The 98,547-nt window shown below is 67.4% G+C and carries 83 protein-coding genes, 1 tRNA gene and 2 pseudogenes; 37 read left to right on the top strand and 49 right to left on the bottom strand.

From position 1 onward, the window contains the following. Positions 1 to 409: 409 nt before the first annotated feature. The 5 genes from ACNSN7_RS10805 to ACNSN7_RS10785 all read right to left on the bottom strand — a co-directional run bounded on the left by ACNSN7_RS10805 (position 410) and on the right by ACNSN7_RS10785 (position 7,689). Positions 410 to 480: transfer RNA gene (locus tag ACNSN7_RS10805), tRNA-Gly, on the bottom strand. 34 nt (positions 481 to 514) lie between these two features. Beyond that, positions 515 to 3,115: a methyl-accepting chemotaxis protein gene (locus ACNSN7_RS10800; protein WP_418282292.1), complete on the bottom strand. Its 2,601-nt coding sequence runs from the start codon at positions 3,113 to 3,115 to the stop codon at positions 515 to 517. 61 nt (positions 3,116 to 3,176) lie between these two features. Further along, positions 3,177 to 3,809 carry a class I SAM-dependent methyltransferase gene (locus tag ACNSN7_RS10795; RefSeq protein WP_418282291.1) on the bottom strand — a complete coding sequence of 211 codons (633 nt, stop codon included), beginning with the start codon at positions 3,807 to 3,809 and terminating at the stop codon, positions 3,177 to 3,179. A 68-nt stretch (positions 3,810 to 3,877) separates the two neighbouring features. After that, positions 3,878 to 5,953: a type II secretion system F family protein gene (locus ACNSN7_RS10790; protein ID WP_418282290.1), complete on the bottom strand. Its 2,076-nt coding sequence runs from the start codon at positions 5,951 to 5,953 to the stop codon at positions 3,878 to 3,880. Then, positions 5,950 to 7,689: a type II/IV secretion system ATPase subunit gene (locus ACNSN7_RS10785; RefSeq protein WP_418282289.1), complete on the bottom strand. Its 1,740-nt coding sequence runs from the start codon at positions 7,687 to 7,689 to the stop codon at positions 5,950 to 5,952. Before ACNSN7_RS10785 ends, ACNSN7_RS10790 begins: the two co-directional genes overlap by 4 nt. 191 nt (positions 7,690 to 7,880) lie before the next feature. On the opposite strand from ACNSN7_RS10785, the gene ACNSN7_RS10780 reads away from it, so the two are divergent. From ACNSN7_RS10780 to ACNSN7_RS10760, 5 genes and pseudogenes are all read left to right on the top strand, one after another. Then, complete coding sequence (locus ACNSN7_RS10780) at positions 7,881 to 8,348, top strand: DUF5793 family protein (RefSeq protein ID WP_418282288.1); 468 nt, start codon at positions 7,881 to 7,883, stop codon at positions 8,346 to 8,348. Then, positions 8,347 to 8,730 (top strand): annotated as a pseudogene (locus ACNSN7_RS10775) (ThuA domain-containing protein); the annotation flags it as partial. The gene ACNSN7_RS10780 and the pseudogene ACNSN7_RS10775, both read left to right, overlap by 2 nt. Positions 8,731 to 8,848: 118 nt before the next feature. Further along, complete coding sequence (locus ACNSN7_RS10770; protein ID WP_418282287.1) at positions 8,849 to 10,465, top strand: potassium channel family protein; 1,617 nt, start codon at positions 8,849 to 8,851, stop codon at positions 10,463 to 10,465. 58 nt (positions 10,466 to 10,523) lie between these two features. Beyond that, the gene (locus ACNSN7_RS10765; RefSeq protein WP_418282286.1) at positions 10,524 to 12,404 is read left to right on the top strand and encodes a PINc/VapC family ATPase; all 1,881 of its coding nucleotides are present in this window, start codon (positions 10,524 to 10,526) and stop codon (positions 12,402 to 12,404) included. A 51-nt stretch (positions 12,405 to 12,455) separates the two neighbouring features. Continuing rightward, positions 12,456 to 13,808 (top strand): LolA family protein, encoded by a 1,353-nt coding sequence (locus tag ACNSN7_RS10760; protein ID WP_418282285.1) that lies wholly within the window; start codon positions 12,456 to 12,458, stop codon positions 13,806 to 13,808. A gap of 32 nt (positions 13,809 to 13,840) precedes the next feature. Here the strand turns inward: ACNSN7_RS10760 and ACNSN7_RS10755 are convergent, their stop codons facing one another. The 4 genes and pseudogenes from ACNSN7_RS10755 to ACNSN7_RS10740 form a co-directional block, all read right to left on the bottom strand. Beyond that, positions 13,841 to 14,746: a thiamine-phosphate synthase family protein gene (locus ACNSN7_RS10755; RefSeq protein WP_418282284.1), complete on the bottom strand. Its 906-nt coding sequence runs from the start codon at positions 14,744 to 14,746 to the stop codon at positions 13,841 to 13,843. Further along, complete coding sequence (locus ACNSN7_RS10750; RefSeq protein ID WP_418282293.1) at positions 14,743 to 16,452, bottom strand: dCTP deaminase domain-containing protein; 1,710 nt, start codon at positions 16,450 to 16,452, stop codon at positions 14,743 to 14,745. The genes ACNSN7_RS10755 and ACNSN7_RS10750 overlap by 4 nt, the downstream gene beginning before the upstream one ends. 17 nt (positions 16,453 to 16,469) lie before the next feature. Continuing rightward, positions 16,470 to 16,824 (bottom strand): annotated as a pseudogene (gene dcd, locus ACNSN7_RS10745) (dCTP deaminase); the annotation flags it as partial. Positions 16,825 to 16,935: 111 nt separating this feature from the next. Then, positions 16,936 to 17,682: a YIP1 family protein gene (locus ACNSN7_RS10740; protein ID WP_418282282.1), complete on the bottom strand. Its 747-nt coding sequence runs from the start codon at positions 17,680 to 17,682 to the stop codon at positions 16,936 to 16,938. A gap of 103 nt (positions 17,683 to 17,785) precedes the next feature. Between ACNSN7_RS10740 and ACNSN7_RS10735 the strand changes: the two genes are divergently transcribed. From ACNSN7_RS10735 to truD, 3 genes are all read left to right on the top strand, one after another. Continuing rightward, positions 17,786 to 19,720 (top strand): hybrid sensor histidine kinase/response regulator, encoded by a 1,935-nt coding sequence (locus ACNSN7_RS10735; RefSeq protein WP_418282281.1) that lies wholly within the window; start codon positions 17,786 to 17,788, stop codon positions 19,718 to 19,720. A gap of 68 nt (positions 19,721 to 19,788) precedes the next feature. Beyond that, positions 19,789 to 20,127: a peptidyl-tRNA hydrolase Pth2 gene (gene pth2, locus ACNSN7_RS10730; protein WP_418282280.1), complete on the top strand. Its 339-nt coding sequence runs from the start codon at positions 19,789 to 19,791 to the stop codon at positions 20,125 to 20,127. Continuing rightward, a complete protein-coding gene (truD, locus tag ACNSN7_RS10725; RefSeq protein WP_418282279.1) occupies positions 20,128 to 21,675 on the top strand; it encodes a tRNA pseudouridine(13) synthase TruD in 1,548 nt (515 codons plus the stop codon). 79 nt (positions 21,676 to 21,754) lie between these two features. Here the strand turns inward: truD and ACNSN7_RS10720 are convergent, their stop codons facing one another. Then, the gene (locus ACNSN7_RS10720; protein ID WP_418282278.1) at positions 21,755 to 22,375 is read right to left on the bottom strand and encodes a DUF7097 family protein; all 621 of its coding nucleotides are present in this window, start codon (positions 22,373 to 22,375) and stop codon (positions 21,755 to 21,757) included. A gap of 101 nt (positions 22,376 to 22,476) precedes the next feature. Beyond that, positions 22,477 to 24,165, bottom strand: a complete 1,689-nt coding sequence (locus ACNSN7_RS10715) for a thiamine pyrophosphate-binding protein (RefSeq protein WP_418282277.1) — start codon at positions 24,163 to 24,165, stop codon at positions 22,477 to 22,479. Positions 24,166 to 24,717: 552 nt separating this feature from the next. Here ACNSN7_RS10715 and ACNSN7_RS10710 point away from each other — a divergent pair. The 3 genes from ACNSN7_RS10710 to ACNSN7_RS10700 all read left to right on the top strand — a co-directional run bounded on the left by ACNSN7_RS10710 (position 24,718) and on the right by ACNSN7_RS10700 (position 27,539). Then, positions 24,718 to 25,209, top strand: coding sequence for a hypothetical protein (locus ACNSN7_RS10710; protein ID WP_418282276.1), 492 nt, complete (start codon positions 24,718 to 24,720; stop codon positions 25,207 to 25,209). A 91-nt stretch (positions 25,210 to 25,300) separates the two neighbouring features. Then, positions 25,301 to 26,386 (top strand): hypothetical protein, encoded by a 1,086-nt coding sequence (locus ACNSN7_RS10705; RefSeq protein WP_418282275.1) that lies wholly within the window; start codon positions 25,301 to 25,303, stop codon positions 26,384 to 26,386. Position 26,387: 1 nt separating this feature from the next. After that, positions 26,388 to 27,539 carry a hypothetical protein gene (locus tag ACNSN7_RS10700; protein WP_418282274.1) on the top strand — a complete coding sequence of 384 codons (1,152 nt, stop codon included), beginning with the start codon at positions 26,388 to 26,390 and terminating at the stop codon, positions 27,537 to 27,539. A 422-nt stretch (positions 27,540 to 27,961) separates the two neighbouring features. Here the strand turns inward: ACNSN7_RS10700 and ACNSN7_RS10695 are convergent, their stop codons facing one another. The 15 genes from ACNSN7_RS10695 to ACNSN7_RS10625 all read right to left on the bottom strand — a co-directional run bounded on the left by ACNSN7_RS10695 (position 27,962) and on the right by ACNSN7_RS10625 (position 42,366). Further along, the gene (locus ACNSN7_RS10695) at positions 27,962 to 29,473 is read right to left on the bottom strand and encodes an NADH-quinone oxidoreductase subunit N (protein WP_418282273.1); all 1,512 of its coding nucleotides are present in this window, start codon (positions 29,471 to 29,473) and stop codon (positions 27,962 to 27,964) included. Beyond that, on the bottom strand, positions 29,466 to 30,998 hold the full coding sequence (locus ACNSN7_RS10690; protein WP_418282272.1) for a complex I subunit 4 family protein: 1,533 nt from the start codon (positions 30,996 to 30,998) through the stop codon (positions 29,466 to 29,468). Before ACNSN7_RS10690 ends, ACNSN7_RS10695 begins: the two co-directional genes overlap by 8 nt. Next, positions 30,995 to 33,031, bottom strand: coding sequence for an NADH-quinone oxidoreductase subunit L (gene nuoL, locus ACNSN7_RS10685; protein WP_418282271.1), 2,037 nt, complete (start codon positions 33,029 to 33,031; stop codon positions 30,995 to 30,997). Before nuoL ends, ACNSN7_RS10690 begins: the two co-directional genes overlap by 4 nt. 33 nt (positions 33,032 to 33,064) lie before the next feature. Further along, positions 33,065 to 33,367: an NADH-quinone oxidoreductase subunit NuoK gene (gene nuoK / locus ACNSN7_RS10680; protein WP_418282270.1), complete on the bottom strand. Its 303-nt coding sequence runs from the start codon at positions 33,365 to 33,367 to the stop codon at positions 33,065 to 33,067. Beyond that, complete coding sequence (locus tag ACNSN7_RS10675; protein WP_418282269.1) at positions 33,367 to 33,702, bottom strand: hypothetical protein; 336 nt, start codon at positions 33,700 to 33,702, stop codon at positions 33,367 to 33,369. The genes nuoK and ACNSN7_RS10675 overlap by 1 nt, the downstream gene beginning before the upstream one ends. Further along, positions 33,699 to 33,968 (bottom strand): NADH-quinone oxidoreductase subunit J, encoded by a 270-nt coding sequence (locus ACNSN7_RS10670; protein ID WP_418282268.1) that lies wholly within the window; start codon positions 33,966 to 33,968, stop codon positions 33,699 to 33,701. Before ACNSN7_RS10670 ends, ACNSN7_RS10675 begins: the two co-directional genes overlap by 4 nt. 49 nt (positions 33,969 to 34,017) lie before the next feature. Further along, positions 34,018 to 34,479: a NuoI/complex I 23 kDa subunit family protein gene (locus ACNSN7_RS10665; protein WP_418282267.1), complete on the bottom strand. Its 462-nt coding sequence runs from the start codon at positions 34,477 to 34,479 to the stop codon at positions 34,018 to 34,020. Continuing rightward, positions 34,479 to 35,549 (bottom strand): complex I subunit 1/NuoH family protein, encoded by a 1,071-nt coding sequence (locus ACNSN7_RS10660; RefSeq protein ID WP_418282266.1) that lies wholly within the window; start codon positions 35,547 to 35,549, stop codon positions 34,479 to 34,481. Before ACNSN7_RS10660 ends, ACNSN7_RS10665 begins: the two co-directional genes overlap by 1 nt. Continuing rightward, entirely contained in the window at positions 35,549 to 37,216 is a 1,668-nt protein-coding gene (locus ACNSN7_RS10655; RefSeq protein WP_418282265.1) for an NADH-quinone oxidoreductase subunit D, read from the bottom strand. The genes ACNSN7_RS10660 and ACNSN7_RS10655 overlap by 1 nt, the downstream gene beginning before the upstream one ends. After that, entirely contained in the window at positions 37,213 to 37,914 is a 702-nt protein-coding gene (locus ACNSN7_RS10650; RefSeq protein WP_418282264.1) for an NADH-quinone oxidoreductase subunit B, read from the bottom strand. Before ACNSN7_RS10650 ends, ACNSN7_RS10655 begins: the two co-directional genes overlap by 4 nt. Next, positions 37,911 to 38,330, bottom strand: coding sequence for an NADH-quinone oxidoreductase subunit A (locus tag ACNSN7_RS10645; RefSeq protein WP_418282263.1), 420 nt, complete (start codon positions 38,328 to 38,330; stop codon positions 37,911 to 37,913). The genes ACNSN7_RS10650 and ACNSN7_RS10645 overlap by 4 nt, the downstream gene beginning before the upstream one ends. Before the next feature lie 199 nt (positions 38,331 to 38,529). Further along, positions 38,530 to 39,825 (bottom strand): MFS transporter, encoded by a 1,296-nt coding sequence (locus tag ACNSN7_RS10640; RefSeq protein WP_418282262.1) that lies wholly within the window; start codon positions 39,823 to 39,825, stop codon positions 38,530 to 38,532. Positions 39,826 to 39,903: 78 nt separating this feature from the next. Further along, entirely contained in the window at positions 39,904 to 40,524 is a 621-nt protein-coding gene (gene purE / locus ACNSN7_RS10635; RefSeq protein ID WP_418282261.1) for a 5-(carboxyamino)imidazole ribonucleotide mutase, read from the bottom strand. Positions 40,525 to 40,596: 72 nt separating this feature from the next. Beyond that, positions 40,597 to 41,748: an N-methyl-L-tryptophan oxidase gene (solA, locus tag ACNSN7_RS10630; RefSeq protein WP_418282260.1), complete on the bottom strand. Its 1,152-nt coding sequence runs from the start codon at positions 41,746 to 41,748 to the stop codon at positions 40,597 to 40,599. 183 nt (positions 41,749 to 41,931) lie between these two features. Next, positions 41,932 to 42,366, bottom strand: a complete 435-nt coding sequence (locus tag ACNSN7_RS10625; protein ID WP_418282259.1) for a universal stress protein — start codon at positions 42,364 to 42,366, stop codon at positions 41,932 to 41,934. A 109-nt stretch (positions 42,367 to 42,475) separates the two neighbouring features. Between ACNSN7_RS10625 and ACNSN7_RS10620 the strand changes: the two genes are divergently transcribed. Beyond that, positions 42,476 to 44,113 (top strand): flippase activity-associated protein Agl23, encoded by a 1,638-nt coding sequence (locus tag ACNSN7_RS10620; RefSeq protein WP_418282258.1) that lies wholly within the window; start codon positions 42,476 to 42,478, stop codon positions 44,111 to 44,113. A 10-nt stretch (positions 44,114 to 44,123) separates the two neighbouring features. On the opposite strand, the gene ACNSN7_RS10615 is transcribed toward ACNSN7_RS10620, so the two are convergent. Beyond that, the gene (locus ACNSN7_RS10615; RefSeq protein ID WP_418282257.1) at positions 44,124 to 45,077 is read right to left on the bottom strand and encodes a transcription initiation factor IIB; all 954 of its coding nucleotides are present in this window, start codon (positions 45,075 to 45,077) and stop codon (positions 44,124 to 44,126) included. A gap of 313 nt (positions 45,078 to 45,390) precedes the next feature. On the opposite strand from ACNSN7_RS10615, the gene ACNSN7_RS10610 reads away from it, so the two are divergent. Beyond that, the gene (locus ACNSN7_RS10610) at positions 45,391 to 45,798 is read left to right on the top strand and encodes a DUF7961 family protein (RefSeq protein ID WP_418282256.1); all 408 of its coding nucleotides are present in this window, start codon (positions 45,391 to 45,393) and stop codon (positions 45,796 to 45,798) included. Between the two features lie 4 nt (positions 45,799 to 45,802). Next, positions 45,803 to 46,426 carry an METTL5 family protein gene (locus ACNSN7_RS10605; protein WP_418282255.1) on the top strand — a complete coding sequence of 208 codons (624 nt, stop codon included), beginning with the start codon at positions 45,803 to 45,805 and terminating at the stop codon, positions 46,424 to 46,426. 62 nt (positions 46,427 to 46,488) lie between these two features. On the opposite strand, the gene ACNSN7_RS10600 is transcribed toward ACNSN7_RS10605, so the two are convergent. The 3 genes from ACNSN7_RS10600 to ACNSN7_RS10590 all read right to left on the bottom strand — a co-directional run bounded on the left by ACNSN7_RS10600 (position 46,489) and on the right by ACNSN7_RS10590 (position 48,927). Continuing rightward, entirely contained in the window at positions 46,489 to 48,231 is a 1,743-nt protein-coding gene (locus ACNSN7_RS10600; RefSeq protein ID WP_418282254.1) for a rhomboid family intramembrane serine protease, read from the bottom strand. Between the two features lie 100 nt (positions 48,232 to 48,331). Beyond that, positions 48,332 to 48,610, bottom strand: a complete 279-nt coding sequence (locus ACNSN7_RS10595; RefSeq protein WP_418282253.1) for a UPF0058 family protein — start codon at positions 48,608 to 48,610, stop codon at positions 48,332 to 48,334. A 101-nt stretch (positions 48,611 to 48,711) separates the two neighbouring features. Beyond that, positions 48,712 to 48,927, bottom strand: coding sequence for a DUF7120 family protein (locus ACNSN7_RS10590; protein WP_418282252.1), 216 nt, complete (start codon positions 48,925 to 48,927; stop codon positions 48,712 to 48,714). A gap of 179 nt (positions 48,928 to 49,106) precedes the next feature. Here ACNSN7_RS10590 and ACNSN7_RS10585 point away from each other — a divergent pair, with 179 nt between their 5' ends. Beyond that, positions 49,107 to 49,799: a sulfite oxidase-like oxidoreductase gene (locus ACNSN7_RS10585; protein ID WP_418282251.1), complete on the top strand. Its 693-nt coding sequence runs from the start codon at positions 49,107 to 49,109 to the stop codon at positions 49,797 to 49,799. A 102-nt stretch (positions 49,800 to 49,901) separates the two neighbouring features. Further along, a complete protein-coding gene (locus tag ACNSN7_RS10580; protein ID WP_418282250.1) occupies positions 49,902 to 51,239 on the top strand; it encodes an isochorismate synthase in 1,338 nt (445 codons plus the stop codon). 19 nt (positions 51,240 to 51,258) lie between these two features. On the opposite strand, the gene ACNSN7_RS10575 is transcribed toward ACNSN7_RS10580, so the two are convergent. Beyond that, a complete protein-coding gene (locus ACNSN7_RS10575; RefSeq protein WP_418282249.1) occupies positions 51,259 to 51,999 on the bottom strand; it encodes a proteasome assembly chaperone family protein in 741 nt (246 codons plus the stop codon). A gap of 118 nt (positions 52,000 to 52,117) precedes the next feature. Here ACNSN7_RS10575 and ACNSN7_RS10570 point away from each other — a divergent pair, with 118 nt between their 5' ends. Together ACNSN7_RS10570 and ACNSN7_RS10565 are read left to right on the top strand one after the other, a co-directional pair. After that, a complete protein-coding gene (locus ACNSN7_RS10570) occupies positions 52,118 to 53,062 on the top strand; it encodes an RsmB/NOP family class I SAM-dependent RNA methyltransferase (protein WP_418282248.1) in 945 nt (314 codons plus the stop codon). Beyond that, positions 53,059 to 53,589 carry a DUF7122 family protein gene (locus tag ACNSN7_RS10565; RefSeq protein ID WP_418282247.1) on the top strand — a complete coding sequence of 177 codons (531 nt, stop codon included), beginning with the start codon at positions 53,059 to 53,061 and terminating at the stop codon, positions 53,587 to 53,589. Before ACNSN7_RS10570 ends, ACNSN7_RS10565 begins: the two co-directional genes overlap by 4 nt. Before the next feature lie 18 nt (positions 53,590 to 53,607). On the opposite strand, the gene ACNSN7_RS10560 is transcribed toward ACNSN7_RS10565, so the two are convergent. Next, positions 53,608 to 54,936, bottom strand: coding sequence for a YncE family protein (locus ACNSN7_RS10560; RefSeq protein WP_418282246.1), 1,329 nt, complete (start codon positions 54,934 to 54,936; stop codon positions 53,608 to 53,610). Positions 54,937 to 55,216: 280 nt separating this feature from the next. Between ACNSN7_RS10560 and ACNSN7_RS10555 the strand changes: the two genes are divergently transcribed. The 3 genes from ACNSN7_RS10555 to ACNSN7_RS10545 are packed head-to-tail and all read left to right on the top strand — an operon-like array spanning position 55,217 to position 58,582. Then, positions 55,217 to 56,455 carry a DUF7405 family protein gene (locus ACNSN7_RS10555; RefSeq protein WP_418282245.1) on the top strand — a complete coding sequence of 413 codons (1,239 nt, stop codon included), beginning with the start codon at positions 55,217 to 55,219 and terminating at the stop codon, positions 56,453 to 56,455. Positions 56,456 to 56,465: 10 nt separating this feature from the next. Then, the gene (locus tag ACNSN7_RS10550; protein ID WP_418282244.1) at positions 56,466 to 57,728 is read left to right on the top strand and encodes a DUF7350 domain-containing protein; all 1,263 of its coding nucleotides are present in this window, start codon (positions 56,466 to 56,468) and stop codon (positions 57,726 to 57,728) included. After that, positions 57,725 to 58,582, top strand: a complete 858-nt coding sequence (locus ACNSN7_RS10545) for a cohesin domain-containing protein (RefSeq protein WP_418282243.1) — start codon at positions 57,725 to 57,727, stop codon at positions 58,580 to 58,582. Before ACNSN7_RS10550 ends, ACNSN7_RS10545 begins: the two co-directional genes overlap by 4 nt. Positions 58,583 to 58,600: 18 nt before the next feature. Here the strand turns inward: ACNSN7_RS10545 and ACNSN7_RS10540 are convergent, their stop codons facing one another. After that, a complete protein-coding gene (locus ACNSN7_RS10540; protein ID WP_418282242.1) occupies positions 58,601 to 60,112 on the bottom strand; it encodes a DUF790 family protein in 1,512 nt (503 codons plus the stop codon). A 272-nt stretch (positions 60,113 to 60,384) separates the two neighbouring features. Here ACNSN7_RS10540 and ACNSN7_RS10535 point away from each other — a divergent pair, with 272 nt between their 5' ends. Beyond that, positions 60,385 to 60,795 carry a hypothetical protein gene (locus ACNSN7_RS10535; protein ID WP_418282241.1) on the top strand — a complete coding sequence of 137 codons (411 nt, stop codon included), beginning with the start codon at positions 60,385 to 60,387 and terminating at the stop codon, positions 60,793 to 60,795. 39 nt (positions 60,796 to 60,834) lie between these two features. Here ACNSN7_RS10535 and ACNSN7_RS10530 read toward each other — a convergent pair whose 3' ends face one another. The 4 genes from ACNSN7_RS10530 to proS form a co-directional block, all read right to left on the bottom strand. Further along, complete coding sequence (locus tag ACNSN7_RS10530) at positions 60,835 to 62,184, bottom strand: DEAD/DEAH box helicase family protein (RefSeq protein ID WP_418282240.1); 1,350 nt, start codon at positions 62,182 to 62,184, stop codon at positions 60,835 to 60,837. Between the two features lie 120 nt (positions 62,185 to 62,304). Next, complete coding sequence (locus tag ACNSN7_RS10525) at positions 62,305 to 62,997, bottom strand: hypothetical protein (protein WP_418282239.1); 693 nt, start codon at positions 62,995 to 62,997, stop codon at positions 62,305 to 62,307. 133 nt (positions 62,998 to 63,130) lie between these two features. Next, the gene (gene gltB / locus ACNSN7_RS10520; protein WP_418282238.1) at positions 63,131 to 67,846 is read right to left on the bottom strand and encodes a glutamate synthase large subunit; all 4,716 of its coding nucleotides are present in this window, start codon (positions 67,844 to 67,846) and stop codon (positions 63,131 to 63,133) included. Positions 67,847 to 68,116: 270 nt separating this feature from the next. Beyond that, positions 68,117 to 69,592 (bottom strand): proline--tRNA ligase, encoded by a 1,476-nt coding sequence (proS, locus tag ACNSN7_RS10515; RefSeq protein ID WP_418282237.1) that lies wholly within the window; start codon positions 69,590 to 69,592, stop codon positions 68,117 to 68,119. A 147-nt stretch (positions 69,593 to 69,739) separates the two neighbouring features. Here proS and ACNSN7_RS10510 point away from each other — a divergent pair, with 147 nt between their 5' ends. Next, the gene (locus ACNSN7_RS10510) at positions 69,740 to 70,474 is read left to right on the top strand and encodes a DUF6517 family protein (RefSeq protein WP_418282236.1); all 735 of its coding nucleotides are present in this window, start codon (positions 69,740 to 69,742) and stop codon (positions 70,472 to 70,474) included. 89 nt (positions 70,475 to 70,563) lie between these two features. Beyond that, entirely contained in the window at positions 70,564 to 71,385 is an 822-nt protein-coding gene (locus ACNSN7_RS10505) for an HD domain-containing protein (protein ID WP_418282235.1), read from the top strand. Between the two features lies 1 nt (position 71,386). On the opposite strand, the gene ACNSN7_RS10500 is transcribed toward ACNSN7_RS10505, so the two are convergent. Continuing rightward, positions 71,387 to 72,496, bottom strand: coding sequence for an AI-2E family transporter (locus ACNSN7_RS10500; RefSeq protein ID WP_418282234.1), 1,110 nt, complete (start codon positions 72,494 to 72,496; stop codon positions 71,387 to 71,389). 102 nt (positions 72,497 to 72,598) lie between these two features. Further along, positions 72,599 to 73,522: an S-layer glycoprotein N-glycosyltransferase AglJ gene (aglJ, locus tag ACNSN7_RS10495; RefSeq protein WP_418282233.1), complete on the bottom strand. Its 924-nt coding sequence runs from the start codon at positions 73,520 to 73,522 to the stop codon at positions 72,599 to 72,601. A gap of 107 nt (positions 73,523 to 73,629) precedes the next feature. Between aglJ and ACNSN7_RS10490 the strand changes: the two genes are divergently transcribed. Beyond that, positions 73,630 to 74,010, top strand: a complete 381-nt coding sequence (locus tag ACNSN7_RS10490) for a DUF7522 family protein (RefSeq protein WP_418282232.1) — start codon at positions 73,630 to 73,632, stop codon at positions 74,008 to 74,010. A gap of 19 nt (positions 74,011 to 74,029) precedes the next feature. Here ACNSN7_RS10490 and ACNSN7_RS10485 read toward each other — a convergent pair whose 3' ends face one another. After that, a complete protein-coding gene (locus ACNSN7_RS10485) occupies positions 74,030 to 74,383 on the bottom strand; it encodes a 2Fe-2S iron-sulfur cluster-binding protein (protein WP_418282231.1) in 354 nt (117 codons plus the stop codon). A 166-nt stretch (positions 74,384 to 74,549) separates the two neighbouring features. Here ACNSN7_RS10485 and ACNSN7_RS10480 point away from each other — a divergent pair, with 166 nt between their 5' ends. Beyond that, positions 74,550 to 74,810, top strand: a complete 261-nt coding sequence (locus tag ACNSN7_RS10480; RefSeq protein WP_418282230.1) for a hypothetical protein — start codon at positions 74,550 to 74,552, stop codon at positions 74,808 to 74,810. Positions 74,811 to 75,053: 243 nt separating this feature from the next. Next, entirely contained in the window at positions 75,054 to 76,052 is a 999-nt protein-coding gene (mvaD, locus tag ACNSN7_RS10475; RefSeq protein ID WP_418282229.1) for a phosphomevalonate decarboxylase MvaD, read from the top strand. Between the two features lie 34 nt (positions 76,053 to 76,086). On the opposite strand, the gene ACNSN7_RS10470 is transcribed toward mvaD, so the two are convergent. Both ACNSN7_RS10470 and ACNSN7_RS10465 read right to left on the bottom strand, forming a co-directional pair. Beyond that, positions 76,087 to 77,238: a CobW family GTP-binding protein gene (locus tag ACNSN7_RS10470; RefSeq protein WP_418282228.1), complete on the bottom strand. Its 1,152-nt coding sequence runs from the start codon at positions 77,236 to 77,238 to the stop codon at positions 76,087 to 76,089. Between the two features lie 94 nt (positions 77,239 to 77,332). Next, positions 77,333 to 80,401: an FAD-binding and (Fe-S)-binding domain-containing protein gene (locus ACNSN7_RS10465; protein ID WP_418282227.1), complete on the bottom strand. Its 3,069-nt coding sequence runs from the start codon at positions 80,399 to 80,401 to the stop codon at positions 77,333 to 77,335. 263 nt (positions 80,402 to 80,664) lie between these two features. On the opposite strand from ACNSN7_RS10465, the gene ACNSN7_RS10460 reads away from it, so the two are divergent. Then, positions 80,665 to 81,213 carry an LUD domain-containing protein gene (locus ACNSN7_RS10460; RefSeq protein ID WP_418282226.1) on the top strand — a complete coding sequence of 183 codons (549 nt, stop codon included), beginning with the start codon at positions 80,665 to 80,667 and terminating at the stop codon, positions 81,211 to 81,213. Beyond that, positions 81,210 to 83,438 carry an LUD domain-containing protein gene (locus ACNSN7_RS10455; RefSeq protein WP_418282225.1) on the top strand — a complete coding sequence of 743 codons (2,229 nt, stop codon included), beginning with the start codon at positions 81,210 to 81,212 and terminating at the stop codon, positions 83,436 to 83,438. Before ACNSN7_RS10460 ends, ACNSN7_RS10455 begins: the two co-directional genes overlap by 4 nt. Positions 83,439 to 83,505: 67 nt before the next feature. On the opposite strand, the gene ACNSN7_RS10450 is transcribed toward ACNSN7_RS10455, so the two are convergent. From ACNSN7_RS10450 to ACNSN7_RS10440, 3 genes are all read right to left on the bottom strand, one after another. Further along, complete coding sequence (locus ACNSN7_RS10450) at positions 83,506 to 83,790, bottom strand: DUF7967 family protein (RefSeq protein ID WP_418282224.1); 285 nt, start codon at positions 83,788 to 83,790, stop codon at positions 83,506 to 83,508. A 55-nt stretch (positions 83,791 to 83,845) separates the two neighbouring features. Further along, the gene (gene aroC / locus ACNSN7_RS10445) at positions 83,846 to 85,033 is read right to left on the bottom strand and encodes a chorismate synthase (RefSeq protein WP_418282223.1); all 1,188 of its coding nucleotides are present in this window, start codon (positions 85,031 to 85,033) and stop codon (positions 83,846 to 83,848) included. A gap of 82 nt (positions 85,034 to 85,115) precedes the next feature. Further along, positions 85,116 to 86,246, bottom strand: coding sequence for a S1C family serine protease (locus ACNSN7_RS10440; RefSeq protein ID WP_418282222.1), 1,131 nt, complete (start codon positions 86,244 to 86,246; stop codon positions 85,116 to 85,118). Between the two features lie 105 nt (positions 86,247 to 86,351). On the opposite strand from ACNSN7_RS10440, the gene ACNSN7_RS10435 reads away from it, so the two are divergent. From ACNSN7_RS10435 to ACNSN7_RS10405, 7 genes are all read left to right on the top strand, one after another. Then, complete coding sequence (locus tag ACNSN7_RS10435; protein WP_418282221.1) at positions 86,352 to 87,128, top strand: DUF7983 family protein; 777 nt, start codon at positions 86,352 to 86,354, stop codon at positions 87,126 to 87,128. Continuing rightward, a complete protein-coding gene (locus ACNSN7_RS10430) occupies positions 87,125 to 88,543 on the top strand; it encodes an oxidoreductase (protein ID WP_418282220.1) in 1,419 nt (472 codons plus the stop codon). The genes ACNSN7_RS10435 and ACNSN7_RS10430 overlap by 4 nt, the downstream gene beginning before the upstream one ends. 82 nt (positions 88,544 to 88,625) lie before the next feature. Continuing rightward, entirely contained in the window at positions 88,626 to 88,847 is a 222-nt protein-coding gene (locus ACNSN7_RS10425; RefSeq protein WP_418282219.1) for a hypothetical protein, read from the top strand. Positions 88,848 to 88,966: 119 nt separating this feature from the next. Next, positions 88,967 to 89,536 (top strand): hypoxanthine/guanine phosphoribosyltransferase, encoded by a 570-nt coding sequence (hpt, locus tag ACNSN7_RS10420; protein WP_418282218.1) that lies wholly within the window; start codon positions 88,967 to 88,969, stop codon positions 89,534 to 89,536. A 98-nt stretch (positions 89,537 to 89,634) separates the two neighbouring features. Further along, positions 89,635 to 90,213: a DUF7978 family protein gene (locus tag ACNSN7_RS10415; protein WP_418282217.1), complete on the top strand. Its 579-nt coding sequence runs from the start codon at positions 89,635 to 89,637 to the stop codon at positions 90,211 to 90,213. Between the two features lie 43 nt (positions 90,214 to 90,256). Further along, on the top strand, positions 90,257 to 91,021 hold the full coding sequence (locus tag ACNSN7_RS10410; protein WP_418282216.1) for a Nif3-like dinuclear metal center hexameric protein: 765 nt from the start codon (positions 90,257 to 90,259) through the stop codon (positions 91,019 to 91,021). A gap of 83 nt (positions 91,022 to 91,104) precedes the next feature. Next, on the top strand, positions 91,105 to 91,767 hold the full coding sequence (locus ACNSN7_RS10405) for a S26 family signal peptidase (protein WP_418282215.1): 663 nt from the start codon (positions 91,105 to 91,107) through the stop codon (positions 91,765 to 91,767). A gap of 118 nt (positions 91,768 to 91,885) precedes the next feature. Here the strand turns inward: ACNSN7_RS10405 and ACNSN7_RS10400 are convergent, their stop codons facing one another. The 3 genes from ACNSN7_RS10400 to ACNSN7_RS10390 are packed head-to-tail and all read right to left on the bottom strand — an operon-like array spanning position 91,886 to position 95,160. Further along, on the bottom strand, positions 91,886 to 92,677 hold the full coding sequence (locus tag ACNSN7_RS10400) for an ABC transporter permease (RefSeq protein ID WP_418282214.1): 792 nt from the start codon (positions 92,675 to 92,677) through the stop codon (positions 91,886 to 91,888). Position 92,678: 1 nt separating this feature from the next. Further along, positions 92,679 to 93,560, bottom strand: coding sequence for an ABC transporter ATP-binding protein (locus tag ACNSN7_RS10395; RefSeq protein ID WP_418282213.1), 882 nt, complete (start codon positions 93,558 to 93,560; stop codon positions 92,679 to 92,681). Between the two features lie 4 nt (positions 93,561 to 93,564). Beyond that, positions 93,565 to 95,160, bottom strand: coding sequence for a COG1361 S-layer family protein (locus tag ACNSN7_RS10390; protein WP_418282212.1), 1,596 nt, complete (start codon positions 95,158 to 95,160; stop codon positions 93,565 to 93,567). A gap of 310 nt (positions 95,161 to 95,470) precedes the next feature. On the opposite strand from ACNSN7_RS10390, the gene ACNSN7_RS10385 reads away from it, so the two are divergent. Then, positions 95,471 to 96,835: an adenylosuccinate synthase gene (locus ACNSN7_RS10385; RefSeq protein WP_418282211.1), complete on the top strand. Its 1,365-nt coding sequence runs from the start codon at positions 95,471 to 95,473 to the stop codon at positions 96,833 to 96,835. A 129-nt stretch (positions 96,836 to 96,964) separates the two neighbouring features. On the opposite strand, the gene ahbB is transcribed toward ACNSN7_RS10385, so the two are convergent. Continuing rightward, positions 96,965 to 98,167 carry a siroheme decarboxylase subunit beta gene (ahbB, locus tag ACNSN7_RS10380; RefSeq protein WP_418282210.1) on the bottom strand — a complete coding sequence of 401 codons (1,203 nt, stop codon included), beginning with the start codon at positions 98,165 to 98,167 and terminating at the stop codon, positions 96,965 to 96,967. Positions 98,168 to 98,547 lie beyond the last annotated feature (380 nt).

Genomic DNA, 98,547 nt, shown 5'->3' with positions numbered 1-98,547 from the left:
ACGGGAGTGAGTATTGCAGTTCGTCGGTCGCGACATAGTATTTAAATGGCCGTGAGTAGCGGCGACGGACGCTTATAAACGAACGACGCGGTGGCGCGTGCCTCCGAGCGCCCACCAGGCGCGAGGAGCGCGCGCGAGGGAGTCAGGGGCGGTCGCCGAGCGGTTCCGGCGACCGCCCCTGACTCCCTCGCACGCGCCTCCGAGCGCCTACCGGGCGCTCGGAGGCGCGCAGGGCGAGAGCCTCGCTCTCGCCTGCAGCCGGCGCATCGCACCGGCGACGCCACCGCACAGTTCGTTTATAAGTGGCAGTCGCCGGCGCTCCTCGTTCGTGGTGTGCGGGAAGATGCGTCGGCCGGGAGTCCCGCGAGCGGAGCGAGTGGGACTCCGGCTGGCGCACGACCGACGGGAATGCGCCGGCCGGGATTTGAACCCGGGCCATGAGCTTGGAAGGCTCAGGTCCTACCACTAGACCACCGGCGCGCATGTGGACCGAAACGCCCCCGGAATAAGGACCTTACTCTTTGGTGTCGTCGCCGTCGGTCACCCCGGACCCCGAAGCAGCGCCGTCGTCACCCGCATTACCGACGGGTTCGGTGCCGTTCGTGTCGGCGGTGCCGTCGGGTCCCGTCAGCTCGACTCTCGCCTCGGCTCCGTTCCCGTCGGTGAGCGCGCTCCCGTTCGTCTCGGAACCGGAGCCGTGCTCCGACAGCGCCGACGACTTGTCGACCCACCCGAACGCCGACGCGTCGGGACCGCGTCCGTTCGACTCCGTCGTCTCGGTGTCCGCCTCCGCGGCCACACGCCCAGCGTCCGTTCCTTCGGTCGCGGTCTGGTCGGCTGTCTCATCGTCGGTCGCGGTCTGGTCGGCTATCTCATCGTCGACCGCCGCGCCGTCGATCCGGAAGTCGGCAACCGTCGCTCGGAGATCCTCGGCGCGATCGTTCAGATCGGCCGTGCGGGTCGAGACGGCGTCGAGGGTCGTCGCCTGCTCCTCGGCGGTGGAGGCGACGGTGGTCGCCTCGGCGGTGGTCTGCTGGCTGATGCCGGCGAGTTCGTCGACGGCACCGGCGACGTCGTTGACCGAGGCCGCCTGTGCGTCCATCGCACCGGATATCTCCTGGACGCCGTCGTCCGCCTCCGCGACGCGGATCGAGATGTCCTCGAGCGCGCCTTCGGCGGTTTCGACGGTCTCCACGCCGGAATCGACGCCATCGCGGATCGCCGCCATCTCCGCGACGCTCTCGTCGGTGCGCTCGCGCAGCTCCGCGATGATCTCCTCGACCTCCGCGGCGGACGCTTGGGTCTCCTCGGCCAGGCTCTTGACCTCCTCGGCGACGACCGCGAAGCCCGCTCCGGCCTCGCCTGCCCGCGCGGCCTCGATGGAGGCGTTCAACGCGAGCAGGTTCGTCTGGTCGGCGATCTCCGAGATCGTCTCGACGATCTTGTCGACTTCCTCCATCTCCGCTTCCAGCCGCCGGACCGTTTCGGAGGCGGACTCGGACCGGTCCTCGATGGTGTGGAGCTCCTCGACCGCATCGCCGGCCGCGTCGCGTCCCTCCTCGGTGAGTTCGTCCGCCTGCCGAGACGTCGTCGCGACCTGTTCCGCCGACGCCGCGACCTCCTCGATCGTCGCGGACATATCCTCCATCTCGCTTGCGACCGTCGAGAGCTGGCGGCTCTGTCGCTCCGCACCCGCCGATATCTCGTCGACCGCCTCGCTCGTCTGCTGGCCGGCCGCCGCCACCTCGTCCGTGTTCTCCGTGACGGTCGCGCTCTCCGCGGCGACCTCGTCGGCGAACGCGTCGACCTCCGCAACGGTGGCTTCGAGCTCGGCCATCGCGTCGTTGAACGCGTCCGCGACCTCCCGAAGCGCCTCGGGATCGTCCGGTTCCGGTTCCAATCGGGCGGTGAGGTCACCATCGGCGCACTCGCCCATCGTCTCGCCGAACGCCGCGGCGCGGGTTTCGAGACGGTCGGCGAACGCGTCGCTTTCCGCCTGCGCCTCCTCGGCGCGTCGCTGCTGGGCTTCCGCCGCCTCGATCTGCTCGCGCAGCGAGTCGCGCATCGCCGCGAACGAGCCGTACAGATCGCCGAGCTCGTCGCGGCGATCGGTCGCTAAGTCCACATCGAGGTCGCCGGACTCGAGCTGTCGGGCCCGAGTGCCGAGTCGGTTGAGCTCGACGACGGTGCCGCGTCCGAGCGTCGCACCGATCAGGCCGAGGCCGACCACCGCGACGCCGACGATGACGAGCAGGTTCCGGGCGACGTCACCCGACAGCGCGTACGCCTCCGACAGCGGGACGTGGACGGCGACCATCCAGTCCGCGGAGGGGACCGGCGCGTACGCGACGAGGTACTCCGCGTCGCCCGCGAACTCGAAGGTGGTCTCCGGATGGAAGCCGACGAACTCGAGCCCCTCGATCAGCCGGTTCCAGACGTCGTCGCCGTACCGGATGCCTTCGATCTCGCGTCTGTCGCTCGCCGCGACGTATCCGCTGCTGTCGACGACGGTCGTGAACGACCCGTCGGTCGGCCGGCGGAGCGTCTCGACCGTCGCCGAGAGGTCCATCTCCATCACGAGGTAGTTCCCGTCGGGCGTGGCGGTCACGTACGCGACGCGTCGATCGCCTTCCTCGCCGTACACGGGACTCTCGTACACGCTCCCACCGTACACGAGGTTGCGGTTGAGCCAGTCGCGCTCCTCGATCGAGGTGTCCGATCCGGGAACGCTCGTCGACAACAGTCGCTGGTCGTTCCGGTCGAGGTAATGGAACCCGACCACCTCCTCGGGTAACCCGACCAGCTGCGCGTCCAGATACCCGTCTATAACGTCCGGATCGTTCCGAAACATGTCGCTGTCCGCGGTGTCACGGACGTCGGATCGCCGCTCGCCCGCCCAGACGTCGAGCTGCGTTCCGCTCAGCTCGGCGATCGCTGTGTAGTCCTCCTGTGCGTTGGACTCGAGGTGGTCCGTCGTCTCCGCGTACGTGACCGCGCCGACTACACCGATCAACGCGACGACGAGACACAACGCGATCGTGAACTTCGCTAGATAGCTCCCGGCAACCGCGTCCGGGGCGACCCGTTGGAGAACCGTCCGTAACGATTTGCGCATTGATTCGACCGCGACGGTCCCGTCTCTTTAACGCTCCCATCCAAATATCAAAACCGATAATTCACGCCGACGGAGCCCGGACGACGCCGTAGCAGTTCCCGCTCGACACGTCGATGTCGACCGATTCGAGCTCGCTCTCGGCGATGTCCGCGGCGAACTCCTCCGGTGCGTAGATGTGATAGTATCGGGGAACGGTGTCGCCGCCCGGCAGCGTCCAGTCGACGGTCGTGTCGAACCCCGACTCCCGGTCGAACCGGTCGTGAGCCGTGCTCCACGCACTCACGAGGGCGACGCCGCCCGGTCGAAGGACCCGCGCGAGTTCGTTCAGGCTCCGAACGCGTCGCTCGCGAGGCGAGAGGTGATGGATCGTCGCGACGTACACGGCCAACTCGACGACGTCGTCGGCGAACGGGAGCCGCGCCGCGTCGCCGTGGACGAACGAGGCACGGTCGTCGTAGCCCCGCTCGACCGACCGCTTGCGGGCCTCCCGCAACAGCTCGCGGCTCACGTCGACGCCGACGACGCGTGTGGCGTGACCGCTCAACGACTCGGTGTGCCGCCCGTTCCCGCAGCCGACGTCGAGTGCCCGGCCGACGGACCGGTCGGTCAGGAACGACTCGACCTCCGGCCACGCGTACTCGCGCGTCTTCGAGAAGTGGGCGGCGATCCGGTCGTACGTCGACTGCGGGTCCATATCCCCACGTCGACGGCGACGAGTAAATACGCGGTGACCCCCGCCGACCCAACAGGGGGAAGCAACGGTCACAGGAGACCGATCGCGGTAAGCGTCACGGCGGCGAGTCCGAGGAGAACGACGGCGTGTTTCACCCCGTCGCGGATGGACCCCTCCCCGAGTTGTCCGGCGACGAGTCCTGAACAGACCGCCTGTATCGCCGCCGCATGGAAGAACAGCTGTTCGTACCCGAACACGGATATCTCGCCGACTCCCTCGGTGATCCCGCCGATTCCGCCGGGAACGTTGCCGGTGCCTCCCGAGATCGTGGCGTCCTCGATCGCCGGAATGAACGAGACGGAGAGCGCGACGACGATCCCGAGGAAGACGAGAAACGAGATGTAGATGACGATGAGATACGTGATCATCACTTGCTTTCGCTCCCGCTGGAGCCGCTGGGTTGCGCGCGCCTCGTCGGCAGCGATCCGGAGCACCGGCCCCAGATCGCCGCTGGCGTGCATCGCGTTCGTGACGAGCGTGACCATCCGCGACATCAGCGGCGACCTGACCCGGTGTTCCAGTCGCCGAAGCGCGGACTCGACGTCGGAACCCCACTGGACGTCCCGCCAGGTCCGCTCCAGTTCGGGCGTCAACGCGTCGAGATCCGACTCGGAGACCCGACGAACGCTATCGACTATCGACGTGCCCGCCTCGTTGATGCTGGCGAGGCGATCGAGGAAGTCGGGGACCGACCGCTCGATCCGCCTCGTCCGGTGTTTCCCGATCTCGTACACGATCGCGTACGAGGCCAGCACGAACCCCGTCGCGGCGACGATCTGTGTGTCGATCTGCGCGACCATCCGGGTCGCCGGGCCGACCGTGATCGGGAACGCGGAGACGATCACCCACAACAGCGCGATCGGACCGGTGAACACGAGGATCGCGTGCGGCGTTCGCAGAACGGTCTCGACGGGAGAACTCGCCCACTCGATCACCGTTCGGAGCCGGTCGTGTGCCGCCAACCGCTCGCGACTGTCGATCCAGCGGTCCGAAACGGTGCCGCCGTCCGGAAGCGTGAACCGCTCTCTGGTCGCCGGCTCGTCGTCGTAATCGACGGACTCGGTACCGCCGACGCCCTGCGTGACGCTGTCGACGTACACGATGAACCCGAACGTCGCCAGCGGAATCCCCAGATACACGACGACGCGTAACAGGGGAAGAGTGTCCTGCAACACGAGCCCGATGACGACGAGGATCGTGATGAAAAAGAGCGGTCCCGCGACCAGCGCGGTCACGTACGCCTCGGCGAACGCCGACAGCAGTTCGAGGTACTGCTGTTGTTTCGCCTCCGCCTCCTCCTGATAGCGCTGGTACTGATCGCTGAGGAACCCCGACAGCGACTGGCCGGAACCGAGCACGGACGCGAGGTTCTCGGAGAAGTCGGCGAGGTCCTCGCTCGGCGTTCGTCTCGCGGTCCGTTGAAGCGCGGTGAGCGAGTCGGTTCCGAACGTGTTCATGTCGCGGACCGCGACTGACAGCTCCGTGGCCGCCTCGCCGTACACGTCCTCGTTGTCCGCGAGCGTGGACAACACCTGTGGAAACGCCGTCCCCGAGCGGGAGAGCGCGTAGATGAACGCCACGGTTCGCGGGAGCGTCGCGTCGATCTCCGATGCACGGGCCATCGCGCGTTGGTCGAGCAGTTCCCACCGGGCGTAGTAGAACCCCGCCGCGAGCAGCGCCCCGACCGTCGCCGACGACCCCACGAGCAGGACGAACAGTTGTGGGGCGTCGATCGTCGTCAGTCGTGCGAGGCCGGCGAGAAACACCAGCGGCTCGGGGAGCACCGCGGCGATCGCCTCGCCTCCGACGCCGAGTGCGGCGAGCAGTGCCGCGGCGGCGTACACGCCGATGACGCTGCCGGCCACTCCGAGAACACCCGCATCGAGAAGCGTTCGGGACGCGTACACGCGATGCGTCTCACCGAGGTACGCCGCGCGCATCCGGGTCCGTTGCGACTCCCGTCTGGGACTGTGTTCGGCGACGTACTCGCCGAAGATCGACAGAGCGATCCGCGTCAACAGGAGATCGATCCGTGCGCTCACCGACCCGCCGAACACGAGGAGACAGAGCCCGATCGCGGCCGCGAGCGGAAGGTACACGATCATCCGTCGTCGACTCCCTCGTCATCGCCCGGCTCCACCGCTTCGCCGCCGGGCGACGCTTCGGATCCCTCGCCGCCGTCGCCCGAACTCCGGCCACGCCTCCCGACCGTCGTGTCGCGATCGAGATCGATCCCCGCCTCCTCGTGGAGGCGCTCCATCACGCGCTCGGGATCTGCGTAGTACTCGTTCACCAAGGCGGTGAACCGGCGGTAACCGCTCACGTCGAGGTCGATCAGCAGTTCCAGGAACCGTTCGCGCCGATCGATCTCTCGGAGCAGTTCGGTGCGGTTCCAGCCGTGCTCCGTTTGGATCTCCGCGAGGAGCTCGGAGTCGTTCCGCTGGAACTCGTCCGCTCCGGGATCCCACGTGAACGCCGACGAGTAGTCGAGCTCGCCGGTTCGACCGTCGATCTCTCCGATCTCTCCGATCACCTTCGCCCGTCTGAGCCGCTCGTTGTTCGAGCGGGTCAGCGTCTGGATCGACAGCATATCCAGCGACTGAACCATCGCACGCGGGACGTTGATGGGATCGTTTTCCAGTCGGTTGATCACCGTCTCGATCGAGTCGGCGTGCATCGTCGAGAACGTGGTGTGACCGGTGTTCATCGCCTGGAACAGGGTGACTGCCTCCTCGCCACGGACCTCGCCGACGATGATGTACTCGGGTCGGTGACGCAGCGCGGAGCGAAGCAGGTCGTACATGTCGACGTCGGTCCCCTCGTGGAGCCGCTCACGGGTGACCGAGGAGAGCCAGTTGTCGTGGTATAAGGAGAGCTCGCGAGTGTCCTCGATGGAGAGCACCTTCGCGCGCGGCGGAATGAACATCGACACCGCGTTCATCGACGTCGTCTTTCCGGACGCGGTGCCGCCCGCGAAGATGAGGCTCTTGTTGTGCTCGATACACAGCCAGAAGTACGCCATCTGTTCGATCGAGAACGTACCGTACTCGATCAGGTCGATCGGGGTGAACGGTTCCTCCGCGTACTGCCGGATCGTGAACGCGGAGCCGCGCGGCGTCACCTCCTTCCCGAGCGCAAGCTCCACGCGAGACCCGTCCGGCAGGGTCGTTCCGACGATGGGGTCGCCGACGGAGACGTGCCGCCCCGACCGCTGTGCGAGCCGGATGACGTAGTTGTCGAGCTCCCGCTCGCCGAAGGAGACGTTCGTCTCGATGTCGGTGTACTCGTCGTGGTACACGAAGATCGGGAGATCGTAGCCGTCACACGAGACGTCCTCGATGTGCCGGTCGTTGAGCAGCGGGTCGACCTTTCCGTATCCCCGGAAGTCGCGGTGGAGGTAGTACAGCAGGGCGTGAAACGTCGACATCCCCGCATCGACGGCGTACTGCTCCAACAGCGTCTCCAGCTCCGAACGGAGCGTCGCCTCGTCGACACCCCTCGTATCGCTGTACAACAAGGGATCGCGGATGTCCTCGCTAACGCGGTTCAACAGCGTCCGCTCGAACTCGTCGAGGTCGGGCTCGACGGCGTAGTACCGGTGTTCGCTCTCCGCGTCGTCGTGAGTGATGACGACGTAGGCGTACGGCGCGTTCACCCAGTACCGGTCCACCTCCCGTTCGCCGTCCGGTGCGGTAAAGGACGCGAGCGGACCGTCCTCGCCCGGCCTGAACGGTCGCACGTCGATGTCGGCACCCTGCAGCATCTCCCACGTTCGCTTGAGTCGTCGCCGGAGCACGGCTATCGACCCCCTATCCTCACCCGTCAGTACGTCCCCCGACATCGATGGTTACGCGACGGTACGTCCCCGCCCGACTTAAATGGCGTCCGACAGCGTCACCCGTCGCCGCCGCTCCGGTCGAATCGGCCGGATCGACGCCCTCGGCCGGCGGCGGCGACCACCCCGAGAGCGAGGCGCGTCGCCCGTACGGGCGTTACGTTCATACCCGACGGTCCCGAACAGTCAGGTAGCCAATGCGGCGCGACTACTTCGATCTCACCGTCGAGGGCGTTTCGGACGACGCCGACGACCCGATGATGCCGCTGGTCCGTATCGACTTCCACGGGCCGGAGGGACTGTTACGGGAACGACTGTCGAACGCCGACGGGAAGCTCCTGTCGGCGGCCGAGATCGACGTCGCCCTTCGACTCCGCGAGCCGCTTTCGGACGGGCACGACATCGAGGGCGTCGTCGGAGTCACCAACCGGTTTACCGGCGACTTCGTGCTCGAACTCAACGAGACCGCCGCCGACGTCCTCCCCTTCATTCGTGCCGCACGCGAGTACGGCGACGCGACCGACGACGAGGCCCGCTATCGCGTCGAGATCGATATCGACGGCGAGCGGCTCGTGAGCTACGACAAGGGAACGTTCCTCGTGTACGACCACGAGGGGAACCTGCTGCGCGGCGAGAGCCTCATTCCTTCCGGCGTCGAGCTGTGAGGCCGCCGAGACGGAGCGGCTGTGGGTCGTCGAGCCGGGCCACCCGATCGCCGACGGGATCGGCGAGTTCATCGAGGTCGCCGAGGCGGAGATGTACGGCGAACGCTTCGACATCCCGCAGCCGGACACGCTCGTCTTCACCTCGTGGTTCGAGGGCGACGAGGTGTTCCGATCCGGCTGCTGTTACCACCGCGGCGACGGGAAGGTGTTCTACTTCCGACCCGGCCACGAGACGTACCCCGTCTACTACAACGAGGACGTCCGACACGTGCTTCGAAACGGCGTCGAGTGGGCCGCCCCCGGCGACGGGCCAACGCCCGAGTTCGGCAACGCCGATCCGATCGAGGAGATCGATTCGAGCGACGATCGGACCGTTCACTGAGTCTCACCTCCGCCGGATCCGTTCCCGATCCGCACCTCCCCGCCGGATCCGTTCCCGATCCGCACCTCCGAGGGCCGTGACGGCGGAGGATTATTAGTGTACGTCGAATAGGGCCGATATGGAGCGATGGCAGCGACGAGCGGCGAAAACGATAGGCGGGCTCGTCGTCCTCACGCTCGTCGCCTCGGTGGCGTATCACTACGTGATGATCGTCTTCGAGGGACGCACCGCCAGCTACGTTCACTCCACGCAGGTCGTCGTCGAGACGTTCACCGGCACCGGCTACGGGTCGGACTCTCCGTGGGAGTCGCCGGTGGCGAACCTCTTCGTCATTGCGTTGGACATGTCGACGTTCCTGATCCTGTTCATCGTGCTCCCGTACGTGTTCCAACCGATCCTGGAAGAGCGGCTCTCGCCGACGCCGCCACAGTCGACGACGCAGTCCGATCACGTCGTCCTCGCCTGCGAGGTCACGTCCCACGTCGAGCGACTCGTCGACGAGTTCGAGGCGCGCAGCGTGGAGTACGTGGTCCTCGCCGAGAACGAGCGAGCGATTCTGGATCTCATGGAGGACGGCGCGGCCGTGGTCCACGGGGACCCGACGTCGGCGGCGGCGCTCCAACGGGCGAACGTGGCACGCGCCGCGGCGGTCGTCGTGGCCGTCGAGGACGCGCACGCGCCGAGTAGCGTCCTCGCGATCCGGGAACGCGCGCCGGACGTGCTGGTGGTCGCTCAGTGTCAGGACCCCTCGCTGGAACGCTCGCTCGAACACGCCGGCGCGGACAGAGTGATGTTGCCGCGCCAGCTGCTCGGACGCCGGCTGGCCGACCGAGTGCGATCCGAACTCGATCCGCGGGTGAGCGACGTCGTCTCGCTCGGCGAGGAGTTCGCCGTCGTCGAGGCGACGATCGACGAGGAGAGTCCGATCCACGGCAGTACGATCGCCGAGAGCGGTTTGCTCGAGAACGAGGCGGTCACGATGGTCGGCGTGTGGGTCGACGACGATTTCGTACGGGACCCCGCGCCGGAGACGCGACTCGACCGGAGCGTCACGCTGATCCTCGCCGGAGTCAAATCGGAGCTACGCCAGGTCGAGGCCCGGACGCGACCCGGATCGCGGGCGGACGGATCGGTCGTCATCGCCGGGTTCGGGGAGGTTGGCTCCGCGGTTCACGACCGGCTCACGAACGTCGGGTTCGACTGTACGGTCGTCGATCTTCAGCAGGACGCGGCGGACGTCGTGGGTGATGCGACGGACGAGGAGACGCTCCGGGAAGCAGGCGTCGAGAACGCGGAGGCGTTCGTCGTCGCGCTGGCGGACGACGACGATGCCGTGCTGGCCGTTCTCCACGCGCGGGCGCTACAGGAGGGCCTCCACATCGCCGCACGAATGAACGAGCGACACACCAAATCGAAGGCCCGGCGGGCCGGTGCGGACTACGTGCTCGCGGTTCCGGACATCGCCGGGCGGCTGGTCGCGCTGAACGTCCTCCGGGAGGCGGTGCTTTCCTACGATCGGCAGGTCGAGATCGTGAGCGTCGACGCCGAGGAACTCCCGGGCCGCAGCTTGGATGGACTCTCCGTCCAGGAGCTGGGATGTCTCCTCGTCGCGGTCGAACGCGACGGCACGTTCCTTACCGACGTTCCGATCGAGTCGACCCTGGAACCGGGAGACAGCGTGTTGATAGCGGGTAACGACGAGGCGATCGATGCCCTCCGATCGACGCTCGACTGACGGACCGAGCTCCACCCCGGTCGAACACCCTTATACCGTTCCCGCACCCACTCCGGGTATGAACGTAGTACCGGACACCAGTGCGGTCGTCGACGGCCGCGTGTCCGAACGCGTCGAGGACGGCGGCTACGAGGGGGCGACGGTGCTCGTCCCGGAGGCCGTGGTCGGCGAACTGGAGTCGCAGGCGAACGACGGGCTCGACTCGGGCTGGGACGGGCTCTCGGAGCTCCAGCGGCTCGCGGAGTACGCCGACGATGGACGAATATCCATCGAATACGTCGGGGAGCGCCCCGAGTCCGGCTCGAAGGACCGAGCCGGTGAAGGCGAGATAGACGCGATCATCCGCGACGTCGCCGACGAACACGGCGCGACCCTCCTCACGAGCGACATCGTCCAGGCGGAGGTCGGGAGGGCGAAGGGCCTCGACGTCGAGTACGTGGAGCCGGTGACCCGCGGGGTCGTCGACGAGCTCCCGATCGAGGACCTGTTCACCGAGGAGACGATGTCCGTCCACCTCAAGTCCGGAACGCTGCCGAAGGCGAAACGCGGCTCGCTCGGCGAGATGCGCTACGAGGCGATCGACGACGAACCGACGAGCGAGGAGCGGATGAACGAGTGGGCGACCGCCATCGTCAACCTCGCGCGGAGCTCGAACGAGGGGTTCGTCGAGCTCTCGGACGACGGGATGGACATCGTCCAGTACCGTAACTACCGGATCGCGGTCGCGCGACCCCCGTTCGCGGACGGGATCGAGATCACGGCGGTCAGACCGATCGCGAAGACGACGCTCGACGACTACGAGTTCGCCGACGAGCTCCGCGAGCGCTTCCTCGAACGGAAACGCGGCGTGCTCATCTCCGGCTCGCCGGGTGCCGGGAAGTCGACGTTCGCACAGGCGGTCGCGGAGTTCCTCAACGACAACGACTACGCGGTCAAGACGATGGAGAAGCCGCGCGACTTACAGGTCGGTCCGGAGATCACCCAGTACGGCGCGCTCGGCGGCGAGATGGAGAACACCGCCGACGCCCTCCTGTTGGTCCGCCCCGACTACACCATCTACGACGAGGTCCGGAAGACGAACGACTTCGAGGTGTTCTCGGACATGCGGATGGCCGGCGTCGGGATGGTCGGCGTCGTCCACGCGTCCCGCGCGATCGACGCGCTCCAGCGGCTCGTCGGCCGCGTCGAACTCGGGATGATCCCCCAGATCGTCGACACCGTCGTGTACATCGAGGCGGGGGAGGTCCACACCGTCTACGACGTCCGGACGGAGGTGAAGGTGCCGGCGGGACTCACCGCCGAGGACCTCGCTCGCCCGGTCATCCAGGTGACGAACTTCGCGACGGGGAAGCCGGAGTACGAGATATACACGTTCAATCGGCAGGTCGTCACCGTCCCCCTCGACGAGGACGAGGACGACGACTCGGAGACGGGGGTCGGCCGCATCGCCAAACAGGAGATCGAACGCGAGATCCGGTCGGTCGCGCAGGGACACGTCGACGTCGACCTCACGGGCCAAAACGACGCCGTCGTCTACGTCGGGGAGCACGACATCGCGTCGGTCATCGGGAAGGGCGGCGGACGCATCACCGACATCGAGAACCGTCTCGGGATCGACATCGACGTCCGGACCCACGACGAGCGACCCGGCGGCCGCGGCGGAGACCGAGGCGAGGCCGGCTCGTCCGACACCGGCGGCGAGGTCGGCGAGGAACGCGGCGAGGTCGTCCAGCCGGAGATCACCTCCCGCCACGTCGTCATCGGCGTCGGCGGCGGCGTGGGCGAGACCGTCGAAGTGCGCGCTAACGGCGAGTACCTCTTCACCGCCACGGTCGGTCGCGGCGGCGAGGTACAGGTGTCTCGCGGCTCCGCCATCGCCGAGGAACTGGAGGACGCCATCGACCGCAAACAGCGAATCACCGTCGTTCCGGCACGGTGACCCGACGACCCGGTCAGGATTTATAAGTAAACGTCCCAACAAGATCGGGTAATGGCGTTCGACTCCGTTCAGCCTCGCCGACTGACCGTCGTACTCGCCGTGGTCGCGTTCGCGACCGTCGGCGGTGTCGCGGTCGTCGACCAGTTCAGCTCGGAGCCGGACCCCGACCCGGACGCGCTCGTCTCCAACGTCGTCGACGCCGACGGCGCGACCGTCGAGACGATGCGAGCAACCCGCGAGTTCGAGCTTCGGACGACGACCGGGGCGTCCGCCTCCGCTGACGCGTCCGCCTCCGCTGACGCGTCCGCCTCCGCCGACGCCACCGAGACGGACGGGACGGCCTCACCGACGATCGAGACGATCTCGGAGGTGTGGCTGGACCCGCCGAACCGGTCCCGCGAGGAGGTGATCGTCGACACGGGCCCGACCACCGACGCGGGCGACGTGATCGTCATCAACGGAAGCGTCCGGCAACACTACTTCTCGGACGACGAGCAGCTGTTGTACGTCGACGACAACGACTGGTCCGTCCCGCGGTCGTGGGGGGCCGACCGCGTCGACGAGTTCGACGCCGAGTACCTTCGATCGGAGCCGGTTGACGGGCGCGAGACACACGTCGTCGAGCTACGCCCGTCCGATCCGAGCGAGGCGGGGGCGATCACGCTGCTCGTCGGCGACGAGGAGTTCGAGGTGGCCGTCGCAGAGACCGCCGAAGGCGAACCCGGGACGCTCCACTCGGGAACGACGACGTGGTGGATCGACGCGGAGACGGGCTACCCGGTCCGTGAGCGGATCGAACTGCGGGACGCGCCTGGCGCGGAGTCAACCGACCCAACCGAGTCGTCCGGGCGGAACGCGTCGGACGGTTCGACGGCTTCGAGCGACGACGTTCGGGTCCGAACGCTGACGACGACGTACACCAACGTCCGGTTCGACGAGCCGATCCCCGACGAGCGGTTCACGTTCGATCCCCCCGAGGGGACGGACGTGTACGAGCCGATCGAGTCGATCGACGTCGAGAGCGTCGCGGACGCCGACGAGGCCCTCCCCTTCGCCGTGCCCGAGCCGGACGTGCCGGACCGGTTCGCGTTCGGCGGCGTCAACGCCAACGAGTTCCGCGGCGATCTCACCGTCGAGTTCTACTACCGGACCGACGACGACCCCGTCGAGGACGTGTGGGTTCGCGTCACGGAGCGGCCGCCGATGCACGAAGCCGGCACCTCGGAGATCGTTGACGACGGCGTCGCTCCCTTCGACGGTGTGGTGGTCGAGACGTTCCTCGGAACGACGTACGCCTGGGAGTGTGACGGCGTGACCCGCGAGGTGAGCGTCGATCTCGCGGACGACGACTCGGAGCGCGCGTTGGCGACGGAGCTCGCCGAATCGATGGGCTGTCCCTCCTGAGACCAGTAGCCGATGGGCTGTTCCTCCTGAGATCAGCAGATTTCGCGGACGATCCGCGCGGCGGCGGGTGCGTCGGGCCCGAGCACGTACACGATCGGCTCGACGCCGACCGCGCCGGTCTGATAGAGGATCAGCGCGTCGGCGTCGTCGAGGTCGGCTCTCGCGAGCGCCGCCGAGACGGCCTCGCGCGTGGGCCGTTCCGCGTCGAACTCAATGGTCGGGGACGACTCACCGAGCGCCGCGACCAGTTCGGGATCGTACCGGAGGTTAACCGCGCCGCGGGCGGTCGCGCCCGCCTCGCGGGCCGCGAGCAGGAGGGTGGCGACGTGCTCGCTCACGCCGAACTCCGGCTCGCCGGGCACCATCGCCCGACCCTTGACGTCGACGAGTCGGCCCGGAACCGCGGCGACGTCGTCTATCGTCTCTGCATCCGTGACGCACTCCGCGACGTTCGCGCCGACGTTCGGGATGAGGCGGGCGAATCCGGAGGCGTTCGTCAGCATCCGAAGACCGCGCCGGACCGACGCGAGGACGGTCTCACGCTCGCGGAGTCCGCTCTCGGGATCGTGAACCGTGAACTCGACGTCGGCGTCGGCCAGCGCCGGCATCGCCGCCTCGTGGAGCTCCGCGAGGAGGTCGCCCTCCTCCAACCGTCTGATGAGCACCTCGATCTCGACGAGCGCGGCGACCGGACTCAGGTCTCCGGACGCGAGCCCCGCCCCCACGCGTTCGACGAGCTCTTGGACACGCTCGTCGGCGACGATCCGGTCGTGCCTGGCGACGTCGCCGTGGGCGTACTTCGAGACGGCCGACTGCGAGATGCCGAGCGCCTCCGCGACCTCGCGCTGTGTGAACCCGCGATCGCGGAGGTCCTCGGCGAGCATCGACCGGACCGTCGGGAGGAACTCGTCGACGACGACCTCCTCGATGAACTTCATTCGCGGTCACCCGACGGATCGGCCTCCACGTCGGTTTCGACGCCCGGATCCGCTCCCGAGAACTCCGGATCGTCGCCGATCCGGGACGCCTGCGGGCCGTCTTGGTCCTGGTACTTCGAGCCGCGCTCGGTGCCGTACGGTCGGTCGGCCGGCGATTTCAGCTCGGTGAAGGTGAGCTGTGAGACGCGCATCCCCGGCGAGAGCGCGACGGGAGCGGTCCCGAGGTTCGACAGTTCGAGCGTGATCTGTCCGTGGTACCCGGGGTCGCACAGACCGGCGGTGTTCGAGAGGAACACGCCGCCGCGCCCTCCGAGGAAGTTCTCGACCGCGTTCCCGTTCGGCTGTACTTCGAGATCGTACGTCGGCTCGACTCGATCGGTTTCCTCGACTCGAACGACTTCCTCGAACCTGACGTCTCCATCGAGTATCTCGTCGATGCGGTCCGTGTTCGCGCCGGCTTCGGCGTACGCGTCACGGAATCGACGAAGCGTCTCACGTTTGATGGTGTCGTACTCCTCGTTTTCGACGTTCGAGACGCTGGACTGTGAAGAGTAATCCATCTCGGCAGCGGCTTCCTGCATCGTTAACCCGGCTTCGTGACGTATCTCCCGTAGTAACTGGCTCGGGACGGGCACGTACTGCCACCGTTTGTGCGAATCCACCGCGGTATCGATCGCATATTCGGTGCTCGTGTTGTGACTGTCGCCCATAGGAATGTACGTCTCGCGTTCTCGGTGATATTCCGAGTTTTCCAAGCCGAGCCGTGAAGCGAGATACATCGCCCGATCGGCGAGATCCTCGTTCGCCGTGTACAGTGTATCTCTCGTTTCTCGGCGGCAGCCGTCACCGTCCAGTAACCCCTCATGGACCGCTTCGAGTACGGACGTCGACCAGTTCCACGCCCGTTCCGGGACGTTCTTGTCCGATCCGGAACCGGCAAGAGCGCGGAACAGTTTCGACCAGAGCGCGGAACAGACGGTGAGGCGTTCGACACCGTGTTTGCCCTCTCTCCTGTAGACGCTCGCGTCGTAGTTCTCGAACCAGTTCTGGACGCGGTCGAGGAACTCGTCGTTCGTGTTCCCGAACCCGATATGTTTCCGTCGTGCGGATCCCTCGGCGATATAGAACCCGAGAACCCACCCGAACTCCGGCGTCAGTTCCATCTCACGTGGGAGTCGATACTCGCTCTGTTTGAACGCGACGTCGGTATCCGCGGGAGCGCTGGCACTCGACACACACGACAGCGGGGCGGCGTTTCGCGAGGCGTAATGTCGGCGTGAAGCCCTCGGTACGTCATCCGACCACCGTACGGCACCGAAACCGTCGGCGGCGTACGCAACCACGTCGTCGTCTCCCTCGAACAGCGAGACGAGATCGATCGTCGATTCCTCGGTGGGAGACGACGGGAGCGTTCCGGGTACCATCACGTGTGTCCCTTCGGCGTCGTCGCTGGGGATCCGTGTGACGCCGCCGGAACGGTCGATCGTGAAGAGGTTGTGGTCCTTCGTCACGAGCACCTCTCGACCGGACTCCAGCGTCACTCGGTAGATCCGCTTCGTGGGATTCGTGATGTGATCGGTGACGGCGTGCGTGCTCACACGAAGGCTCTTCGGATCGAACGCGACCGCACGTGCGGATCGTTCGTTTTCGACCACCTCCCCGATCTCGTAGAACCCGAGCCCCTCGTCGGGCGTCCAGAGAAACACCTGCTCGTCGTACGGCAGCGAGGCGTGCACCACGATCGCGAGGCGGCCGAGCGACGACCGTCCCTCGACGTGAGCGACGAGGTCGTCCGGGATCTCGACGCGCTCCGTGGTCGTTCCGAGCACGAAGTCGCCGGGATGGAGGATGAACTCCTCGCCTTCCGGCACCCTCGTCTCCGTGACGTACTCGCCGACCTCCTCGGCCTCCGTCGGGTGGATACAGGGGATGTTCGTCCGCTGGAACTCTAGAAAGCGCTCACCGAGCCGCAGGTCGACGCTTGCGGGCTGGACCTGCTGGTCGATGTCGTTCAGCGGCTCGATCGCGAGGTCGCCCTCGGCGAGTCGGGCGAGGATGTCGGCGTCCGACAGTATCATGGCGGGAAACGGGGCGGGCGCTACCTAAAGGCTCCCGAAACCGTCCCGGCCCGGCAGGCCCAAGTCGGGAAACGGAACGCGACGTCAGATGAGCGCCAGCGGGACGCGACGTCAGGCGAGCGCCAGCAGGAACGCGAGGCACGCGAACACGCCGGCGACGGCGGCCGCGACGCCGCGATCGAGGTCGTGGGTCGCTTCCAGTCCGCCGACGACGATCACCCATTGGACCGTGATGGTGATCGCGGAGACGACGGCGAGTGGCGTACTCACGGTGGATATCGCCGCGATGACGTCGGTCGCGATCGACTCGGTGGTCCCGCCCGCGATCTCGGCGGTCGCGAGCGCGTACCAGATAGCGGCGACGCCGGCGGCGAGTCGGAGCAGTTCGGGGACGATCGCCCACGCCGCCACGACGAGCGAGTCACCGAACGAGCCTCCGCCGCCCGAAACACGCGCCCCGACGTGGAGAACGACGCCGAACAGCAGCCACCAGACTGGGACCCCGAACAGACCGTAGTGAAGGTGTCCCATGGCCGCCTCACGGAGCTCCGTACCGGCGTCGACCGCGATCCGCTGGGGAGCGTCACAGCCCGCCGTGAGCGGCGAGTCGTCGTCGTGGACCGACGACTCACACACCCACTCGGGCGGCCGGTCCGGGTTGTCGACGGTGACCGTTTCGTCGATCGTCGCGTCGAAGGCCAGCCCGAGGCCGACGATGCCGAGCACCGTCCCAACCGTGACCGCGCAGACGACGACGAGAGCCACGCCCGGCGAAACGGCGGTTCCACTGAAGCCGGCACGCGACCGATCGAGGACGGCGCTGACCGTCTCGGAGAGGAGGGAAAGCGGGGAGGGCACGACTCCGGCGTTTCGTTGCCGCGGATATATGTCTTCTCCGTGTGGACGCGACGAAGCTCATCGCTTAAGTGTTCGCTCCCCGGATGAGGGATCAAGCGAGTCCATGACCGCCACCGCAGACACGATCCGGGTCCTTCACGTGGACGACGTGCCGGAGTTCGGCGACTTGGTTGCCACCCGTCTCGAACGCGAAAGCGATCGGTTCGACGTTCGAACCGCGAAAAGCGCTGACGAGGGAATGACAGTCCTGGCCGCCGGCAATATCGACTGCGTCGTCGCCGACTACGACATGCCTGAGCGGGACGGTCTCGAGTTCCTCGAGACCGTTCGCGAGGTGCATCCGGACCTCCCGTTCGTCCTCTACACCGGAAAGGGGTCCGAGACGGTCGCGAGCGAGGCGATCTCGGCCGGCGTCACGGATTACCTCCAGAAGGACCGTGGGCCCGACCAGTACGCGCTGTTGGCGAACCGGATCCGAAACGCCGTGGAACGAGTGCGAGCGACTCGCCAGGCGGCGAGTCAACGCCGGATCAACACGGTCGTCCGGACGGTCAACGAGGCGCTCGCTCGCTCGACGACCCGGTCCGAGATCGACGAGCGAGTGTGTGCGATCCTCTCCGATGCCGAGCCGTACCGGTTCGCCTGGATCGGCGAGCACGACGCCGGATCACGAACCGTCGAGCCACGACGGTCCGCCGGCATCGACGAGGCGTATCTCGCGGCGATCGAGATCACTACCGACGAGGACCCGACCGCTCTCGGCCCCACCGGGCGGGCGGTCCGAAGCCGCGAGCTGGCGGTGATGCAGAACATCCCGGAGGATCCCCGGTACGAGCCGTGGCGCGACGCCGCCCTGCAGCGGGGGTATCAGTCCAGTGCGGCCGTTCCGCTCGTGTACGACGACGTGCTGTACGGCGTTTTGAACGTGTACGCCGATCGTACGTACGCCTTCGACGAGGGCGAGCGACGGTTGCTCGCGGACCTCGGCGAGACGATCGGTCACGCGTACCACCGGATCGAACTCCAGCGACAGTACGCCGACCAGTACAGCACGCTGTTCGAGGAGGCACCGGTGATGTTCGTGTTCACTCGGACCGTGGAGGGAGAACCGATCATCGAGGACTGCAACCGGGCGTTCGCCGAGCGACTCGGCTACGCGAACGGCGAGATCGAGGGCACCCCACTCGCCGACTACTACACGGCGGAGTCAGCCGACCTGCTGCTCGAGGGGAACGGCTACCAACGAGCCCTCTCGGAGGAGTTCGTGCGCGAACAACGGACCCTGGTGGCTCGCGACGGGGAGGAGGTACTCACCATCCTGCGCGCGTCCCCGCGACGGAGCCGGGACGGCGAACTGGTCGGGGTACACGCGATGTTTCTCGATATCACGGACGAAACGCAGGTCCAGCGGCTCGAACGGCGGAACGATCGATTAGACGAGTTCGCCAGCGTCCTTTCACACGACCTTCGGAACCCCCTGAACGTCGCCCGGGGTCGGTTGACGCTGGTTGGTGAGGAGTGTGACTCCGACCATCTCGCTCCGATCGACCGCGCCCACGAACGGATGGAGTCGCTGATCGAGGACCTGCTCACGCTAGCCCGCGAAGGGGCGGCCGTAACCGACCGTGAACCGGTCGATCTCTCGACGACGGTCGACGCGTGTTGGGAGAACGTCGAAACGGGAGACGGGACCGTCTCCGTCGAGTGCGATCGAACGGTACTGGCCGATGAGAGCCGACTGAAACAGATCTTCGAGAACCTGTTCCGGAACGCGGTCGAACACGGCGGAAACGGCGTCTCCGTGACGATCGGGGAGCTACCTGATGGCTTCTACGTCGAGGACGACGGACCAGGGATTCCGGACGACGACCGCGACCGCGTGTTCGAAGCCGGATACTCGTCGAGTCGCGAGGGGACCGGCTTCGGGCTCAGCATCATCAAACGGATCGTCGAGGCACACGACTGGAACGTCCGTGTGATCGAGGGATCGGCGGGCGGTGCGCGGTTCGAGATCACCGGCGTCGAGTTCTCCACGTAGCGCCGTGTGGCGTCGTCATCGGGGGGTGAGAGAACAGAGCTATACCGGCGGCGGCGGTGTACACGGACATGAAACAGGTGATCGTCGCCCGCCGAGACCTCGGTATGGGCGAGGGAAAACTCGCCGCACAGGTCGCACACGCGTCGCTGTCGGCGTATCAGGACGCGAGCCGACGCGCCCGCAAGAAGTGGCAGGGCGAGGGCCAAAAGAAGGTCGTACTCGGCGGCGACTCCGAGAGCCAGCTGTTCGAGCTGGCTGACAAAGCGGAGACGGAGGGGCTCCCGTACGCGATCATTCGCGACGCGGGCCACACGGAACTGGAGCCCGGAACCGTCACCACGCTCGCGGTCGGTCCTGCCCGCGACGACAGCGTCGACCGCGTCACCGGGGACCTCCCGCTGTACTAGATGATCGACGACTCGCCAGATCACACCGACGACTCGCCAGATCACACCGACGACTCGCCCGACTCCGCGGTTCCGTCCGGTCTCCGCGCGGCTCACCCCATCGAGCGCGCCGTCGGAATCGACTACTACGTCAGCGACGTCGACGGGATCGGCGGTCGACTCCGCGAGTCCCCCGACGACTTCCGGGTTCGGGAGCTGGAGGCGTTCGACGCCGAACCGCTCGACTCGGATCACGGCAGCTACCCCGAACTCGTCGTCCGAGTCACCCTTCGAGACTGGGACACGAACGATTTCGCACGTCGGATCTCCGACGCACTGGGTATGAGCCGCGAGCGCGTCTCCTGGGCGGGAACGAAGGACAAACGCGCGGTCACGACCCAGCTGTTCACCCTCCGTGACGTCGACCCCGAGGACCTCCCCGAGATCCGCGGGGTCGATATCGAGCCCGTCGGACGCGCCGGGCGGTGGCTGTCGTTCGGCGACCTCGCGGGCAACGCCTTCGAGGTCCGGGTCACGGAGACGGTCGCGGACGCCGACGAGCGCGTCCGCTCCGTCGCCGCCGACCTCCGCGCGTTCGCGGGCGGGGACCCGGATGTCGGTGACGGAGGCGACGACGTCGTCGCGGCCGACGGCGATCCGATCGGCGTCCCGAACTACTTCGGCCAGCAGCGCTTCGGCAGCAAGCGACCGGTCACCCACGAGGTCGGGTTGGCGGTCGTACGAGGGGACTGGCGCGACGCGGTCCGGCTGTACGCCGGCAACCCCGACGAGAACGAGCCCGACGACACTCGCGCGGCGCGGGCCCGCGTCGACGAGGCGTTCGGGATCGACGACGGGTCCGGCGATGGGTCCGGCGATGGCGCAAGCGACGGAGACGGACCCGGCGAGGGCGACTGGGCCGCGTGTCTCGACGCGCTCCCCCGAAAGCTCCGGTTCGAGCGCTCGATGGTCCATCGGCTCGACGAACGCGACGTCGATCCGGCCGCGCCTGCCGACGACGAGGACTGGCGACACGCGCTGGAGGCGGTGCCGTCGAACCTCCAGCGACTGTTCGTCAACGCCGCACAATCCGCGCTGTTCAACCGGATCGTGAGCGAGCGTCTCCGCCGCGGACTCCCCTTCGACCGGCCCGTCGCGGGCGACGTCGCCTGTTTCGCCGACGGGGACGCCCCCGCGGAGCTGTACGCGCCGGACGCCGACCGGATCCAGCGCGTCGACGCCGACCGCGTGAGCGTGATGGAACGACACTGCGCCCGCGGACGGGCGTTCGTCACCGCACCGCTGGTCGGCACCGACACGGAGTTGGCGGACGGCGAGCCCGGCGAGATCGAACGAGAGGTGCTCGCCGCGGCCGGCATCGACCCCGCCGACTTCGAACTCCCCGGCGAGTTCGACTCCTCGGGCACTCGCCGTGCGATCCTCCTCCGCACCGACCTCGACGTCCGGTTCGAGGACGGTGACCCGACGTTCGCGTTCGCGCTCCCGAGCGGGTCGTACGCGACCGTGCTCCTCCGTGAGTTCCTCAAGAGCGGCCCGATCGATCTGTAGACGTCGGAGCCGTCGACGCCGACCGTCCCACGTGCCCCGCCGGGACCGATCGCGGCGATATCGTCGCCGTCGGACGGGTTCACCGACCGCCCGGGCCGTCGTCCCCCATCCGCTCGCCGTCCCGTTCGTCGTACCGCTCTCGAGCGGTCCCGAACGCGGTCTCGGAGCGCGCGCGGGATCGACGACGTTCCCGCTCCGCGATCGCCGCCGGGTCGGGACTCGCGTCGTCGTCGATCCGCGCGATCGATCGGTGCACCTTCGCGTGACACCAGCGACACAGCGAGACGGTGATCTCGTGGGGGCCGGCGTCGTCGCCGTCGGCCGGCGCGGTGGTTGCGTCGTCGCCGTCCGCTGGCGCGGTGGTTACGTCGTCGCCGTCGACGGCTCCGTACTGGAGGTGATGCTCCTCCAGCAGCGGCCGCGAGTCGTCGTGGGCGATCCGCAGTTCACGCAGCCCGCACCGGACGCACTCGTCGCCGTCCGTCGTCGACCGGTAGTGGGGGCAGCCGTGCCACCGGTTCTCGGCACCGACGTGGCACGCGTAGTCGTCGTCCCGACGCGCGGCGGCGAACGCGGGATCGTTGCCGGCGTAAGCGAGCGCGTACCGACAGCGACCGTCGTCGGTGAGGTGATCGCAGACGCCGGCGACCTCGTAGGGGTCGTCGACGCCGACCGGGGTGCCACCTGGCGTCCGTTCCATGTCGACCCGTTCGTGTCGACGGGCTTGAACCCCCGGTCGCTATGCGTCCCTCCCGTCCCGACACGCCGTACCTCGGAGGCGCGGTCGCGATCGCCGATTCGTCACGTTTTGCTACGGTGACGGACTTCGTGATTCACCTTACAGTCGACGACGATGGGGCCGTCGGGCTCCGCGCCGAGTTCGTCCGCGAGCGCCGTCAGGTCGTCGATACTACGAACGGTGAACCCCTCGGCCCCGAGCGACTCGGCGACGTCGGCGATCTCCGGCGACGAGATGAGTGCGACGCCCGGTGGCTCGCCCTGTACGTCGAGGCTGTGATACTCGGAGCCGAGCGAGCCGTCGTTCATAACGATCAGCGTCATCGGGACGTCGGCTCGGACGGCCGTCTCCAGCTCCTGGAGCGACATCATAAAGCCCGCGTCGCCACACACCGTGACGCAGGTCTTCTCGCTCGCGGCCACCGCGGTTCCGACGCCCATCGGAAGTCCGAGCCCGATGCCGGCGAAATCGAGCGTGAACGTGAGGTCCTCCGGCGGCGTGCGGATCCCGTCCATACACCACCGCGTGAAGTGCCCCCCGTCGAGGACGAGCTTCCGCTCGTCGGGGAGGATCCGGTTCAGTTCGGTGACGAGCGCTCGTGGGTCGACGGTGCCCGGCACCGTCGGGAACTCCCGGTCGTTCATCGGCGACGCCTCGGCGATGCGCGTCCGACGGTCCTCGGTCCACAGCGCCTCGCCGCGGTCGATCCCCCGCCGCTCAACCTCAGCGAGAAGCGCCTCGACGGTCACGCGGGCGTCCCCCGCGATCCCGAGGGCGACGTCGGTGTACCGGCCGATCGCCGTCGGGTCCCGGTCGACGTGGACCACCCGCGTCTCCTCGCCGAACACGTGTCCCTCGTCGACCGTGTAGGGGTTCAGGCTCGCGCCCACGGCGAAGACGACGTGGGCCTCGTTGGCGTACTCGTTCGCGAGCGGCGACCCCCAGCTGCCCGTGAACCCGACGTGGTACGGGTGGTCCACGAAGTAGTCGCGCGCCTGCAGCGAGGTGGCAAGCACCGCGTTGATGCGCTCCGCGAACGTCTCGATCGCCTCCCGCGCGCCCGCCTCGACCGCGCCGTAGCCGGCCAGCACGACCGGCGGCCGAAACGCGTCGCTGTCGACGTACATGTCGATCGCTCGGCGGACGAGCTCCTCGTCCGGGTGGACGCGCGCGTCGTCGACCGTCGGCGTGTCACGTCCGTTCACTCCACCTTCGATTCCGCCCTTCGCGTCGAGACCCCCGTCGAATCCGTCCAGATCGCCGTCCATCACGTCCCACGGGACCTGCACCGCGATCGGCCCGTCGCCCGCAGCCACCCGTCTGTACGCGTCCGAGACCGTCTCGACGAGCGTCTCCGGGCTTCGAGCCGACGTCACCGTCCCCACCGTCGAGCGGAGGTACGCCTCCTGCTCGAACGCCTTCACGTCGTACGACGCCGACAGCGGCGGCTCGGGGACGACGAGCAGCAGATCCGACCCCTTCTTTCGCGCGGTGACCAACGCGTTGCCGGTCTGTGACACCGCCGGGCCTCGTCCGACGAGACAGACGCCGACGCGATCGGTGGCCCGCGCGTACCCGTCGGCCATCGCCACCGCGCCCTGCTCGTGTCGCGCCTTCACCATCCGTACGTCGTCGCTCCACTCCGTCTCGAGCTCCGCCATCATGGCCATCGTGTCCTCCGACATGAGCGTGAACACGGTGTCGACGCCAGCGGCGTCGAGCAGCCGGACGATCGCGTCGTGACCCTTCATTATCCACGGGTCCCGTCGGGCGTGGATCACTTAAAAAGACCGTGACGAGGGTGGCATCGACACAGCAGTGATCGATAGCGGGAGTGGATGTACCAGATCGGTGGCGTGGTTGTTTATACGTGGAACTGGGGTGTTTCTGGCGGGTGTCGATAACTGATCGACGACTCTGCGATGAACACCTGCAAAGCCCCAGCCGCGACAACTTGGGTTCCGGAAGACGATCGCCTCGCTGCTCGCGGCTTCGTCGCTCGCTGCGGTGTCGCCGGCGGCTCTGCCGCGTCGACTGCCCATGGCGCGTAGCGCCACGCTGCTTGCGGAAGACAGCGAAACAGACTTTTATGGATTCTGCCAGGAAGTCCCGTGCAAGACGTACAGCGCATATCGGTCATAGGCGAGCCATCAAATCATCCCGAACTAAGGTTTCCATACAAAGAATTCCTGTTTCTCCCACCCTGGTAACGCTCGGTGGTTCTCTCCACAATACCTGGATTACTCGGATCCAACCAAATCGTCTTGGAAAGAGATATGTGAACCACGGAGAACAACTGGTGTGTGCCAACGACCGTTCCAGTCTGGGTATCAATAGCAGCCACACTACTCGGAGGTGGCATCTTAGCATATGGCGTTCGCCAAGTCTGGAGCGGTCACAAACTAAAGAAGGCGCTCAAGGCCGAGGTACAATCGATGAAGGGCCTCGAGAACTGCAAGAACTCGATGAATTCCCGGAAATCACCACCCTCAGACAAGCCACTCTCCCCTTCTGACGTTCCACCTGCAGGGTCGATCCCGACCACGATATACGAGTCGAACATCGGTCAGCTGGGGCTGCTTCGTCGGAAGGACCTCACAGATGTTGTCGAGTTCTACTCTGACGTGCTCCGATACAAGGCAATCATCACTGCTGTCAGATCCGGTGAGGATATTCCTGAACCAGATCAGAAAGACCTCTACGACTCCATTAGTTCCTTGGAGCATCGTCGTCAGTCCCTTTTCGGGGAAGACTGGATGCCAGACACCGAGGACGACGGACCCGCTGATGATTGAAAAGTAGGTGATATAGTGAACACTTATGTTGGGCCGTTGATTTAGTTATTACACCCACACAGCCGAGAGCATTATCCATCGGACTCCCATCATGAGTGAACTAGACTTCCTTGAAGCGAAAAACCTCTCGTTCTCCTCAGAGTCCGATTTCTTCCAGTACATCACCAACGACGTTCATTTAGAGGATGTCGATGGTAACATCAACCTGATTGGGTCCGTGAGCGACTACCTCACCAAAGATAACTTCGTCCAAGCTCTCGACAATGGCTTCGAGACCATCTGGTCCACCGACGACCTCTATCTTTTGGCAGCCCACACCGGGTCGTCTTCAATTCCATACTATGTATATCTCGATGAGGACTTCCCCGTGTTCCTCACCACCGCCAACATCACGGACGAGATGCCGGGAACCATCGAAAACTTTCTTAAATCCGACCCGAACCTGGGTCGGTTCTGGCTCTCCATGGAACAAATGGAGTTGCTACGCGCAGAGATCTCACGCAAATACGACGATCTGATTATCCCGTTCTTTACCGGCCATCGTTCCGAGTATACAGAAATCCCAGCAGAGAAACGCGACGAAATCGACCGTACCGTTTCGTATTGGGGTGAGGATGGTCGTCAGGCGTACAAGGAGATGCGCACCAAATACGGAGTTCTCCCGACAAATCTCGTGTTCGAACGCCCGAATCATTTCAAGTTTGGAATCAAACAGGAAGGTGTCTTCAAGCACCAAGGTGGCTCGATTACAGAGACGTGGGAGCTATATCGAAGTGAACGGGCCCGAAAAAGCCGCGTGAAGAACGCGATTAACAGCGGTGGGTACGATACCGATGCACGGAGTGAGCAGTTCGAAAGTCGTACAATTTCGGGCAGCAGACCATGGGCTGTAGAGATGGATGAAGCAATGAGCACCGACCCGCTCGAAAGCTTCGTCCCCCACATCAGCGAGGAGGAAATGGAGTTCAGTGTTGCAGGCTACAAAGCAAAGCCAAACACTCCTGGATTCGACGCGCAACTGGTCGATACGAACAGCTACGGTAGTACCAAACTCCGTGGGCGTAGAAAGACGATTCGAGTATACCCACACCAGGGTTCAGGAATTGACCAGCACTTCCGTATCTACAACTTCGTTCAGGATCACTTCGATCCTGCCTGTCGAGCAGTAGAAGTCTAACATGATTTCGCCGGAAGATGTAGACTCGGATAACTACCTTCCCAGGCTTTCTGATCGGGATGAGTCTGACTTCCGGGAGAAGTACGAAGAGAAGCACGGAGAGCTGTCGTACGACGCTTCTGAGACTGCTGTAAAGGCATTACTCCGGAACAAGCACGAGCCTCAGCATGAGGTGTCCGAAGCGATCGCTGATGGGTTCCATCCGTACAACGACGAGGGCATGGAGACTGGGTATGAGGTTGCGCTTACGAACCCATTGTGCGAGATACGAGAGACTCCCGCCGACGTGCTGTTAACAGCGCAGGACTATCGAGAGGTCCATCTCTGCTTCGTGGTGTGTGAGGCAGGCGGTGAGAACTACGTTGAATGGGCGAGGAACATCAATGAGGTCAGCGACCTGTACACTGGTCACGAAGAGGAACTTCTAGAGCAAATCCCGATTGAGGGTCTTGACCCCGGCCATGTCCAGTTCGTCACCGCGGCTCCCAAAGAGGATCTACCGGATATCAATTTTAAGTACATGAAGGGTAGTGTCTCTCCGGATAACTACTCGTTGTGGGTGGTTGATGACGACTACGAGGGGAACGGGGACCGGCAGGTTGAGTTGCGGAAGGAGTACGGTACGGTCGCTCATCGGCAGCTACGGACCGTGCTTGAATCGGGGTTCGATTACGGGAAAGGAGAGAACACGGAAATCAATTGTACGCTCAACAGTCACGACTTCATTGCGCTCCGTGAGACGTTTATGGGGCTGATGCTCAAACAGCATGCTGCGGACAAGGAACAGCCTCGTGAATTCAACCGAGACGATTTCGTAGACGAACTGACGAGGCAAACACAGGTTGCCGATCCACCCGAGCAAAAGGTCGACGTGATTCGTTCACGGGCAAGTACTCTGCTGGTGGTGGCTGATGATGCGGAGATGGTGTACTCGGGGTCGAATAGCAATATCAATACGAATCGGGATTTCCGGCTGCGCTATCCGACTGGGATGCCTACGCAGGTTCCAGAGCATATCAAACCGAAATACATCGAGTATCGAACACCGATTAAGATGGCAGAGGATGCTTATGACCAGGCTCGTGCCGAGTTCGAGCCTACTGATCCATTGAAAACAGAGTTGGATGAGTCGGATTCGTGGGGGACGGACTAGGGTATCTCGCGTCGGTTAGAGTTGGTTGTTCATATAGCGTCGTACGACAATATGAGGGCGATGCCGAGAAGGACTGCGACGAGTATCGGCCCTGGAGTCACGACACCGGTCAATCCGAGCGCTCCGAGCACGATCATCGTGAGTGAGAGAGTAAGTATCGAAACACTACGAAGCCGGATCGAATGCATGTAGTAGCTACATGCACCAACGGTCCACATATCGTATTCAAAAAACAAACCGTGAATAAAACGTGGTCGGCGTGGCCAATGTATCCTCTATATTCAGCAGTTAGTACTAGCCCAGATCGCACACCGAATAGGTGGCGCGATGAGGTATGGAGCCCCCTCACAACCGTGGCCGGAAATCGGTGGAACGGAGACGGCGGAGCGATCCGCGAACCGACGACGAGTGTCGGGCCGCGATCAGAACAGCGCGGACGCGGCCGCTTCGGCCGTCTCGATGACGGGACCGAAGCCGGGCAGCAGCAACACCGTCGCGACCGCCGCGAAGATCACGGCGGCGTACAGACCGGTCGGACGCACGTCGATCGTATCGAGCGCGCTCTCCGAGGCGGGGTCGTCGATGAACAGCGCCTTCACGACTCGGCTGTAGTAGTACAGCGAGATCACGCTGTTGATCGCGCCGATCGCCGCCAGCCAGATGAAGCCGTTGTCGATCGCTCCCATGAACAGGAAGTACTTCGAGAAGAAGCCGGCGAAGGGCGGCAGCCCCGCCAGCGAGAACATGAACACGGCCATCGCCGTCGAGGCGACGGGCGCGCGCTGCGCTAACCCCGCGTAGTCCTCGAACGTGCGACCGACGCCCCACCGCTCCGCGAGGGCGACGAACAGGAACGCGCCCGTGTTCATGAAGCCGTACACGAGCAGGTGCGCCATCGCGGCACCCATCACCGCGGCGTTCCCGTCACCGCCGGCGGTGAGGGCGGCGAGCCCGATCAGCGCGTAGCCGGCGTGGCCAACGGAGGAGTACGCCAACATCCGCTTGACGTTCTCCTGGACCGCGGCCGCGAAGTTGCCGAGCGTCATCGTCACGACCGCGAGGATCCCGAACGCGAGCACCCAGTCGATGCCCGCCGTCAGCGACGCCCCGATCGGGAACGCCTCGGTGAACACGCGGAACGCGACCACGAACCCGGCGGCCTTCGACGCCGACGAGAGGAACGCGCTCACGGGCGCGGGCGCGCCCTCGTACGCCTCCGGTGCCCAGAAGTGGAAGGGGACGGAGGCGGTCTTGAACGCGACGCCCCCGATCATCATCACGACGCCGAGTCCGGCGACCCCGGCGAGCCCGTCGAGCGCCGCCATCTCCTCGGCGACGTCGCCGAGGATCAGCGAGCCGGTCGCGGCGTACACGAGCGAGATCCCGAACACGAAGATCGCCGAGGAGACCGCCCCGACGAGGAAGTACTTCAGGCTCGCCTCCACGCTGCCGCGGTTTTTCTTGAGGAACGCGACGAGCGCGTACGACGGCAGCGACGCCATCTCCAAGGCGACGAACACGACCGCGAGCGAGTTCGCGACCGCGAGCAGCGACATGCCGGTCGCGGCGAACATCACCAGCGAGTAGAACTCCGCCGGGCTCTCGTGGTCGTGGAAGTAGTCGTGTGCGGCGACGACGACGAGCGAGGTCACCGACGCGAAGATCGCGGTGAAGAACAACGCCATCGTGTCCACCTTGATCGCGTCCGCGAACAGGTAGATCGCGCCGCCGGTGTCGACGTGGCCGGTGCCGGCGACGACGAACCAGACGGTGAACGCGAGCGACGTCAGCGCGCCGAGCGTGCCCACGACCGCCATCGACGTGTTCGACCGTTCATCCGGTCGGACCGTGTCGACTAACAGCAGTGCGAGTCCGGTGAACGCCAGCGTCAACGCCGGCGCGAGCGCGGCCCACTCGGGAAGCTGCTCAACCATCGACCGTCACCCCCTCGACGACCGGCATCGCGGCATCACGGATCATCTCGAAGAACAGGTCGGGCGCGACGCCGAGCACGATTATCGCCGCCAGCAGCACCGCGAGCGGCGCGACGTCGTGGACGGGTGCGCGCCCGACGTCGTAGTCGGTTTCGAGCCGGAACGGCCCGAACAGCGTTTTCTGCATCGCCGCGAGCAGGTAGCCGGCGACGATGACGATACCGAACATCGCCAGCGCCGTGAAGACGGGCGCGTACGGGAGCGTCTCCGCGCCGAACGCGCCGACGAAGATGAAGAACTCCCCGGCGAAGCCGGCCATCAGCGGCAGGCCCATGTACGCGAACGCGCCGGCGACGAGGATGCCGACGGCGACGGGCATCCGGTCGGCCATGCCGGCCATATCGTCCACCATCCGCGTGTGGGTCGCGTTGTACACGACGCCGACCGACATGAACATCAGTCCCGAGATGAGCCCGTGTGCGACCATCTGGAACGTCGCGCCGCCCACGCCGTACTCGGTGAACACGACGAGCCCGAGGATGACGTAACCCATCGAGGAGACGGAGGAGTACGCGACGATGCGCTTGAGGTCCTTCTGTGCGAGCGCCAACATCGCACCGTAGATCACGCTGATCACGGCGATGGTGGCGATCGGTATCGCCAGCATCGACGCCTGTTCTGGCAGCATCGTGAAGTTGAACCGGAGCAGGGCGTACGTCCCCATCTTCAGGAGAACGCCGGCCAGCATCACCGAGACCGGCGTCGGGGCCTCGACGTGGGCGTCCGGCAGCCACGTGTGGACGGGAACGATCGGCACCTTCACCGCGAAGCCGAAGAACATCGCGAGGAACGCGCCCATCGCGATCGTCTCCGGCGGAATGCCGAACCAGGTCCCGAGTTCGCCGGCCGCGATCGCCTGCGTGATCTCCGGGAGCCCGAAGGAGCTCACGGAGTCACCCAACGAGAACACGAGTCCCATGAACCCGATGAACATCACGAGCGACGCCGCGTTCGTGTACACGAAGAACTTGATCGCGGCGTACTTCCGGCGCGGGCCGCCCCAGACGCCGATGAGGAAGTACATCGGGACGAGCACGGCCTCCCAGAAGACGAACCAGAGGAAGAAGTCGAGCGCCGTGAAGACGCCGAGCAGGTTCGCCTCCATGAACAGCATGAGCCCGTAGAACTGGCTCTGTCGGGCGTCGATCGGAGTCCACGCGCTGACGATCGCCAGCGGAACGAGGAACGTCGTGAGCACGACGAGCGGGAGACTGATCCCGTCCAGCCCGACGAACCACGATATCGATCGACCGCCGACCTCGAGCCATTCGACGCGCGTCTCGAAGGCGATGGCACCGCCGGTCAGGGCGTTGCCGCCGGTCTCGAACAGCGACCACAGGTAGAGGCTCCCGACGAAGGGAACCAGACTGAGCGCGAACGCGAGTCGGCCCGCCCACTCGTCCGGTGCGAGCATGACCGCCAGCGCGGCCGCGAACGTGAATCCGATAAGTGTTTCGAGTATCATAGGAACCACCCCCCGGTGACGCCGAGGAGAACGATGAGTACGACCAGTCCGATGGTGAGCATGGCGGCGTACTGTGACACGACGCCGGTCTGGATCCGGCGGACCCGGTCCCCGACCGCGAGACTCACCGAGGAGATCCCGTTGACGACGCCGTCAACGATCCCCTGATCGAAGGTGTCCGCACCGCCCGCGGCGTCCGCAGTTCGGTAGGCGAGCCACACCTGCAGCTCGTCCTGGTAGTAGTTGTTGTACAGCACGTCCTTGAGGCCGCCGAGCTTCGCCGTGTGCTCGGTCGGCTCCGCGACGTTGTACAGCTTCCAGGCGACGAGCACGCCGGCGACGGCGAGCCCGAGCGAGAGCGCGGCGGCGACGATCAGCGTCGTCTCCGCGCTGCCGGCGATCTCGCCGGCCGCGTATCCGCTGTACGTTTCGAGCAGGCCGTTGTACGCGGAGTAGCTGACGCCGTCGATGCCGCCGAAGTCGTTGTCGAGCCACCGGGTGAGGAAGTCGATCCCCTCGATTCCGAGCAGCTTCTGAACCGGCACCATGTTGATGAAGCCGGCGACGACCGCAAGCGATCCGAGCACGGTCAGCGGCCCCTTCACGTTCCAGCGTACCGCGTGCGGGTCACGCGCCGTCTCCGAGCGCGGCTCGCCGTGGAAGGTCAAAAAGACCATCCGGAACGTGTAGAAGGCGGTGACGGGCACCGCGAGCAGTCCCATGATCCAGCCGCCGAGCAGGAGCGGTTCGCTCAACCCGTGGATGAACGCCTCATAGAGGATCTCGTCTTTCGACCAGAACCCGGAGAACGGGAAGATACCCGCGAGCGCGAGCGACCCCGCGAGGAACGTGTAGTACGTGACGGGCATCTTCGATTTCAGTCCGCCCATGTCCCACATGTTCTCGTTGTGGTGCATCGCGATGATGACCGCACCCGCACCGAGGAACAGTAGCGCCTTGAAGAAGGCGTGCGTCATCAGGTGGAACGTCGCGGCCACGTACGAGCCCGCACCGAGCGCGAGCATCATGTAGCCGTACTGCGAGATGGTTGAGTAGGCGAGCACCTGTTTGAGCTCCTCTTTGACGACGCCCATCGTCGCGGCGAACAGCGCCGTGAACCCGCCGACGAACGCGATGATCGCGAGCGTCGTCGGGGTCAGCGCGTAGAAGCCGTACATCCGGGCGACGAGGTAGACGCCGGCCGCGACCATCGTCGCGGCGTGAATGAGCGCGGAGACCGGCGTCGGGCCCTCCATCGCGTCGGGGAGCCAGGTGTGGAGCGGGAACTGCGCGGACTTCCCGACCGCACCGCCCAACACGAGGAGTCCGACGACCGTGAACCAGGTGCCGACGTCGAGGCCGAACGGCGTCCACGCGTCGAAGTTACCGTTCAGCGCCTGCTCGGCGAGCGCGGGGAACGATCCGGAGCCGGCGAACTGCGCCGTGCCGAACGTCGCGAACACGGCGACGAGGCCGACGAGGAAGAAGTAGTCGCCGAACCGGGTGACCAGAAACGCCTTCTTCGCCGCCGACGGCGGGCCCGGCTCCCGGAAGTGGAAGCCGATGAGCAGGTACGAGCAGAGCCCGACCAGCTCGAAGAACATGAACGCCATCAGCAGGTTGTCGGCGACGACGAACCCGAGCATCGAGGCGGTAAAGAGGCCGAGCCCGGCGTAGTAGCGCGGGAGGCCCGTCTCGCCCTCGTCGTTCATGTAGCCGAGCGAGAAGACGTGCACGAGCAGCGCGATCAGCGTCACGATGACGAGCATCAGCGCCGACAGCGGGTCGATCAGCAGGCCGAACGTCAGTTCGAACTGGTCGCCACCCGCCCACGTGTAGATCGTTTCGTTGTACGTGCGGCCGCCCGCGACCGTCGCGAGCACCCACAGCGACAGCAGGAACGAGCCCGCGGTCGCGGCGATACCTCCGAACGCGCCGCCCTTCGGTAGATACCTGCCGACGCCGAGCGCCACCAGGAACGAGAAGAACGGCAGCAGTACGATGGCCGGCACGTACGCGAACGCGTCTACCATCGTCCCACCTCCGTGATATCGAGTACCGTCATCTTACCACCTCATCTCCCTTGGAACAGTCACGTCCGTTTCACCGAAGTTACGGTACAACACGAGGATGATACCGATCCCGATCGCGACCTCAGCAGCGGCGAGCGCGATGACGAACAGCGCGAACACCTGCCCCGTCAGGTCGCCGTAGTACAGCGCGAACGCGACGAGGTTGATGTTCGCTGCGTTCATCATGAGCTCGACGCTCATCAGGAAGTACAGCGCGTCACGCCGCGTGAGCACGCCGAACAGACCGATACAGAACACGCCGGAAGCCAACACGAGGTACCACTCGGGTGGCATCATCACCGATCACCTCCGTCCGTGAGCGCCCCGCCGACCGCCGAGATGATGGTGCCGTCCTCCTCGCGTTTCGCGAGGTAGATGGCCCCGTCGACGGCGACGTCGAGCGCGACCGCGACGATCAGAAACGCCGCGAGAAAGCCCTCCGAGGGAATCGTCGCGACGCCGTGTTCGCCGAGGTTGAACAGCGCGTAGCCGATGTTGTGCACGACCGACTCGCCCTCGGGGAAGCCCGCCGCCTCCCCGAACTCCGCGGTCAACGCCGTGAGCGCCATCAGGCCGAACAGCGATCCGACCGCGATGGCCGGCACGAGCCGGCTCGCTCCGTCGTCGCTCATAAACCACTCACCTCCCTGTCCGTCCGTTCCGATCGCGTGAGCATCACGGCGAACGTGACTAAGATCAGCACCCCGCCCACGTAGACGAGGATCTGCATGGCGGCCAGAAACTCCGCCTGCAACATCACGTAGTGAACCGCGACGCTCGTCAGGGCACCGCCTAAAAGCAGCGCGGCGTGGAACACGTCGCGCGCCAAGACGACCCCCACACTGAACGCCAACGTCACCGCGGCGAACAGCGCGAACGCGATGGTTTCATAAACCATTGTGTATGTCTCCTTTGAGAGTCCCTTTGAAGATTTCGAGACGATTCGATTACTGATAATCGACCTCGCCGTCGCCCTCGCCGACCCACGCACTGCGATCGGGGTTGCGGGACTCCAGCGGATCGATACCCTTGTACCACGGAACGTTCTTGAGCTGTTCTTTGTTGTACACGAACTCGTCTTTCGTGTCCGCGGTGAACTCGAAGTTCTGCGTCAACAGGATCGCGTCGACGGGGCAGACCTCCTCACACAGTCGACAGTAGATACACTGCCCGATGTGGAGGTTGTACTGCTCGCCGTTTCGCTGGTCGTCTTGCACGATCTGGATCGTGTCGTTCGGACAGACGTTCTCGCACTGTCGACACCAGATACACCGCTCCTGGCTGAACTTGTGGACGCCGCGGAATCGCGGGCTCACGTCGGGAGCCTCCTCCGGGTACTTCACCGTGAACGTCTTCCCGTCCAGGGCGTGTTTCATCGTCGTCGCCATCGATTTCATAAGTCCGATCATTACACGATCACCCCCACGAGCACTGCCGTGAGAACCAGGTTAGCGAACGATAACACCAGCATTCCCTTCCAGCCGATCTCTATCAGCTGGTCGATACGAACGCGCGGCAGCGCGGACCGAGCCCACTGCGTGAACAGGAAGAAGCCCCACACCTTCACGGTGAACCAGAGGAACCCGATGCTCTCCGGACCGGGGCCGGACGCCCCGCCGAGGAACACGACCGTGAGGATCGCGCCACCGAGGAACACGTGGACGAACTCGCCGAGGTAAAAGAGGACGAAGTACGCCGAGGAGTACTCCGTCTGGTACCCGGCGACGATCTCCGTCGGTGCCTCGGGAATGTCGAACGGGTTCCGTCCGATCTCCGCCATGTTCGCCGTGAGAAACAGCACGAACGCGAACGGATTCACCAGCGCGTACCACGCCGGGATCGAGACGCCGCCCACGGTGAACAGCGTCTCCGCTTGGGCGGCGACGATGCCGCTCATCTCGAGAGTCCCCGCGAAGATCACGACGGACATCGCCGTGACGATGAGCGGGATCTCGTACGCGAGGTTCTGTGCGACCGCGCGAAGCCCGCCGAGCATCGAGTACTTGTTGTTCGACGCGTAGCCGGCCATCACCAGCGATATCGAGGCGATGGAGGCGAACGCGAACACCAACGCGAGTCCGACCTCGGGGTCGGCGAGCTGGAGGTTCACCGGGCCGAGGTGCCCCATCGGGATCACCGAGAAACCCAGCAGCGCGGACGCGGGCAGGAGGATCGGTGCGAGGTCCCACGTCGGGCGGTCGACGCCCTCGGGAACGATGAGCTCCTTCGCGAGCAGTTGGACGGCCGCTGCCGGGATGATGAGCAGCCCGAACGGCCCGATCCGCTCGACCGCGAACCGGTCCGTGAACGCGGCCGTGATCTTTCGTTTCGCCCACGGCCCCGCGACGCCCGTGAACGCGAGCACGATGTTGCCGACGACGAACGCCGCGATCAACGCGGCGACGACCTCGCCGAGCACGCCCGGCAGCCCGAACGTGTCGACGATGAACTCCGGGAACAGCTGTGCGGGCGTCGCCATTAGCGGTCCACCTCCCCGAGCACGATGTCCAGGCTGCCGAGCGCGGCGACCACGTCGGGGATGTACTCCCCGTTCGCCATCTCGGGCAGCGTCTGGAGGTTCGAGAAGCACGGCGACCGGATCTTGAACCGGCCGGGCTTGTCCGTCCCGTCCGAGCGGATGTAGATGCCGAGCTCGCCCTTAGCGCCCTCGACGGCCCGGTATATCTCGGTGTCGTCGTCCGGTTTGAGCGTCCGGGGAACGTTCGCCTGAATGGTGCGCTCGTCCTCCGGCCAGTCCTCGAGCAGGTCGACGCACTGCTCGATGATCTTGGCGGACTCCTCGACCTCTCGCATCCGGACGAGCAGCCGGCTGTAGTTGTCACCGCCGTCCTCGGTGACGACGTCCCAGTCCAGCTCGTCGTAGTAGCCGTACGGGTCGTCACGGCGGAGGTCGTAGTCGACCCCCGACCCACGCGCGACCGGGCCGGTCGCGCCGTAGTTCTTCGCGACCTCCGGCGGGAGGATCCCCGTGCCGATCGTCCGCATCTGGAAGATCTCGTTGGAGGTGACGAGGTTGTGGTACTCCTCGACGGAGCCGGGCAGCTGGTCGAGGAAGTCGCGGGTGTTCGAGAAGAACTCCTCGCGCGGCTCCGGCAGGTCCCAGACGACGCCGCCGAGCCGGAAGTAGTTGAACATCAGCCGCTGACCCGTCAGGTCCTCTAAGAGGTTTTGGACCCGCTCGCGGTCGTTGATCGCGTACATGAACGTCGCCGTGAAGTCGCCGTTCACGTCGAGCGCGAACGTCGCCAGCGCGAGCATGTGGGCCGCGATACGGCACATCTCCGCGCCCATCGTCCGGATCACCTGCGCGTACTCGGGCACCTCGATGTCCGCGAGGTCCTCCGCCGCGCGCGCGTACGCCCATTCGTTGAGCAGGCCCGCCGAGATGTAGTCCCAGCGGTCCGGGTACGGCATGATCTGGTGGCGGTACGTCCCGTTCTGTGCCATCTGCTCTTCACACCGGTGGAGGTAGCCGATGTCCGGTTCGACGTCGACGACCTGCTCGCCGTCGAGCACCGTCTTCAGGTGGAGGACGCCGTGAGTCGCCGGGTGGTGTGGACCGATGTTGAGGAACATCGTGTCCGACTCATCGTCCCGGTGGTGGTCCTGCAGCGGGTTTGCGTGTGCGGGCAGCGAGGCGATCTGGGGCTGGGTCTGGTCGTAGTCCAGCGACAGCGGGTGGCCCTGCCACGTCTCCGGGAGGAGGATCCGGCGCATGTCCGGATGGTCGTCGTACTCGATACCGATCAGGTCGTACGCCTCTCGCTCGTGCCAGTCCGCCGTCCGGAAGACGGGGTTGCCTGACTCCGAGACCGGATCGTCTTTGTCCGCCGGCACGACGACGCTGACCTCCTGGGTCGGGTCGTCGAACTTCTTCAGGTGGTAGATCGACTCGTAGCGGTTCTCGTACTCCTGGGCAGTGACCGCCGAGAGGTGGTCGTAGCCGCCCTGCTCTTTGAGGATCGAGAGCGTCTCCTGGACCGTGTCCGGCCGGATCACGAAGCCGGGCGCGTTCAGGTGATCGTCGCGGTCGATGACGAGGTCACCGAGCAGCGCCTCCAGCTCCTCCGGGGTGCGTTCGGCGACGACGTCGGCCTCCTGTTCGTCGAGTGGTTCCAGGCTCATGGCGAATCAGCGAAGTTGTATCGCATGACGAGTTCGTCCTCGTCGATCTCGTCGACGAGCTGCTCGACGAGCTCGTCGCGTTCGAGATCGGAGAACTGTTCGAGTTCGTACGGCTTCACGGTGACCGGGGAGGCCTCGCCGTTGGCGACGCGCTCCTGCAGTTTGACGACGCCGTACACGAGCGCCTCGGGGCGGGGCGGACAGCCCGGGACGTGGATGTCCATCGGGATGACCTCCTCCGCGCCCTTGATCACGTTGTATCCCTCCTGGAACGGGCCGCCGGAGATGGTACACGACCCCATCCCGACGACGAACTTCGGCTCGGGCATCTGGTCGTACACGCGCTTCATCCGCGGGGCGAACTTCGAGACGATCGTCCCGGGGACGATCATCACGTCCGCCTGTCGCGGCGACGCGCGGGGGACCCCGCTCCCGAACCGGTCGAGGTCGTGTTTCACCGCGTAGGTGTGCATCATCTCGATGCTGCAGCAGGCGATCCCGAACTGCAGCATGAACATCGAGGAACCCCGACACCAGTTCAGAAATTTGTCGAACTTGGTGAGGATGAACGGGGAGGAGCCGAACGCCTCCCGGAGCCGGGAGTTGAAACGGTCCCCCTGCCCCTCCATGCGGCTGTCTCGAGTCTCCGTGACCACGCGCGATTCGTCGGTGATGAAGGGTCGTTGGTCGCTGCTCATTGATTTACGTCACGCTCCGTTTTTCTTCGGGTCGCGCGGGGGCTTTTGGTCCATTTGACCGCGCCCGTCCGCCACGCCCAGACGAGTCCGACCGCGAGGATCCCGACGAACGCCAGCATCGGCCACAGCAGATCGAGCATCGGAACGCCCGCCTCGAGGGCCGGGCGGTAGATGACGACCCACGGGAACAGCAACACGGTCTCGATGTCGAAGACGACGAACAGTAACGCGACCATGTAGTACTGAATGTTGAACCGGATCCGCGTCGTGCCCGTCGGGGTCTCGCCGGACTCGTAGATGGTACTTTTGCCTGTTTCCGGCACGCTTGGACGGAGTAGCGCCGACACTGCCATCATCGCAAGGGGGATGGCCAGGCCGACGACCGCCAGTGCGCCGATCGCTATCCAATCGCTCATATAGGTCTCCGTAACGTGCTGGGATTTGGACCGCCCCCTCATAAGCGTTGATTCTCGTGTGTCCCGAGGTTCGCTCGGCGAGACGGCGCGGCGCGAGAGACGTCGACGTCCGCGATGTTCGCGCGGTCGAGTCCGGAACTCGGGCGGTCGACGCTCGCGGGAGGAGAGCTCGGGCGGTCGATGCTCGCGGGAGGAGAGCTCAGGCGGTCGACGCTCGCGGGAGGAGCAGACAACACACGCTCGCGAGCAGGACGAGACCCGCGAGCAGGAAGAACCCCTCGTCGAAGAAGCCCGCCTCCGCGATCGTCCCGGCGACGACCGGGCTCGCCGCGCCGATCACCATGTATCCGGTTCTGAGCGCGCCCAGTCCCGACCCCTGTACGCCCGTCGGAAGCGCGGCGGTGAGGTAGGTCAACGTCACCGTTGAGTAGCCGAGAAAGACGCTGAGAAACAGCGTTACCGCGAGTACTGCCGAGGCCGAGTCCGCGAACGGAAGCGCCGCCAGCGCCCCGGCAGCGACGAACAGGATGACCGGAAGCGTCGGCCGGACGCCGTACGAGTCGTACGCGCGACCGCTCAACGGCTTGACGAGGGCCCCCATCGCGAAGAACCCGCCGAAAAGCACCGTCGCCGTCGTCGGCGCGAACCCCTTCACGTCGATGAGGTACGTCGGATAAAACCCCGTGAACGCCTGCCACGTACAGTAGCCGAGCGTCTGTACGAGCGCCACGACCAGGACGGGGCGGCTACGGAACGCGCCGCCGACCGTTCGCGCCGTGGCGGTCGCGCGGGCGAGGCGGGACCGATCGTCGGTCGGGTCCGCACGGGACGGGTCATTCGGGTCCGCACGGGACGGGTCGCGGTTCGACGGGTCCGTCGTCGCTGATCGACCGCCCGGTTCCTCGGGAACGGCGATCGCGATCCCGACGGCGGCCACCAGGAACGCCGGGATCGCGATCGCGAACCCGACCTGCCAGACGAAGGTTACGGCGAGGAAGCCCGCGATCGGCGGCAACACCGCGTTCCCGAGGTCTCCGGCGGCCATCGTCACCCCGATCGCGAGCCCGTCGTTGTCGGGGTAGACCTTCGAGAGGACGGTGAAGCGGCCGACGCCGTATAAGGCGGTGCTCAGTCCGAACAGCGCGGTTCCAACGAACAGGAGCTCGACGGTACCCGCGACGACGACGAGCCCGAGCGTGACGCCCGACACGAACGTGCTGACCACGAGCACCCGCCGCTCGCCGAGCCGATCGGAGAGCGCTCCGCTCGGGAGCTGTCCGAGCGCGTACACCAACCACAGGACGGTGAGCAGGAGCCCCACCGTCGACAGCGAGATCCCGTACGCGGTTCGGAGGTGGGGAACGAGGGCGGGATAGACGAGTCGCACGCCGAACGAGAGGAACCAGCCGCCCGCAACGACGACGAGGATCGGGGTGCGCGAGTCGCGACGGAGCGCCGAGAGGGAGTCACGAGCCCGTTCGAGCGACGTGTTCACGGATACCGGGTTGGTTCACGGCATCCGTATAAACCACGTCGGATACCGGGGAACGCGTCCGGGTTCATCGGTCGGTCCCTACTGCTCGCCGTGTTTCTCGCGGAACCCGTCGATCCCGAGGTCGTGGAGGTCCGCCGAGACGCCCGCGACGCCGCCTTTGAGGTCCTCGTGGTACTCGACGAGGCGCTCCTCGATGGCGTCGTGCTCGCGCGCGAGCACCTGTGCGGCCGACAGCCCCGCGTTGAACGACTTGCCCGCGTCGACCGCGACGATCGGTGCGCCCGTGGGCATCCCGATCACCGAGTCAACGGACTTCTCTTGTACCGGCACGCCGATCACGGGGATCGGGTAGGCGATCGACGCGGTCATGTTCGGGAGGTCCGCCGACTTTCCGCCCGCGCCCGCGATGAGGACGTCGAGACCGCGGTCGACCGCGGTCTCACCGTACGCGTACATGAGCTCCGGCGTGCGGTGTGCGGAGACGACGTAGCTCTCGTAGGTGAACCGGGCGTCCGGGGCGTCGTGGAAGTCGGTCTGCTCGGCGAACCCGAGCGCGTCGAGCGCCTCGTACGCGCCCGCCATCACGGGGAGGTCCGAGTCGGAGCCCATGATTATTCCGACGTCCGGGGTCGTTTCCGGTGCCGCGCCGGCCGCCGCCTCCGTCTCGAACCGGTCGATCAGTTCGCGTACCGTGGTCATGGAGGGGCTTTCGCCGGACGCGTATATGGAACCCACGGATGCGGGGCGGGGACGAGCACCGCTCCGGGTGCCCTACGCGAACCGGTCGGCTCGGAAGCGATCGACGTCGTGGTCCGTCTCCCCGTCGATCGCGAGGTCTGCGAGGATCTCGCCGACGACGCTCGCGAACTTGAACCCGTGTCCCGAGAAGCCGGCCCCGACGGTCACGCGGGGGTCGTCCGGGAGCCGGTCGAGGATGAAGTGGCCGTCCGGCGTATTCGTGAACAGACACGTCGAGAGCCGCATCGTCGGGCCGGCCCCCTCGGGGAAGCAGCGCTCGGCGTACGCGCGGAGCAGGTCCTCGTCCGCGGGTCGCGGCTCGCGACCGAACCCGTCGGGATCGACGACCTCCTCCCGGTGGTGGAACTTGCCGAGTTTGAATCCGGGGACGTCGTACCGAGGCGTGCCGTAGTAGTGACCGTCGCCGGTCGCGTGGACGAAAACGGGGAAGCTGTCGGGATCGAACGCCGCGGGCCTCGTCGGGTGAAGCCACGCGAGCACCTGTCGCTCGGGCACCGCGACTCCCGCCAGATCCGGGATCAGATCGGGAACCCACGCGCCCGCGGTGACGACGAGTCGATCCGCCTCGTAGGTGTCCTTCGAGGTCGTCACGCGGACGCCGCCGTCGGCGTCCGTCGATCCACCGTCGAACGTCGCGTACTCGTGGACCGGCTCGCGGGCGCGGATCGTCGCACCGGCCTCGTGTGCGGCCTCGACGCCGGCGACGACGCACGCGGACGGATCCAGAAAGCCGGCGTCCGGTTGGTACACCGCGCAGTGTCCCTCCGGAAGGTCGTACCCCGGAAAGCGGTCGTTCACCGCCGCGGCGGAGAGCCGTTCGTGGTCGATCCCGTGTGCCTCACACGCCGCCTGCGATCCGGTGACGATCCGGCTCCCCGGCGGCCCGGCGTCGATCCCGCCGGTGACGGAAAGGAGGTCACGACCCGTTTGCTCCTCCAGATCCCGCCAGCGTTCGTACGCGCTATCGACCAGCGGGACGTACGCGGGGTCCTCGTACTGCGTCCGTCTGATGATGCGCGTGCTGCCGTGGGAGGAGCCGCGGTCGTGTGGGACGTCGTAGCGTTCCAGGCCGAGAACGTCCAGTCCGCGGTCGGCGAGATGATACGTCGCCGCGCTTCCCATCCCGCCGACGCCGACCACGATCACGTCGTAGTGGTCCGACATACGCTACCGCTCCGGAGGAACCCGCAAGTAGTTGTCGGAAGGGTCCGCGATCGGAAGAGTCCGCGATCGGAAGGGTCCGCGAAAGGGACCGCGATCGGAAGAGTCCGCGGTCGGAAGAGTCCGCGGTCGGAAGAGTCCGCGATCGGAACCCTCCCGCGAACGCGACGGTCTTCCGGAACGTCGCTACTCCTCGGTCAGTTGGCGCACGGTCAACACCGGCACGTCGGAGGTGCGGACGACTCGCTCGGTGACGCTCCCGAGGAGGTATCGGTCGATCCCCTTCCGACCGTGCGTTCCCATCACGATCATGTCGATGTCGTACTCGTCGGCGTAGTCGATGATCGACCGATACGCGGTGCCGGACGTCACGCTCGTGACGCTGTCGACGCCGGCGTCGGTGGCCGCGCTCGCGACGCGCTCCGTCGCCTCCTTGCCCTCGGACTCGAGCGCTTCGATCACGATCTCGGAGCCGGCCTCGAGCGTCGAGTACGCGGCCCCGTCGACGACGTACAGCGCGTGCAGGCGCGCGTCGTACCGGTCGGCGAGGTCTATCGCGTGGTCTATCGCGGCGTCGGACGCCGGACTTCCGTCGGTCGGAACGAGGATCTCGTCGTACATGTCGTTCGGAGATACGTCCGGTTTCCCTTTAAACTCGACCCCGATCGGTCGACCGCGCCTACTCCGCGGAACGGAACACATACTACGCCGGCCCCGGAAGCCCGGGCGTATGCGTTGGAGACGAGACCGTACGCTCCTCGCGGTCGCCACCGTCGTCGCGGCCGCCGTTCTCGTTCGGATCGTCGGTCTCGGAACCCGTCCGTTCCACTGGGACGAGGCGCGGATCGGGTACTGGAGCCTCCGGACGCTGGAGTCGGGGACGTTCGAGGTCCGTCCCGTCGCCGGCGGTCCGCTCGTCTCGCACCTCTCCCGGCACGCCATCGCGGTCGGCGGCGCGTCGGACGCGGTCGCCCGCGTCCCCGTGGCCGTTCTCACCGGACTCCTCCCGGCGGTCGCGCTCCTCTTCCGTGACCGCCTCCGCGACGACGAGACGGTCGCGCTGGCGGTCGTCCTCGGATTCACCCCGCTCGTCGCGTACTACGGACGGTTCCTCCGCGGGGACGTGCTCGCGGCCGGTGCGGCGCTCGCCGTTGTCGGGTGTTGCCTCCGGTGGGTCGACACGGACCGCGACCGGTTCCTGTACGCGGCCGCCGCCCTCGCCGCCGTCGCGCTCGCCGCGTCCGGGTTCGCCGTGGCCACGGCGGTCCTCCTCCTCGCGTCCGGACTCCTCGTGCTCGACGAGCCGCGCGTCGCGGGCCGCGGACGGAGCGTTCCGGAAACCGTCGCGTCGGGCGGTGCGTGGACCGCGGCGCGCGCGACGCCGCTCGCCCGGGCGCTGTTCGCATTCCTCGGTGCGTGGGGGGTCCTCTTCGCTCCGCGCGGATACGGCGTCCTCGCCGACCCGATCGGGTTCCTCCTCGCGACGTACCGCGACCCCGTGACGTCGTTCCTCGCGGTCCGCGTCGCGGGGCGGGAGGGAACGGAGTTCCTCCCGTTCCTGACGAGTGCCGTCGGAACGCTCGTCGCTACCTCGGCGGTCGTCGCCGCGCTCGCGCTCGGCGGCTTCCTCGCGGATCGGTACCGCGCGCTCCCCGCGGTCGAGACGGAACGCTCCGTCGTTGCGCTCGCCGCGTTCTGGGCGGGGCTCGGCCTCCTCGGGTACCCGATCGTCGCGGCGGTCGTCGCCCCGTGGACGCTCGTTCACGTTCTCGTTCCCGCGAGCGTTCCCGCCGCCGTCGGGGTCGCCGCGACGTACCGGTACGGCCGGCGCGCGCTCGACCGCGAGGACGCTGCGCGCGCGGCGGCCGCACTGCTGCTCCTCGCGGCGGTCGGAGCCGGCGTCGGGGTCGCGGCCGTCGACGGGGTGTACGGTCCGAACGCCCCGGAGAACTCGTTCGCGAGCTACGGGCAGCCCGCGAGCGACCTCGAACCGCTCGTCGGGACGATCGACGCCGCGACCGCCGGCGACGGGACCGTGGTGTACGTCGGGGAGCGATACCACGCGTCCGACGAGGCGGCGCTCGACGCCCCGCCGATCGACGCCGCGGCCGACAGGTCGGCGTTCGGGGAACGGCTCCCGCTCGCGTGGTACGTCGCGCGCACGGACGCCGCGGTCGCGAGCGTCGCGTCACCCGAGGACATCGGCGCGGTCGCGGGGGACCGCGAGTCCACCGTGCTCGTCGCCGATCCGGCTCACGAGGGCGCGGTCGCGGAGCGGTTCCCCGATCATGAGGCCGAGACGGTCGAGCTCGCGCTGTGGAACCGGGAGGTAGTCGTCTTCGTGAAGGGGTCGTCCGCGGAGCCGTAGCGGGAGGCGTCTAGCGGAAGCCCATCGCTTCGATCTGTTCTTGATACCGGTTGCGGATGGTGACCTCGGTCACCTGTGCGACGTCGGCGACCTCGCGCTGGGTCTTCTTCTCGTTACACAGCAGGGAGGCGGCGTAGATGGCGGCCGCGGCGAAACCGGTCGGGGACTTCCCCGAGAGCAGGCCCTGTTCGGCGGAGACATCGATGATCTCGGTCGCTTTCGACTGGACCTCCTCGCTGAGTTCCAGCGAGGACGCGAAGCGGGGAACGAACTGCTTGGGGTCGACGGGTTTCAGCTCCAGGCCGAGCTCCTGGGAGATGTACCGATACGTGCGGCCGATCTCCTTTTGGGGGACCCGCGACACCTCGGCGACCTCGTCGAGCGATCGGGGGATCCCCTCCTGGCGACAGGCGGCGTACAGCGCGGCCGTGGAGACGCCCTCGATCGATCGTCCGCGGATGAGGTCCTCCGAGAGCGCTCGCCGGTAGATGACGGAGGCGACCTCGCGAACCGACCGCGGGACGCCGAGCGCCGACGCCATGCGGTCGATCTCCGAGAGCGCGAACTGGAGGTTGCGCTCGCCCGCGTCCTTCGTCCGAATGCGCTCCTGCCACTTGCGGAGCCGGTGCATCTGGGAGCGCTTCTCCGAGGATAACGACCGTCCGTACGCGTCCTTGTCCTTCCAGTCGATCGTCGTCGTCAACCCCTTGTCGTGCATCGTCTCGGTGATCGGCGCACCGACGCGGGACTTCGACTGGCGCTCCGAGTGGTTGAACGCGCGCCACTCCGGGCCGCGATCGATGGCCCGCTCGTCCAGTACCAGCCCACAGTCCTCACAGACGAGCTCCTGGTCGGCGTCGGTGACTATCTCGGTCGAATCACACTCCGGACACACCACCGCGTCCTCGTCCGATACCTGTTCGGTGTCCCGCTCCTGTTGGCGCTGTCGGCTCGGACGTTCCATTATAAGGTTTCTGGTTATGGTCGTATTTAAGAGTTTTTTACAGATGTCAGACAAAAGGACGATTTCCTCGGATCGAACCCGCCAGCCGACCCGGTGGATCTCCGTGCGGTCACCGTGTTTTCCCGACGGAACCACCGGCAATCTCTGCCCCGAGCCTCGGGACCTCTTCGGAACACGAGAGGTGAGCGCAGCCCGACGGATGATATAAAAAGACGGTGGATACCGGCCGGTGAATCGTACTCGCTCCCCGACATGAAATATTACTATAAAGCATTCACAAAGTCTTTTGTATAACCAAGAACAATAGGGTGGTATGAGCACTACGGAGTCAACGGGAATCGAGGCGGCGATCGACGGCTGTCGACCGGCGGACGTCGAACCGATCGTCGTCAACGGGGACGACCTCGAAAGCACCGCACCCGGACACCTTCGAGACCTGAAGTCGGAGCTCTCCGCGCGCGGGTACCATCCGGCGACCCTCGCGATCGACGCCTGTTTCGCCGAGGACTGTACGCTCGCGACCCAGGCGGAGGCGGACCGCCTGCGCGGCTTCGTGCGCGCCGCGGCGTTCCTCGGCGTCGGCCGGTTCGAGCTTCGCGTCGACGAGGTGGCCGAACCGGCGACGGTCGAGCCCGCGCTCGTCGCGCTCGCCGAGCGGGCGAGTCGAGAGGGCGTCGAACTCGTCTGTGTCGGCGACGCCGAGTTCGGGCCGGCGGCGTAAGGCGATGGGGACCAAGCGTTCGCTCGCGACGAAACTCGGCGTCGTCGCCGGCTTCGAGAACCCCCGAGTCGCGCTCGAACAGTACCCGACTCCGCCCGACCTGGCCGCACACGTCGTCCACCTCGCAGACCTCCACGACGACGTCGACGGACGGACGGTCGTTGACCTCGGGACGGGAACCGGCATGTTCGCGCTGGCCGCCGCCCTCCGGGGACCCGCTCGGGTCGTCGGGGTCGAGCTCGACCGGTCCGCGCTGGGAGTCGCGCGCGCGAACGAACGACGCGTCGCCGCCAGCGCCCCGGTCCACTGGATCCACGGAGACGCCGTCCGCCACCCGCTTTGCGTTCCGGACCCCGTCACCGTCGTGATGAACCCGCCGTTCGGCGCACGGGACGGGAACCGCCACGCCGACAAGGGGTTCTTACGGACCGCCAGCGACCTCGCGGAGGTCTCGTACTCGGTTCACAACGCCGGAAGCCGGGAGTTCGTCGAGTCGTTCGCCGCGGACAACGGCGGCGAGGTCACCCACGCGTTCGCGGCCGACTTCGAGGTCGACGCGCAGTTCGACCACCACACCGACGACGCCCGCGAGATCGACACGGAAGTGTACCGGATCCGGTGGGACTGACCGGAGCTCGCCCGGCGTGACCGGGAACGGCATCGCCCGGTCGTCGATCGGACGCCCGTTCCCTATCGCTCTCTCCCCTCGTACCGCTCCTCCTCCGCTATCCTGACGCGCGAGTCGCCCCGCTCGGCGTACACCGCCCGGTCCTCCCGAACGAACCGCACGTCCTGGAGGGTGACCGACTCGTTCGCCGCCGGGATCGGCGCGGTCTCGTTCGTCCCGTCGTGTTCGACGCGGAGCTCGAAGCCGCCCTCGACCGCGGCGACCGTCGTGGTCCGACCGTCGATTCGGGGCTCCGCCTCCTGCGGATCGCTCACGAACGCGGTGGACCGCTCCCCGTCGTGGATCAGATCGACCCGATAGGTCGGGTCGCCGTTCGCGGGGACCCAGCCGGTCCGCTGGGCCCAGACGGTCTCGCGCCAGCCCGTCCCGCCGATGTCGACCGCGCGGTACTCCCAGTGAGCGAGGTTCCCCCGGGAGACCGCCGTCGTCCAGATGTGCCTGTCCGCGTTCTTCACTATCACCCCCGAGGTGCGTACCGACGTCGACCGCCCGAACGCCTCCACGTCGATCACGCTCACCATCTGGTCCTCGACGTTCTCCGCGTACGTCACCTGATACCCCTCGATCTCGATCGGATCGCCCGGCAGGTCGTCGTCGCCGACGGTGACGAGGTTCGGCAACACCCCCGGTCCGGCGACGACCGCCAGCGCCAGTACGACGAGCACGAACCCGACTGCGGCCGGCGTCGCGGAGCCGATCGCCGACCGCAGCGTCGACGGGTCGGGAACGGCGACGTCGGGTCGAAACGGCTCGTCCCGCCCGGCGACCGCGACCGCGACGATGACGGCGAGGGCGACGAGCAGCGCGAGCCCGAGCGCGCGATACAGCTCGTACTGCTCGTTGCCGAGGTACCAGTAGATCGCCCACAGCCGGCGAGACGCACCGAACAGCAGCACCGCGCCGAAGACGACGATCGCGGAGGCGCGCGTCGGCGTGTCGACCGCGGTCGCGTCGTTCGGGCGACGCCGCCGGACCACCCACACCGCCGCGAGGATCCCGGCGATCAGCCCGAGCGCATGTCCCTGTACGGCGATGTTCGCCCAGCTCGGCGGGCCGTACGAGGAGGTCGCGGCGGCGACCTCGACCGGGCTCGCGAGCGTCGCGCGGACGACGCTCGCGAACGTCGACGCCGTCAGCGCCGCGATCGTCCCGATCGGATAGTGGACCAGGGCGAACCCCCAGAGCGCGAACACGACGCCCGAGAAGCCGATCACCGGCCCGAGCGCGAACAGCGACGACACCGCACCGAACAGCAGGATCGCGCCGGGAACGACGAGAAACGCCCGGACGAAGGGGTTCGTCCTCGCGGACGCGAACGTCGACGAGCCGCGCTCGCGCGGAAAGTGCCCGTACGCGTACTCCGCGAGGGTACCCGCGACGAGCGTCGACAGCAGGTTCCCGGTGACGTGACTCCGGCTGGAGTGGGCGAAACCGGACCACACCACGCCCTCCGGATAGAAGTACGACCACGCCCGAAACGGGATCACGACGGGGCGATTCGGGTGCTCGATCCCGTTTTGTACGAACAGATACACGCAGACGACGACCCCGATCGCGACGAGCGTCCCCCAGGGAACGCCGAGCAGCAGCCGCGAGCGGAGTCGACGTCCCCACGAACCGGCCGGGCGGTCGAGCGTATACACGACGGCGAGGGCGGCGGCGGCCGTCACGCCCGCGACGAACAGGTGGACGACGTCGGACCGAAACAGGCGCGCGACGTCGGTGAGGATCGGCTCCGCAACCATACGAGGAACACAACGACCGATCAGCAATCAATCCGTGGATCCGGGCGGCGGCCCGTGGATCCGGACGGCGATCGGCTCGCAGCCTCGACGAACGGACGGCTCAGATCTTGTTCTCGGCGTCCGTGGCGAGCTCTTTCATCCGCTTGCCGACGCGGCCGGCGGGGGAGAACTCGTCCTCGCTCATCGCGCTTGCCAGGGCGTTTCCGAGGACGAACACCGCGTGTTTGTGCTCGCTTTTGGATTTGTGAACGTGCGAGGGGTCGACGCTGAGCTCGTCGTACGGTTCGAAGAGTCCGTCGCTGACGGTCTCTTGACTCCGGAAGTGTTCCATGATCGTGACCATCTGTTCGTGAAGCTCCAGCAGTTCGTCTTTGTGCATACCACTCGTAGGGTGTGTGAACCTTTTAAGGTTTGTTGAGGGTGAGACACACGAACTCGTCGAACGGACGGTACGTCGGCAAGAGGGGTCCTGAAAACGACTCAGAAAACGTATTCGTCTTCGTGACCCATCATCCCCTCCTCCTCGAAGCCGCTCGTCTCCTCGTCGTCCCGAGGGCCGCTCGTTTTGAACGCTTTGATACCGGTCGACAGCAGTTCCTCGACGGCCTCCTCGCGGTTGAGGAACTCGCCTTGCTCGACCATCTGGGCGATCTGCATCTCAAGATGCTCCGGTACGGTGATCTCGACTTTGGGCATTCTCTGTGCGGGTGTAATGGGATGGCCTATATAAACTTGGCGTCGGTGATACGATCATTAGAAAGGTTAGTACGGTGTATTCGAAACTGAGTTTTGTGTACTAGAAGCGTGATTCAGCAACATCCAAACGATGCGCGGACGAGCGACACCCATACGTGAGCGCAGTCCGTGGATCGGGCATGACCGGGAATCACGCCGAGGCGAGCGACGACGGGAGCGGTGCCGTCGACGACGCGGCTGGGGCCGTCGACGGGGGGACCGCGGCCGCGAACGCCGACGACGTCGACGACGTCACCGATCTATATACGGAGTACGCCGACGAACGACTCCCGCCCGGACAGCGTCGAACGGACCGGTTTCCGGTCCTCTCGAAGAGCGGTACGCCGTCGTCGGACCCTTCGACGTACGATCTCGAGGTGTGGGGTGCAGTCGAGAACTCGCTGTCGTACTCGCTTGCAGCGTTTCGGGATCTCCCGTCGGTGACCCAGCGACAGGACTTCCACTGCGTCACCGGCTGGAGCAAGTTCGACTGTCGGTTCACCGGCGTTCCGTTCTCCGAGATCGTCGAGCGAGCCGACGTCGACGACGACGCCGAGCACGTCGTATTCCACGCGCGTGACGGGTACACGACGGACCTCCCGCTCGCGGACTGCACCCGTGACGAGGTGCTTTTCGCGTACGCGTACGACGGTGACGACTTGCCCGCCGATCACGGCGGACCCCTCCGCGTGGTGACGCCGCACAAGTACGCATATAAGGGCGCAAAATGGGTGTCGGGCGTCGAGTTCCTGACGCACACGGAGCTCGGCTACTGGGAGAAACGGGGGTACAGCGACGCGGCGAACCCGTGGAACGAGGAGCGGTACAGTTGATCGACGCCGATCCGGTTCCGGGAGTGAGTTCGGATCCGATCCCGGGAGCGGATTCGGGACCGATAGTTAGCGTAAAGGCATCGGGAGCCTGATCGGTTCGCAATGGAACCGCCGCGCCCGCGGTCGTCCCCGATGCTGGTCAGTCGTACGACCGGAATCGACACACCGGGGTTCGACGCGGCGTTCGATGCCCTCTCGACGCCCCGAACGACCTGGAGTGCCCCCGACGACGCCGTCGTTCTCGGCGGCGGCGCGGCAGCAACGCTCACCGCGACCGGGAAACGACGGTTCTCGCGGATCCGCACCGCGGCCGAGGAGCTGTTCGGGTCCGGCGACGTCCACGCCGGCACCGAGGCCGCCCGCCCGCGGCTGTTCGGCGGGTTCGCGTTCCACGAGGGGGCCTGTGACGGCGCTCCGTGGGGGTCGTTCCCGGAGGCCCGGTTCGTTCTCCCGCGGGTCCAGATCACGTTCGCGGACAACGGGACGTGGCTCACGGTGAACGCCACGGGGCCGGACGCGACCGTCGACGCGGTCGAAGCTCGGCTCGACCGCGAGATCGAGCGGTTCAGCGGGCTCACCAGCGACGCGCGTCGACCGCCGCGGCCGGGTATCCGCGAGCAGCACCGGACGATGAGCCGCGAGGAGTGGCGTGAGAGCGTCGACGCGGCCGTCTCCCGGATCCGCGGCGGCGACCTCCGAAAGGTCGTGTTGGCACAGGCGCTGGAGGCCGAACTCCGGGCGGACCTCCCGCGGGCGGCCACGCTGGAGCGGCTCGCCGAGAAGTACCCCGACTGCTACCGGTACTGTTTCGAGCCCGACGACGGCGACGCCGTCTTCTTCGGCGCGACGCCGGAACGACTCGTCTCGCTTCGCGGGCGGACCCTCGAGACGGACGCGCTCGCCGGGACGACGGGACGGGGTGAGACGCCCGCGGAGGACGAGTGGCTGGCAGCGGAGCTGTCGACCGATTCGAAGAACGTCCACGAACACGAACTCGTCGCGGAGACGATCCGCGAACAGCTCGAACCGTACGCCGCGTCGATCTCGGCCGGCGATCGACGGGTTCGGCGACTCGCCACGGTTCAGCACCTGCACACGCCGATCACGGCCGAGCTGACGTCCGACGACCACGTGCTCGAACTCGTCGAGGCGCTCCACCCGACGCCGGCGGTCGGCGGGCTCCCGCCGGACCGCGCGCTCGAAACGATCCACGAGACGGAGCCGTTCGATCGCGGGTGGTACGCCGCACCGGTCGGCTGGATCGATGCCGCCGGCAACGGCGCGTTCGCGGTCGCCATCCGGTCGGCCGTCGCCGGCCCGCGACGGACCACGCTGTTCGCCGGCGTCGGTCTCGTCGCCGACTCCGATCCGGACCGGGAGTGGGACGAGGTACAGCTCAAGTACCGACCGATCCTCGACGAGCTGGAAGCGGACGAGTGACTCGCACGCGGGTCGAACGCTACTGATACATCTTGAGCGGTTCGGCCTGTGAGCTGTCCTCGGTCGACTGCTGCATCCGTTTCGCGAACTGCTCTTTCGCCTCGCGGATCTCGGTCGCGTGGTCGACGAGCCCCTCGATCGGCGTCGTCATGCCCGCGATGGGGTCGATCCCGTCCGCGATCAGGATCCTGGACGCCTCCGGATCCGGGAACTGGGGGTCGGACTCGACGACCAGTCCGACCGCCGGGGAGCCCCGCTCCAGCGCGTCGGCGAGCATCGCGCCCGTCGGTCCGGAGACGAGTCCGGACTCGGACGGCTCCTCGATCGACGCGTCCGAGAGTCGGTCCGACGCGCCGTCAGTGGCGACCCCGTACAGTCCGGGCGGCGACTCTCCCTTCTCGCGAGCGAGCCCCGAGAGGTAGATGGGGAGGACGCTCTCCTCGTCGAACCAGCCGGCGAGACACCCGGAGAACTCGACGGCTGCGGCGGGACTCACGGGAACGTCGCTCTGGAGAGCGATCAGGTCGCGCTCCGCGTCCGCGTACAGGCGAACGGGCGTGGTGAGTACCGTCTCGCCCTCGTGATACGTCGCGACCCTCGGGATCCCCTCGCAGTGGACGTTCGCGTAGTGGTCCATCTCGTAGACGTCGATCAGGTGGTCCACGGCGATCTTGCCGACCAACCCGACGCCGGGGAACCCCTCGACCAACACCGGATCCGACAGCGTGACCGCGTCGTCGACGACGGATATTCCTGCCATACGTCCACATACGTCGGGCGAGGGCCTAAACTCCTCCCCCCGTATCGGCCCGCGACGGGACGGTGGGAACGCTCTCGCGGTCCGAAACCGACTAACCGCATCACGCGAAACGACCGGTATGAATCCGCTGGAGCGGTACGAGTCGCTCGTCGACGACGTCGATGCGTTCCGGGCGGCCTGCGAGCGACCGCTCCCGTCGGTCGTTCGGGTCAACGGGATCACGGCCGAACCGGCGCGGGTCCGCGCCGCGCTCGACGAGGAGGGCGTCGCGTACGAGCCGGTCGGGTGGCACGAGGGACTGTTCCGGCTCCCGGACGGGAGCCCCGGTACCAACTGGCCGTACGTCCACGGCTGGCTCCACGGGCAAGAGGAGGTGTCCGTCCTTCCCGGACTCGCGCTCGACGCGCGGCCGGGCGAACGGGTCTGGGACGCCTGCGCCGCGCCGGGCAGCAAGACGACCCAGATCGCCGACGACATGGACGACGAGGGAACCGTGGTCGCCAACGACAACAACCTCGGTCGGCTCTCCGCGCTCCGGCACAACGCCGAGCGGCTCGGCGTGACGAACACGGTGGTCACGAACCAGGACGCCCGGAACTTCTCGATGAAACCCCTCGCGTTCGACGAGTTCGACCGCGCGCTCGTCGACGCGCCCTGTTCGTGTGAGGGAACCTGCCGGAAGAACCCGGACGTGCTCGATCAGTGGACGTTCGGGCACGTCGAGGCGGTCGCCGGGATCCAGAAGGGGATCCTCGCGCGGGCCGTCCAGGCGACCCGGCCGGGCGGGACCGTGGTCTACTCGACGTGCACGTTCGCGCCCGAGGAGAACGAGGCCGTCCTCGACCACGTCCTCCGCGAGGAGGACTGCGAGGTCGTCGCGTTCGACCTCCCGCTGGAGACGGTCCCGGGCGTCACGGAGTGGGACGGCGAGACGTACGACCCGAGCGTCGAGCGCGCCCACCGGGTGTACCCGCACCACAACGACACTGGCGGGTTCTTCTGTGCGAAGCTCCGGGTCGGAGCGCGCGCCGAGGAGTCGAGCGCTCGGGGGGTGGACGCGTGAGCGACGCGACCAACGACGGCCAGCGGTTCGACCGGCTTCCGGAGACGCCGGCCGACCGCGACGTCGAGGGACGGGCGAGCCGGCGCGAAGTGCTCGACTGGTGGCACGAGCGGTTCGGGATCGCGCCGGAGACGTTCGAGGGATACACCTTCTGGGAGAAGGGGGCCGGGAAGATCTGGATCTTCAACGGCGAGGCCTCCGACCCGAGCCGCGTCGAGGCGATCGGGATGACGTTCCTCCGGACGCGACAGGAGCACTGGAAGCCGACGACGCGGGCGGTCCAGCGGTTCGGACACCTCGCGACGAGAAACGTGATCGAGGTGGAGCCGGCGGCAGCCGTGTGCTTTGCCGCCGGCGAGGACCAGGAGCGTCCCGAGTGGGACGGCGACTGGGGATACCTCGTCGTGAGCCACGAGATCGGCGGCGGGACCGCGCCGATCGGCGTCGGGCTCTACCTGTACGACGAGCTCCGGTCCGTGGTTCCGAAGGGGAGTCGAGCGGAGCTGCCCGCCGTCGACCGCGAATAGTCCTCGACCGCGAGCCGATCAGTACGGCGGCGACGTGAAGCCGTCGAACGCCTGAAGCGGTCGCACGCCGATCCCGTGGAAGTCGCTGTCCTCGTTGTCGCCGTCGGGCTGGACGACGTCGACGATCTCGCGGCTCTCGACGTCCAGAACCGCGTAGCCGGGATTGATACCCGTGGCGGCGTGGGGATCACCCGAAAGCGGGTTCGGGCCGCGCAGGGTGACGAACATGTACTCCCCGTCGGGGGAGGCCCACATGATGTCCGGCGAGTCGGCCTCGTTCGGGTTCTCGGACTGTTCGGGGCCGAACGCGTCTATCTCCTCGATCACCTCGTCGGTGTCGGGATCGATGACGAGGCCGTCGTTCGTCTCGCGGTTGAGCACCCATAGCTCCTCGCCGTCGGGGGTGAACCAGAAGCCGTGCGCGTCGACGCCGCCGGTCGACTCGACGGTCGCTACCTCGTCGTCCGCGGTGTCGTACACGTAGAAGTCGCCGACGCCCTCGGCGGCGACGGGGTCCTCGTCGGGGTCCGCGTCCGGGTCGGAGGGAAGCCCGGCGGTGAGGTAGAACTTCTCGTCGGTCGGATGCGACACCGTCCCGCAGTTCGTCGGGATCTCGTCGCCGGAGTACGCGCGGTCGACGGAGAAGTCGTCGTGATCGACGATCACGAGCGCGGCGTCGTGGTAGCTCGGTCCCATCGTGTGGATCGAGCGGCCGTCCTGGGCGTACTGGTGGCAGATCGGGGAGCCGTCCTCGATGCCGGCGTCGACGATCGTCTCGTCCTCGCGGACGTCGATCGAGTCGACCTGCTCGAACTCCTCGTTCTCGAGGTCGACGTCGACGCGGACGATCTCCTCTTCGCCGATCGCGTCGACGTGGATGTACTCGTCGTCCGGGGAGAAGCCGGCGAAGTGCGAGCCGGCTCCGGTTTCGAGGTTCGCGACGAGCTCGCGGTCCTCGGTCCGGTAGACGAGCGTCCGCGCGCCGGCCGTACAGGCGACGGCGGCGTACTCGTAGTCGGAGGAGTAGTCGACCATGTGCGGGACCTCGCCGCCCTCCGCACCGGTGTCGATCGCGTCGACCTGCTCGAACTCGCCGTCGCCGGTCGGCTCGTGGATGTAGATCGTGTTCGTCCCCTGGTCGGCCGACCAGATCTCGTACGCCGGCTCCTCGTCGACGTCGTCCGGTTCCTCCTCGGGCTCTTCGGTCTCCTCCGGAGTGTCCTCCGGCGGCTCCTCCGTCGCTTCCGGCGTCTCCTCGGGTGCGTCGTCGTCGGCACAGCCGGCCAGCGCAGCGACGCCGGTGGCCGTCGTGCCAGCGATAAACGTTCGTCGAGTCGTCTGCTTCATACTACAGGTATTCTTTCGTCACAGTAACTAAAGGGTGGCGATGACACGAGAGATATCGAGGGTTTAAGGCCACTAAGAACGCCGAAAACGGTAGAATAGAACTGTCATAGATAGCTGGGTTTTTTGCCGATATCTGTGAGGACGGGATCGGCGACCGATCGGCGGTTCGAGCCATCGACGACGTCGTCGATGACGTGTTCCCGATCACGCGGCCGTCATCGGACACTGCAGTCCTCGGGTGGACGGACAGCCTCTTGGGGGTACACGCGGTATACGGTTCGTGACCGTTCCGAGTCGCGGATCGCTCTCCCGTCGGGAGTACCTCCGTGCGGCAGTCGCGGCCGGCGGCGCGGCGGGACTCTCGGCCTGTCTCGAGGGAACCGAGGAGCGTTCGGTTCCCACGGGTGACCCGACCGACCGTCCGGAGCGACAACACGCGTGGAACGCTGCGTTACCGACGGACGACGACGGGAACCGCATACCGCCGGAACACCGCGTGCTGCTCCCCCTCCGCCTTCGGACCGACCCGACCGACGACGCGAGGGCGGCCGTCGAGGCCGCCTTCGAGACGCTCGAACGGGCGTACGACTACGATCCGGACGGACTGCTGTTCTCGGTCGGCTACTCGCCGCGATACTTCGACCGCCTCGACGACGTCGACTCGCCGGTCCCGGAGCCGGCGGCGTTGACGGCGATGGAGTCGCCCGAGTTCGACCGGTTCGATACGATCGTCCACCTGGCCGGCAACGACCCCGCAGTCGTGCTGGAAGCCGAGCAGGCGCTGTTCGGTGAGGCGGATCCGAACGGTCTCGACCCGACGCCGCTGGACGACGTCTTCGAGCGCGCGGAACCGCGTCGAACCGGGTTCATCGGGGCGGGCCTCCCGGCCGAACACGCCGACCTCGACGGCGTCCCGGAGTCGATACCGGCGAACGCGCCCTTTTTCATGGGCTTCCGATCGGGATTCGAGGAGAGCCAGGCCCCCGAGGACCGCGTGACGATCCGGGAGGGGCCGTTCGCCGGCGGCACGACGCTTCACGTGTCGAGCATGGAGCTGAACCTGCAGCAGTGGTTCGAGCAGGACAGCCACGCCCAGCGGGTCGCGAAGACGTTCAGTCCCGTTCACGCGGAGGAGAGGGTGGGCGAGATCGGAGAGGAACTGGGAGCGACGACCGGCGCGCTCGGCGTCGCCGACGAGACGGAGGCGCACGCTCGAACCCGCGGCGTGGTCGGTCACGCCCAGAAGGCTGCTCGGGCGCGGGACGACGACGGGACGCCGCCGCTGCTTCGGCGTGACGTGAACACCGTCGACGGCGACGTGCCGGGCGTCCACTTCATCTCCTCCCAGCGCACGATCGACGACTTCGTTCGGGTCCGCGACGCGATGACCGGGGCGGATCTCACCGACGCCGGCGTCGGACAGCGGCTGAACAACGGCATACTCCAGTACGTGTTCGTTCGACGGCGGGGGAACTTCCTCGTTCCGCCGCGGTCGATGCGAGCGCTTCCCAACCCGTGAGAGACGACGGATGACGCAAAAACCACCTCGAACGACGACGCGAGCCGAACCGGGAGACGGGCCGAGCGACGGCCGAGCGACGACGCGTCGGCAACTGCTCGCGGCCGGCGCGACGACGCTGTCGATGGGCGGGATCGTCGGCTGTCTCGGGGACGACGACGGAACCGGTGACGAACGGGGAACCGACGGAACCGACGGGACCGACGGAGCGGGTGGCGACGAGTCGGACGACGTGCTCCCGGACCTCCCGCGGGTCGAGGACCCGCCGGACGCCGTGTACGTTCCCACCCATCGGGAGGCGATGGAGCACTTCCCGACGGTTCGGGCCGGCGAGTACGCGGTGACGCCGATGATCACCTACCCGCACCGGTTCTGGCTCGTCACCGGGGACCGCGCGGAGGCGGTGCTCCCCGAATCCGAACGCGGCGTCCACCTGATGTTCACGCCGTGGGACCCCGAGACCGGAACGGTACTCCCCGTCGACGCCGGCGCGGAGGTACGCGTCGCTCGCGACGGGGAGACGGTCGATCGGCGCGCCCCGTGGCCGATGATCTCCCAGTCGATGGGCGTTCACTTCGGCGACAACGTCCCCCTGCCCGAGGACGGGACCTACACCGTCGAGATCGACCTCAATCCGATTACGACGAGGAGGACCGGCGCGTTCGACGGGCGGTTCGAAGCACGGGAGACGGCGACGTTCGAGTTCGCATACGACGAGGCGCTCCGGCGGCGACTCATCGACGAGGTCCACTACTTCGACGAGGGACTGTGGGGCGAGAGAGGCGCGATCGAACCGATGAACGGCGACGGCCACGGCGGTCACGAGGAGGACGGTCACGGTGACGGCGACCACGAGGACGACGGTCACGGACACGAAGACATGGAGATGCCGTTCTCGCGACTCCCGGCGGCGGAGTCGTATCCCGGCGTCGGGCTCGGCGAACCGCGCTCCGGGGACGCGCGGATCGTCGTCCGGTACCTCTCGGAGTCGCGGCTCGCCGACGGCGGCGGCTACCTGCTCGTCAGCCCGCGGACGCCGTACAACCGGATACCGCTCGCCGACACCGCGCTCTCAGTCGAGGGGGCGGTCTCAGGGCGGCTCGAACAGACGCTCGACGACGAACTCGGACTTCACTACGGGATCGAGGCGGAGCTCGTCCCCGGCGACGCGGTCGAGGTCGTCGTCGAGTCCCCGCCGCAGGTGTCACGGCACGCCGGGTACGAGACGGCGTTCCTCGACATGCCCCCGGTGGAGGTGACCGTCCCCGAATGATCCGACGGAGAACGCTCGCCGTCTCGCTGCTGCTCGCGTGCGTGCTCGCCGGCGGGCTCGTCGCTCCCGCGCTCGCCGCGGACAACCCCGGACTGCTCGGCTTCGATCCCTCCGAGGCCGAGGCCGACCCCGGAGAGACCGTCGACGTGAACGTGTGGTTCCGCGCGATGGCCGGCTACAGCGACGACGGCGTGCGGTCCGTCGAGTACGTCGTCGCCTACGATCCCGAGGTGCTGACGGCGACGAACGTCGAGACCGGCCCGTGGATGTCTCGGGGCGACGAGACGGACGTCACCCACGACGCGACGATCGACGAGGACGCGGGACGGGTCACCGTCGAGCAGGCGCGCGATCCGCCCGCGGGCGGCGTGGGCGACACCGGCGAGAACCGGACGCCGACGGCGACGATCACGTTCGAGGTCGAGGACGACGCGCCCCCCTCCGACGCGGTGGTTCGGTTCGCCGAGGCGAACGCGATGCTCTTGGAGTACCCGCTGCCGGTGTTGACGACCCGCGAGGCCGTCGTCGTGATCGACGGCGGCGGCGAGGAGCGCCGACCGACGGACTCGGTCGGAGACGACGGGGGCGACGGCGACTCGCCGGGCGTGACGCTCGCCGACGACGAGGGCGACGGCGACGAGGCGACCGACGAGGCGACCGACGACCCGGACGAGTCGGATCGCGACGACACGGGAGACGGTCCGGCCGGTGACGAGGCGGTTGACGACGAGACGACCGACAACGAGACGACCGACGACGAGACGACTGACGACGAGACGCCCGGTCTCGGCGTCCCGGCCGCGCTCGTCGCCGTCGCGATCGCCGCGGCGCTCGGCGCTCGGCGACGCGAGTGAGTCACGCGGATCGACGACTCAGGCGTCCCCGTCTTTGGCCCGGAGCGTTCCGCCGCCGAGCCCCTCCCACTCGACGCGATAGCCGAGCCGGGACAGCACCGCGCTGGCGTCGTCGATACCGCGCTCGGAGAGCGCCGCCTCCGCCTCCGCGAGGGCCATTCCCGCATCGATCGCTCCGGCGACGTCGTCGAGTACGCGCGGCCGCAGGAGGGTCCGACCGATGCGTTCGTGCTCGGGGAACCGCTTCCCCTCGACCGCCTCGACGCTCACGCCGTACGCCGCCGCGAGGGCGTCGAGCGCGACGACGTCGTCGTCGGGAGCGAGTTCGTCGGGCAGGCCGGCCGCGGCGTCCGCGACGAACGTCGACTCGTACTCGCGGAGCACGTCGACGACCGCTTTCACCCGAACCGTTCCGGCGTACGTGACCACGCGGTGGTCTCGGGCGGAGATCTCCTCGCCGACGCCGAGGCTCTCGTCGACCGCGACGAGGAGGTCGACGTCCTCGACATCCGCGAGCTGGTGCAGCTTCTTTTCGACGTACTCGGGGGTCCAAAAGCCCATCACCTCGAAGAACAGCCGGAACTCTCCGTGGTCGTACTCGAACGCGAAGTCGGGGATCATCACGCTCGTCCCGGTTTCGAGCGGCTCCGGCTCGCGGACGAGCGTCCAGTCGAGATCGAGCGCCCGAAACCGCCCGGCGAAGTCGGCCTCGACGCCGCTGTCGAAGGCGGGCTCCGTGACCGGCTCGACGCCCGGAACGCCGACGTCCTCGTCGGTCAGCGTCATCGTTCGCTCGCGCCCGCGGTCGTCTATCGTCGCCGTCAGTCGCCACTCGGCCGTGCCCGCGGCCGTCCGGAGGAGCCGCGCGAAGGCGGTTCCGTAGCGCCGCGTCCGCTTGAAGAGGGCGTCCGGACCGGTGACGACCAGCTCGCGACCGTCCGGCGTGCGCTCGATCTCGTACATGAGTCGGAGCCGCTTGACGGCGGAGACGAGCCGTTTCGGGTCGTTCGACCGGATACGGACCTCGGTCGCGTCGAACAGCGCCGTCTGCGCGAGCGAGAGGTCGTACTGTTCGAGCAGGTCGTCGGGACCCCAGCGAACGTCGGCGTCGACGAGGACCTCGTTGACGTCGCGGTCGGCGTACAGCGCGACTTCGACGTCCGAGACGTCGACTCCGAGACGGTCGGCCGCGCGGCCGACGGCGTCGGCCCGCTCCGCCTCCGTCGCGACGCCGACCGTCTCGGCCGTCTCGAAAACGGTTCGGCGGACGCGCTCCGACGGGACCGGCGACCGGACCTCGAAGCGACACTCCCGCTCGACGAGCGCCGCCAGCCCGCGGACCAGCTTGAAGTCGCCGCCGTCCGCCTCCAACGACGCCAGCGCCGCGTCGAGGTCGCCGCGCCGCTCGCCGACGTGGTCCGCGAACGTCCCGAGGACCCGGGCCGCAAGCGGTCGATGCTCCCGACCGACGAACCGCGGCCGGAATCCGCCGCCGGCTCGGGAGACGCGTAGGAGGTCCTTGCGTAACACGCGGGTCGGTACGCGGCGCGAGGGTAAAAACGGACGGAGGCGTTCGGCGGCGGAGACGCTCGGCGGCGGAGCCGGACCGCCGGACCGCCGGACCCCCGGACTGCCGGACTGCCGGACTGCCGGACCGCCGGACCCCCGGACTGCCGGACCGCCGGACCCCCGGACTGCCGGACCGCCGGACCCCCGGACTGCCGGACCGCCGGACCGCCGGAGCCGGAGCCGGACCCAGCGCGGAGCCGAACGCCTATACGTCGCGGCGCGAACGGTCGGGTATGCGACGGCGAGCGCTGCTCGGAGCGTGCGTCTCGGCGGTCACGGTCGGCTGCGTCGACGCCGCTCCGCCGTCCGGACCGCGGAACCCGCCGAGCGAGGCGGACGCACGCGCCCCCGACCCGACCGACCCGGACGACGGACCGCCGGCGTTCCGGATCGGCCAGTGGGACCTCCTCGAGAGCGACGACGGGCGGCTCCTCGTGACGGGGACGGTGATCAACGACGCGCCGAGCGAGCGCACCGGGCGGTTCGCCGTGACGGTGACGCTCGACGACGAGACCACGGAGACGGGAACCGACGTGACCGTTCCGCCCGAGGAGGCGGTCGACGTGGAGGTGGTCGTCGACGTCTCGTTCGACCGGTTCGAGACGAGCGGATCGCTGACGCTCGATCTCCACCGAACGGATTGATCGACCGCCGATCGGCCTCGACGAACCCCGCTCCCCCGATCACCGACGGCGACTCGCCACCCGCTCCTCGGCCGTCTCCGCGCTGACCAGTTCGTACAGCGTCGCGCGGCCACCGTCCGCTTTCGGCCGCAGGATCCGGCCGAGCCGCTGGGTGAACTCCCGTTCGCTCCCCGACCCGGAGAGCACGACGGCCACGTTCGCGTCGGGGACGTCGACGCCCTCGTCCAACACGTTCGCGGCGACGATTCGGCTGTACGTTCCGTCCCTGAATCGTTCGAGCGTCTCGCGGCGTTCGGGCGCGCTCGTCTCCGCGGTGATCGCGGGCAACAGGAACCGTTCGGAGAGCCGATACACGAGGTCGGTGTGTGCGGTGAACACGATGATTCGGTCCCCGCGGTGCCGCTCGAGGATCGCCGCCAGTCGGTCGATCTTCCGGCTCGCGTTCATCATGATCTCGCGGGCGTCCTGCTTCGCGAGCAGCGCCTCCCGCGCACGCGGATCGTTTCCGGACCGCTTCACGAGCTCCTGATAGTCGCTTCCGCTCGTGAACGTGATCCCGGCGTCACGGACGTATTCGACGAACGTCCCCTGTCTCTCGTCGTACCGCTCCCGCTCCTCGGCCGTCAGCTCCACCTCGATCCGGCGGACGTCGTAGGCGGCGAGGTGCTCTCCCGCGAGGTCGTCGACGTCAAGCGCGTACACGCGGTCACCGACCAGCTCCGAGACGCGCTCGTGGGCCCCGTCCGGACGCTCGAACGTCGCCGTGAGTCCGAGCCGGGCGGGCGCGGGCAGGAGACGGGCGATGTCCCGGTACCCCTCACCGCCGAGGTGGTGGACCTCGTCGAACACGACGAAGCCGAAGCGGTCCCCCACGTCGTCGGCCTTGAGGTACGCCGAGTCGTACGTGGAGACGGTGATCGCCTCGGTGTGCTGCTCGCCCCCGCCGTAGCGACCGATCGGGCGGCCGAACTCCGCCTCCAACTCGCGTTGCCACTGCTCCAACAGGTCGATCGTCGGCACGACGACGAGCGTCGGCACGCCGAGGTCAACCATCGCCCGGATCGCGATCACGGTCTTGCCCGCGCCGGTCGGCAGTTCGAGGACGCCGCGGTCGTCCGCGTCGTGCCACGCCGCGAGCGCGTCCGCCTGATACTCGCGGAGGTCGTACGCGGTCGACAGGTCGAGCGCGGCGAGGTCGAGCACGTCGTCAGTCACGGAACGACCGGCCACTTCGAGCGCGCGTCGGATCTCGGCGTAGCGGTGTGCCGGCGCGCGTCCGGTCCCGGATCGGGGGTCCGTCTCGACGCCCGGCAACGGCGGCAGCGGATCCGCGTCGGCGTCGGCGTCGACGCGGATCGTGCCGTCCTCGAAGCGGAGCCGGACAGTCATTGCCGACCGTTGTGGAGGTACTGATAAAGGATCACCGCTCCGAGCCCCGAACGGCAGGCGGTTCGGAATCGCCGGACGGCCCGCCCCGACTCACGCTCGATGAACCACCGCGTCGGACGGCTACCGGTCCGCCAGCATCCGGATCACGATCTGGAGCACGTGCACGAACACGCCGGCGACGGCGACGTACAGTCCGATCGCCTGCAGGGAGACCGCCCGAACGCGACCGTCGCGGATCCGCCAGATCTCCCACCCGAGCCGGAACAGGAAGCCGGTGAAGATCAGCACGAAGCCGACCAGAAGGAGGACGTCGAGCACGAACGTGCCGACGAGGATCGTTCCGAGGCCACCGAGGAACGCGTACGTCGACCACGTCCCGTAGTGTTCGAACGTCGTCGAGCGCCGGGCGTACACGTACGTCCCGATCCCGGCGGTCATCAGCGCGGTGACGGCGGCCGTGATCGCGAGGACCGGAACCATCGCCTCCGGCGGCAGGAACCCGAGGACGCCGGCACCGAACAGTCCGAACGCGGCCTGTAGGATCGCGACGCCGGTGAGCGCCAGCCCGACGTTGCCGGCCTCGACACCGTTCTCGGCGACGCGTTCGCCGACGTAGATCGCCGCCCCGTACAGCAGGACGCCGACGATCGGGAACGCGAACAGGTAGCTGTTGACGACGGCGAGCGGCGTCGTCGCGAACGTCGCCATCACCAGCACGTTCAACGCCATCAACAGCCCCGCGGTCCCGACGACCTTCCACTCGCGACCGGACAGCAGGAACCCGCGGTCGGTCGACGTTTCGTATGCGCTCATGGAGTGAGTCGTTGAACGATGAGGCCCAAAAAGGTACGGAGACGCGTTCGATGGGGCGGGTTAACCGTGTGGAGACGAGCGGCCGGACGGTGCCGGAACGATCGGCCGCCGTCCACGGCTCGTCTCGCGGCGATCAGTCGTCGCTGGAGACGCCCTCGACCCGGTCGGAGCCGGCCCCCGCTCGCGTCTCGGCGGGCTCGGGACGCTCGTCCCGGACGTCAGCGCCCTTCCCCTCGGCGATGACCGCGGCGTAGGCGTCGGGGAACACGCGGACGAAGTCGTCGACGACGCTCGCCCAGTCGTCGAGCAGTTCGACCGCGCGGTCGCTGCCGGTGTACGCGTGATGGTTCTCGACGAGCCGTCGGAGCATCGCGACGTCCGACTCCTCGAGCTCGTCGGAGACGGAGACCATCCCGCGGTTCACGCGCTCGTCGAGCCGGTCATCGGGGTCGTACACGTACGCGATCCCGCCGGACATCCCGGCCGCGAAGTTGCGGCCGGTGTCGCCGAGCACGGCGACGACGCCGCCGGTCATGTACTCACAGCCGTGGTCACCGACGCCCTCGACGACCGCCTTCACGCCGGAGTTTCGGACGCCGAACCGCTCGCCCGCGACCCCGTTGACGTACGTCTCGCCGGCGGTCGCGCCGTACAGGCAGACGTTGCCTGCCACGACGTTCTCCGCCGGGTCGTAGCCGGCGTCGGCCGGCGTGTTGATGACGAGCCGACCGCCCGAGAGCCCCTTGCCGACGTAGTCGTTCGCCGCGCCGGTCAGCTCCATCGTGATCCCCGGCGCGAGGAACGCGCCGAAGCTCTGGCCCGCGTAGCCGTCGAACCGACAGGTGATCGTGTCGTCCGGCAACCCGTCGCCGCCGTGTTCCGAGACCACCTTGTTCGACAGCGTCGCGCCGACCGCGCGGTCGACGTTGTCGATGTCGCGGGTGAGCGCGACCGGAGCCCCGTCGATGATGGCGTTTCTCGCGTCGGCGATGAGGTCCCAGTCGAGGAGTTCGTCGATGCCGGGGTGGTCCTGCTCGCGGGCCTTCGTCCGCGCGTCGCCCGCCGGCTCCGCGATGACCGCCGACAGATCGAGGTGTTTCGCCTTCTCGTGGTCGGTCTCCCGCTGGGTCAGAAGCTCCGGCCGACCGATGAACTCCTCGACCTCGCGGAAGCCCAGTTCGGCCATCAGCTCGCGCAGCTCCTGGGCGATGAACGTCATGTAGTTGATCACGTGTTCGGGCTCGCCGGGGAACCGCTTGCGGAGGTCCTCGCGCTGGGTGGCGACGCCGACCGGGCAGGTGTTCTCGTGACACTGCCGGGCCATCACGCAGCCGGAGGTGACCAGCGAGGCGGTTCCGAACACGTACTCCTCCGCGCCGAGCGCCGCCGCGACCGCGACGTCGCGGCCAGTCTTCAGCCCGCCGTCCGCGGTGACGCGGATACGGTCTCGCAGGCCGGTCGCGCGGAGCATCTGGTTCGTCTCCGCGAGCCCGAGCTCCCACGGGAGCCCCGCGTTCTTGATCGACGTCTTCGGCGACGCCCCGGTCCCGCCGGAGTGGCCGGAGACGTGGACGACGTCGGCGTTCGCCTTCGCGACGCCCGCCGCGATGGTGCCGATCCCCGCCTCCGAGACGAGCTTCACGTTGACGTCGGCGTCCGGGCTCGCCGCCTTCAGATCGAAGATGAGCTGTTTGAGGTCCTCGATCGAGTAGATGTCGTGTTGGGGCGGCGGCGAGATGAGTCCGACGCCCGGCGTGGAACACCGGACGTGGGCGATCATCTCGTTGACCTTCTCGCCCGGGAGGTGACCGCCCTCGCCGGGCTTGGACCCCTGTGCCATCTTTATCTGGAGCTCCTCGGCGCTCGCGAGGTACTCCGAGGTGACGCCGAACCGGCCGGACGCGACCTGTTTCACGTTACACTCCTTCTCGGTGTCGAACCGTTCGGGGGGCTCGCCGCCCTCGCCGGTGTTCGACTTCGCGCCGAGCCGGTTCATCGCGATCGAGTTGTTCTCGTGGGCTTCCGGCGAGATGCTCCCGAAGCTCATCGCGGCCGTCGAGAAGCGCTCGACGATCTCCTCGATGGGCTGGACCTCGTCGATCGGAACGGGATCGCGGTCCGACTCGAACTCGAGGAGGCCGCGCAGCGTCTGGAGCGTCTTCGACTGGTCGTTGACCAGCTCCGCGAACTCCTCGTACTGCTCGTAGTCGCCGCGGCGGACCGCCTGCTGGAGCGTCCCGACGGTCTGCGGGTTCCAGCCGTGGTGGAGACCGGACGACCGGTTCTCGTACTCGCCGATCGTTTCGAGCTGCGGGTCCGCGCCGAACGCCATCGCGTGGCGCGTCCGGAGGTCGTCCTCGATCCCCTCGATACCGATCCCCTCCGTGCGGATCTCCGTGCCCTCGAAGAACTCGCCGACGAACGACGAGTCGAGTCCGACCGCCTCGAAGATCTGTGCGCCCTGATAGGACTCGACCGTCGAGATCCCCATCTTCGCCATGATCTTCAACAGGCCGTGTTCCAGCGCCGTGCGGTAGGCGGCCAGCGCCTCGGCCTCGTCGGCTCCGTCCGGCCCGGCGATGACGTCCGCGATGGAGGCGTACGCGAGGTAGGGATCGACCGCGTCGGCCCCGTAGCCGACGAGCGTCGCGAGGTGGTGGACCTCGTGTGGCTCGCCGGACTCGACGACGAGCCCCGCGCGGTTGCGGAGCCCCTTCCGAACGAGGTGGTGGTGAACCGCACCGGTCGCGAGCAGGCTCGGGATCGCGAGCCGGTCGGAGCCGACGTCGCGGTCCGAGAGGACGACGACGTCCGCGCCCGCCTCGATCGCCTCGGCTGCGTCGCCTCGGAGGCGAGTCACGGCGTCGGACAGCGAGCCGTCGTGGTGGTACGTCGCGTCGATCGTCTCGGACGTGAATCCGGTTGCGTCGTCACCCGCGTCTCGGTCGTGAGGGTCGTCGAGCGCCTTCAGCTCCGCCGTCTCGGCGTCCGTCAGGACGGGCGAATCGGCGACGATCTGGTGAGCGTGGGCCGGCGTCTCCGCAAGCAGGTTCCGCTGGTCGCCGATGCGGGACTCCAGCGAGGTGACGAGCTCCTCGCGGATGTAGTCGATCGGCGGGTTCGACACCTGCGCGAACAGCTGCTTGAAGTACGAGAAGAGGGGGCGGTCGACGTCGGCGAGCACGGACAGCGGCGTGTCGTCGCCCATCGATCCGACCGGGTCCCTCCCCGTCTTCGCCATCGGCTCCACGAGGTGGTCAAGCGAGTCCGTCGTGTAGCCGAACGCGACCTGATGGGTGCGAACGGTCGGTGCGGGTTCGTCGTCCGCCGGTGCGTCTTCGTCGTCCGCCCCGGCGACCGTCCGGCCGTCGGCGGCGGCGGTCGCGTCGACGCCCGCCGCGGTGCCGTCGTCACCGTCGACGAGGCTCTCGAGGTCGGCCTGGTTCTCCGCGACCCACTCGCCGTACTTCTCGTCGGTGAGCTCGGCGAACACGTCGTCGTCGGGGACGATCCGTCCCTCTTCCGGGTCGGCGACGAAAATCTCGCCGGGCCGGAGGCGGCCCCGCGAGCGGACGTTCGAGGAGTCCGTCGGGAGCGCGCCGACCTCGCTGCCGACGACGAGGCGGTTCTCGTCGGTGACCTCGTAGCGGCACGGGCGAAGCCCGTTACGGTCGAGGACGCCCGCGACCTGCTCGCCGTCGAAGCCGATGACGAGGGCGGGGCCGTCCCAGGGCTCGACGAGCGAGGCGTGGTAGTCGTAGAAGTCCGCCCGGTCGTCGTCCATCAGGTGGTCGTTCCGGAACGCCTCCGGGATGAGCATGCGGAGCGCGTGCGGGAGGTCCCGGCCGGTCTGTAAGAGGAGCTCCACGGCGTTGTCGACGCTCGCGGTGTCGGACTGGTTCGGGTCGTTGATGATCGGCTTGAGGGTGTCGAGCTCCGGGCCGAACGCGGGGTGTTCGAGGTCGTTCTCTCGGGCCCGCATCCAGTTGATGTTCCCGCGGATGGTGTTGAACTCGCCGTTGTGGACGATGTTGCGGTACGGGTGTGCGAGGTGCCACGCGCCGAGCGTGTTCGTCGAGAACCGAGCGTGAACCAGAGCGACGTGGCTGGCGAAGCGCTCGTCGGACAGGTCCGGGTAGTAGTCGGCGATCTGCGAGCCCTTCAACAGTCCCTTGTACACGACACGCTGGCGGTCGAGCGAGCAGACGTAGAAGCGTCCCGCCCCGTCGACGTCGTCGACGCGGTTCTCGATCTCACGGCGGGCGGCGTACAGCGAGCGGTCGAACCCCTGTAGCTCGGGGTCCGCGTCCGTCTCGAACGTCTCCGTCTCGCCGAAGCGTTCGGCGAGTCCCGCGCCCTCGACGGGCGCGACGAACAGCTGCTGGATCTCGGGTTCGGAGTCGAGCGCCGTCTCGCCGAGGTCGGCGTTGTCCGTCGGGACGGAGCGCCACTCGAGCACCTCCAGGCCGTACACCGAGAACGTCTCGGCGATGACGTCGTGGATCTCCGCCTGGACGTTCGGCTCGGTCGGCATGAACAGGGAGCCGACCGCGTACTCGTCGGGCAGGTCCGCCTCGACGACCTCGCGGAAGAACCCGTCCGGGCGTGCGACCATGATCCCCGCGCCGTCGCCGGTGTTCCGTTCGGCACCGGTCGTCCCGCGGTGTTCGAGGTTCTCCAACAGGCGGACGGCGTCGGTTACGGTGTCGTGGCTCGGCTCCCCGTCCAGATCGACGATCCCGCCGATCCCACAGTTCGAGCGGTCGTCGTCCGGCGACGCGAGACCCGCGTCGCGACCCGTCGACTCGGATGACTCCGAATCGAGGGTGGTACTACGTGGCTTGGTCATACACGCCACTCGCTACCCGTTACTTAAAGGTGTGACCCTGATAGGGGTGTATACCCTTGTCCACACATTAGGGAATATAAGGTAATTATTCATCAGGGGTCGTCATTGGTTACCACATAAAACGTTCGTCCACAACGAGGAGAACAACTGCAGTACTATTCTCATTTATACGAGAAATAGGTCCTGATCTAGATGTATTCACTGATATAATTAGACGAACGTCTATCGGATGCGATACGACTTCGCGAAGTACGCGAACGTCTATTGGATTCAGTACGACTTCGCGAAGTACGCGGTTCGGGTCGCATTCTCGTCGCAGATCGCACACGTCTCGTCGTGGTCGGCGGCGGCGAGTTCGTCGTCGTCCTCGAACGGCACCATCACGATCTCCGCCGCGATCGGCTCCTTGATCGCCTCCTCACACGCCTCGTCGCCGCACCACGGCGTCCGCACGTAGCCGCCGTGCTGTCCGAGCGTGCCGAGCACGTCGGCGCGCTCGTCGGCCTCGCGCACCGCGCCGTCGAGGGTCTCCTCGGCGGCCGCGTACAGCTTCGCGTACACCTCGTCGAAGTGGTCCCGGACGGTGTCGGCGACGCCGTCGCGCTCCTCGACGGTCGATTCGCCGTCCGGCCGATGGACGAGCGTGAGTTCGTCGTCGTCGACCTCGTGGGGACCGATCTCGATCCGGAGGGGGATCCCGTTGAGCTCGTGTTCGTTGAACTTGAACCCGGGGTTGCGCCCGTCGCGATCGTCGAGTTCGACGCGGATCCCGGCGTCGTCGAGGTCGTCGGCGACTCCCTCGGCGTACTCGAGGACGTCCGCTTTCGTGTCCTCCTGCCAGATGGGGACGATGACGACCTGCGTGGGCGCGACCGTCGGCGGGAGCACGAGCCCTTGCTCGTCGGAGTGTGTCATGATCAGCGCGCCGAGCGCTCGCCACGAGAGCCCCCACGAGGTGGTGTGTGCGACTCGCTCGTTCTCGTCGGCGTCGGCGTAGGTGATGTCGAACGCCTCCGCGAACGACTGACCGAGGTGGTGGGAGGTCGCGCCCTGGACGGACTTGCCGTCGGGCATGAGCGCCTCGACGGTCGTCGTCGTGTCCGCGCCGGGGAACTTGTCGTGTTCGGGCTTCTGGCCGCGGAGGACGGGGATCGCGAGCAGGTCCTCGTAGACCGACTCGTACTGGTCGAGTCGTCGCATCGTTTCGTCCCACGCGTCCTCGTGGCTGGCGTGTGCGGTGTGTCCCTCCTGCCAGAGGAACTCCTTCGTCCGGAAGAACGGCTTGGTCTCGGTCGCCTCCCATCGAACGACCGAACACCACTGGTTCACCCGCAGGGGAAGGTCGCGGTGGCTCCGTACCCACCGGCTGATGTACGGCGTGATGATCGACTCGGAGGTGGGACGGACGGCGAGCCGCTCCTCAAGCTCCGTCGTTCCCGCCTCCGTCACCCAGGCGACCTCCGGATCGAACCCCTCGACGATCTCCTTTTCGCGTTCGAGGTACGACTCGGGGATGAACAGCGGGAAGTAGGCGTTCTGGACGCCCGTCTGCTTGAACTTCGCGTCGAGAAAGCCCTGGAGACGCTCCCAGATGGCGTACGCTCGCGGTCGCGTGACGATGAACCCGCTCATTCCCTCCGGGCCGTACTCCGCCAGCCCGGCCTTCTGTACGACCTCGGCGTACCACTCGCCGGTGTTGTGTGACTTTGACTCGGTGATACCGAGCTCCTGGTCGTCGTCGCTCATTGTTCCACACAGGGTCGGTCGCGTGCTTAAAACGTCCGAAGCCGTGCGGGCGGGACGGTCGGCGGTCCGGCCACGCGCCCGAGCCCCGATCCGCAGCACGGATACCCGGCCGACAGGATTAACAGCCCCACCGGACGTACGGCCGGTATGTATCGGAGGCGTTTCCTCGCGGCGGCCGCGGTGCCGGCGTCGATCGCGACGGCGGGCTGTATCGGCGGGGCGGACGGCGAGGACGGCGTGTACGCGTTCGACGCGGACCCCGCGACGATAGCGGGCGACGTGCTCGCCGCCGACGGGTACGAGGGCGACGATCCCGACCCGTTCGAGATCGAATCGGAGTTCGCGGAGTTCGGGATCGACGCCACCGTCTCGGTGACGACGTGGACGGCGGTCTACGCGAACCCGGACCGCGGAGCGTCGCTGTTCGTCGCGAGCACGCCGGACGCGACGGTCGTCGGCCAGTCCGTCAATCCCCTCGTCCGCGCCGACGACGCCGAGGTGATCCGCCGACTCATCGAACGGGTCGGCGACGACGCCGACGTGGACGAGGATGCGTTCGAGGAGCGCGGATCGCAGACGCGACGGATCCTCGGTACCGACGTGGAGGTACACACGTTCGAAGCGGAGTTGGACGTAGACGTCGATCCCGACGACGTAGACATCGATCCCGATGACGTCGGTGCGGAGAACGCTGACGACGTCGACGCGGAGGACACCGACATCGATCCCGAGGGCGTCCCCGCCGACGGCGACGTCCCGGTACTCGTTCACTTCGGGACGGTCGAACACGGCGACGACGTCATCGCACTCGTCGGCATCCACCCGGCCGCCGTCGACGAGCAGGAGACGCTGCTCTCGCTGATGGAAACCACCGAACACTGAACGTCCGCTGGACAGTCGTCCAGTGGGCCGACGCCGGGTACATGCGATCGCCGCACGTTTTTAGTCTCGGCACGCGTCGTACCCGCACGATGAGTGAACCAGCGGACGATACCCACGCCGATCGTCGAGAGTACGATCCGGACGCGGACCACGCCTTCCCCGACGAGCGGCTCAACGCCGTTCTCGATCGGATCACGTCCGACCCCGAGATCACGACGTATCTCGAAGCCCAAAACGTCAACGCGGTCTCCCGAAAGGGGTACAACGACCACGGGACGAAACACATCGAGATCGTCCGAAACCGTGCGCTACAGCTCTATGAGCTGTTGAAACGCGGCGACGTCGAGTTCAACGGTGCGGGCGATCAGGGGCTCGACGAGGCGGACGAGCCCGTGATCCTCGCGCTCGCCGCGACGCTCCACGACATCGGCCACGTCGTCCACCGGGACGATCACTCCTACTACTCGCTTCCGCTGGCGGCGGACATCCTCGATCGGATCCTCGCGGAGTTCTACGAGACGCCCGCGGCGGTTCGCGTGAAGTCCGAAGTGCTCCACGCGATCCTCTGTCACCACATCGAGGAGGAGCCGCTCACTCGCGAGGCGGGCGTCATCCGGATCGCCGACGGGCTCGACATGGAACGCGGCCGCTCACGCGTCCCCTACGAGAAGGGCGGTCGCGGGATCAACACCATCTCCTCGCAGGCGATAGAGCGGGTCGTGTTGTGCGAGGGCGACCGCTCGCCGGTCAGAGTCGAGATACAGATGACCAACGCGGCCGGCGTGTACCAGGTCGACTCGCTGCTGAAAGCGAAAGTCGAGGGATCGATGCTCGAATCGGAGGTCAGGATCGTCGCGATCAACAGCAAAGAGAACGGCGACGGCGCGCTGGTCGAGCGCATCGAGCTGTGAGCTACTGGAACTCGTCGAGCCGACGCTGATCCGGTGGGATCGTCGATCGATCCGACTTCGACTCTACCCCGAGCAGTCGTGGAAGCGCCGTGTCCGCGAACGTGAGCGCGAGCACCAACACGATCGGCGCGAGAAACAGTCCGTGGAACCCGAACACGACGGGCCCGAAGATGTACGCCAGCATCAGGAGCCCGACGTGGGTCGTCTTCCCGCTGAAGTACGGTCGGAGGAGGATGTCCGGGATCGTGTCGACGACGACGACGGCGACCACCAGGAACCCTGCGATGTACACGAGCAGTCCGAGATCGTTGTTCAGGACGGTCGGCATCGCGGCCACACCTGCAAGCGGCAGATAGACGATCTTCATCCCGACGACGGGGATCAGACTCGCGATCCCGGTCAACGCGCCCGCAAGCGTTGGGTACGGCACCTCGATCGCGGCCGGTACCGCGAAGTTGTAGCCGACATACGTCGCGACCGCGATGAGCGATATCGCGATGACGTTGAGCAGGTTCCCGTACAGCACGGCCTCCAGTTCGGCGTCGGCGGCCTCCAGATACTCGCGGACGACCGCGTCGTCGTCGAACGTGAGCAGCCAATCGTGGAACCTCGAGCCGTCCAAAAGGAGATAGTAGGTGACGACGACCGTGATAAGTAGGTTCAACAGGAAGCCGGTGAGCGTCGTCGTCAGAAGCGCGGCGTGTTCGGCGACGAGCTCGATGACGGGGTCGAACTCCCCCGACCGGTACGTGGCGATCAGTCCGCTGACCGAGGGGTCAGAGAGGTCGGCCAAGCCGTCGGCCCACGTCCCGTCCGCTCCGACGGTCTCCGTGACGGGATACTGCTCGATGAACCGACGTGCCTCCACCATCACCAGCACGAGCGTGGCGCTCAACAGGACGATAAGCGGGATGCCGACCAGCGAGAGGGCCGTCGCGGCGCGAACCCGTGCGGGGAGTCGGAGCCGTGAGAGCCCGTGATAGAACCGCCGGGTCGAGTAGTAGAGGAACACGGACACGGTAAGCGCCGCGACGAACCGGTACGCGATGTAGCCGGTGATGCCGGCGACCGCCAACCCGAAGAGGGTCACGACGAATCGCTTCTCGTCCATGCGGGGTCGTTTCGGGGGATCGGCATAAACCATACGGGGAACTGGCCCCGAATCGCGACCGCGACCGAGCGGCGGTGCGGTCCCGCTCTCGACATACGACGGCTACTCGTCGCCGTTGACGCGCTCACGATGCGACAGCTGCTCGCGGTGGAGGGTGAGGATCATGTCGGCGAGCACGCCGAAGATGAGCAGCTGGATCCCGAGGATCGTCGCGCCGACGGCACCGACCGCGACGATCTCGTGACCGATCTCGTACACGAGCCACTCGTACAGCACGTAGAGGGTCATCACGGCACCGGCGGCCGTCGAGAGCGCGCCCACGGAACCGAAGTAGAACAGCGGGTTGTTCGTCTTCGCCTTCCGATACAGTTCGAGGAAGATCACGCCGCCGTCGCGGACCGGGTTGAGGTTCGTTGCGGAGCCGTCGGGACGTGGCCGATACGTGATCGGGACGACGCGAACCCGAGTCCGGTTTTTCACGCACTCCACCGCCAACTCCGTCTCGATCCCGAACCCGTCCGCGGTGAGGTTCGATCGGAGAAACGACTCGCGGGTGAACGCGCGGTACCCGGAGAGAATGTCTCGAAAGTTCTCGCCGTGGATGGCGCGAAAGGTGAGGTTGATGATCCGGTTTCCCACCTGATTCAGTCTCGTCATCGCACCCGGTCGCATGTCCGCGAATCGGTTCCCGATCACGTGTTCGGCGTCGCCGTCTATCAGTGGCTGCAGCATCGCGGACGCGTCCTCGGCGTCGTACGTGTCGTCGGCGTCGGCCATCAACACGTACGACTCGTCGATGTGGTCGCGAACGGCCTCGCGGACGGCTTGCCCCTTTCCCTGTCCGGACTGGCGCGCCACTCGGGCACCCGCCGTTCGAGCGATGGCCCGGGTGTCGTCCGTGGAGCCACCGTCCATGACGAGCACGTTCGGGAACCCCGCCTCCCGGAATCCCGAGACGACCTCCCCGACCGTCGCGGCCTCGTCCATCGTCGGGAGGAGGATGCAGACGTCGTCGTAGTCGCTCATTACGTGGCAGGTGTCGCGGGGGTCGCTAAACTCTGTCCCTCTTCGAGGGGACGACAGGGTCTCGAATCACCAATACGCTCATGTGGGGGACGTACGAACGTGTTAGCATGACACAATCCACGGGCGTTCACCGCGACGAACTACTCAGCGCTGCGCGGACCGCCGTCGGAGACGAGCTTCGAAGTCTCACGTACTTCACCGAGGAGAGCGTCGACCAGCTGTATCTCCGCAACGATCTGGATCGAACCGCGGACCTCGTCGGGTTCGCGGAGAGCGAGCGCCACGGGTTTCACGCACAGGCGCTGTACGCGAACACCCAGCTCGGCAACTATCGGTTCACCGTCCGGGTGTTCGACAACGGCTACCTCACGCGGGTGATCGCGAACGGGCACGGTATCTGGGTGACGACCGACTCCATGGAGATGGATCGGTTCGAAGAACTCGCGAGCGCGCTCGCCGCGATACTCCGGTCGTTCGATCCGGTGTGAGTCGCCGCCACCGGAGCGGTTAGTCGTCGTCAGCCGTCGGCGCGTCGTCGGCGACGTCCGCGGCGTCGGTCGCCGTCGCGGCGTCGTTCTCGATGCTCGGCGGGTACGACCCGCGATCGAGTTCGAGATCCGACTGCGGTCGAGCCATGCAGGTGAGCGCGTACTCCTCGGCCTCCTCGTCGGTGAACCCGCGAGCGGCCGGCTGGGTCACTTCGCCGTCGAGTATCTCGGCCGAACAGGCGAGACACATCCCGACGCGGCAGGAGTACTCCTGAGCGATCCCCTCGTCGAGACAGGCGGAGAGGATCGTCTCCGTGTCGGCCACCTCGATCGTCTCGCCGGTGCCGACGAACTCGACGGTGTACTCGGTCATACCGCGGAGTACCCGCCGACTCCTCAAAAAGGGTTCCCCTTGATCGCGTCGCCGTCGCGGGGACGGAAGGTGGGTGAGGCAGGTGAGGGAGGTGAGGGGCCGGTGCGGTTCACGTCGATCTGTCGAGGTCTATTTTTATAAGTGGGTGATAAATGCCGCAGTACGAATGTTCGCCACGCCCTCCATCGCACAGCTACCGACGTATCAGTTCCTGGGCGTCACCGTCGCCCGCGACGAACTGCTCCTGCTGGCGGCGCTGCTCGTCCTCTGGGCGACGCTCGGCAGATGGCTTTATAAGGACGCGAAAGATCGAGGCAGCGAGTGGGCGTGGCAGTGGGGGTTCGGAACGCCGCTGGCGGTGATCGCGGGCATCGACGTGATGTTACTGGTGGTCGTCATTTATTTGCTGGTGCGCGAGTCCGAGTAGCGCAGACTGCAAATTGTTCTCGGAGCGAGACGGTTGACCCGGCGAACGTCCACCATTACGATCTCCGGCAGAGGCGATCTGCCGACCTCGGCGCTGACATTTATAAATATATACACGTAATCACGACCACTTCGAGCGCATCGACGGTCTCGACGTCGAGACGTACTGAGCATTCGACGACGGGCACCGTTTTCCTCCCGCCCATCGCAACGACTAATCCCCCGCCGACCGCTCTCCGAGACAATGACCGAGAAAGTCACCGCACGAGCCCACCCGATCCAGGGGCTCGTCAAGTACCACGGGATGCGCGACGAGGAACTCCGACTGCCGTACCACGACAGCATCAGCCTCTGTACCGCGCCGACCGCGACGACGACGACCGTCGAGTGGGAGCCGGACGCGAGCGCGGACACGTACGTGATCGGTGGCGAGGACGTGACGGGTCGCGCGGCCGAGCGGATCGACGCCGTCGTCGACCACGTTCGCGAGCTCGCCGGCTTCGATCACGCGGTGCGGCTCGAAAGCGAGAACTCCTTCCCGTCGAACATCGGCTTCGGCTCGTCGTCGTCGGGCTTCGCGGCCGCGGCGCTCGCGCTCACCGAGGCCGCCGGTCTCGATCTCACCCTCCCCGAGATCTCCACCGTCGCCCGCCGCGGCTCCTCCTCCGCGGCCCGCGCGGTGACCGGCGCGTACTCCCGGCTCGACGCCGGGCTCAACGACGACGACTGTCGCTCGTACCGGCTCGACGTCGGCGTCGGCGAGGACGGGTTCGACCCCGAGGAGGACGTCCGGATCGTCGCCGCCCACGTTCCCGCTTATAAGGAGACGGAGGAGGCTCACCGCGAGGCCGCGGCCAGCCACATGATGCAGGCGCGGACCGCCCACGTCCAGGATCAACTCGTCGAGATGACCGACGCGCTGCGTGCGGGCTCGTTCGACCGTATCTTCGAGACCGCCGAGCACGACTCGCTGTCGCTGACGGCGACGACGATGACCGGACCCGCCGGCTGGGTGTACTGGCAGCCGGAGACGATCGCCGTGTTCAACGCGGTCCGTGAGCTCCAAGAGTCCGGCGTTCCGGTGTACTTCTCGACGGACACCGGTGCGTCCGTCTACGTCAACACCCGCGCCGACCACGTCGACGAGGTCGAATCGCGGATCGCGGAGATCGGGATCGACACCGACGTCTGGCGCGTGGGCGGCCCGGCGACGGTCCTCGACGGCTCCGAGTCGCTGTTTTAACTGACAGTACCGAGGGTCGCGCCCTCCCGTGCAGTCAGACCGGAAACGCCTCGGCCGCCTCCTCGCTCGTTACGTCGTCGTCCGCCGTGAGCAACTCGTCGAGTTCCTCGCGGATCCGTGCTTCGTCCATCTCCTGGCCGATGAACACGAGTCTGGTCCGTCGGTCGTCACTGTCGCCCCACTCGCCGATCGGGCCGGCCTGCACCGACGGGCCGGCCTGACTGACGCCGATGACGTCGTCGGTACCGGCGACGCGCGCGACGCCCTTCGCACGGATTATCGACCCGTCCCAGTCGCCGAGCCACGCCGCCAGCGACTCGGGATCGAACGGCATCTCCTCGCGATAGACGAACGACTCGACGCCGTGAGCGGCCGCCGCACCTTCGGTGTGATCGTGTGTGTGGGCATGCCCGTGGTCGTGGTCCGCGTCGTGGTCGTGGTCCGCGTCGTGGTCGTCGGCTTCCGCCTCGACGATCGCGCGTTTCCAGCCGGCGGAGCCTTTGGCGGTCTCGAAGTCGAACAGGCCGGTGTCGAGCACCGCGCCGGGATCGACCTCGGAATAGGTCGTCCGGATCCGCTTTGCTCTGGGGCCGAGCCGCTCCGCGACCGACTCGATCCGGTCGAGCACGTCGTCCGGCACCATGTCCGTCTTGTTCAACAGGAGGACGTCACAGAACTCGATCCCCTCGACGAGCACGTCCGCGAGCGGTCGACCCGTGTCCGTCCCCGCTTCCTCGGGGAGGTTCTCGCCGGCGTCGAACTCCTTCCAGAAGCCGTACGTGTCGAGCACCGTCACCATCGTGTCCAGCCGGAACCGTTCGGTGGGGTCGACGTCGGAGCTCTCCGTCCCCTCCGTGAACGCCTGCGCGATGGGGATCGGCTCGGAGATCCCCGACGACTCCACGAGAAGGTAGTCGAACTCCCGCGACGCGGCGAGATCGGCGGCCTCCGTCAGCAGGTCGTCCTGTAGCCGACAGCAGATGCAGCCGTTCGATAAGTCGATCACTCCTTCGTCGTCGTTCTCGCGGGCGACGAGCTCGGCGTCGACGTTCACCTCCCCCATGTCGTTGAGCACAACCGCGATCCGCCGGTCGCCGGGGTTCGTGAGCAGGTGGTTGACCAGCGTCGTCTTGCCGGCACCGAGATAGCCGCTGAGAACGGTGACTGGGATCCGGTCGTCGGTCATGCGACGGATCCACGCGTCCCGGATGTATCAAACGATCGATCGGATCGATCTCGTCCGGACGCGGCCGATCGTCCTCACTCGAGCGCCGCGGCCCTCACTCGAGCGCCGCGGCGAGCTTCTCGACCGGGTGCGGCGGCTCCGCCGCCGCGTCGTCTCTGTCCTCCAGTTGGCTCCGACAGGACGCGCCGGGGGCGACGACGACGTCGCCGTCGCTCTCGTCGACCAGATCGAACAGCATGCGGCTGATCGCCTTGCTCATCGAGTAGTGCTCCGCCTCGTAGCCGAACGAGCCGGCCATCCCACAACAGGAGGAGTCGAGCGGATCGACGCCGTAGCCCGCCCGACGCAACACGCCGACCGCGTGGTGATCCTTCTTCGTCGCCTTCTGATGACAGTGGCCGTGATACGTCAGGCGCTCGCCGGGCGCGTCGAACGAGAGCGTCTCGTCCAGACGGTGCGCGTCGACGTACTCCATGACGCCGTACGTGCGTGCCGCGACCGCGGCGACGTCGTCGTCCGGGACGTCGCTGGCTCCGCCGCCGAGCACGTCGAAGTAGTCGGACTGTAGCATGACGGCGTCGGACGGCTCGACGACGACGACGTCCCACCCAGTCTCCGCGTCGGGCGCGAGCGTCTCGACGGTGTCTCGGGCGATGGCGCGAGCCTCGTCGACCAGCCCCTTCGAGTAGGCCGGTCGCCCGCTCCCCTCGACGTCGGCGATCCGGACGTGGCAGTTCGCGGCCTCGAGCACGCGCACTGCGGCCTTTCCGGCACCCGGATTCGTGTACGTCGTGTACACGTCGGGGAACAACAGCACGTCTCGGTCGGCGTCGGTCCGCGGGACGCCCGCACCGCCGCGGGCCTCGAACCAGTCGGTCAGGCTCTCCGAGCGGAACTCGGGGAGCTTCCGCTCGCTGGCGACGCCGAGCGTCTTCTCCATGAGGAGGCGCGCGCCGGGTATCTTCGGCGCGGCGTTCGAAAGCGGGGCGAACGTCGACCCGAGGGGTGCGAGCGACTCGAAGTTGCCGAACAGCTTCGTCCGCAGGCTCGCGCCGTGTTCCCGGTGGTGGGCGTGTTCCACCTCGGTCTTCAGCTTCGCCATGTCCACCTCGCTCGGGCAGTCCATCGCACAGCCCTTACAGCCGACACACAGGTCCATCACCTCGGTGACGAACTCCTCGTCGGTCGGGTCCGCGGGGAGCTCGCCGGACATCGCGCCGCGGAGCATGTTCGCGCGCCCTCGGGTCGCCTGTATCTCCTCTTCGGCCGCCCGATACGTCGGACACATGACGCCGCCGGTCGTCTCCTGCGGGCCGCGACAGCCACCGCAGCCGTGACACAGCTCGACCATCCCCTGCATGCCGTTCTCGTTGGCCCACTCCAGGGCGGGATCGAAGCCGAGATCCAGCTCGTACTCCGGATCGAACCGGAGGTTCTCGCGCATGTCGAACTCGCCGCAGACGTTTCCGGGGTTGAGCAGCCAGTCGGGGTCGAACGCCGTCTTGAGCTCGCGGAACGACTCCCACAGGTCGTCGCCGTACAGCTTTCGGTTCCACTGCGTCCGCGCGCGGCCGTCGCCGTGTTCGCCGGAGACGGAGCCGCCGTACCGGACGACGGCGTCGGTCACGCGGTCCGCGATGTCGACCATCGCGTCCACGCCGTCGACGTCCTTGGTGTTTATCAGGGGGCGAATGTGGAGCACGCCGGGCCCGGCGTGCGCGTAGAAGGTGGCAAACGTGTCGTTGTCCGCCAGGATCTCCTGGAACTCCGCCGTGTACTCCGGGAGGTGCTCCGGCGGGATCGCACAGTCCTCGATGAAGGAGATGTGCTTCTCGTCGGAGGTCCGCGAGAGGAGGATCGGGAGCCCGGACTTGCGCATCTTCCAGAACCGGTCGCGCTCGTCGGGGTCGTGTGCTTCCATCGCGGCGAACGCGCGCCGCGGCTGGTCCGTCGTCGACTCCGCGCCCTCGCTCGGCTCCGCCGCAGGGGCCGACCCGTCCGCGAGCGTGTCCCCGACGCGGTCGGCGATCAGGTCCGCGACCTTCCGTTTTCCGTCGTCGTCGCCGTCGGCGTAGAACTCGACGAGCAACACGGAGTCGGTCCCGTCCGGAAGCGTGCCGACGAGCTCGCCGAACTCCGCGGTGTCGGCCGCGAGCCCGAGCAGCACGTCGTCCATCACCTCGACGGCGGCGGGGTCGTGTTCGAGGATCGGGGCGACGTCCTCCATCGCGTCGAGCAGGTCCTCGTAGGCCAACAGCGCGACCGCTTTCGTCTCCGGGATGTCCACGAGCGAGACGGTCGCCTCGGTGATCGTGGCGAGCGTTCCCTCGCTGCCCGCGAGCAGCCGACCGAGGTTGACGACGCCCGCCTCGCCGTACTCGCCGCGGTACTCCGCGAGCAGGCGGTCGAGGTTGTAGCCGGAGACGTTGCGTTTCATCTCGGGGAACCGCTCGTCGATCCGGTCGGTCTCCTCGTCGAGGATCCGAACGACCTCCGCGTGGATCCGAGAGAGGAGGTCGTCGGCGTCGGGGTCGGCCGACTCGCGAAGCTCCTCGACGGCGACGTCGCCGAACGTCGTCACCGTGCCGTCGGCCAGCACGACCTCCAGCTCCTCGACGTAGTGGTCCGTCTTGCCGTACTTCAGCGAGTGCGAGCCGGTGGAGTTGTTCCCGATCGCGCCGCCGATCGCGGACTTGTCGCGCCACGCGGGGTCGGGGGCGAACTTCAGGCCGTGCGGTTCGGCTGCCGCGTTGAGGTCGCCGACGTACGCTCCCGACTGGAGCCGCGCCGTCCGCGCGTCCGGATCGATCGAACGGATCTCGTCCAACGAGTGGGTCATATCGAGCACGACCGCCTCGTTGACGCTCTGGCCCGCGAGCGACGTGCCACCGCCGCGCGGGAGCACCGGGATCCCCTCCTCGTAGCAGTACTCGTGGACCGCCGCCACGTCCGCGGTCGATTCCGGGAGGACGACGCCGATCGGCGTGACGTCGTATGCGGAGGCGTCGGTCGCGTACAGCCGCCGCGAGTAGTCGTCGAACCGAACGTCGCCGTCGACGAGTCGATCGAGCGCCGTTACAAGATCCGGCCGTTCGACGTCGCCGCCCGTGTAATCGAAGTCGCTCCGATCCCGCGGGTCGGGATCGGGCGTGTGGGTTGCCATGGTTGTGCGTCTCGCTCAGGTGTTGAAAAGGTCTCGGACCGAGCGGAATCGGCCGCAACATGCGACGGATCGCGGGCGTCGCCGTCGTCGATCGGCCCGGAACGGCAGCGACAGCGTCCCGAGAGCGACTCGAGACGATATTCGAGGATGGCGGAGGCGATATTCGAGGATGGCGGAGGCGATATCCGAAGACGGCGGAGACGATAGCCGAAGACGGCGGGGTGGAGACAAAGAATCAAATGGCCGCCATCGAAAGGTCGCGTATGACGCGTGCAACCACGTCGACGTTTACCGATCGGCTCGACGATCTCGACGTCGCCGTCAGCGAGGGTCCACCCGACCAGTGCGCGCCGCTGATCGAGGAGGCGGCAGGCGACCCGGCCGTGGGCGTTCCGTTCGACAGCCCGGAGCTGACGCTTCCCGACCGGATCGACACGGCCCCGACAGCTGCCGACCTCCGCGGGGCACACACGGGGGTCACCGGAGCGTCGCTCGGCATCGCGGCGTACGGGAGCGTCGCGATCGAGGCCGACCCGGCGGGCACCGAGCCGGTGAGCCTCTTCGTCGACCGACACGTCGTCGTGCTCCGCGAGTCCGACGTCGTCCCCGACATGGCCGACGCCTTCGAGTGGCTCGGTCCGCGGGCGCGCGACGACGCGATCGACGTCGTGTTCGCGACCGGCCCGAGCGCGACCGCGGACATGGGCGGACTCGTACAGGGGGCACACGGCCCCAAGGAGGTCCACGTCGTGTTGATCGCGGGCGAGGGTGACGGGGAGTCCGCTGCCGACTCCGATGGGATGGCGCGATGAAAAGCGACGTCGACACGGCGGCGCGGATCCGCGAGCTGATGGCGACGGAGGGGGACGCCGTCGCCGAGAACACCCGCGGATTCAACGCCGGCCGCTATGAGTCGACCGGGCGGCTCGACGACTACGAGGAGCTGAAAGCCGAGGCGCGGGCGATAAAGGAGGACGCGATCGGTCGCCTCCCGGAGCTCATCGCGGAAATGAAAGGGAGCGTCGAGGCCAACGGCGGCACCGTGTACGTCGCCGACGACGCCGCGGACGCGAACCGGTACGTCCGGGAGGTGGTCGACGAGCGTGACGGCGACCGACTCGTCAAGTCCAAATCGATGACCTCGGAGGAGATCGAGGTGAACGAGGCGCTCGAGGCCGACGGCGTCGACGTCGTCGAGACGGACCTCGGCGAGTGGGTCCTGCAGATCGCCGACGAGGAGCCGTCCCACATCGTCGCGCCCGCGCTTCACAAGTCCCGCGAGGCGATCGCCGACCTGTTCAACGAGCGGTTCGATCCCGACGAGCCGTTGGAGACCGCCGAGGAGCTGACGATGTTCGCCCGCGAGCGGCTCGGCGAGCTGATCGAGGGCGCGGACGTCGGGATGACGGGCGCGAACTTCATCGCGGCCGACTCCGGGACCATGCTCCTGGTCACCAGCGAGGGCAACGCCCGGAAGACGGTGACCGCGACGGACACCCACGTCGCGGTCGCGGGCGTCGAGAAGCTCGTTCCCTCCGTCGAGTCGTTCTCGCCGTTCGTCGAGCTGATCGGTCGCTCGGGGACGGGACAGGACGTCACCTCCTACACCTCCACGCTGACGCCGCCGGTCGACTCGCCGGTGCCCGACTTCGAGACGGACTCGACACCGATCGCGGGGGACGACGCCGCTTCCGACGCCGGCCGCGACTTTCACCTCGTGTTGATCGACAACGGGCGCATGGCGATGCGCGAGGACGACCAGCTGCGCGAGACGCTGTACTGCATCCGGTGTTCGGCGTGTTCGAACGCCTGTGGCAACTTCCAGAGCGTCGGCGGCCACGCGTTCGGCGGCGAGACGTACTCCGGCGGGATCGCCACCGGCTGGGAGACGGGCATCGAGGGTCTCGACGTCGCCGCCGAGTTCAACGACCTCTGTACGGGCTGTTCGCGCTGCGTCCCCGCCTGTCCGGTCGGCATCGACATCCCGTGGATCAACACGGTCGTCCGCGACCGGATCAACCGCGGGGAGGCGACCGAGCGGCAGGTCGACTGGGTGTTCGAGGAGCTGGTGCCCGACGAGGAGCCCGCCGGACTCGACCTCGGCGCGCGGATCGTCGGCAACTACGAGACGCTCGCGAAGCTCGGGAGCCGCACCGCGCCGATCACTAACCGGACGGCGAACGCGGCCCCCGTCCGAGCGCTCCTCGAACGCGTCGCGGGCATCGACCGCCGCCGCGATCTCCCCGAGTTCGCCCGCGAACCGTTCGTCGACTGGTTCGAGGCCCGCGGCGGCGCGGCGGTACCGCCCGAGTCGGCGGCACGCGAGGCGGTCGTCTACCCCGACACGGCGACGAACTACGCCGACGTGGCACGTGGGAAGGCGACGGTCCGCGCGCTCGAGGCGCTCGACGTCCACGTCCACGTCCCCGACCTGCCGGGCAGCGGTCGTCCGCCGCTCTCACAGGGGATGGTCGACACCGCGGACGCCGCCGCGCACGACGTGTACGCCGGGCTCGCAGCGCACGTCGACGCCGGCCGCGACGTGGTGGTCATCGAGCCGAGCGACCTCGCGCTGTTCCGCCGTGAGTACGGGAAGTTCCTCCCCGAGGCCTCCCACGAGCGACTCGCCGAGGCGAGCTACGACGTCATGGAGTACGTGTACGGACTGATCGACAACGGGGCGGATCCGGAGGCGCTCCGCGCGCCCGACGGCGTCGACGCCGAACACGGGATCGCGTACCACCCGCACTGTCAGGGCCGCACCGTCGGTGTCGGCGCGTACGCGACGGCGGTGTTAGCGGAGCTCGGCTACGACGTGCTCGTCTCCGACACGGAGTGTTGCGGGATGGCCGGCTCCTTCGGCTACAAGCGCGACTACTACGAACTGAGCATGGACGTCGGCGAGCCGCTCGTCGAGCAGTTCGGCGAGACCGACAGGACGGTCGTCGCCGCCGGCACGTCCTGCGGCGAGCAGCTCGACGCCCTGTTAGGCTCGCCCGTGCGGCATCCGGTGGAGCTCATCGCGCCGCGCTCGTGACACGGCGGGCCCCCGCGCTCGCAGTCGGGTCCGGGCTCACGGTCGGGTCCGGGATCGATCGGCCCGTCTAGATGACGTCGTCCGGCTCGTGGTCCGCGATCATCCGCCGGACCGTCGCCGCGTACTCCGCTTCCAGTTCGGCGTCGGCGACCGCGCCGAGGTCGTCGGGGCTGACCTCGAGAGCCGCCGTCGTATCCCGCACGTCGCCGAAGCTCGTGAGCGCCCGCTCCTTGCGGTAGTACCGCGCACCGTCCGGCGTCGCGTAGGTGAGGATGATCAGGTTCTGCTCGTCGTCGGAGTACGTCCGCTCGACCAGCCACACCCGGAGGGTGTCCGCGTTCGCCTCGTTCATACCCGATCGATCTGTGTCCGCTCTCAAGTCCGTATCGGCCCGGATCCGGCGGTCGCTACTCGTTGTCCGGACTGCTCGGATGGTAGTCGGTGTCGTACTGGCCCGGGTTCCCGTCGACGCGGTCCGGGTTGATCCGGCCGGCGAGGAGCATGAAGTCGAGAACGGTGCAGTACAGCATCGCCTCGACGACCGGTACCGCCCGCGGCGGGAGGACGGGGTCGTGGCGGCCGACGACCTGTATCTCCTTCTCCTCGCCGGTCTCCCAGTCGGCCGAGCGCTGCGGTTTCGGGATCGAGGTGGGCGCGTGCCACGTGGCCTCGCCGTAGATCGGCTCGCCGGTCGTGATCCCGCCCTGGATCCCGCCGTGGTCGTTGCCGACGGGGACCGGGTCGCCCGTCTCGCTTTCGACGTGGTCGAACGACTCGCCGTCGTCGAACGTCCAGTCCTCGTTGCGCTGCTTGCCGGTCACGTCGCTGGCCGCCTTCCCGAGCCCGAACTCGACGGCGGTCGTGGCCGGGATCGAGAACATCGCTTGCCCGAGCCGGGAGGGGAACCCGTCGAACCGCGGCGCGCCGAGCCCGCGCGGGACGCCGCGGCACTCGAAGTAGATGGAGCCGCCGATCGAGTCGCCCTCCTCCTGGTACTCCTCGATCAGCGTCTGCATCTCGGCCGCCGCCGCCGGGTCCGCACACCGGACGTCGTTCTCCTCGCTGCGGTCGAGGATCTGTTGGAAGCTCACGTCGTCGGCCTCGACGTCGCCGATCCGGTTGACGTGGGCTTTGATCTCGACGTCGTACTCGGCGGCGTCGAGGACCTGTTCGGCGACCGCGCCCGCGGCGACCCAGTTTACCGTCTCCCGGGCCGACGAGCGCCCGCCGCCGCCCCAGTTCCGCGTGCCGAACTTCGCGGAGTAGGTGTAGTCGCCGTGCGAGGGGCGCGGCGCGGTGACGTACGGCTCGTACTTGCCCGAGCGCGCGTCCTTGTTCTGGATCACCATCCCGATCGGCGTGCCGGTGGTGTAGCCGTCCTGCACGCCGGAGTTGACCGTCACCTCGTCGGGCTCCCCTCGGGACGTCGTGATCATCGACTGACCGGGCTTGCGCCGGTCGAGCTGTGCCTGGATCGCGTCCTCGTCGAGCTCGACGCCCGCGGGACAGCCGGAGACGGTGACGCCCATCGCCTCGCCGTGGCTCTCGCCGTACGTGGTCACCTGAAAGAGGCGACCGAACCTGTTCCCGTTCATACCCCTACCTGTAGTCGGGGGCATTTAGGGGTTACAATCCGTGCAAGCGGGGGTCCACCGCCGCGGACCGATCGGACGGACGTCACGGCTCCGGTCGCGACCCGAGCTCGAGTTCGACCGTCTCCTCGGAGCCGCCGCGCCACACGGTGACGTCGATGACGTCGCCGGGACGCGTCTCCAGCGCGAGGAACCGGGAGAGGTCGGCGTTGGAAACGATCCGGGTGTCGTCGAGCGCGACGACCGTGTCGCCGCCGGTCGGGACGGTCGCCCCCTCGACGGCGGCCTCGCCGTCGGCCCCTCGCAGGACGCCGTCCGACGGGCCGCCCGCCGGCACCTCGGCGACGTACACGCCGCGGGCCTCGGGCAGGTCGTTGGCCTCCGCGAGGAGCGGCTCGACCGCCAGTACGCTCACGCCCATGTACGAATGCTCGTAGCTCCCCGTCTCGATCAGTTCGGGGACGACCTCCCTGACGAGGTTCGCCGAGACGCCGAAGCCGACGTTCTCTCCCTGCGTCGCGGTCGCAACGGCGATCACGTTCCCGTCCAACGTCACGATCGGGCCGCCGCTGTTTCCGGGGTTCAACGCGGCGTCCGTCTGGACCGCGTCCGCGATGGAGAACCGTCCGACCGCGGTCGCGGTCGCGGGGATGGTTCGGTTGCGACCGCTGACGATCCCCTGGGTCGCGGTCCCCGACAGTCCGAGCGGCGAGCCGACGACGAGCACCTCGGTGCCGGTCGGCGGGGTCTCCTCGGCGAGCGGGAGCGGGCCGCCCGGCAGGCTCGCGTCGGTCTCCACGACCGCGAGGTCGCTGTACGGGTCCCGACCGACGACCGACGCGTCCAGCCATCGCCCGTCGGACGCCTGCACGCGAACCCTGTCCGGCTCCGCCAGGACGTGGTCGTTCGTCACGACGTAGTCGCCGCCGTACCGGAAACCCGACCCTTGTCCGGCCCGTCCGCCGCCGTCGCCGAAGAGCGCTTCGGACTGGTCCTCGACGTACGTCTGTACCCGAGCAACCGACGGCGAGACCGCCTCGTACACCGCCTCGTAGTCGGCGTCCGATCCGACGCGCGTGACCTCCGTCGCCTCGGGCGGAGCGGACGCTTCCCCGTCGACGCCGACCCGTCCGCCCTCGCCGGTCGGTGCGAGACAGCCGGCCGTGGCCGCGATCGCTGCCCCGACGCCGAGGAACTGACGCCGCGTTCGTTCCATGGATGAACGTGGGAACACAGTCGGTTAAACGCCGCGACGGAGTCACGCGATCGAGACGGTGGTCGCGGGCGAACCGTCAAATCCCGTGCCGCCCAATGATACGACATGACACGACGAACCGCTCGATGTCCGGCCCCGGACTGCGGGTTCAGCGACGTCCCGTCGCTCGTCGCGGCACACGTCAACGGGACGGAAGGCCCCGAACACGACTGGGCGCGGCTCCCGTACGACGGCCCCGGAGAGTTCCTCGCGACGGTCCGCGAGGGAGACGGTGAGGGCCCCCCCGAAGCACGCAACGATCCGCAGGCGGCGACCGTCGACCCTGACGAAACGGATGGCGATCCCGCGGACGCTGCCGTCGACCCTGACGAAACGGATGAGGATCTCGCGGACGCTGCCGTCGACCCTGACGAGGCGACGGCTGCCCACCGTATCGACCCGGAACCGGTGTTCCGGGCGGTCGACATCGTCCGCGAGCGGGTCGCGGACGTCGAGGACCTCGACGCGCTCGACGTCGCCGAGTTGGCGGACCTGTTCGTGGCGTTCTCCGTGCTCGCGAGCGAGGCGGGAACCGTCCGAAGTGACGTGCGGGCCGCGATCATCGATCGGATCGACGAGGAACGCGAGATCGACGGCGAGCTCGGATCGGTCGGTCGATCGATGTCGACCAGGCGCTCGCTTCGGAACGAGTCGACGGTCCGGAAGGCGTTGTTTCACGCCGGGATCGACCCGCGCGACGCCGAGTCGTTCGATCCCGACCTCCTCGCCGAGCTGATCGACGACGCCGACGTCGGGGTCGAGGAGGACGACGTCTTCGAGACGAGCGAGTCGGACCACGTCCGTCGGACGGACGTCGACGAGACCGCGTTCGAGAACCGATGACGTCCGCCGGAGAGGCGGGCGATCCGGACAGTGGAGCGACACGTCCCGCCCCGCCGACGGTCGATGAGTCGGTACGGATCGGCGGGCTCCGGCTGAACAACCGGCTGTACCGCGCACCCCTCCTCGAGTGCGCCGGGAACGGCGACGACGCGGTCGACCGACTGATCGCGGAGCTCGAACCCGCCGCGGCCGCGGGAGTCGGCTTCGTCCATCAGGGCGCGACGATCGTCCGCGGCGAGGGCGGCTGTGCCGCGCCGGGCATGACTCGGGTTCACGACCCGGCGTTCGTCGCGGAGCTCGAACGCCTCACGGACGCGATCCACGCCCACGACTCCCGGATCGCGATCCAACTCGAACACGGGGGGCTCCGCTCGATGGAGGCGTGGCACGCCGGCTACCGGCGTGCGAATCCGGGGGTCAACCAGCTCGCCGTCTCGGAGCCTCCCTGTCCCCTTCGCGCGCTCGACCGGCTCGGGTTCCTCGACCTCTCGCCGCACGTGCTCACGACGGCGGAGGTCGAAGCGCTCGCGGCCGACTTCGGTCGTGCCGCGGCCCGCGCGGTCGACGCCGGCTACGACGCGGTCCACGTCGCCGGCGCGAACATGGGGATCGCCCAGCAGTTCCTCTCCCCGTTTTACAACCGCCGTGACGACCGGTTCGGGGTCGACCCCGCGGTCGGTGCCGGAACCGCGTTCCTCGAACTCGTCGCCGAGGCGGTCCGGGCGCGCGCCGGCGACGTTCCCCTGCTGACCAAGGTCCCGTCCGAGCGACCGACGCTTCCCGGGATCGGTCCGCATCTGAGCGACGACGACGCGGTCCGCGCGTGCGACCGCCTGGTCGCGGTCGGGTTCGACGCGGTCGTCCCGGTCCGGACGAGCGTCTTCTGGGACATGAGCGTCGTCCGCGGGGAGTTCCCGACCGCGGCGTGGCGCGACTCGCGGTTCCGGGACGGGTACCGCGAGGCGTTCGGGTCGCTCCCGCGCGCGGCAGCGATCGCGGTCGGCAACTGGGCGGAGTCGTTCGTATACGGGTTCGAACCCGGCTGGAACCGCGACCTCTGTCGCCGGGTGCGCGAGCGCGTCGACGCTCCCGTGCTGTGTGAGGGTGGACTTCGCGAGCGGGCACAACTCGACGACGCGCTGGCCGGCGACGCCGACCTCGTCGGAATGGGTCGGCCCTTCTACGCGGAGCCGGAGCTCCCCGCGCGGCTGCTCGGCGCGGACACCGATCCCGGCGTCGACGTCGTCTGTGAGAACTGTAACAACTGCGCCGTCGCACAGGCCGCCGGCGAGTCCGGGATCTGTCGCACGCCCTCCGTGCTGGCGCGTGCCGGGCGACTCCGGAAACACGGCGCGTACGATCGCTCGTCGGGGCCCGAACGAACGAGTGACCGAGACGACCGGAATTATAAGTGAGACGGACGTCGCCGCCGGGACTTTATAGGAGAGACCGACGTCGCCGCCGGGACTTTATAAGCGAGACGGACGTACGCCAGCTGTGCGCAAACGATTGACCTCGGATCTCGGCGTGTACGCCCTCTCCGGGGTGTTCTCGCTCGTCGTCTTCGTCGTCGCGCTGTGGATCCTCTCGACGACGCTGCCCGACGGGCTCGGTGACCGACAGCTCGCAGGGCTCGTGGTCGGCTATCTCCTGTTCGTCGGCGTGTACGCCGTCGCGTGGTTCATTTATACGGGGATCGACGCCCGAGAGGACGTCTGAGCCGGCGGATCAGTGCGTCCGGGAACGCGGTGCGTCCGGGAACGGGGGATGGCTGAGATCCTCGCCCACGGCCCGTCCGCAACCGCCACGCTTTATTTATCCCCCCGAGTACCGGCGACATGGACCAGTTGCGGCAGTCGCTCCTCGACGCGCCGATCATCGAGAAAGGCGAGTACCAGTACTTCGTCCACCCCATCAGCGACGGCGTTCCCATGCTGAAGCCCGAGCTCCTCCGCGAGATAGTCATCCGGATCATCCGGAAGGCGGAGTTGGAGAACGTCGACAAGATCGTTACGCCCGCGGCGATGGGCATCCACATCTCCACGGCGCTCTCCCTGATGACCGACATCCCCCTCGTCGTCATCCGGAAGCGACAGTACGGGCTCGACGGCGAGGTCCCGCTGTTTCAGGAGACCGGCTACTCCGAGTCGGAGATGTACATCAACGACGTCGAGGAGGGCGACCGCGTGCTCGTGCTCGACGACGTGCTCTCGACGGGCGGCACGATGAAGGCCATCCTCGACGCGCTCACGAACGAGGTCGGCGCGGACGTCGTCGACGTCGTCGCCGTGATAAAGAAGGCGGGCGACAACGAGCTCGACCACACCGACTACACCGTGAAGACGCTCATCAACGTCACCGTCGAGGACGGCGAGGTCGTCATCGTCGACGCGCAGGGTGACGACTGAGCGGGAGTTAGGACGGCCCGTCCACCTCACCGACACGCCCGTCCGACTCACCAACGGCGCTCCACCAAACACTTATCCGTCGGAGCTGTCGGCACGGTATGGCCCTCACTGATCGCCGAGACGCGCGTACCGTCGGCGTCGCCGCTGCGAGCGGTACCGCCGCGTACGTGCTCGGCTACCTGCTCGTGTACGTCACACAGCGCCGCGGCGTCGAAGAGCGGTTGAGCGCGTTCAACTTCATGGTCGACCTGTTCGGTAGCGACCCGATCCCCGCGTGGCAGGGCGTCGGCTGGCTGTTTTACAACGCGCACTTCGTCGACACCGAGATTCCGGGATTCGGCGGGACGCGCGTCGAGAACTTCATCGCCGCCTCCGACGACGGGACGTTGACCCTTCTGTATCTCGTCCCGCCGGTCCTGTTGCTCGGGGCCGGGTTCGCGGCGGCGTTCGTCGCCGACGTCGACGACCTCGGCGACGGGGTTCCGATCGGCGCGCTCGTGACCGTCGCGTACCTCCCGCTCGCCGTCGTCGGCGCGGTCGCGTTCGCGTACTCGATCGGGGACGGGTCGATACGGCCGGATCTCGTGACGGCCGTGCTCCTCGCCGGGGTCGTGTATCCGGCGCTGTTCGGGGCGGTGGGCGGCGCGCTCGCCGGCGTCGTCGCAGGCGACTCCTGACCGGGTCGTCGTTTTTAACCGGGGGACCGCCGTAGCCGATCGCATGCAGCTCTCCGAATACGTCCGACGCCTCGACGACCGACTCGACACCGACGCGTACGCCGACGTCGACGCCAGCGCGAACGGGCTACAGGTCGGCCCGGCGGAGGGGACGGTCGACCGCGTCGCGTTCGCGGTCGACGCCGCGACGGAGACGATCGCCGCGGCCGCGGACGCCGGCGCGGACGTCCTCGTTACCCATCACGGGATCTCGTGGGGCGGGATCGACCGCGTCACCGGCCGCGAGTACGACCGGATCGCGGCGCTCGTCGACGCGGAGACGGCCCTGTACGTCTCCCACCTCCCGCTCGACGGACACCCCGAACTCGGCAACGCCGCCGGGGTCGGCGATGCGATCGGCCTCGTCGACCGCCGACCGTTCGGCGAGCTCGGCCCGGTGACGATCGGGACGGTCGGTGGGCTCGACGAGCCCGTCTCCCCGACGGCGCTCCGCGAGCAACTGGACGAGTTCGAGGGGAGCACGACGGACACTCGGGTGCTCCCGTTCGGTCCGGAGCGGATCGAGCGCGTCGCGGTCGTCACGGGCTCCGGAACCGACTGGCTCGACGAGGCGGTCGACGCCGGCGCGGACGCGCTCGTCACCGGCGAGGGGAAAGGACAGGTGTATCACGACGCACGAGAGGCGGGGATCTCGGTGTTTCTGGCCGGCCACTACGCGACGGAGACGTTCGGCGTCCGGGCGCTCCAGGCGCTCACCGCGGAGTGGGACGTCGACACGACGTACGTGAGTCGTCCGACCGGGCTGTAGTCCCTGCCCGCGCGGCCCCGCCCCGTCGCGAACGGGGAGCGAGCGGCGACATCCTCAAGCGCGGCGCGCCCCAGTGTCAGACCGTGAACCCCCGTCTCGCGGGTGACGTCGTCCGACCCGTTCTCCTCGTCGCGGTCGCGACGCTGCTCATCGTTGCGATCGCCGGCGCGTGGCCGCCCCTGGTCGCCGTCGAGACGGGAAGCATGGAGCCGACCGTCGAGCGCGGCGACCTCGTGGTCGTCACCGCGACCGACCGGTTCCCGTGGGGCGGGGTGAGCGCGGGCGACGAGCCCGTTCGAGCCGCCCCCGCGGACGGCGGCGGCGACGTGATCGTCTTCTCGGTCCCGGACGACGACGGGCCGCCGATCCTCCACCGCGTCGCGTTCGCGGTCGAGGCGGGCGAGGACTGGACCCGTCGTGGCGACGACGGCCTGATCGGCGGCGACTGTCGGGAACTCCGACACTGCCCGGCCCCTCACGACGGCTACGTCACGCGTGGCGACGCCAACGACGAGTACGACCAGAGCGCCGGGATCGCGCCGGTCGTCCGACCGGAGTGGATCCACTCGAAAGCGCTCGTGTCGCTCCCGTCGCTCGGCTGGCCGCGGCTCGGTTTCGATCTCGCGGTCTCCCGCGTCGGCGTCGCTCCCGTCCTCCTCGTCGTCGGGGGCGGGACGGCGCTCCTCGGCGGTGTCGGGTTCGTCCTCCTCGGACGCCTTCGCAACGACCTGCGGCGTGACGCGTGAGTCCCCGTCCCCGCTTACGTCGCGATATCCCCGCCCCCGCTTACGTCGCGATGTCCCCGTCCCCGCTTACGTCGCGATGTCCCCGTCCCCGCTTACGTCGCGATGTCCCCGTCCCCGCTTACGTCGCGATGTCCGCGCGTTCGAAGAGCGCGGCGGCGAGGAGGAGGAACACCAACGCGGCGGCGACGAGCAGTAACGCGTCGAGGGCCTCCACCTCGTTCCGGACCAGGATCGCGGCGGGATCGAAGTACCTGGGGAACATGACGTCTCCCAGCCGGTCGTACTCCGTCTCGCGCGTCAACGCTTCGAGCATGTACATCACCGCGATGCCGGCGAACGCCAGTATCTGTGCACGGCGAGCCGACTCGACGACGACGGACAACAGCAGTCCGAACGAGACACACGCCAGCAGGTACGGTATCGAGACGACGTGGAGGACCGCCAGCCAGTAGAGATCGACCGCCTCGTCGATGAGCGCCGCACCGACGACCACGCCGAGATACGTCGCGAGGGAGACGAAGACGACGTCGGGGACCATCGAGAGGAACTTCTCGGCGACGATCCGTCGCCGCGGTAGCGGCGTCATGAGCAGGATATCGATGGTTCCCTGCTCGCGTTCGCCCGCGATCAGCGTCGCGGCCGCGTACGCGAGGTACGCGCCGACGAGCAGCGTCCAGATGAGCCCGTACACCTCGAGCACGAGGAACCCCTCGATCGTCGTTATCGGCACCGCCTCGCCGCCGAACGCCGCCATCAGCGCGTCGGGCAGCGCCTCCATGTACTCCTCGAAGTCCGCCCCCGCCGCCTCGATCGACGGGAATATCAGCACGACCAGCACGACGAATCCGAACATCCCGCCCGCGACCCCGACCATCTGCTTGAACTGTCGTCGCGCCTCGAAGCGTGCCAACTCAATCATCGCGGTAGAAGTGGAGGAATACGTCCTCGAGCGTCGTTTCTCGGATCGTTACGTCGACGATATCGTAGGCGGCCAATCGCGTGAGAAGCCGGTCGTAGTCGTGGGTGACGACCAGTTCCATCGTCGTGCCGTCGACGTCGACCCGCTCCGCGCCGTCGAACTCGAAGTCGGCCGGATCGAAGCCCCCCTCGGCTTCAGCGGTCACGACCTTCCCGCTCTTCCGCATCAGGGTCCGAATGTCCTCGACGGCGACCATCTCCCCGTTCCGGATGATCCCGACGCGGTCGGCTATCTTCTGGACCTCGCCGAGCACGTGCGACGAGAAGAAGATCGTCGTTCCGTCGGCACACTCCTCTCGTACGAACTCGTACACCGTCCGTTGCATGAGCGGGTCGAGCCCCGATGTCGGCTCGTCCATCACGACGAGATCGGGGTCGTGCATGAACGCCAGGATGAACGCGAGCTTCTTTTTGTTCCCCGTCGAGTACTCGCCGACTGGCTTCGCCAGCGGCGGGGTGAAAAGCTCCGACAGCTCCGCTCGCCTGCTTCCCCCCCTGACCGCCTCGAAGTAGTCGAGTATCTCCGTGCCGGTTCGCCCCTCGTGGAACGATCCCTCGGCCGAGATGTAACCGATGCGCCGCTTCGCCTCGATGAGTTCGGACTCCGTGCGCGCGTCGAGTCCGAGGAGCTCGATACGGTCGGCGTCGGACCGCAGGAACCCGAGCATCGCCCGGATGACGGTCGACTTCCCGGCCCCGTTCGGCCCGAGAAAGCCGAACACCTCGCCGGCCCCGACGCGGAACGAGACGTCGTCGACCGCGAGGAAGTCGCCGTATCGCTTCGTGAGCCCGTCGACGACGATCTGATCGAACATGGCTTTACACGAAGCGCCTCCCGTAGAACCACCAGCCACCGGCCACCACGAACAGGAGCACGGCGACCGTGACCACGACCTCGGTGAGCGGCAGATCGCCGTCGGCGGCGTCGGTCACGCTCACGCCGACCGTCGAGGGTCGCATGGTCGCCGGATCGCCGTCGGGATCGATGTACTCGATCTCGACGACCGCGGGGAACCGACTCTCGGGGGCGTCGTCGTCGACGTCGAGGTCGAACGCGACGCGATCGGTCTCGCCGGGGGCCAAGCCGTCAACGACCGTCGTCCGGAACTCGCTTTCGAGCGGCTCCTCGACGACGATCCGGACGCGAACCTCGGTGATCGGATCGTCCCGTCGGTTGGTGACGTCGAGTGTGAGGGTCCCGCTCTCGCCGGCGGCGAAGGCGGCTCCGACGGGGGCGACGTCGACCGCGTCACGGCGCTCCGCGACGGCCACTCGGGCGGGCAGGGTCGTCGATCGGTCGGTGTCTGCCGCCGTCCGATAGCTCGCGGTCACGTCGAGCCGCTGTGGAACCGGATCGGCCTCGGACGGGACGACGCCACGGAACCTGAACGAGGCGTTCTCGTCGGGGGCCAGATCGCCGACGGCGTAGGTCGGGCTGGCGAGTTCGATCCGAGCATCGCCGACGGAGAGGACCACGTCCTCGACGGGCGCAGGGCCCTCGTTGGTGACGGTCCCGCGGATCGTTCCTCGCTCCCCGACCCTGAGCGTCGACTCGTTGACCGTCAACGAGAACGCCTGTTCGTCGGCCGGTCGGAGGCCGACCGACAGTCCGTCTCGCTCGGTCGCGACGCCGTCGCGGTCCGTGAACCGGACGGTGCCGGCGAGCGTGACGTTCCGAACCGAAGCCGACGGACGTATGGAGGCGTCGAACGCGACCGTCGCGTTCTCGCCCGGATCGAGGCGGTCGATCCGAGCCGTGTTTCGCGGTCCGTCGCCGAGGGTCACGTCGGAGGTCGTCGACTCGAGTTCGAGGGTGGTCTCGCGTGCCGGCTCGTTCCCGACGTTCGTGACCTCGGCGAGCAGCGTTCCGCTGTCGCCGACCTGCACGTCGCTTTCGACCGTTCGGACGTCGAAGCGCGCGCCGTCGGCGACGACGACGTCGACCGACGTTCGCACGGTCCGCGTTCGCTCCTGGACGACGCTGCTTCCCGGTGCGTACATCGACGTGTACGAGTAGCGCACGCGGACGTCGATGGAGTGCTCGCCGGGGGCGACGTCGTCCGGAACGGTGATCCCGAGCGGCACGTCCCGAACGCCACCGTCGGGGACGGACCCGATCGACTGTCGCCGTGTGGAGACGTCGAACGGACCGGCATCAGTCACCTCGACGGAGACGGCTCGGGCGGTCGTCACGGTGTCGCGCTGGGTGACGGCACCGCTCCGGACGCTCCCGTCGTTCGCGATCTGAAGGGTCAACTGTGCGTCGGTTCCCGGCTCCACCTCCGGCTCCGGAACGTACACGTCGATGTCCGGCTCTCCGCTGACGTACTCTCCCTCCTGTGCGGCGGCGAGGCCGGCGGCCGTCAGGGCGACGACGAGCACGGCTACGACGGCGAGGACCGTTCGAGAGGGCATCTACACGCTCCTGTGTCGGTCGTGACGGCCACCGATCGAGACGACAGGACCGACGGATGAACCGTGCGTTCGAATCATCTGTGTTGTCACGTTTCTCAGAGAACACGTATATATCTAGTCGGAGGTTCTCGACGAGTCGTGCCGTGAGCGGGCTGTGGTCTCGAGGTCTGCAACTCCGCGTGTGTGCTCGAGAACACGCACGAACGTCGACATCGGTCCTGCTATCCCTCTGTATGGATGCACGATCGTGTGTGTCCGGCGCGGACGGACCGTAATCTGTTTTACCCCCCGCTTGGAACCCATGAGCGGTATGACTGTCACCATCGTCGGCTCCCAACTGGGAGACGAGGGCAAGGGCGCGCTCGTCGACCGGTGGGGAGGGGACGCGGACGTCGTAGTCCGTTATCAAGGCGGCGATAACGCCGGCCACACCGTCGTCGAAGGCGGCGAGGAGTACAAACTATCCCTGGTCCCGAGCGGCGCGGTCAGGGACAAAGTCGGGATCCTCGGCAACGGCTGTGTCGTCAATCCTCGGACGCTGTTCTCCGAGATCGACGACCTCCGTGACCGGGGGCTCGAACCGGACGTCCGGATCGCTCGGCGCGCGCACGTGATCCTCCCGTATCACCGAGTCCTCGACGGCATCGAGGAGGAGGTCAAAGCGGACGACGAGTCGGGCGTCGAGGTCGGCACCACCGGCCGCGGGATCGGTCCCACCTACGAGGACAAGGCGGGTCGCCGGGGCGTCCGGATCGGGGACCTCCTCGATCCCGAGGTGCTCCGCGAGCGACTGGCGTACGCCGTCCCGCAGAAACGGGCCGTCGTCGAGGACATCTACGGACTCGACATCGAGGGAACCGACCGCGAGGACGCGTTCGACGTCGACGCCCTTCACGAGGAGTTCGTCGAGATCGGCGAGCGGCTCGCCGATGAGGGGATGACCGTCAACTGCAGCGACTACCTGTACCGCCGCCACGAGGCCGGCGACCGGATCCTGTTCGAGGGCGCACAGGGGACCTCGATCGACATCGACCACGGGAACTACCCGTTCGTCACGTCCTCGAATCCGACGGCGGGCGGCGCGGCCGTCGGCTCCGGCGTGGGCGTCACCACGGTCGGCGACGGCGAGGTCGTCGGCATCGTGAAGGCGTACCTCTCGCGGGTCGGCTCCGGACCGCTCCCGACGGAGTTGGACGGCGACGAGCGGGAGGAGGCGCTCGCCGACGAGATCCGCGAGAAGGGCGGGGAGTTCGGCACCGTCACCGGTCGCCCGCGCCGGATCGGGTGGCTCGACCTCCCGATGCTCCGGCACGCCGCGCGCGTCTCCGGCTTCACGGGCCTCGCGGTCAACCACGTCGACGTGCTCGCCGGGCTCGAGGAGCTACAGGTGTGTACCGGCTACGAGCTCGACGGCGAGGAGATCGACACCGTCCCCACGACGACGGAGCGCTGGGCGCGCTGTGACCCCGTCTACCGCGAGTTCGACACGTGGGAGGAAGTCGACTGGACCGCGGTCGCCGCGGACGGATACGACGCCCTTCCCGAAGCGACGCGAGAGTACCTGGAGTTCCTCGCCGCCGAGGTCGACGCCGACGTGTACGCCGTCGGGGTCGGCCCCGACCGCGAGGAGACGATCGAGCTCGTCAATCCGTTCGAGTCGTCCGCGTCCGAGTAGTCGGCGTTCGATCGTCGTTGTCGAGTCGCCAGCGTCGATCCGTCGGTTTCGATCCGTCGACTTCGATCCGTCGACTTCGATCCGTCGACTCCGCGGTCACACATCGTCGGTGATCACGTGCCCCCGGTATCACGTGTCCTCGATACCGCCAGTCGAGAGCAGCGTCTCGTATCGCGTTCCGGTCTGCTTGAACCGTTCGACGGTGTCGAGACTGGTGTACGGGTACGGGAGACGGTCCGTCGCGAGCTCCGTGATCCACTCGTCGACGCGGTCGGGATCGCGGCCATGGACCATCGTGAAGAGGGTGAACGGCCAGCCACGCTCCGGCCGTGCCGGCCTGTGGTAACACTTCGTGACGTGGGGACACTCGCTCGCACGGGCTCCCGCCTCGTCGATTTCGTCGGACGGGACGTCCCATGCGACCAGACGGTTGTGTCGGAACCCCACCGCTCGGTGGTCAATGACGAGTCCGAGCCGCTTGATGAATCCGGCCGCGACCAGCGACTCGATCGCGTCGACGATCTCGTCAGCGTCGACCGAGAGGTCGTCAGCGACGTCCGCGTACGGCGTGGTCGTGATCGGGAACCCGTCCTGTATCGCCTCCAGGAGGCGACGGTCGAGCGTGGAGAGCTCTCCGTCGTGGGGAGAGTGAGGGGAAGTAGGAGCACTGCGTACGTCGCGGCTCGTCGCGGACGACCCATCGCGACCGGGGCTCGTCGCGGTACCCTCCCGATCGGTCTCGAGCGGAGGATCGATCTCGAGCGGAGAACTGTCGGCCGTCCGGTCCCCGATCACCGGGAACTGGAGATCGAGTGCGTACTCCGTTCGCTTGGGAAGATTCAGCGGATCGTATCCCGTCCTGTCGGCGATCTCGTCGAGGATCGCGTTCCTGCGTGCCCGCGACTCGGCGGTCACCACGAACCACACGTTCCACTCGTGGTCCCGACGGTAGTTGTGTGTGACCTCCGGGTAGCCGTTGACGACGTCGACGACCGTCCCGAGCGCGTCGTTCGGGACGCGGAGCGCCGCGAGCGTCGACGACCCGATCGCCGACGGGTCGAGCACCGGACCGAGCCGTCGGACGAGCTCGCGACGGTCGAGGTCGCGAACGCGCTCGACGATCGCGGCGGGTTCGATCGACGTCGACTCGTCGTCCGGAACACACGATCCGTCGTCCGCGGTGTCCGACGCGACGGCTCGACCGACTGCGTCCGAGAGGGAGTCGAACGGACGTCTTCGGACGGGGAAGCCGCTCTGGAGTCCGTCGAGGAGAACCGCGTCGACGTCGTCCACGTCGGACCGCCAGTCGTTCGCGGCGTTCGCGCCACTCATGACGATCCCAACGAGGACAGTGAAGGAAGCGGTTCGTATCCATTATGCACCCTTTTAAATCCTCATCATCGGACACATCTGGTTCCGATCGCGGTCAATACGGACACAGCGGCGATCGATAGCGGGAGTGAGTGTTGCAGTCCGCCGGTCGGGATACGGTATTTAAATAGCCGTGAGCGACGGCGACAAACGCTTATAAGCGAACGACGCGGCGGCGCGCGAGGGAGTCAGGGGCGGTCGCCGAGCGGTTCCGGCGACCGTCCCTGACGAGGCTGGGGAGGCGTGAGGCGCGGTGCTGTGCGGGGTGGGACTCAAAGGGGCAGCCGCGAGGGCGAAGCCCGCCGCAGCAAGCACCGCACCGGGCTGTGTGGAGAGGGGCG

The organism is Halorubrum rarum (assembly GCF_048380895.1).
GTDB lineage: Archaea > Halobacteriota > Halobacteria > Halobacteriales > Haloferacaceae > Halorubrum.
The sequence above is the reverse complement of the archived record's forward strand: the minus strand, read 5'-3'. Positions and strand labels throughout refer to the sequence as shown.

Bases quoted from the DNA above. Each gene is read 5' to 3' on its own strand.
- ACNSN7_RS10800 (WP_418282292.1), bottom strand. From the start codon at position 3,115: ATGCGCAAATCGTTACGGACGGTTCTCCAACGGGTCGCCCCGGACGCG.
- ACNSN7_RS10795 (WP_418282291.1), bottom strand. From the start codon at position 3,809: ATGGACCCGCAGTCGACGTACGACCGGATCGCCGCCCACTTCTCGAAG.
- ACNSN7_RS10790 (WP_418282290.1), bottom strand. From the start codon at position 5,953: ATGATCGTGTACCTTCCGCTCGCGGCCGCGATCGGGCTCTGTCTCCTC.
- ACNSN7_RS10785 (WP_418282289.1), bottom strand. From the start codon at position 7,689: ATGTCGGGGGACGTACTGACGGGTGAGGATAGGGGGTCGATAGCCGTG.
- ACNSN7_RS10780 (WP_418282288.1), top strand. From the start codon at position 7,881: ATGCGGCGCGACTACTTCGATCTCACCGTCGAGGGCGTTTCGGACGAC.
- ACNSN7_RS10770 (WP_418282287.1), top strand. From the start codon at position 8,849: ATGGAGCGATGGCAGCGACGAGCGGCGAAAACGATAGGCGGGCTCGTC.
- ACNSN7_RS10765 (WP_418282286.1), top strand. From the start codon at position 10,524: ATGAACGTAGTACCGGACACCAGTGCGGTCGTCGACGGCCGCGTGTCC.
- ACNSN7_RS10760 (WP_418282285.1), top strand. From the start codon at position 12,456: ATGGCGTTCGACTCCGTTCAGCCTCGCCGACTGACCGTCGTACTCGCC.
- ACNSN7_RS10755 (WP_418282284.1), bottom strand. From the start codon at position 14,746: ATGAAGTTCATCGAGGAGGTCGTCGTCGACGAGTTCCTCCCGACGGTC.
- ACNSN7_RS10735 (WP_418282281.1), top strand. From the start codon at position 17,786: ATGACCGCCACCGCAGACACGATCCGGGTCCTTCACGTGGACGACGTG.
- pth2 (WP_418282280.1), top strand. From the start codon at position 19,789: ATGAAACAGGTGATCGTCGCCCGCCGAGACCTCGGTATGGGCGAGGGA.
- truD (WP_418282279.1), top strand. From the start codon at position 20,128: ATGATCGACGACTCGCCAGATCACACCGACGACTCGCCAGATCACACC.
- ACNSN7_RS10720 (WP_418282278.1), bottom strand. From the start codon at position 22,375: ATGGAACGGACGCCAGGTGGCACCCCGGTCGGCGTCGACGACCCCTAC.
- ACNSN7_RS10715 (WP_418282277.1), bottom strand. From the start codon at position 24,165: ATGAAGGGTCACGACGCGATCGTCCGGCTGCTCGACGCCGCTGGCGTC.
- ACNSN7_RS10705 (WP_418282275.1), top strand. From the start codon at position 25,301: ATGAGTGAACTAGACTTCCTTGAAGCGAAAAACCTCTCGTTCTCCTCA.
- ACNSN7_RS10700 (WP_418282274.1), top strand. From the start codon at position 26,388: ATGATTTCGCCGGAAGATGTAGACTCGGATAACTACCTTCCCAGGCTT.
- ACNSN7_RS10695 (WP_418282273.1), bottom strand. From the start codon at position 29,473: ATGGTTGAGCAGCTTCCCGAGTGGGCCGCGCTCGCGCCGGCGTTGACG.
- ACNSN7_RS10690 (WP_418282272.1), bottom strand. From the start codon at position 30,998: ATGATACTCGAAACACTTATCGGATTCACGTTCGCGGCCGCGCTGGCG.
- nuoL (WP_418282271.1), bottom strand. From the start codon at position 33,031: ATGGTAGACGCGTTCGCGTACGTGCCGGCCATCGTACTGCTGCCGTTC.
- nuoK (WP_418282270.1), bottom strand. From the start codon at position 33,367: ATGATGCCACCCGAGTGGTACCTCGTGTTGGCTTCCGGCGTGTTCTGT.
- ACNSN7_RS10675 (WP_418282269.1), bottom strand. From the start codon at position 33,702: ATGAGCGACGACGGAGCGAGCCGGCTCGTGCCGGCCATCGCGGTCGGA.
- ACNSN7_RS10670 (WP_418282268.1), bottom strand. From the start codon at position 33,968: ATGGTTTATGAAACCATCGCGTTCGCGCTGTTCGCCGCGGTGACGTTG.
- ACNSN7_RS10665 (WP_418282267.1), bottom strand. From the start codon at position 34,479: ATGATCGGACTTATGAAATCGATGGCGACGACGATGAAACACGCCCTG.
- ACNSN7_RS10660 (WP_418282266.1), bottom strand. From the start codon at position 35,549: ATGGCGACGCCCGCACAGCTGTTCCCGGAGTTCATCGTCGACACGTTC.
- ACNSN7_RS10655 (WP_418282265.1), bottom strand. From the start codon at position 37,216: ATGAGCCTGGAACCACTCGACGAACAGGAGGCCGACGTCGTCGCCGAA.
- ACNSN7_RS10650 (WP_418282264.1), bottom strand. From the start codon at position 37,914: ATGAGCAGCGACCAACGACCCTTCATCACCGACGAATCGCGCGTGGTC.
- ACNSN7_RS10645 (WP_418282263.1), bottom strand. From the start codon at position 38,330: ATGAGCGATTGGATAGCGATCGGCGCACTGGCGGTCGTCGGCCTGGCC.
- purE (WP_418282261.1), bottom strand. From the start codon at position 40,524: ATGACCACGGTACGCGAACTGATCGACCGGTTCGAGACGGAGGCGGCG.
- solA (WP_418282260.1), bottom strand. From the start codon at position 41,748: ATGTCGGACCACTACGACGTGATCGTGGTCGGCGTCGGCGGGATGGGA.
- ACNSN7_RS10625 (WP_418282259.1), bottom strand. From the start codon at position 42,366: ATGTACGACGAGATCCTCGTTCCGACCGACGGAAGTCCGGCGTCCGAC.
- ACNSN7_RS10620 (WP_418282258.1), top strand. From the start codon at position 42,476: ATGCGTTGGAGACGAGACCGTACGCTCCTCGCGGTCGCCACCGTCGTC.
- ACNSN7_RS10615 (WP_418282257.1), bottom strand. From the start codon at position 45,077: ATGGAACGTCCGAGCCGACAGCGCCAACAGGAGCGGGACACCGAACAG.
- ACNSN7_RS10610 (WP_418282256.1), top strand. From the start codon at position 45,391: ATGAGCACTACGGAGTCAACGGGAATCGAGGCGGCGATCGACGGCTGT.
- ACNSN7_RS10605 (WP_418282255.1), top strand. From the start codon at position 45,803: ATGGGGACCAAGCGTTCGCTCGCGACGAAACTCGGCGTCGTCGCCGGC.
- ACNSN7_RS10600 (WP_418282254.1), bottom strand. From the start codon at position 48,231: ATGGTTGCGGAGCCGATCCTCACCGACGTCGCGCGCCTGTTTCGGTCC.
- ACNSN7_RS10595 (WP_418282253.1), bottom strand. From the start codon at position 48,610: ATGCACAAAGACGAACTGCTGGAGCTTCACGAACAGATGGTCACGATC.
- ACNSN7_RS10590 (WP_418282252.1), bottom strand. From the start codon at position 48,927: ATGCCCAAAGTCGAGATCACCGTACCGGAGCATCTTGAGATGCAGATC.
- ACNSN7_RS10585 (WP_418282251.1), top strand. From the start codon at position 49,107: ATGACCGGGAATCACGCCGAGGCGAGCGACGACGGGAGCGGTGCCGTC.
- ACNSN7_RS10580 (WP_418282250.1), top strand. From the start codon at position 49,902: ATGGAACCGCCGCGCCCGCGGTCGTCCCCGATGCTGGTCAGTCGTACG.
- ACNSN7_RS10575 (WP_418282249.1), bottom strand. From the start codon at position 51,999: ATGGCAGGAATATCCGTCGTCGACGACGCGGTCACGCTGTCGGATCCG.
- ACNSN7_RS10570 (WP_418282248.1), top strand. From the start codon at position 52,118: ATGAATCCGCTGGAGCGGTACGAGTCGCTCGTCGACGACGTCGATGCG.
- ACNSN7_RS10560 (WP_418282246.1), bottom strand. From the start codon at position 54,936: ATGAAGCAGACGACTCGACGAACGTTTATCGCTGGCACGACGGCCACC.
- ACNSN7_RS10550 (WP_418282244.1), top strand. From the start codon at position 56,466: ATGACGCAAAAACCACCTCGAACGACGACGCGAGCCGAACCGGGAGAC.
- ACNSN7_RS10545 (WP_418282243.1), top strand. From the start codon at position 57,725: ATGATCCGACGGAGAACGCTCGCCGTCTCGCTGCTGCTCGCGTGCGTG.
- ACNSN7_RS10535 (WP_418282241.1), top strand. From the start codon at position 60,385: ATGCGACGGCGAGCGCTGCTCGGAGCGTGCGTCTCGGCGGTCACGGTC.
- ACNSN7_RS10530 (WP_418282240.1), bottom strand. From the start codon at position 62,184: ATGACTGTCCGGCTCCGCTTCGAGGACGGCACGATCCGCGTCGACGCC.
- ACNSN7_RS10525 (WP_418282239.1), bottom strand. From the start codon at position 62,997: ATGAGCGCATACGAAACGTCGACCGACCGCGGGTTCCTGCTGTCCGGT.
- gltB (WP_418282238.1), bottom strand. From the start codon at position 67,846: ATGACCAAGCCACGTAGTACCACCCTCGATTCGGAGTCATCCGAGTCG.
- proS (WP_418282237.1), bottom strand. From the start codon at position 69,592: ATGAGCGACGACGACCAGGAGCTCGGTATCACCGAGTCAAAGTCACAC.
- ACNSN7_RS10510 (WP_418282236.1), top strand. From the start codon at position 69,740: ATGTATCGGAGGCGTTTCCTCGCGGCGGCCGCGGTGCCGGCGTCGATC.
- ACNSN7_RS10505 (WP_418282235.1), top strand. From the start codon at position 70,564: ATGAGTGAACCAGCGGACGATACCCACGCCGATCGTCGAGAGTACGAT.
- ACNSN7_RS10500 (WP_418282234.1), bottom strand. From the start codon at position 72,496: ATGGACGAGAAGCGATTCGTCGTGACCCTCTTCGGGTTGGCGGTCGCC.
- aglJ (WP_418282233.1), bottom strand. From the start codon at position 73,522: ATGAGCGACTACGACGACGTCTGCATCCTCCTCCCGACGATGGACGAG.
- ACNSN7_RS10490 (WP_418282232.1), top strand. From the start codon at position 73,630: ATGACACAATCCACGGGCGTTCACCGCGACGAACTACTCAGCGCTGCG.
- ACNSN7_RS10485 (WP_418282231.1), bottom strand. From the start codon at position 74,383: ATGACCGAGTACACCGTCGAGTTCGTCGGCACCGGCGAGACGATCGAG.
- ACNSN7_RS10480 (WP_418282230.1), top strand. From the start codon at position 74,550: ATGTTCGCCACGCCCTCCATCGCACAGCTACCGACGTATCAGTTCCTG.
- mvaD (WP_418282229.1), top strand. From the start codon at position 75,054: ATGACCGAGAAAGTCACCGCACGAGCCCACCCGATCCAGGGGCTCGTC.
- ACNSN7_RS10470 (WP_418282228.1), bottom strand. From the start codon at position 77,238: ATGACCGACGACCGGATCCCAGTCACCGTTCTCAGCGGCTATCTCGGT.
- ACNSN7_RS10465 (WP_418282227.1), bottom strand. From the start codon at position 80,401: ATGGCAACCCACACGCCCGATCCCGACCCGCGGGATCGGAGCGACTTC.
- ACNSN7_RS10460 (WP_418282226.1), top strand. From the start codon at position 80,665: ATGACGCGTGCAACCACGTCGACGTTTACCGATCGGCTCGACGATCTC.
- ACNSN7_RS10455 (WP_418282225.1), top strand. From the start codon at position 81,210: ATGAAAAGCGACGTCGACACGGCGGCGCGGATCCGCGAGCTGATGGCG.
- ACNSN7_RS10450 (WP_418282224.1), bottom strand. From the start codon at position 83,790: ATGAACGAGGCGAACGCGGACACCCTCCGGGTGTGGCTGGTCGAGCGG.
- aroC (WP_418282223.1), bottom strand. From the start codon at position 85,033: ATGAACGGGAACAGGTTCGGTCGCCTCTTTCAGGTGACCACGTACGGC.
- ACNSN7_RS10440 (WP_418282222.1), bottom strand. From the start codon at position 86,246: ATGGAACGAACGCGGCGTCAGTTCCTCGGCGTCGGGGCAGCGATCGCG.
- ACNSN7_RS10435 (WP_418282221.1), top strand. From the start codon at position 86,352: ATGACACGACGAACCGCTCGATGTCCGGCCCCGGACTGCGGGTTCAGC.
- ACNSN7_RS10430 (WP_418282220.1), top strand. From the start codon at position 87,125: ATGACGTCCGCCGGAGAGGCGGGCGATCCGGACAGTGGAGCGACACGT.
- hpt (WP_418282218.1), top strand. From the start codon at position 88,967: ATGGACCAGTTGCGGCAGTCGCTCCTCGACGCGCCGATCATCGAGAAA.
- ACNSN7_RS10415 (WP_418282217.1), top strand. From the start codon at position 89,635: ATGGCCCTCACTGATCGCCGAGACGCGCGTACCGTCGGCGTCGCCGCT.
- ACNSN7_RS10410 (WP_418282216.1), top strand. From the start codon at position 90,257: ATGCAGCTCTCCGAATACGTCCGACGCCTCGACGACCGACTCGACACC.
- ACNSN7_RS10395 (WP_418282213.1), bottom strand. From the start codon at position 93,560: ATGTTCGATCAGATCGTCGTCGACGGGCTCACGAAGCGATACGGCGAC.
- ACNSN7_RS10390 (WP_418282212.1), bottom strand. From the start codon at position 95,160: ATGCCCTCTCGAACGGTCCTCGCCGTCGTAGCCGTGCTCGTCGTCGCC.
- ACNSN7_RS10385 (WP_418282211.1), top strand. From the start codon at position 95,471: ATGACTGTCACCATCGTCGGCTCCCAACTGGGAGACGAGGGCAAGGGC.
- ahbB (WP_418282210.1), bottom strand. From the start codon at position 98,167: ATGAGTGGCGCGAACGCCGCGAACGACTGGCGGTCCGACGTGGACGAC.